Source organism: Herbidospora solisilvae (assembly GCF_009901565.1).
Classification (GTDB): Bacteria; Actinomycetota; Actinomycetes; order Streptosporangiales; family Streptosporangiaceae; genus Herbidospora; species Herbidospora solisilvae.
The window spans coordinates 743,607-858,949 of record NZ_WXEW01000001.1; the positions used below are offsets into that span (position 1 = coordinate 743,607).

The following is a 115,343-nucleotide window of genomic DNA, read 5'->3' on the forward strand; positions in this document are numbered from 1 at the left end:
CGGTCGTCTACTTCCTCACGTCGGGCGTCATCGCGGCCGCCTCGAAGGCCAGGATCGGCTGGCTGCTCGGGTGGACGCTGCCCGCCGTCGCCGGGCCGGTGGTCCTCGGGCTGCTGCCGCTCCCGGGCTGGGGGCTGGTGCTCGGCCTGCTCGCGGTCGCCGGCTGGCAGGTCTGGTTCCCGCGGGTCACGGCGCGCCCGCAGGCTCGCGGAGCGACCTGACCTCTTCTCTGAGCTCGGCCAGTTCGGCCAGGATGCGTTCGCTGACCTCGACCTCCTCCTCGTCCATGGCGCTGACCACGACCGCGATGAAGAGGTTGACGACGACGAACGTGCAGATGAGGACGAAGCAGACGAAGAAGATCCAGGCCGACGGATATTGGGTCATGACCTGGCGGGTGATGTCCGACCAGCCGTCGCCGGTCATGATCTGGAACAGGGTGAACAGCGACGTCTGCAGGTTCCCGAAGTAGTCGGGGGCGACGTGGCCGTACATGCGGGTGCCCATGACCGCCGCGACGTACAGGACCAGACCCAGCAATGCCGCGATCGAGGCGACGCCGGGAACGGCGGTGAGCAGCGCGGACACCACCCGGCGCAGGCTCGGCACCGCCGAGACGAGCCGGAGCGCCCGCAGCACCCGCAGCGACCGCAGGACGGTCAGGCCGCCGGCGGCCGGCATGAGGGAGACCACCACGACGATGGAGTCGAAGACGTTCCACGGGTCGCGGGGGAACCGGCCGCGCTGGACGTAGAGCCGCGCGGCCAGTTCCACGACGAAGACGGCCAGGGAGACGCGGTCGATGAGGTGGAGGAGGTCGCCGTAGCGGGCCATCGCGTCGGCGGAGGTCTCCACGCCGAGGGCGGCCGAGTTGATCAGGATGACGGCGATGATCGCCTGCTGGAACCGCTTGGACTCGATGATGTGCCGGACACGCTCGCGCACCGTTTTTGCCCCCGGGGGAAGCGAACAGGAACAGCAGGCGAGCGTAATCGCGGTCGCACGAATCCCCGGGGACCCTGGGAAATACGGCGATCCCCGGCCAAAAGTCACCGAGAGTAGTGTTCCACCACGAGCTGCTCGTCGACGGGGATGGCGATCTGCTCGCGGACCGGCTTCTGCAGCAGGGTGACCGTGAGCTCCGTCAGGTCGACCGACAGGAAGCCCGCCGGACGCTCGTCGGCGTAGATCCCCTCGGCCGCGGCGACGAACGGCTGCGTCTGGCGCGACTTCGCGCGCACGCCGATGACCTGGCCGGGCTTGACGAGGTAGCTGGGGATGTCGACCTTGCGGCCGTCGACGGTGATGTGGCCGTGGTTGACGTACTGGCGGGCGGCGTAGATCGACGGGGCCAGGCCCGAGCGGACCACGATCGAGGCGAGGCGGGTCTCCAGGATGGCCAGCAGCTCCTCGCCCGAGCGGCCGGGGCGGCGCACGGCCAGGTCCCAGTAGCGGCGGAGCTGGCGCTCGGACACGTCGTAGTACCAGCGCAGCTTCTGCTTCTCCAGCAGCCGCATGCCGTAGTCGCCGACGTTGCGGCGGTTGGTCTTCCGGCCGTGCTCCCCGGGCGGGTAGGGCCGCGCTTCGAAGTACTTCACGGCCTTGCGGGTCAGCGGGACGCCCGCCCGCCGCGACAACCGCACCTTCGGACCCGTGTAGCGCACGTGCACTCCTCTGTGGTTAGGTAACCCTTGCTAAGGTAAGCCTTACCTTAACAGACCAGAAGGAGCGTCACGATGACCCAGCCCGTCTCGGCTCCCCCGATCACCGAACGCGTCCGGACGCTGGCCGCGACGGCGGCCCCGACCCACATCGCGGTGGCCGGTTCCGAGCTGACGGCACTCCCCGCCCGCGGCGGCGTCGACGCGCAGGGCCGCCCGGTCCTGCTGGTCAAACCCGATGATGTTCTGTACGGCTGCCGCGACGACCTGGCCGTCACCGTCGACCTGGTCGCCACCCGCAGCATGGGCGAGACCGAGCGCGCCCGTGGCATGCTGAAGATCCGCGGCTGGGCCTCCACGGTCCCCGGCCACGAGGTCCGCGAGACGGCGATCGCCATCGCCGAGCGTTGCCCCGACGAGGACCTCTTCGCCGTCGTCGAGAACGCCGGCCGGGCCCCGCGGCTCCTGCGCGTCGACGTGGCCGACGTCGTCTACCTGACCGGCACCGAGAGCGGCATCCTGGACTCCGACGACTACCTCGACGCCGAACCCGACCCGTTCCTCGACCTGGCCGAGCGCATGCTGCACCACGTCAACTCATCCCACCGCGCCCAGCTCGTGGCCGCCGTGGAGCGCCTGCTGGGCGAACCGGCTCCGGACACGTGGTTGTGGGAACTCGACCGTTACGGGGCGACGGTGCGCGCGGCCCGCGACCGGCTGATCAGGATGCCGTGGCCGTCACCGGCCCAGACCCCGGAGGCGCTGGAGCACGCGTTGGCCTGCCTGGTCTGCGCCCACTGACGCGCCCGTCGGACGTTCGCCGCCGACACATCCGGATCGTGTCGCGCTGCGGCACGGGCACAACGCGACAGGGGCCGGAGACGGTCCGCTGAGCCGTGGACGGAAGATCGGTGGCCACACCCTGCCCACCAGCTCGGAAGAAGCGCGCTCACCAACAGGGCTGTGTCGCCTTCGCGCCAAGACCCAAGCACAGCCGCCCGCTGCTCAACGGGGTTGTCCAACCGCACACCACGTCAGTAGTGAGCGTCGCCTCTCCGCCTATCCGAGTTCACCGAGACGGAGGGCGTCCCTCATCTCGCTGAGCTTCGCGGTTGCCGCCGGGGTCCACTCCTTCGCCTGTTCGCCGAGACGGAGGGCGTCCTCGATCTCGTCGAGCTTCGCGGAGGACAAGACGGCCGCCCGCTCGATCAGGTCGTCCTTGGACAGGGTGGTCAGCCACGTGCAGGGGGTGAAGCCCGGGCGCGGGAAGGCGAACCGCAGCACGCCTTCGAAGGGCAGTCCTTCCATGGCACCTACGTGCACTTCGACGCCCAGACCGCTGATGTCGACGCCCGCAGGAGCGACGACCTGCATCGCCCGGACCCTGGACGCGTCGTCTGCCGCCAGCAGCACGACCAGCCGCCGCTCGTCGAACTCCACCCACCAGACTTCGCCCGGTTGCACATGTCCTCCTGACTCGGGACGGCAGGAACCGCGCGACCCTGACGCGTTGTGGAGACGGGTGCGGCCATCGTTGACCATCGTGAGTTGTGTGGACCGACGAAGAGACGGTGGCGGCAGGTCACAGCCTAGAACCCGCCGTTGGCGGGACGCATTCGAGTGCCTGACGGCCGGGCCAAAGGCCGTCGCAGTGCGGGTCTGAGGATCTTCTTCGTCACGGGCACCTTTGACATGTGAGCCTCTTGGGCGGCTTTCCGCGTCGATCCTGCATGATCGGGTGGGCGCAGACGGTCGGGTGGCCAGGCAGGCGGAGCCGTAACGGAAAAAGGATTTTCGAGCGGAGCGAGCAGCCGTCCGAGCGGAGCGAGGCCTTCCAGGGAGCGCGAGGGGCGGAGCCCTTCGCCCGGAGCGGAGCGACTCGGATCGGCGGCGACGCCGGGACGCGCAAGCGGCCGGGGGGAGCGTGAGGGGGCGTAGCCCCCTGACAGCGGGGCCCCGGGTTACAGCGCGTCTGGGTCGAGGATGTGGTCGATCACCAGCAGGGCGCAGCCGGTGATGCCCGCGCCCGGGCCCAGGCGGCTGCGCTCGATCTTGAGGCTGCGGGTGGCGAGCTGGGTGGAGCGCTGGTAGACGACCTCGCGGACGCCCGAGACCAGGGGCATGAACATCTCGGCGACGTCGCCGCCGAGGACGACCACCGACGGGTTGAGCAGGTTGACCGCGCTGGCGATGACCTCGCCGAGCCACCTTCCGGCCTGCCTGACGACCGCCATCGTCTCGGCGTCGCCCTGGCGGACCAGGACGGTCACGTCGGCGAGGGTCTCGACGTCGCGGCCGCGTTCGCGGAGGGTGCGCAGGATGGCGGTGCCGCTGGCGACCGAGTCGACGCAGTCGAGGTTGCCGCAGCGGCACAACACTCCCCCGCCGTCGCGGACCGGGATGTGGCCGATCTCGCCGGCCGCGCCGAGGGCGCCGCGCATGATGGCGCCGCTGGAGACGACCCCGGCTCCTATGCGGGTGGAGACCTTCACGAACAGCAGGTCGTCCTGGTCGGGGTAGACGCCGCGGTGCTCGCCCATCGCGATCACATTGACGTCGTTGTCGACCAGGACGGGGACCGGGAACCGCTTGGCGATGCGGGGCGGGATCTCGACGCCGGTCCACGAGGCCATCACGCGGGCCGACTCGGTGCGGCCGCGGGCGTATTCGACCGTGGCGGGCACGCCCAGTCCGACTCCGGCGAGGGGGCCGCGTCCTTCGAGGAGTTTCTCCCAGGTGTCCATCACGAGGCCGAGGACGGCGTCGGGGCCCTCCTCGACGTCGATCACCAGGTCTGTGCGTTCGATCACATCGCCGGCCAGGTCGCACAGGGCGATCTGGGTGCGGCTGGCGCCCAGTGAGGCGACCGCCACGACGCCGCCCGCGGCGTTGAACCGCAGCCGCACGGGGGGCCGCCCGCCGGTCGAGGGGCCCTCGGCGTCTTCCACGACGAGACCGCGTTGCAGCAGCTCGTTGACCCGGTGGGTGACCGCGGGGCGGGACAGGGCGGTGACGCGGCCGATCTCGGCGCGGGTCGTGGCCTCTCCGCTGCGGATGAGCTGGAGCACCTCACCAGTGGTGGCAATCCGTGACATACGTGGCATCGCCTAAAGCATAGTGGTTGACTGAAGTTCATCGACTTATTCATTCTAAGTTACAAAAGTCAGCTTGATAAGTACCTAAGGTTCGGGCTAATGTCCCGCTTGTCCGTATTGAGGAGGGACGTCATGACACACCCGGCCGTGGCCGAGGTCACCCAACGCATCGTCGAACGCAGCCGGGAGTCCCGCACCGCCTACCTGTCCCGTGTGGACGCCGACGCGGCCGAGCTGCGTCGACGGGGGCCCGCACGGGGCCATCTGGGGTGCGCCAACCTGGCCCACGGGTTCGCCGCCGCCGGTGCCGACAAGCCGCTGCTGCGGGCGAGCACCCGGCCGGGCGTGGCGATCGTGACCTCGTACAACGACATGTTGTCGGCGCACCAGCCGTACGAGAGCTACCCGCCGGAGCTCAAGAAGGCGGTCCGGGCGGCCGGGGGTGTCGCGCAGGTCGCGGGCGGGGTGCCGGCCATGTGCGACGGGGTCACCCAGGGCCGGGCGGGCATGGAGTTGTCGCTCTACAGCCGCGACGTGATCGCCATGTCGACGGCCATCGCGCTCTCGCACGACATGTTCGACGCCTCGCTGCTGCTGGGCGTCTGCGACAAGATCGTGCCGGGCCTGTTCATCGGGGCGCTGCGGTTCGGCCACCTGCCGGCGATGTTCGTGCCGGCCGGGCCGATGCCCTCGGGGTTGCCGAACAAGGTGAAGGCGCGGGCCCGGCAGGCGTTCGCCGAGGGCAAGATCGGCCGCGAGGAGATGCTCGACGCCGAGGCCGACAGCTACCACTCCCCCGGCACCTGCACCTTCTACGGCACCGCCAACTCCAACCAGCTCCTGATGGAGGTCATGGGCCTGCACCTGCCGGGCTCGACCTTCGTCAACCCGCGCACCGAGTTGCGGCAGGCGCTCACGGCCGCCGCCGCCCGCCGGGTGGTCGAGCTGACCGCGCACGGCGAGGAGTACACCCCGATCGGCCACGTCGTCGACGAGAAGGCGATCGTGAACGCCGTCGTGGCGCTGCTGGCCTCGGGCGGCTCGACCAACCACACCATGCACCTGGTCGCCATGGCGAACGCCGCCGGGATCACGCTGACCTGGGACGACATGGCGGCGTTGTCGAAGGTCGTGCCGCTGCTGACCCGGATGTACCCCAACGGGCAGGCCGACGTGAACCACTTCCACGCCGCGGGCGGCATGCAGGTGTTCATCGGCACGCTGCTGGACGCCGGGCTGCTGCACGACGACGTGCTGACCGTGGCCGGGCGAGGGCTCGGCCACTACCGGTCGGCGCCGGAGCTGAAGGAGGGCGAGCTCGTCTGGACCGAGCGGGCCGAGGGCAGCGGCGACCTGTCGGTGCTGCGTCCCGCCGATGAACCTTTCTCGCCGGACGGCGGCATCCACATGGTCGGCGGCAACCTGGGCCGGGCGGTTTCGAAGGTGTCGGCGGTCAAGCCCGAGCACCTGGTGATCGAGGCCCCGGCGAAGGTCTTCGACGACCAGCTCGACCTGCTGCGCGCCTTCGAGGCCGGTGACCTCGACGGACAGGACTTCGTCGCGGTGGTCCGCTACCAGGGGCCGAGCGCCAACGGCATGCCGGAACTGCACAAGCTCACCCCGCCGCTGGCCGTGCTGCTGGACCGGGGACAGAAGGTCGCAATCGTTACAGACGGCCGGATGTCGGGCGCCTCCGGCAAGGTCCCGGCCGCGATCCACCTGTCGCCCGAGGCCGCCGACGGCGGCGCGATCGCCCTGATCAGGGACGGCGACCCGATCAGGCTCGACTCGACCGCCGGAACCCTGGACGTGCTGGCCGACCTGAGCGGCCGGACCCCCGAAGGCGCCGCCAAACCTGACGACAAATGGGTGGGAACCGGACGCGAGCTTTTTGCCGCCTTCCGTCGTACGGTTGGACCCGCGGAACGCGGTGCCAGCATCTTCGGAGGGTTCTAAGTGAGCTACCCCTGGCTCGTCGCCGACATCGGCGGCACCAATGCACGTTTTGGGATCGTCGCCGGGCCGGGTGCGGTGCCCGAGGCGGTGGCCGTCCTCAACGTGGCGGAACACCCGACGTTGCCCGACGCGATGGCCGCCTACCTGGCCGACCACACCGACGACGCGCGGCCGGGCGCCGCGTGCGTGGCGATCGCCGGACCGGTCAAGGGTGACCACTACACGCTGACCAACGGCTCGTGGTCGGGGTCGGTGGCGGGTCTGGGCATCCCGCAGTCCCACGTGCTGAACGACTTCGAGGCGCTGGCGATCTCGCTGCCCCACCTGGCGGGCGACGACCTGGTGCCGCTGGGCGGCCCGGCGCCGGTGGCCGGGATGGTGAAGGCGGTGCTCGGGCCCGGCACGGGGCTGGGAGTGGCCGGGCTGGTGCCGGCCGGCGACGGCTGGGTGCCGGTGCCGGGCGAGGGCGGCCACGTGTCCGTCCCGGCGGTGACCGACCTGGAGTTCGAGATCGTCAAGGCCCTGCGCACCGACGGCCTGCCCTACGTCGACGCCGAGCACCTGCTCTCGGGCTCGGGCCTGCCCCGGCTGCACCGGGGCCTGGCGCTCGTCCGCGGCATCAAGACCACCCGCAAGAGCGCCTCGGAGATCGTGGCGGGCGACGACGACCTGTGCCACGAGACCGTCGAGGTCTTCCTCGCCCTGCTGGGCGGGTTCGCCGGCAACGTCGCGCTCACGCTGGGCGCGCGCGGCGGCGTCTACCTGGGCGGCGGGGTGCTGCCCCGGATCGTCGACCGGGTCCGCGACAGCGACTTCCGGTCCCGGTTCGAACTGACCGGCCCCGCGTTGTCCGACTATCTGACCGCCATCGCCACCTCGCTGATCGTCGCCGAGCAGCCCGCTCTGACGGGTGCGGCCGCCTGGCTCCAGCAGCGGGCCACTAGTGTGGAGTACGTATGAGTTCCCTCCTCGACCTCGCCCCCGTGGTCCCCGTCGTCGTGGTCGACGACGTCGAGACCGCCGTGCCGATGGCCCGCGCCCTCGTGGCGGGCGGGCTGCCGGTCATCGAGGTCACCCTGCGGACCGAGGCCGGGCTGGAGTCGATCCGCCGGATCGCCGCCGAGGTCGAGGGCGCGGTCGTGGGCGCCGGCACGGTCCGCCGCCCGGCCGACGTCGAGGCAGCGGTCGAGGCCGGGTCGCGGTTCCTGGTCTCCCCCGGCTCCCCGGCCGCCCTGGTCGACGAGATGATCGCCTCGGGTGTGCCGTTCCTGCCCGGCGTGGCGACGGCGACCGAGGTCATGGTGCTGTTCGAGCGCGGGCTGCGGGAGATGAAGTTCTTCCCGGCCGAGCAGGCCGGCGGCGTGAACTACCTGAAGGCCCTGGGCGGCCCGCTGCCCGAGGTGCGGTTCTGCCCGACCGGCGGCATCCGCCTGGCGACCGCCCCCGCCTACCTCGCGCTGCCCAACGTCGGCTGCGTCGGCGGCACGTGGCTCACGCCCGCCGCCGCGCTGGCCGCCGGAGACTACGCCGCCATCGAGAAACTCGCCGCGGAGGCCGCCACGCTCCGTTGACAGCCTCGTCAGCCAGGCCATCCTCCCTCGGCCGAAGCTGGCGGCCATGCCCGCGTCCGCAACCCGGAAACACGGCCATGGGTACCGGGGCCCGTGACACCCAACCAGGACGTCACGGGCCCTTCCCGTGCCTGGCCCCGGTCGAGCGGCGGACCACCAGCTCGGGCTGGAACATCAGCTCCAGGTTCTTCGAGGGCGCGCCGTCGACGATCTCCAGCAGGGTCTCCACCGCCGCCGAGGCCATCGCGCCGATGGGTTTGCGCACGGTCGTCAGCGGCGGGTCGGTGAACGGGATCAGCGGGGAGTCGTCGAAGCCGACCACCGACACGTGGCCCGGCACGTTCAGCCCGCGTTGCCGGGCGGCCCGGATCGCGCCGAGGGCCATCAGGTCGCTGGCGCAGAAGACGGCGGTGCAGCCCCGGTCGAACAGGGCGCCGGCCGCCGCCTGTCCTCCCTCGACGGTGGCCAGGCTGTGCTCGATGAGGTCGTCGGCGTCGGCGGCCCGGGGCAGGTGGGTCATGGCCTGCCGGAAGCCCTCGATCTTGCGCAGCGCCGGGACGAACCGGCGCTGGCCGAGCGCGAGGCCGATGCGCTCGTGGCCGAGGTCGACCAGGTGCCGGACGGCCAGCCGGGTGGCGAGGCGGTCGTCCGGGGAGATGAAGGGCGCCTGGATCGCCTCGTTGTAGCCGTCGACCAGGACGATCGGCAGGCCCCGGTCGGTCATCCGGGTGTAGCGGTCCATGCGGGCGGTGGCGTCGGCGTGCAGGCCGGAGATGAAGACGATGCCGCTGACGCCCCGGTCGATGAGCATCTCGGTGAACTCGTCCTCGGGGGCGCCGCCGGAGGGTTGCGTGCACAGGACCGGGGTGTATCCGTGCTGGCCGAGGGCCTTCTCCACCGCCTGGGCGAAGGCCGGGAAGACGGGGTTGTCCAGCTCGGGGGTGACGAGCCCGACCAGGCCGTTGCTGCGCTGGCGTAATCGGAGCGGGCGTTCGTACCCCATGAAGTCGAGGGCGGTGAGGACGGCCTGCCGGGTGGACGGGGAGACCCCCGCCTTCCCGTTGAGCACACGGCTCACGGTGGCCTCACTGACCCCCGCCTGCACCGCGATGTCGGCGAGCCGGGCGTTGTTCATGCGCGTATCCTCACCGCCGGGCGGCGTTCCGGCCAGAAACGCTTCGTCGCCCCGTCCCGGGATCGCGGAAAGTAGGCCGCTCACCTTTGATCTGCCCTTGTCAGGGCCGGAAGTCAAATGAACCTTTCATGTCGCTGTTTCAGGAAATGTCAGCCAATGACGGAGAACGGCGCGAAAACCAGCAGGAAGTTCCGCAAGACAGCTGGGGCTCCAGCCGCTGATCAGGGGGTTTCGGGCCACCCAGAACACCGGGGCACCCCTTCTCGATTGGGTCACCCCTGGTCCCGGCAACACCCCCGTAACCCCAAGGCCTCCGGTTTTTCACGACATGTATGGACATGGACCGTGCCCACGCGATGTACTACCTCATCAATCACCCAGATGGCGGGCTCCGGGCACTGCGCGCCCGGAAGGGAACGAGAACCTATGAGCCAGGTCGTCCTCGACAACGTCACCAAGGTCTACCCAGGTGGATTCCTGGCTGTGGACCGGATGAACCTGCGCGCCGAGGACGGCGAACTGCTGGTGTTACTCGGCCCGTCGGGTTGCGGCAAGTCGACCTTGCTCCGCATGATCGCCGGCCTTGAGGACATCACCGACGGCGACCTGTGGCTGGGCGGGAAGATCGCCAACCACCTGGCCCCCCGCGACCGCGACGTGGCGATGGTGTTCCAGAACGGCGCCCTCTATCCGCACCGGACCGTGCGGGGGAACCTGTCCTTCCCCCTGGAGATCGCCAAGGCCGATCCGCAGACGGTGCGCGAACGCGTCGTCGAGTTGTCGAAGGCGCTGCACATCGACGAGACCCTCGACCGCCGGCCTGGAACGCTCTCCGGCGGCCAGCGCCAGCGGGTGGCGATGGGCCGTGCCATAGTGCGTCAGCCCTCGCTCTTCCTGATGGACGAGCCCCTCTCGAACCTCGACGCGGGCATGCGCACCGAGCTCCGGATGGAGATCTCCAGTCTCGTACGGGCGCTCGGCGTCACCACCATCTATGTGACGCACGACCAGATCGAGGCCCTCACCCTGGCCGACCGGATCGCGATCATGAACCGGGGCGTGCTCCAGGACATCGGCACCCCCGCGCAGGTCTACAACGACCCGGCGACCGCGTTCACCGCCGCGTTCCTCAGCTCGCAGCAGCTCAACCTGCTGGCGGCCACGGTGCGTACACCGCAGAACCAGTTCATAATGCTGGACTTCGGCACCCACCAGATCACGATGCCCTGGACCGATCCACGCGCTTACGCGGTGTCACAACACACCGGCAGCCAGATCATCGTCGGCATCCGCCCCGACGCGCTCGCGCCGATGCCCGAGGGCATGGACGGCCCGGTGTTCATGGGCCGGGTGCGCACACTCGAATACCACGGCCACGAGTGGCTGGCCTACGTCGAGTGCGGCATCCCGGCGGTGGCCGTGCCCGAGCCGCCCGACCCGAGGTTCCGGGCCGCGAACGGCGGCGCCAACGGCTCGAAGACCCGGTCGATGATGCGGCGGTTGTTCAACTCCGACATCGAGGCCGACGAGACCCCGTCGGGCCCGCAGCCCGGCCCGAACGGGCTCGGGTCGCACCGCCGGGCCGACCTGATCGTCCGGCTCGGCGCCCGGCCGTCGTGGCGCGCGGGCGAGCACGCCCGGGTGGCCGTGGACGTGTCGCGGCTGATGTTGTTCACCCACACCGGCGCGCGCATCGACCCGCCCCGCCGATAGGCGGCTAACGGCTCGCGCCCGCGTGCGCGAGCACCGACACCACGCCGACCAGCCGGCTCACCTTGTCCTGTTCGGCCCGGTGGAAGGCCGGTCCCTGGCGGCGGGCCACGACCATGCAGAGGTCGCCGATCGGCACGCTCAGCAGGTGGAGCGCGCCCTCGGAGAACGCGGCCGCGCGGGGCGCGCCCAGGAGGGCGGCCGGGAGGGTCTCGGGGGCCTGCCAGCTCCCGTGCACGACCTCTCCGGTCCCCGCGTCGACGGCCACCGCCCATTCGGCGCTCACCAGGTCGGGCACCGCGTCGACCAGGGTGAGCACGGCCCGCCCCGGTTCGGCCGCGACGTGGCCGAGCAGGTCGTAGTCGGGACTGGCGCCGGGCGCCTCCCGGGTGGGCCAGGCCGCCTCGACCTTGACCCCGGGCACGACGCCGATGCGGTCGCGCAGTTCGTCGGGGCTGAAGACGGCCGACCACGACACCGTGAAGTCGTCGATCGCCCGGCCCGCCTCGCGTTCGAGCACGGTCACCTGGAGGATGTCGGCCCCCATCACCCCGAAGGCCCTGGCCACCTGGCCGAGCACTCCCGGCCGGTCGGGCAGCGACACCCGCAGACGCAGCAGCATGAGCGGCCTCCTCTCTTCCCCCACCCGAACACCACCCTGGCCCACGCACGTTTCGGTCATGTTCCGGAAGGATGTCCAGCATAAGGCGACGTCCGATTCCCGGCCGGGGCTTGGCCGACCTTTGGTGTTGTCGGGGCGGCGCGATGAGATCACGGTGAGTAGCCTCAAGGGATGTCCCTCCCCTGGCTGCGGACCCGCTCGATACGCGCGCGCCTGACGCTCGTCGCGGTGGCCATCGCGCTGCTGATCCTCATCCCGGTCGGCGTCGGCGGCAACCTGATCACCCGCAGGCTGGTGATCGACAACATCTTCGAGGCGAGCCAGAACGTCGCCTCGCAGGTCTCCGCCGAGATCCGCATGGGCACCGTGCCCTCCCCCATCCCGATCCGCGACGAGATCGACTACGTGCAGGTCGTCGCCCCCGGCGGCCGGGTGATCGAGTCGAGCAACCCGGCCCGCGACCTGCCCCCGGTCACGGCCGTCTGGCCGGCCCCCGACAACCGGATCATCCGCTTCACCTCCTGTGCGCTGCCCGAGAAGAGTTGTGTCTACGGTGTCGGAATAAGAGCCACCACCGACGCCAACAGCGAGGTCGTGTACGCCGCCCGCGAGGCCCCCACCTTCCTCACCACGCGCAGCCTGGCCCTGGCGATCGCGGTGCAGGTGGCGCTGCTGACCGCGCTGATCGGCTGGCTGGCCTGGAAGATCACCGGCCGCGCGCTGCGCCCGGTGGAGGACATCACCAACGAGCTGGCCGAGATCACCGTCCGCGACCTCACCCGGCGGGTGCCGGTCCCGCCCGGCGACGACGAGATCGCCCGGCTGGCCCGCACCGCCAACGCCACCCTGGGCCGGATGCAGCGGGCGGTGGAGCAGCAGCGCCAGTTCGCCGCCGACGCCTCCCACGAGCTGCGCACCCCGATCGCGGGCATCCGGGCCCAGCTGGAGAGCGGCCGGCTCCACGTCGAGGACATGCCGGAGGCGATCGAGGCGGCGCTGCGCGACACCGACCGGCTGGAGGCCATCTGCACCGACCTGCTGTTCCTGGCCCGGGTGGGCTCGGCCGAGGCGAACGTCAAGGAGCGGGTCGACCTGGCCGGGCTGGTCGGCGCCCGGCTCAAGCCCAGCTCCGAGCGCATGCCGCGCAAGCTGCGCCTGGAGCCGGGCGTGGTCGTCGAGGCGATCGAGCCGCAGCTCGCGCGGGCCTTCGGCGAGCTGCTCGACAACGCCGACCGGCACGCCGCCAGCGAGGTCACCGTCAGCCTCGCCACCGAGGGCTGCGAGGCCGTGCTGACGGTGCAGAACGACGGCGAGGGCATCGCCGAGGCCGACCGCGAGCGCATCTTCGAGCGGTTCACCCGGCTCGACACGGCCCGCAGCCGGATGCGCGGCGGCACCGGCCTCGGCCTGGCCATCGCCCGCGAGGTGGTGGAGGCCCATCACGGCACGGTCAGGGTGGAGCCGGTGCCCGGCGGCGTCAGCTTCGTGATGCGGCTGCCTCTCGCCGGTCCGCCACCGCCTGACGACCGATGAGGTCGTCCGGCGGGGCGTCGGGCACCTCGGCGTCGAACCGGGCCAGGCGCGGCACCCGCAGCGCCACGAGGGCGATCAGGGCGATGGCGGCGGCGAAGACGACGTACAGGAGCCCGATGCCGGCGCCCTTCGGGCCGTCGACGAGGTTCTCCATGAGCTCCGAGCCGAACGGCGCGACCACGCCGAAGGCCAGCGGCAGGGTCGACCAGGCGATCAGGGTGTTCAGCGCGATGACCCGGCCGTGGAACCGCTGCGGCACCTTGACCTGGACGATCGTGGCGTAGATGCCGTTGACGACGGTCAGCGCGAGCGACATGCCGAACGCGCCGAAGGCGATCACCGCGAGGTCCTGCCGGAGCCCCGTGACCGCGCAGAAGACCGCGAGACCCAGGGTGGCCAGCAGCATGCCGCGCATGCGGCGCCGGCGCGGGCCACCCCACAACGCCACCGCGAGCCCGCCGAGCAGCACGCCGACGCCGCCGGCGACCGACACCCGGGCGACGTCGTCGAGGTCGTTGCCGCCGAAGGCCAGCACGAGCGGGCTGAGCAGCAGGAACAGCGGCGACAGGAAGACGTTCAGGCCCGCGAAGAACAGCAGCATGGCGCGGAAGCTGCGGTTGAACCAGGTGTAGCGGAAGCCGCCCACCATCTCGGCCCAGATGGTCTCGCGGCGGCGCAGCCCCATCGTGCGGGGGAACTTCACCAGCAGCACCGAGACGATCGCGAAGGTGTAGCTGGCGACGTCGATGACGAGGATGCCCTCCAGGCCGATGGTGCCCATCAGGCCGGCGGCGATCAGCGGCACGATGAGCTGGGCCGAGCCGGTGACCATCTGGACGACGCCGTTGGCGTGCCCGAGCAGCCGTTTGGGCACGAGCTGCGGGATCGACGCGCCGTAGGCGAGCCGCTGGAAGGTCAGCGCCACCGACTGGACCGCCAGCAGCGGGTAGATCGCCCAGATGTGCAGGTTCCCGGTCCACAGCAGCACGCCGAGCGCGAGCTGCGTCGACCAGGCGCCGAGGTCTCCGGCGAGCATGACCTTGCGGCGGTCGTACCGGTCGACGATGACGCCGGCGAGCGGGGCCACCAGCATGCCGGGGAGCAGGCCGATGACGGAGAACAGCGCGAAGTTGACCAGTGAGCCGGTGGTGGCGTAGATCCACAGCGGCACGGCGAACTCGGTGAGGGCCGAGCCGATGATCGAGACGAGCTGACCGGCGGCGACCGCGCCGAACCGTTTCATGCTGGGCTTCGGGCCCTCGTCGGCGACGGGCTCGTCGGAGGTCGCCTGCGTCCACCAGGTGCGTTCGGGGGTGCGGGGCACCTTCTCGCGGGTGGTGACGATCTCGGCGAGCTCCTCGGCGCGGTGCTTGAGGAAGAAGTGCCCGGCCTCGTCGAGCACGACGCACGAGCTGGCCGGGGCCAGCCGGAGCCACTCGCGGAAACGCTCCTGGTAGAACTCGGTGGCCGGGTCGCGTTCGCCGACGACGGCGGTGATCGGGGCGTTGATCACCGGCCCGCCGGTCTCCGACCAGAGCCGGGTGAAGTAGGCCTCGGCCTCCCGGGTGCCCTCGCGGCGGTTGCGGATGATCGCCTTGAGCTGGTCGTCGTCGAGCTCCTCGACGTCGAGGCCGGCGGCGATGAGGCCGTTGGCCCACATCCGGTCCGAGCGCAGCTTCTCGGCCATGGTGCGCACCCTGCCGACCACCGAGCTCGGCCGGGAGAACGGGAAGACGCCGCCGAGGTGCAGCACCTCGACCTCGCGTCCGGCGGCCTCCAGGCGGCGGGTGATCTCGACCGCGAGCATCACGCCGAGGCCGCAGTGGCCGTAGAGGGCGATCGGGCCGGGAACACGTTCGAGGATCTCCTGGACGCACGCGTCGGCGACCTCGGGGATCGGCCGCGCCTCCTCGTCGAGGCCCCACTCCTGGCCGGGGACGGCCACGGAGTAGAGGGCGACGTGGTCGGGCAGGGCGTCGGCGAGGGGCTGGTAGATCGCGGCGCTGCCGCCGCCGTACGGGACGCAGACGAGGGTCGTGGTGGTGCGCCGGGGCGGGGTGAGGCGGTGCAGGAGGCGGCGTGGGCCGTCGTCCGTGCGGGAGGCCAGGGCGCGGACCGTGCGGTGCCTGAAGATGTCCATGATCGTCACCGGGCGCTCGGTGACGCGGCGGAGCTTGGCCACCACCTGGGCGGCCAGCAGGGAGTGGCCGCCCAGGGCGAAGAAGTCGTCCTCGGCGCCGACCTGGTCGACGTTGAGGACGGCGGCCCAGACGTCGGCGATGGCCTGCTCCAGCGGGGTCGCCGGGGGGACGTAGGCCGACTCCGACTGGCGGTCGGTGCCGGGGTCGGGCAGGGCGGCGCGGTCGACCTTGCCGTGCGACTTCAGCGGGAGGGCGTCGAGCCAGACGTACCGCGACGGGATCATGTAGTCGGGCAGCAGGCCGGTCAGTTCGGCGCGCAGGTCGCGCGGCTCGCCGACCAGGTAGGCGACGAGGCGGTCGTCGCGCAGTTCGACCACCGCCTGGTCGACGGCGTCGAGGTCGGCGAGCACGATCTCGATCTCGGCCAGCTCCACCCGGTAGCCGCGGACCTTCACCTGGAGGTCGCGGCGGCCGAGGAACTGGAGTTCGCCCGACGGCAACCAGCGGCCGAGGTCGCCGGTGCGGTACATGCGGGCGCCCGGTCCGCCGAACGGGTCGGGCACGAACTTCTCGGCGGTGAGCGCGGGCCGGCCCAGGTAGCCGCGCGCCAGCCGGTCGCCGCCGAGGTGGACCTCGCCGGGGACGCCGACCGGGCAGGGGTTCCCGGCGGGGTCGAGGACGTAGACGCGGGCGCCGGGCAGCGGGCGGCCGATCGGCAGCAGGCCCCTCTCCCCCTCCGCCACGTCGTGGGTGGTGACGCCGACGGTGGCCTCGGTGGGGCCGTAGTGGTTGACCACCCGCAGACCCGGCCGCCGCAGGGCCGCCGCCCACTCGGCGGGTGAGGCCTCGCCGCCGAGCAGCAGCAGTTCCCTCGGCAGGACGTCGGCCTCGGGCAGCAGCGACGCCAGGTGCGACGGGGTGATCTTCAGGTGGTCGCTGTCCCGCAGGGTCACCGCGAGCTCCTCGGCCGGGAGGCGCGGGTTGAGCAGCGTCAGCGTGCCGCCGGTCATCAGCGACAGGTAGAAGACGGTGATGCCGAAGTCGAAGCTCAGCGACTGGAGCAGCGCGTAGGACCCCTGCGGTCGGGGGTTCAGGCGCTCGCGCACGCCCGAGAGATAGGTGAGGATCTGCCGGTGCTGGACGGCCACGCCCTTGGGGCGGCCGGTGGTGCCGGAGGTGTAGATGACGTAGGCGAGGTCGGTCTCGGTGACCTCCGGCAAGGGAGAGGCGCCGCGTTCGTCCGGAGTCACCGTGTGGGTGACGCCGGGCAGGCCGCGCCGGGTGACGGCGATCTCGATGCCCGCGTCGTCCACGAGGTAGGCCAGGCGGTCGTCGGGTTGCGCCGGGTCAAGCGGCACATAGGCGGCGCCCGCTTTCAGCACGCCGAGGATGGCGACCGCGATCTCGGCCGACTGCTCCAGGCAGACGGCGATCCGGGTGTCGCGTCCGGCGCCGAGGTCGCGTAATCGGGCGGCCAGCGCGTCGGAACGGTCCGCCAGGTCGCCGTAGGTCAGGTCGACGCCGTCGCAGCGGACGGCCACCCGGTCGGCCGGGCCGCGGACCACCTCGTGCAGGAGCGTTCCCGCCCGGTCGACGGGACCGCCGTCGGAGAAGGCCGGCACGTCGCCGGCCGGGAGGGGGTAGGAGGAGATCGGCCGGTCGGGGTCGGCGACGACCTGGCCCAGCAGGTCGGCGAAGTGCCCGGCGAAGCGCTCGACCGTCGCCCGGTCGAACAGGTCGGTGTTGTACGCGAACTGGGCCCAGTAGCCGCCGGGGCGTTCGTACAGGTAGAGCGACAGGTCGAAACGGCTCACCCCGGCCTCGACGCGGAACGGGGTCAGAGTCAGGCCGTGGCCGTCGAGGCCCTGCCGCCAGTTCTGCAGCGCCATGGTGACCTGGGCGATCGGCGAGCGGGAGACGTCGCGTTCGACCTCCAGCTCCTGGACCAGCCGGTCGAAGGGGAGCTCCTGGTGGGCGTAGGCGTCGAGGGCACGGTCGCGGACCCGGGTCACGAGGTCGGCGAAGGTCGGGTCGCCGCTCAGGTCGGCGCGCATGGCCAGGGTGTTGACGAACATGCCGGCCACGTCGTCGAGTTCGGGCACGCTCCGACCGGCGATCGGGGAGGCGACGGCGAAGTCGTCCTGGCCCGCGTAGCGGCCCAGCAGCACCTGGAAGGTCGCCAGCAGGACCATGTAGGGCGTCACGGTGCCGTCGCGGGCGACGGCGACGTCCACCGGGATCTCGTACATCGCCCCCGCGTGGCCCATCTCGGGCGGGCGCGGCCGGTCGGTCGGCAGGTCGAGCACCGGGACGTCGCGCAGGTGCTCGCGCCAGTGGGCGATGTCCCTGGCGTGGTCGCGGTCGCGCTGCCAGACGGCGTAGTCGGCGTAGGCGACCTGCGGCGACGGCTTGAGCGCCTCGCCGCGGGCCAGGGCGAGCAGCTCCGACAGCACGATGTCGTGCGACCAGCCGTCGGTGACCAGGTGGTGGGCCGCCAGCAGCAGGATCCGGTCGTCGGGCGCGAGCCGGACCACCAGGGCGCGCAGCAGCGGGCCGTGCTCCAGGTCGAACGGGCGTCCCAGGGCGGTCTCGACGATCTCCCTGGCCTGCTCGTCGGTCTCGGCCTCGGCCAGCCGGAACTCGGCCCCCGCCTCGGGCCGCAGGGTCACCACCGGGAGGCCGTCGTCGTCGGCGGCGAAGCGGGTGCGGAACACCTCGTGCCGGGCCGCGACCTGGTGGAAGGCCGCTTCGAGCACGGCGTCGTCGAGGTCGCCCTGGAGGCGGATGGTCAACGGGACGGTGTAGGTCGTGGTGCCCGGCCGGTACTGCTCCAGGAACCACAGGCGCTCCTGGGCCGGGGAGAGCACGAGGGGCGCGGCCGGGTCGCGCGGGGGTATCGCCCGGGTCTCCTCCCGGCGTCGTAACCGCTGGGCGAGGAGGGCCTTCTTGTCGGCCGACAGTGTGCTCACGGAACGTCTCTTCCGACGACGGTTTGTCAATTTCCCTTACTGTAAATAGTCTTTACAGTTGGGCGGAGATCGTCAGTCTCGCACGCCCGCCACGTGCAGACAATGACCGGGACGAGGGCTTGTCGGCCCCTCCGTCCGCGTGGTTCACTGACGGCGATCTCGCTAACTGTAAGCAAACTTTCCAGTTTTAGTTTGGCGGTTCCCCCCTTGGCTCGCGCCCTCTCCCCGGCCCAGGAACGCCTGTGGTTCCTGCACCAGCTCGACCCCGCAGACCCGTCCTACACGACCTGCCACGCCTACCGGTTGCGCGGCCCCCTCGACGTCCCGAGGCTGGCCCTGGCGTTCGAGACCGCGGCGACCCGGCAGGAGAACCTGCGCACCCGCTTCCCCACCCCGGCGGCCGAGGTGCTGCCGCCGGGCCCCGTGCCGATCGCCCAGGTCAGGGCGGCCGACGCCGACGAGGCGCGGGAGATGGTGCGCGAGCTGGCCAACACGCCGATGGACCTGTCGCAACCCCCGATCACGGTCGTGCTGATCGAGCTGGCCCCCGACGACCACGTGCTGGCCATCGCGCTGCACCACATCATCGCCGACGGCCTGTCGGTGGCGGTGCTGGCCCGCGAGCTGGCCGACGCGTACGGCGGAACTGGAGCGCTCCCACCACTGACACCGCAGGTCCACGCCCCCGAGGCGGGGCACACCGGCTGGTGGGTGGAGCGGCTCCAGGGGGTGCCGGTGCTCGACCTGCCGACCGACCTGCCGCGCCCGGCGCGGCGCGGCGGCGCGGGCGCCGAGGTGATCGTGGAGATCGACGCGGCGACCGCCGAGCGGGCCGCCGAGACGGCGCGGCGCATGCGGGCCACCCCGTTCATGCTCTACATGACCGCGTTCGCGGTGTTCCTGGCGCGGCACTCGGGCCAGGACGACTTCTGCGTCGGCACTCCGGTCTCCCGCCGCGACCACGTCGGCCTGGAGCAGGTCATCGGCCACCTGACCAGCATGCTGCCGCTCCGATTAGCCCCGGCCGGCACGTTCACCGAGGCGATCAAGGCCACCCGGCGGACGCTGATCGAGGCCATGTCCCACGCCGACGTGCCGCTGGAGCGCGTCATCGCCGAGCTCGGGCTGCCCCGCGACCTGAGCCGCACCCCGGTCTACCAGACCATGTTCGCCCTGCACAGCTACACCGCCGACACGGTGCCGAGCCCGCTCCCCGGCCTCGACGCCGAGTCGTTCCCGAGCGGCTGGACCGGCGCCCGTTGCGACCTCTCGCTCGATCTGTGGCCTGACTCCGACGGCTCGATCACGGGCTCGCTGATCTACTCCACCGAGCTGTTCACCGAGGCCACGGCCCGGCGCATGGGCGCCAGATTCGCCACCCTGCTGACCGCCCTCCTCGACGACCCCGACCGGCCGCTCGACACCGTGAACCTGCTGCCCGACGAGGAGCGGGCCTGGCTGACCGAGCAGGGCCAGGGCGCCCCCGGTCACCACGTCGCCACCTGGACCTCGTTGTTCGTCGAGCAGGCCCGGCGCACCCCTGACGCGCTCGCCGTCGACGACGTCACCTACGACGAGCTGCTCCGCTGGGCCACGTCGGTGGCCGCCTCGCTCCCGCCGGCGCGGCTGGTCGCGATCAGGACCTCGCGGGGCGTGCAGACGATCGTCGCGATGCTCGCGGCCCACTTCGCGGGGGCCGCCTATCTGCCGGTCGACCCCGCCTATCCGCAGGCGCGCGTTGAATACATTCTGAAAGATTCAGGCGCGGAGGTCGTGCTGCGCGACGAGGATCTCGTCGTCCCGGAGGCCGACTTCACCCCGACCTCCCCTGACGCGGCCGCTTACATTCTCTACACCTCGGGGTCAACCGGGCGGCCGAAGGGCGTGGTCGTCCCGCACCCCGCGCTGGCGAACCTGTTGCTCGGCATGCGGGACATCGTCGGGTCGACGCCCGGCGACGTGTGGCTGGCGCTCACCAGCACCGCGTTCGACATCTCGGCCGTCGAGCTGTTCCTGCCGCTGATCACCGGCGGGCGGGTGGTGTTCGCCGACGACGCCCGCGACGCCCAGGTCGTCGCCGACCTGATCCGCGACCACGGGGTCACCCACGTGCAGGCGACGCCGTCGGGCTGGCGGGTGCTGCTCACCGCCGACTGGCCGCCGGTCACCGCGATCACCGCCGGGGAGCCCCTGCCGCCCAAGCTGGCCGGGGAGCTGACCGCCCGCACCCGCCGCCTGATCAACGGCTACGGGCCCACCGAGACGACCATCTACTCGACCACCTGGGACGTCCCGCGCGGCGCCGAGGCCATCAGCATCGGCCGCCCGACGCCGGGCACGGTCGTGCGGGTCGTCGCGCCCGACGGCGACCTGGCCCCCATCGGGGTGCCCGGGGAGCTGCGCATCGGCGGGCTCGGGGTGGCCCTGGGGTACCACGAGCGGCCGGAGCTGACCGCCGAGCGGTTCACGCCCGACGGGTTCTACCGCACCGGCGACCTGGTCAGGATGCTCGGCGACGGGACCCTGGAGTTCCTCGGCCGCACCGACAACCAGGTCAAGCTCCGGGGGCACCGGATCGAGCTGGGCGAGATCGAGACCGTGCTGGAGTCGATCGACGGGGTCGGCCAGGCGGTGTGCGCCGTCCAGGACGACACCATCGTCGCGTTCGTCACCGGCGACGCCGCCGCCGTGCGCGACGAGACGCGGCGGGTGCTGCCGGCGTACATGGTGCCGAGCCGGGTCGTCGTGCTGGACGCGCTGCCGCTGACCCCCAACGGGAAGGTCGACCGGAAGGCGCTGCCGAGGGCCGAGGCGGCCCAGGCGCCGGCGCGCGTGCTGCGGACGCGGACCGAGCGGCTGGTCGCCAAGGTGTTCGCCGACGTGCTCAAGACCGAACTGCCGGGCGGCGACGACGACTTCTTCGCCCTGGGCGGGCACTCGCTGCTGGCCACCCGGGTGATCGCGCGCCTGCTGGTCCGGCTGCCGGTGAGCACCGTGTTCCTGCACCCGACGGTCGCCGGGCTGGCCGCCCAGGTCGACGCGGCCCGCCCGCCGGTCGACCACGTGCCCCGGCCGCGCCCGGCCGGGACGGTGCCGCCGCTGTCGGCCGGGCAGGAGCGCCTCTGGTTCCTCAACCGGCTGCACCCCGACACCGACGCCGGGTTCAACATGTGGATGGTCCGGCACCTGGCCGGCGACCTCGACCGCGCCCGGCTGCAGGACGCCCTGACCACGGTCGCCCGGCGGCACGAGATCCTCCGCACGAGCTTCCCGGCGGTCGACGGCGAGCCCGTCGTCGAGATCCTGGACACCACGCCGGTCATCGAGTGGATCGCCGCCGACGACGCCGCGCGCCCGGTCGCCGACCGGGTCAACACCCCGTTCGACCTCACCGCCGGACCGGCGATCAGGGTCACCGTGGTCGAGGTGCCCGACGGGCACGTGCTCTGCCTGGTCGCCCACCACGTCACCGGCGACGGGGTGTCGCTGAACATCCTGCTCGACGAGCTGGCCGACGCCTACTCCGGCGTCGAGCTGCCGCCGGTGCCGCTCCAGTTCGGCGACGTCGCGGTCTGGCAGCGCGCCCGCGACGCCGGCCCGGCGGTCGACTACTGGCGGCGGCAGCTCGCCGCGCCGACCCCGCTCGACCTGCACCCCGACCGGCCCCGCACCGGCAACGCCGGGCCGAGCGCCACGGTCACCTTCCGCGTCGGGCTCGCCGAGACCGAGCGGCTGGTCGCGCTGGCCCGCGACAACCGGGTGACGCTGTTCATGGCGCTGCTGGCCGCCTACCAGACCACGCTGGCGCGGCACACCGGGCACACCGACATCCTCGTCGGCACCTCCAACGCCGGGCGCGACACCGTCGCGCTCGAATCGGTGATCGGCTACCTGACCGACATCCTGGTGCTGCGCGGCGACCTGTCGGGCGACCCGCTGTTCACCGACCTGCTGCGGGCCACCCGCACCACCGTCCTGGACGCCTTCCAGCACCGCGGCGTGCCGTTCGAGAAACTGGTCACCGAGCTCCGGCTGGAGCGCGACCTGACCCGCACGCCGGTCTTCCAGACGATGGCGATCCTGCACACCCACGAGACCGGCCGGGTGCCGCGCCCGTTCGCCGGCCTGACCGTGACCGACCTGCCGTCCGGGCACGCCCAGGCCAAGTTCGACCTGCTGCTGGAGGCCTGGCAGGACGCCGAGGGCCTGCACGTCCAGCTCGAGTACGACACCCTCCTCTACGACGCCGCCACCGCGCGGGGCGTGGCCGAGCGGCTGCGCACGCTGCTGCTCGGCGTCGCCGCCGACCCCGCCCGCCGCCTGTCGGAGCTGCCGCTGCTGACCGACGCCGACCGGGCCTTCCTCGACGAGGCCGGGCACGGCCCCGCCGTCCCCGACCCCGAACGGGTGCCCGCCATGATCGCCCGGCAGATCGCCGAGCGGCCCGGCGCGGTGGCCGTCCGGACCGACGGGCGCGCCGTCGCCTACGGCGAGCTCCCCATCGCCGTCCACGAGAACGGGCGGACGATCCGGGAGGTCGGGCTCGACCGGACCCCCGAGGGCATCGGGGCGCTCCTGGCGGCCTGGGCCTCGGGGGCCGCCTACCTGCCGGTCGACCCGGCGCTGCCCGAGGCGCGCAAGGCGTTCCTGCGCGCCGAGGCGGCCGGGGGGAGCTACGAGGACGCCGCCTACGTGCTGTTCACCTCGGGCTCCACCGGCACCCCCAAGGGCGTCGTGGTCGGGCACCGGGCGCTGGCCACGCGGGTGACGTGGATGCGGGAGGCATACGGGCTCACGCCCGACGACCACGTGGTGCAGTTCGCGGCCTACTCCTTCGACACCCACGCCGAGGAGATCTATCCGGCGCTGGCGGCCGGGGCCACCCTCGAACTGCTGCCCGGCGGGCCGCTGACGCTGCCGGAGTTCCTGGCCTCGCCGCGCGGGCGCGACGTGACGGTGCTCGACCTGCCGACGGCGTACTTCCACGAGCTGGTCACCCTCGACGTCGAGATGCCCCCGGGGCTGCGGCTGGTCATCGTCGGCGGCGAGGAGCTGAGCGGGGCGGCCGTGGCCCGGTGGCGGGAGCGGTTCGGCGACACGGTGCGCCTGGTGAACACCTACGGCCCGACCGAGGGCACGATCATCGCGACGGCGGGCGACGTGACCGGCGACGAGGAGCGCCCGTCGATCGGGCGGCCCGTCGGCGGCGTGGTCGTGCTGGTGCTGGACGCCCACGGGCGTCCGGTGCCGCCGGGCATGCCCGGCGAGCTCTGCCTGGGCGGGCCGAGCCTGGCCGACGGCTACCTCAACCGGCCCGCGCTCACCGCCGAACGGTTCCGGCCCACCCCGCAGGGGCGGGTCTACCTGACCGGCGACCGGGCCCGGTTCCTGGCCGACGGGCGGCTGGAGTTCCTCGGGCGGATCGACGACCAGGTCAAGGTGCGCGGGCACCGGATCGAACCGGCCGAGGTCGAACTGCGGCTCACCGCGCATCCGGCGGTCACCGGGGCCGTGGTGGTCGCCGACGCCGACCGGCTGGTCGCCTACGTCACCGGGACCCGGACCGACCTCGCCGAATGGGTGTCGGAGGCGCTGCCGGCGTACATGGTGCCCTCGGTCTGGATGTGGCTGGACGCGCTGCCCCTGACCCCGCACGGGAAGGTGGACAAACGGGCGCTCCCGGCGCCCGACGCGGGCGCCTCGCTCGGGCACGTCGAACCGCGCGGCGACGCCGAGGCGCTCGTCGCGGAGGTGTACGACTCGGTGCTCGGCCTCACCGGGGTCGGCGCCCTGGACGACTTCTTCGCCATCGGCGGCCACTCGCTGCTGGCGGCCCGCGCGCTGGCCCGGATCAAGGCCATCACGGGGATCGAGGTGCCGATCAGGGTCATCTTCGACTGCCCGACCGTGGAGAAGCTGGCGGCGGTGCTGGAGGAGATGATCGTCGCCGAGCTCGACGAGCTCTCCGACGAGGAGGCCGCCGCGCTCGTCCACGGGACGCCCCAGTGACCGCCTTCTCGGGGCTGCCGGCCCGCGAGGGCCCGCTCACGATGGGGCAGGCCAACATGGTGCGCTGCGTGCGCACCGACCCGCCGGAGCACATGAACTACCGAGTGGTGCGCGGCCTGCCCGCCGGGGCCTCGGTGGAGGACGCGGTCCGGACGCTGGTGGCGCGGCACGAGTCGCTGCGCACCACCTTCCACGGCGACGTCCAGCGGGTGCACGGCTCCGGCGTGATCGCGCTCGGCGCCGAAGCCGACCACACGGCGCGCTTCGACGTGGAGAACGAGCTGCCGCTGCGGGTCGGGGTGTCCGGCGACCAGGTGACGCTGGTGACCACCCACAGCGCCGCCGACGCCGCCGGGCTGGCCGTGCTGCTGGCCGACTGGGACGACATCGTCGTCGGCAAGCCGCTCGACCCCGTCACCGCGCCGCAGCCCGTCGACGTCGCCCTGGCCGAGACCTCGCCGGCCGGGCGCAAGCGGGCCGAGGCGGCGCTGCGCTACTGGGACGGCGCGTTGTCGCGGGTGCCGCGCTCGACGCTGACCGCCTCGGTCGACGACACCGGCCACGAGTGGCGGCTGCCCCGCCTGCGGATTCGGTCGGCCGGCGCGGCCCGCGCGCTGGCCCGCATCTCCGCCCGGACGGGCGTCAGCGGCTCCGCCTCCGTGCTCGCCGCCTACGCGGCCCTGTCCGGGCTGCGCGGCGGGCTGCCGCTGACGGGGGTGTTGTCCATCTCGGCCAACCGGTTCCGGCCCGACCTGCGTTCGTACGTGGGGCCGCTGGCCCAGGACGCCCTGGTCCCGGTGCCCGTGTCGGCCTCCTTCGAGGAGGTGCTCGCGGGGGTGCGGGGGGCGACGCTGGGGGCGTACCAGAACAGCCGCTTCGACGCGGACGCGCTGATCTCGATCATGGAGCGGGTGCAGCGGGAGCGGGGCGTGTTCTTCGCCCGTGACCTGGTGTTCAACGACATGAGCGGCACGGGCCGCAACGGGCGCCCGGCGACCGCCGGCGACGAGGTCCGCGCGACGTGGCTGCCGGAGGCGACGTTGCCGTGCCGGACGGCGCTCTGGGTGCACCGGCTGCACGGCGAACTCGACCTGACCCTGTGGGCCGACCCGCGCGTGCTGCCCCGGGAGGACGCGCTTCTGCTCGGCGAGGGAATCGCGCGGATATTGATCGCCGCCGGGGACGGAAATGTCTCCGACATTTCCGAAATTTCAGGAATTGCACCGATTGAGCGGGACGATTCCTGGGTGTTCACCGATGGCCAATGGGTCTCATTGCCGGAAGTGACGAAACTCGTGACCGACGCCTGCGGCATTCCCGCGTCGATCGGCGCCGATCTTGTCTGCCGGGTGGAAACGCCGATGACCCCGGCGGAATTGCACACCGAATGCCTCCGCCTGCTCCCTGGCCGAATGGGGGCGATCACCCCGCGCCACTATGTCGTGGCGGGAGCCGAGGGCTCCGGCCGCTGAGGGAAGCCTTCTGCCCGAAATCCAGGAAAGGCGCGGGCGGGTCGGGCGGCCACACGTCGTCGGGTGGCCGGCCGGGCGGAGCCGTAACGGAAAGGCTTGTAGAGCGGAATCAGGCTTCCGGCAGGAGGGTGGGAAGGGCGCGTTCGAGGGCGCGGGTCCAATAGGGCCAGTCGTGTTTGCCGTTGCCGTAGAGGTCGGTTTCGACCGTCAGGCCGGCGATTCCGGCGGCGCGGAGGAAACGCTGGTTCTGGCGGAGGATGGACTGTTCGCCGAAGTCGGTGCCGCCGCCCTCGTCGAGTTCGCCCGGTTCGCCGTTGCCCGATGAGACGTAGAGGCGCAGGCCCGTCAACCGCGGGGCGAGGTCGGCGGGGTTGTGGTTGCGCCAGTTGTCCTCGCGGGCGGGCAGGGGGCCCCACAACTGGTCGGGGTCGGCGCCGTTGTCCTTCAGGAAGGAGGAGAAGCCGGGCACGTCCATGCGGATGTCGAGCACGCCGGAGAACGACGCCGCCGCCTCGAAGAGACCGGGGTTGCGGGCGGCGTAGCCCATCGCGCCATGGCCGCCCATCGACAGGCCCGCGATCGCCCGGCGCTCCCCCACGCCGTAGAGGTCCTCGACCAGCGGGAGCATCTCCTTCAGGTGGAAGGTCTCCCAGGCGGGGCCGTCGAGCCAGTCGGCGTACCAGCCGTCGGTGCCGCCCTCCGGGACGACCACGACCGCCTTCAGGTTCTCGGTCACCCTCGCCGCGTCGCCCTTGGTCAGCCATGTGTCGGGGGTCGGCTCGCAACAACCGTGCAGCAGGTAGAGGACCGGCCAGCCGGTGGAGCCCTTCGTCCAGCCCGCCGGTTTGAGCACCCGCACCTGTGCCTCGCGGCCGAGGGCGGCCGAGGCGATCGTCAGGGCGTCCTGGCGGTCGTCCACGGCGACGGTGTCGGCGACGCGGGGGGTGAGGGCGGTGGTCAACGGGTCCTGCCTTTCCTGAGGGGCGTCGGAGCATCCGGCGGTGAGGAGAACCAGAGGTAAACTCACCGCCAGCAAAATACGTCTCATATGTGACTTCTATCTAAATTTTGATCATTTGGGTAGGGGTCCAGATTTATGGGTAAACCGCGTAGCCGACGCCGCGATACCCCCTGAAACGCCGGGAAAAAGCGGCCGGTCAGAGCGGTCACAGAGATCAAAGTGATGCCAACGGCACGGAAAGTTAACATGCACGTTCATAACCGTTAAGCTCAGCACCCCCATTCAGGTCACACTCGTGACTAGGTTTCCTGGGACCCCCATCCCTGGGGGGTTACCGCCCTTTGAGGAGTTGACCCGTGCGAGTCCTGGCCGTTGTCCCCGCCCGCGGTGGTTCGGTGGGAGTTCCGCTGAAGAACCTGGAGCGGGTCGGAGGAATCCCCCTCGTCTCCCGGGCCGTCAGCGCGCTCGTCCGCGCCGAGTCCGTCGACACCGTGGTCGTGAGCACCGACCACGCGGGGATCGCCGCCGCCGCCGAGGCCGCCGGCGCCCGCGTCGTCGACCGCCCGGCCGACATCGCGGGCTCGACCGCGTCGAGCGAGTCGGCCGTCCTGCACGCCCTGGCCTCGCTCGGCGAGACCCCCGAGGTCGTGCTGCTCGTCCAGTGCACCAGCGCGTTCATCGACCCGGCCGACGTCGACGCCGCCGTCGCGAAGGTGCTGTCCGGCGAGGCCGACGTCGTGTTCTCCGGTCTGGAGACCTACGAGTTCATCTGGACGGAGGCGGGCGAGGGCGTCAACCACGACCCCGCGACCCGCCCGCGCCGCCAGGACCGCGAGCCCCACTTCCGCGAGACCGGCGCCTTCTACGCCATGCGCGCCCAGGGCTTCCTGGAGGCCGGGCACCGCTTCTTCGGCACCGTCGCCGTGCAGCCGGTCAAGAGCGTGACCGCCCACGAGATCGACACCCCCGAAGACCTCGAGATCGTGCGCGCGCTGGCCCACGTGGTCGACACGCCGCTGCCGATCGACGTCGACGCCGTGGTCACCGACTTCGACGGCGTCCACACCGACGACCGCGCGTTCGTCGACTCCGAGGGCCGCGAGATGGTCTCGGTCTCCCGGGCCGACGGCATGGGCGTCTCGCTGCTGCTGCGCGCCGGGGTCAAGGTGCTGGTCCTGTCGACCGAGCAGAACCCCGTCGTGGCCGCCCGCGCCCGCAAGCTCGGTGTGCCCGTGCTCCAGGGCCTGTCGGCCAAGCAGAACGCGCTGGCCGACTGGCTGGCCATCGAGGGCCTCGACCCCGAGCGCGTCGCCTACGTCGGCAACGACGTCAACGACCTCGGCTGCATGGCGCTGGTCGGCTGGCCGGTCACCGTCCCCGAGGCGCACGCCGAAGTCCGCAAGGCCGCCCGGGTCGTGCTGACCCACGGCGGCGGCGCCGGCGCGGTCCGCGAGCTGGCCGACCGGGTGCTCGCCGCCCGGCCCGCGGCCCCGGCCCCGGCGCCCGCCCCGGTCCCCGCCTCCCGGTTCCGCACCGTCACGGTCGAGCCGAAGGCCGTCGCCATCGGCGAGAAGCTGCTCGGCGCCGGCCACCCGGTCTACGTCATCGGCGAGATCGGCATCAACCACAACGGCGACGTCGAGATCGCCAAGAAGCTGATCGACGTGGCCGTCGAGGCCGGTTGCGACGCGGTCAAGTTCCAGAAGCGCACGCCGGAGATCTGCGTGCCGATGGAGCAGCGCTCCCAGATCCGGCAGACGCCGTGGGGCGAGATGACCTACATGGAGTACAAGATCCGCACGGAGTTCGGCAAGGACGAATACCAGCAGATCGCCCTCTACTGCGCCCAGAAGGGCATCGACTGGTTCGCCTCGCCGTGGGACGTCCCGTCGGTCGAGTTCCTCGAGAACATGAACGTGCTGACCCACAAGGTCGCCTCGGCGTCGATCACCGACCACGAGCTGCTGCGCGCGCTGGCCGAGACCCGCAAGCCGATCCTGCTCTCGACCGGCATGTCGACCCTGGAGGAGATCGACGCCGCCGTCGATATCCTGGGCACGCAGAACCTGGTCATGATGCACGCCACCTCGACCTACCCGCTGCCTCCCGAGGAGGCCAACCTGCGCACGATCCAGACCCTCCGCGAGCGCTACGGCGTCCCGGTCGGCTACTCGGGCCACGAGCGCGGCCTGCAGATCTCCCTGGCGGCCGTCACCCTCGGCGCCGTCACGGTCGAGCGCCACATCACCCTCGACCGCACGATGTGGGGCTCCGACCACGCCGCCTCGCTGGAGCCGAGCGGCCTGGAGCACCTCGTCCGCGACATCCGCATCATCGAGAAGGCCCTGGGCGACGGCGTCAAGCGCGTCTTCCCCGGCGAGGAGGCCCCCCGGGCCCGCCTGCGCAGGGTGACCGTGTGATCAGCCTCTCGGTGATCGTCCCGGTCCGCGACGGCGCTCCCTTCATCGCCGACGCCCTCACGTCGCTGGTGCGCAACCAGCGCGCCGACTTCGAGTACATCGTCGTCGACGACGGCTCGGCCGACGACACGGGCGCGATCACCGACGAGTTCCGCGCGGAACTCCCCGGCCTGCACCTGATCCGCAACCAGGTGCCGGCCGGGCTGGCCGACGCCCGCAACACCGGGCTGAAGCTGGCCTCCGGCCGCTACGTGACCTTCCTCGACGGCGACGACTGGATCGGCCGGGGCTACCTGGCCGACCTGGTCGCCGCGATCGACGGCCTGGGCTGCGACTTCGTGCGGGTCGACCACGTGCAGGTGAACGGCCTGAAGAGAGAGACCCACCGCGCGCCGGTCGCCCGGCGCGGGGTGGTGCTCGACCCGCGTGACTCGATCATGCCGCCCGACGCGAAGACGATGGTCGACTACCCCTACGCGTGGGCCGGCGTCTACCGGCGCGAGTCGCTGGGCGACCTGCTCACCTTCCCCGGCGGCCTCCACACGGCCGAGGACCGGCCGTGGATCTGGCGGCTGCACCAGCGGGCCCGGTCGTTCGCGGCGGTCTCGCTGGCCGGCGTCTTCTACCGCCGCGGGGTGCCGCAGTCGCTCACCCAGATCGGCGACGAGCGGCAGCTCCACTTCTTCGACGCCTTCGACCTGGTCTTCGAGGAGGTGGAGGAGCGGTTCCTGCCGAAGGCGGTCCGCACCTTCCTGGCGCTGCTCGCCAACCACCTCGCCAACAACGAGCGGTTCACGCCCGAGATCCTGGCGACGTTCGAGGCGCGCGGCGCCGACCGGCTCGGCCGCCTGCCCCAGGCGATGGTCCGGGAGAGCTTCGACGCCATCGAGCCCGACCGCCGGGAGTTCGTCGCCCGGCTCCTGGAGGTCACGTGACGCAGGTCTTCCACGCCTCGCGGTTCTTCGGCGCGATGTCCCTGGCGGCGGCCGTCGACGCCGGGGCCTTCGGGCCGCCGGGCGCCGCCGAGCGGGTCCTGATCGTCACCAACAACGCCGCCGTCCCCGAGGCCGCCCTGGGCCTCGACGAGGCGCCCGGGTTCGGCGCGCTGCGCGACCGCTTCGACCGGATCGTCTCGTGGAACGAGATCATCGCGCCGCTCCACCCGTCCGACTGGAAGCCCCGGTCGATCGAGACGCCGATGCTCGGCCGCCTGCTCCAGAAGGCGATGGGCCTGGAGCACATCGAGGAGATGGTGCTGGAGTCGGTCATCGTGCCGCCCGCGCGGGCCCTGCCGGGCCTGTTCAAGGACGCCATGCTGACGATCTACTCCGACGGCCTGATGGCCCACAGCCCGACCCGCGACGTGCTCCCGGGCGAGATCTCCCAGCGCATCACCCGGCTGCTGCACCTCGACCTGGTCCCCGGGCTGACTCCCCTGCTGCTCCGGGAGTACGGCGTGCCGGCGCGGGCGCTGCCCTCCGAGGCGTTCACCGACGTCGTCGGCCGGGTCGCGGCGGCGGCGGGCCCGATGCCGGAGGGCGAGGCGATCGTCCTGGGCCAGTACCTCTCGTCGCTCGGCATCCTCACCCCCGACGAGGAGTTCAAGCTCCACGCCGACATGGTCCGGGGCGTCGTCGCGCGCGGCCACCGCTCGATCGTCTTCAAGCCCCACCCGGCCGCGGGCCGCCGCCAGGGCCGCGAGCTGGCCCAGATCGCGGCCGGCCTGAACGCGAGCCTGACGGTCGCCCCCGACGAGGTCCCGGCGGAGGTCCTGTTCGCGACCCGCCGCGCCCGCCTGGTGGTGAGCTGCTTCTCCACGGCCCTGATGACGGCCCGCCGCTTCTTCGGCCTCCCGGTCGCCACGGTGGGCTCCGACCTGCTGCTGGAGCGGCTGACCCCGTACGAGAACAGCAACCGGGTGCCCGTCACGATCGTCGACGCGTCGGTCCCCCGCCTCGACGCCGACGGCACCCTGACCGAACCGGCGGTCGCCGACCTGGCGGGGCTGGTCGACGCGGTCGCCTACTGCATGCAGAGCGCCGCCCATCCGGCGCTGCGGCCGGCGGCCGAGGCGTACGTCAAGGCCAACGGCCCGATGCGCTACTTCAAGAAGAAGCGCCTGGAGGCGCTGGGCATCATCGAGAAGCCCGCGCCGCCGCCCGCGCAACCCCCCAAGAGCGGGCTGGCCCGGCTGAAGCAGATCGTCAAAGGCTGATCGGTTCCGGGTGATACCAAAGGGGTATTCCACACATTCTGTGACGTGAGGGTTCGGCACCCTTGCCGTATGTCCACCCCTCTCAAACAGATCATCGCCGGCGGAATGGCCGCCGCCGGCGTGCTCGCCCCCACCGTGCCGGCCGAGGCGTCGGCGGCGGGGGCTCCGCTGAGACTCGCGGGCACGTCCTGGTTCGCCGGCGGCGGCGTGCCCGTCTGCGGCGCCAGCACCGCGACGAGTTGCGCCGGCCAGAAGCACGTCGGCGGCGTCTCCTACAACTGGTGGCAGTGCGTGGAGCTGCCGCAGCGCTTCTACCTGCGGCGCGGCTGGCACTCGGGCGTCTTCTCCGGCGTCGGCATCGCCTCGCAGATCTTCACCCGGGCGGCGGCGCTCGGCATGGAGCGGCAGGCCAACGGCTCGATCAAGACGATCGTGCCCGGCGACATGATCGTCATGAACCGCAGCGGCGCGGCCGGGCACGTGGTCGTGGTCGAACGCGTCACCGTCAACAAGGACGGCACCAGGAACGTCGTGACGGTCGGGCAGAACTCCCAGGTGGTGCGCAACCCGATGCGCTGGCACGGCGGGCGGCTCGACTCGTTCTGGGCCTCCTACAGCGTCGCGGGCGTCGTGCACGCGAAGAAGAACATGGGCATCCTGTCGACCGACGGCGGCCCGGCCGACTACCCGGTGCTGGTGAACGGCGGCGGCGCCCGGCCGTTCGGCGCGGGCCATCTTGCGGTGACCTCGACCGGCCAGGTGTTCGGCGGCCTGCCCGGCCCGGCCCCGGCGGTGTCGGGCCGCGTCACCGACGCCGCCGTGACGCCGTCGGGCGCCGGCTACTGGCTGCTCTCGTCGGCGGGCCAGATCTTCCCGTACGGCGACGCCGCGCCCGCCGTCGCGCGCCCCGCGACCGCCGAGGGTGAGCTGGTGGCGATCGACGCGGCCCCGAACGGCTACCTGGTGACGACCTCGACGGGACAGGTCTACGGGCCCGGGGTGTGGATCACCGCCTCGCCCGAGGGCTACAGCGGGCGGTTCGTCGACATCGAGGTGACGACGGGCGGCTACTGGCTGCTGACCTCGGCCGGGCAGGTCCACCCGTTCGGCGCGGCGAAGTGGTACGGCAACGCGACGACGTTCGAGCGCGCGATCGTGGCGATGGCTGGCACCGCGACCGGCAGGGGCTACGTGATGGTCGACGTGGCCGGGAACGTGTTCGCCTTCGGCGACGCCGAGCACCTGGGCGACCTGCCGGAGGGCTCGGCGGAGGCGGCCGACATCGCCGCCACGGCGACCGGTTACGTCATCACCACGAAGACGGGCGTCCGGCACACCTTCGGGCCGGGCGCGGGGGTGACGACCCCGGGGGCCTTCACCGGGACGTTCTGACGGAGATTGCCGGGAAGCGACATCTCCATACGGTCTGAGAACTCCTGAGCGGTTCGCCGCGTCTTAAAGGTCAGTCGTGCCCGGAGCCCACCGGCTCCGGGACGGCTCGTCCCTGGAACGTGACAAACCCTCGGAGAGACCATGATCAGCATCCGCTCCCTTCTCGTCGGCGCCCTGCTGGCGCCGGCCCTGCTCGCGCCCGCCGCCCTGCTCCCGGCCTCGGCGACGGCGAAGGCCGTGCCCCAGCTCGTGGCGGTCAGGGCCGACCGCCACCCCGGCGTCGACCGCCTCGTCTTCGAGTTCCGCAACGGGCTGCCACCCACGCGGATCGCGGAGTACGTGCCCAAACTGATCGCCGACGGATCGGGCCACACCGTGCCCGTCCCCGGCGCCGCGAAGCTCGCCTTACGGTTCTTCGACGCCCGGGGTCACGACGACACGGGCGGCTCGACCTACGGCGCCTCCCGGCGGACGTACGCGCTGCCGGGCGTCATCCAGGTCGTCAACACGGGCGACTGGGAGGCGACCCTGTCGTTCGGGGTGGGGCTGGCCAAGAAGGTGCCCTACCGGATGTACACGCTGACCAAGCCGAGCCGGATCGTCGTCGACTTCACGGTGGGCTACCGCACCGTCCCGGTGAAGGCCTACTTCCTCGACCTGCCCCGCGAGCCGAAGCTCAAGGCGGTGTCGCGGCCGGTGATCCCGCCGAGCACCGCCCACGGCGCGCTCCAGCGGCTGTTCGCCGGGCCGACGGCGGCCGAGCGGGCGAGCGGGCTGCGCTTCGTGAACTCCGGCGCGACCGGTTACAGCAAGCTGACCGTCACGAACAAGGTCGCCCGGGTCTACCTGACCGGGAAGGTGAAGAGCGGCGGCGCGACGTTCACCGTCGCCAACCACCTGAACGCGACCCTGAAGCAGTTCCCGACGGTGAAGTGGGTCAAGATCTACGACGCGGCGGGCAAGACCCAGCGGCCGGGCGGCAACAGCGACTCGATCCCCGAATCCCTGGAGCCGTGAGTATTTGTCCGCAGACGGCCGCGGGCTTCCGCGGTTTCCTGGACCCCGTCTCAACCCAACCAGACGGGGGAAAATCACATGTCATTCGCACAGCGTGTCCTCACCGCCTTAGCGCTCGCCGCGGCGAGCCTGGTGATGGTCACGAGTCCCGCGCAGGCGGCGGCGGTCACGTCCGTCCACGTCTCGGGAAAGACGCTCTTCATCGTCGGCACCGGAGACGAGGACATCGTCAACGTCAGCTTCTTCCAGGGGGCGCTGACCGTCGACTCCAACTCGCAGATCGTCGTGGGAGCAGGGTGTACCACGTCGGGGACGGTGGCCCAGTGCTCCAGCGCCGTCCAGTTCCTGGACGTCTCGCTGCTCGGGGGCAACGACACGTTCACCAACGAAACAGCGCTCCAGTCGGCCGTGCGGGGCGGCGCGGGCCTCGACGTCCTGAACGGGGGCCCGGGCCGTGACGGGCTCAACGGGGGCTCCGACGACGACATCCTGAAGGGCAACGACGGAATCGACACCGCGAACGGGGTCGGCGGTTTCGACAAGTGCACCGCCGAGACCGAGACGGCCTGCGAGGCCGACGCCTGATCGGCGATCGGAACACCGGAGCCGCTCCGCGCCACTCGTGCGCGGGGCGGCCGTTCAGTGGGCCCGGTAGAACTCCAGGTGCGCCTCCGCCGCCTTGCGCCACGTGTGCCGGGCGGCCAGCGCCCTCCCGCGGGCGAGCCGTTCCGGCGACGGGACCGTCACCGCGTCCCGCAGCGCCGCCGCGAGCGAGGCGGGATCGGTCGCGAACAGGGCCGCGCCGGTGAAGACCTCGCGGAAGACGGCCAGGTCGCGGACGACCAGCGGCACCCCGGCCGCCAGCGCCTCCATCGCCGCCAGGCCGAAGCCCTCCTTCGTCGACGGGAACGCGAACGCCGCCGCCCCCGCCACCAGGCCGGGCAGGTCGTCGTGGGGCACCGGGCCGAGCACGACCGGCGCGACGCCCAGTTCCGCCGCGCGGCTGTCCCACGCCGACCGGTAGGCCCGGTAGTCGAACAGCGTCTCGCCGCCCGCGACGACCAGCGGATACTCCGGCAGCAGGGCGTGCGCCTCGAGCAGGTCGAGGGAGCCCTTGCGGGGTTCGATGCCACCGACCGTCAGGACGTACCGGCCGAACCGGGCGCGCCACGGTGATCCGTCGGCCGTCGCGAAGCGGGCGGCGTCCACGCCGTTGGGGATGACCGACGCCGAGATGCCCCACCCCTGCGACAACTCGGCCGCCACCGCCGACGACACGCAGATGTGCGCGAACGGTTCGACCAGGGCGCGTTCGTGGCAGGCCGCCAGCTCGGGCGTGGTGAAGTGGTCGATGTGGTGCACCGTCCGGACGCAGCGCCCGACGGCGTTGGCGGTGATGCAGTCCTGGGCGTGCACGACGTCGTACGCCGACGACGTGAAGGCCTCGCGCAGCAGGTCGATCGAGCGCAGGACCCGCTCCCCCACCGTCTCGCCGGGCACGTCGGGGCAGTCGACGATGTGCACGGGCACCCGCACCCCCCGGTGGAAGCGGCGGTCGCCGCCGCGTCCGAGCGCCCACACCTCGGCTTCCTGCCCGAGGTCGGCCAGCGCCTCGGCCAGGGCCAGGGTGTGCACGACCCCGCCGCGCGGCTTGGTCGAGTAGGTCAGCAGCGCGATCCTCATGCCCGGTACGCCTCCGGCCGCCGTTCGCCGATGTGCCGCAGCACCCGCCGCGCCTGGGCGATCTCGGCCGCCACGTCGAGGGAGGCCACCGCGAGCCCGGCCTTCGACCACGTCCGCGCCAGGATGTCGCCGCCCGGGCCGACCACCTTGGCCTGGCCGAGGAAGCGCATGCCGCCCATCGCGCCGGTCTGGTTCGACGAGGCCAGCACCACCTGGTTCTCGGCGGCGCGGGCGCAGTCGTACAGGTCGAACAGGCGCGACTGGCGGTCCTGGGCCATGCGCGGGGCCCGGTTGGTGATGCTGGTGGGCCACGCCGACAGGCAGGCGACGATCTGCGCGCCGTCGAGCGCCAGCGACCGGGCCGACTCGGGGAACGTCTTGTCGTAGTCGATCAGCATGCCGATCCGCCCGGCCGGGGTGTCGAACGCGTCGAAGCGGTCGCCGGGCGAGTAGGCGGCGACCTCCCCGGCGGGCAGGTGCACCTTGCGGTGGCGGCCGAGCACGCCGTCGCCGCTCACGCAGACGGCCGCGTTGTAGCGCGACTCCCCCTCGGCCTCGCAGTAGCCGACGCAGACGACCATCTCGGCGGCCAGTCCGGCGACCCGCTTGATCAGCGCGTCGTCGGGGTCGAGCGCGGGCGGCAGCGCGTCCGGGTCGGGGTGGCGCAGGTCGGCGAGGTAGCCGCCGAGGGCGGCGTCGGGCAGCACGAGCAGCCCGACGCCCTCCTGGCGCGCGTCGGCGATGAGCTTGGCGACCCGCTGGAGGTCGAATTCCAGGTCACGGCCGAAGTGAGCGGAGGCGGCGGCGATGCGGAGCACGGGTCACGATCCTGCCGCATACGCCTCGGGACGGCGATCCCGCAGATGCCCCATCGACCGCCGCGCGGCGGCCAGCGCCCCGGGCACGTCCACGTCGCAGACGGCGACCCCGCCCTCGACGCCGGTCGCGGCGAGGATCTCCCCGCCCGGTGCGACGATCTTGGCGCGGCCGACGAACCGCAGGTCGCCGAACGAGCCGGACTGGTTCGACGACACCCACACCACCTGGTTCTCCAGGGCCCGCGCCTGGTCGAACAGGTCGAACCGGCGGGTCCACCGGTCGTCGGCCAGATCGGGCGCGGGGTCGGTGCGGCTGGCGGGCCAGGCCGACACGCAGACGACGATCTCCGCGCCGTCGAGGGCCAGCGTGCGGGCCGACTCGGGGAACGCCTTGTCGTAGCAGATCATCATGCCCATGCGCCCGGCCGGGGTGTCGAAGGCGGTGAAGCCGTCGCCGGCCGCGTAGCTGCGGTCCTCGCGGAGCGGCTGGTGGACCTTGCGGTGGTGGCCGAGGACGCCGTCACCGGTCAGGCAGACCACGGAGTTGTACCGGGCGTCCCCGTCGGCCTCGCAGTACCCGGCGCAGATCACCAGGTCCCCGGCGATGGCGGCGAGGCGCTGGAGCTCCGGGCCGTCGCGGCGCAGCGCGGGCGGCCCGGCGGCCGAGCCGCCGAGGTCGGCCAGGTAGCCGCCCAGGCACGCCTCGGGCAGCGCCAGCACCGACACGCCCTGTGAGCGGGCCTGCGAGGCCAGGACCCCGATCGTGGCGAAGCACGCGTCGAGGTCCCGGCCGAAGGGGGCGGCGACGGCCGCCAGCCGAATGGTCATGCGTCCTCCTCAGGCCGTTCCGAGTCCGGTGACCGCGCCGTGCACGCCCTCCGTCACCACCCCGTCGGGCCAGCGCAGCCGCACCCCGCTCCCCGTCACGAGCTCGCCGCACTCCGCGCCGGCGGCGGGCCCCGCGGGCAGCGCGGGACCCCCGGCGGTCAGCATGGCGAAGCCCGGGAAGCAGGTGAGCCAGTCGCCCATCGTCACCCCGGCGGGCCGGGGCACGCGGGCCGGTTCGAGCACCGCGCCGCAGCCGCCGGCCTCGGCCAGCATGCCCAGGGTCCCGGCGATGCCGGCCATGGACACGTCCTTGGCCGCCGCCGGCCGGGCCGCGCCGACCGCGCCGAGCATGGCGCGCAGCTCCTCGGTCGTCCGGGTCGAGGTGGAGTCCCACTGCCGACCGGTGTAGCCGCTGCGCCACCGGCCGCCGAGGTCGGCGGTCAGCCGTACCCGATGGCCCGGACGCCCGCCCCCGCCGGGCACCGGCGACGCGGCGCGCCCGAGCGCGGTGACCGAGAGCGCGGCCGGCACCCCGAGCTGGGTGTGCCCGCCGAGGATCGGCACGTCGTAGGCGCTGGCCGCGCGCCGCAGCCCGGTCAGCACCCGCGCCGCGAACGAGGCGTCGCGGGCCCCGAGGGCGTCGAGCAGCCCGACCGGGGTCGCCCCCATCGCGGCGAGGTCGTTGACGTTGACCAGCACCGAGCACCATCCGGCCCAGTCGGGGTCGCGTTCGACCATCGAGGGCAGGATCGCGTCGCACGCCGCGACCACGTCGCTGCCGGGCACCGGCGCGCCGTCGTCGCCGACCCAGCCGCGCCCGCCGGGCGAGAGCCCGCGCAGCAGCGGCCCGAGCGCGGCCTTCCCTTCGGCGGCGCGGGCCAGCCGCCCGATGGGCCACCGCATCGTGTGGTGCGGCCGTCCGGCGACGCGCACCGCCCGGACCGGCCGCCAGCCGAGCCGGGTGAACAGCGGGACGGCCCGTTCCTGCACGTCGGCCTCGAACCGCAACACGCCCGCGTCCTCGGCGTACGCGCACGCCGCCCGGACCAGCGCGGCCCCCACCCCGGGGGCCACGCGCCGCGCCGGGTCGACGACGAGCCGGGAGCCGCGCCACCAGCCGATGTCGGGCCCGTCGGTCTCGGGCCCGAGCCGCACCCCGCCCAGCACGGCCCCCGAGGCGTCCCGGGCCACCAGCACGACGGTGCGCGGGTCCTCGTCGCGGTGGTCGAGGTCGTCGTCCTCGAACAGGCCCTGCTCCTCGACGAAGACCCGCCGGCGGAGCAGCCGGTAGGCGTACAGGCAGCCGCGGTCGGCGGTCGCCTCGACGACGAACCGGGCGGGCGCGGCCCCGGTCGCCCCGAGGAGCGCGGGCACGTCGAGCCCGCGGGCGGCGGCGGGCCCGGCCGAACCGGTGAGCAGCACGTCGCAGACGGAGGTCACGCCCTCACCCGCCCGCCGTGGCCAGGGCGCTGCACGCGCCGCAGGCCGCGCAGCCCGCGCCCTGTTCGGCGCCGGTCATCCCGGCGCCGCGCAACATCGCGGCCACTCTCTCCGTCACGTCGCGCACCAGGTCCTTCGACGGCGCCGGTACGCCGTCCCGCCGCGCCAGCGTGCCGGCGAGCGGCCGGTAGGGCACCACGAAGGGGTAGACGCCGTGGGCGATCAGCTCGGAGGCCCCCGCGACGATCTCGTCGGCCGACTCGCCCAGCCCGATCAGCAGGTAGGTCGACACCCGGTTGCGGCCGAAGACGCGGACCGCCTCGTCCCAGGCGGCCCAGTAGTCGGCGAGGGGTGTGCGCGCCTTCCCGGGCGTCCAGCGCCGCCGGACCTCGTCGTCGAGCGACTCGACGTGGATGCCGATCGCGTGCGCCCCGGCCCGCTTCAGCTCCGCGATCCAGGCGAGGTCGGCGGGCGGCTCGCACTGCACCTGGATCGGCAGCCCTGGCACGGCGGCCAGCACGGCCCGGACCGACCGCGCCAGCACCCTGGCCCCGCGGTCGGGCCCCGACGTGGTTCCGGTCGTCATGACCATCTGCCGCACCCCGTCGAGCCGGACCGCCGCGGCGGCCACCTCGGCGAGCTGCGCGGGCGTCTTGGCCGCCACGGTCGCGCCGGAGGCCAGGGACTCCTCCACGGCGCAGAACCGGCAGCGCTCCTCCTCGGCGTACCGCACGCAGGTCTGCACCACGGTCGTGGCCAGCACGTCGGCGCCGTGCAGCTTGGCGATCTTCTCGTAGGGCACGCCGTCGGCGGTGGCCAAATCGTAGAACCGGGGCCGGCGCACGGCCCGGACGGCCACGCCCATGTCGGTGCCGCCCAGGTAGAGCCGCCCGTCGCGGACGACATAGGGGCTGGCGGGGTCGAGGGGCAGCGCGGCGTTGGCGCCGTCGACGAGCAGGTGCCCGTCGTCCGACGGACCGGCGCCCCCGGTCCGCCGTACGGGCGCGTCGAGCCGGACCCCCCGGATGGCCACGTCGACGCGGGTCGAGACGCGGTCGGTCATCAGAACATGTACGTCGAGTTGATGACGGCGCCCTTGCGGGTGTAATGGATCAGCGCGTCCTGGACGTCGAGCGGGTGCGTCGGGATGACGCCCTCGATGAGGTCCTCCTCGCGCGCGCCGTGCAGCGACAACCCGAACCGGCAGCAGAAGACCTTGCCGCCCTCGGCGATGAACGTCTTCAGCGAGTTGTTGATGTTGTGCTCACCGGGGAACGCCGAGTTGCCGGTCGTCGGGAAGCCCCGGGTGGCCAGGCAGTTCAACGACCCTGGTCCATAGAAGTAGATGGCCGACTCGAAGCCCTTGCGGAGCGCCCGGGTCGCCTGGAGCACGGCCACGAAGCTGACCGACGACTCGTGCGCGATGCCGTGCACCAGCGTGAAGTAGGTCTCGCCCTCCTCGGCCTTGTAGTCGGGGAAGACCTTCGTCTCGCCGTAGAGGCTCGACCCGTCGGGCAGCGACGGGTGGGGGATCTCGGTGAGGCTGGCCTGCTCCAGATCGGTCAGTTCAGTCATGGGTTGCTCCTATCCGTAGAGCTTCTCGAAGGTGTCGTGGAAGACCAGCCGGGCCAGCTCGCCGTCCCCCACGGCGGCGCTGAGCCGGGCGTGCTCCCCGGGGTGGTCGCCCCAGGGTTCGTCGCTGGCGAACAGCAGCCGGTCGTGGCCGAGGCCGCGCCGGTCGATCTCCTGGGCCAGCCAGCGCGGGGCGAACCCGATGGCCCAGGAGAGGTCGGTGTAGACGCGCTTGCCGGCCGCGATCCAGTCGAAGAACCGCGACCCGGCGAGCTTGATGTGGCCCGACGCGCCGCCGCCGAAGTGGACGAGGTGGATGGCGACGGCGTCGCCGTACCGCTCGACCAGGTGGGCGATCTCGTCGACGTCGGAGGCCGCGCCGGGCGAGGTGTGGACGTGTACGACCAGGTCCCCGTCGCGGGCGACGGTGAAGATGCGGTCGAGCAGCGCCCGGCAGGAGGGGTCGGCGGGGCGTCCGCCGAGCAGGAAGCTCAGCTTCAGCGCCCGGACTCCGGGTTCGCTGGCGAGGGCGAGCGCGGCCAGTGTGCGCGACTCGTCGGCGGGCAGCGGCGAGACCCAGAGCCCGGCCCTGATCCGGTCGTCGCGGGCCGCGGCCTCGACGCAGAGGTCGTTGAAGGAGAACGCGACGGCCGGGTCGGGCACGCCGTAGTTCGGGATCACCAGCGCCCGCTCGGTGCCCTCGCGGTCGAGGTCGCGCAGGAGCTCGGTGATGGTGGCGCGGGCGCCGACGTCGGGCCGGACCGGCGGCCCGCCGTAGAAGGGGTAGGCGGGCAGGATCCCCAGGTGGCGATGGGCGTCTCTGGTGATCATCACGTCCCCAGCAGCTCGGGGTGGACGTGGTAGCCGGAGGCGGAGGGCGCCCGCCCGGCGAGGTGGGCGGAGACGTGCCCGGCGAGGTGCTCGGCGTCGCGGCCGACCCCGACGATGCGGCCGGATCCCCAGGTGTGCAACCAGGGCAGGCCGAGGAAGTAGAGCCCGGGCCAGCCCGTCACCCCGCGCGTGTGGGCGGGGTAGCCGGTCCCGTCGAACACCGGCACCCTGATCCAGGAGTGGTCGCGCCGGAAGCCCGTGCACCAGACGACCGAGGCGATCTCGTCGGCGCGGACCGTGGAGGTCCCCGGAGGTGGCCGCCAGACCGGGACGTAGCGCTCCTCGGCGGGGGCCGCGATCCCGTTGGAGGCGATGTAGGCGTCGATGGAGTCCTTCACGCCCTCCGACACCGCGTCGGCGTGGTCGAGGTTGGCCGCCAGGTCGTCGGCGAATTCGAACCGGCCCCCGGTGATGCCGGTGAGCCGACCGTGTAAGCGCATGCCTTGGAGCGCGAAGGCCCGCAGGTCGATGTCGTGTCCGCCGTCGCGCCCGGTCACGTAGTGGTTGGCGCGGGCCCGCACGGCCTCGGGATCGTCGAACTCGGTGATCGGCCGGTCGTAGTGGCCCATCAGGTCGAGCCACTCGACCACGTCGCGCCCCCGGTAGCGGCGCGCGACCCGGGGCGCGGTGCCGACGGCGAGGTGGACGGTCCGCCCGGCCAGGAACAGGTCCTCGGCGATCTGGCAGCCCGACTGCCCGCTTCCCACGACGAGCACCGGGCCGTCGGGCAGGCCGTCCGGGGCGCGGTAGGCGTCGGAGTGCAGCGAGGGCACGGTGAGCCGCTCGGCCAGCCGAGGCACGACCGGCGTCTGGTAGGGGCCGGTCGCGACCACGACCTGCCCGGCGGTCAGCACGCCCCGGTCGGTGGCGACGGCGAACCCGCCCTCGACGGCGGTCAGCCGGGTGACCGTCACCCGTTCGGCCAGGGGCGGCGCGAACGAGGCGGCGTACGCCTCCAGGTAGGCGACGATCTCCTCGCGCACCATGAAGCCGTCGGGGTCGCCGCCCGCGTAGGGGTGGCCGGGCAGGTCGCACTGCCAGTTCGGGGTGACCAGGCAGAAGGAGTCCCAGCGCCGGGAGCGCCACGACTCGCCGACGCGGCCCCGCTCCAGCACGACGTGGCCGACGCCCAGGCGGGTCAGGCAGTGGCTCATCGCCAGCCCGGCCTGGCCGCCGCCGATCACCACCACGGGGTGGGCGGTACCGTCGACTCTCATGCCCCTCAGTGCATGAGCGGGCCGTTGCCGATCGATGTCATCCGGAACAAATCCCCGTCAACGGATGCTCACGCGCCGTGACGGGCGATCGTTACTTGAGCAGCTTGCGGATCTTCTTCTTGGCGCGGTAGCCGTAACGCAGCACCTTGGGCGGCACCTCGATGCGCAACCGGGCGCGGCGGCGGGCGGCGGCGTGCTGGGGGCCGTCGAGCAGCGACGTCGAGGGCGTCAGCGTGCCCGCGCGGGCGGCCTCGACCAGCGCGAGGGTGCGCACGGCCCAGTCGTTGTGGGCGGCCTCGTGGAAGTAGTTGGCCGCGCACCACTCGGGGGTCGGGGTGCGGAAGTCGGCCTTGGCGAGGTCGTCGAGCGTGCCGAGCGAGCCGGAGCCCTCGAACACCAGGTTGATCATCTCGGCGCTGACCCCGAAGTCGGACAGCACGAGCAGCGGCACGCCCTGGGCGATGGCCTCCAGCGCCGCCGTCGAGGAGACCGTGACGAACCCGTGGGCGCGGGCCAGGTGCTCGTGCATCGGCCCGGCCTCGAACGACAGCAGGCCCGCCGGGACCCGCCCCTCGGCGGCCATGGTGTTCCAGAGCCGCTCGTAGTGGTGCTTCTCGTTGTGGGTCTGGCGTTCGTCGTCGCGGGCCCGCAGCTTGACGACCACCCGCAGGTCGGGCCGCGCCTCGGCGAGCGCCTTCAGCGCCAGCAGCACGCTCTCGCGGTCGTCACGCCGCACCGGCACCTTGGCCTGGGTGGCGAACACGACCCGGTCGCGCGTCTCGCCCGCCGAGGGGTGGCCGGTCAGGTCGAGGTAGGGCAGCCGCGCCAGCGCCACCTGCCCGCCGCCGCCGAGCCGCCGGGCGATCTCGCCGAACTCCCGCACCTCGCGGCCGGAGTGGAGGATGAACAGGTCGCAGCCGCTGCGGTAGATCCAGGCCTTCTCGGTGGCCGGGACCGAGATGCCCGGCAGCCCGGTGACGAACACCGGGCGCGGCCTCAGCCCGGCGAGGACCTCGCTGACCAGCGCGTCGACGACCGGGCCGGTGCACGACACCAGGATCACGTCGGGCCGGAACCGCTCGGCGGCCTTGCGCAGCGCCCGCGCGCCCAGCGTCGGCACGTCGTGGAAGCGGGTGCCGCTGACGGCGGCGGCGATCTGCGACTCCGAGGGCGCGATGGGGGTGCGCACCACGGCGAGTTCGAGCTTCCAGTCGCCGGGCGCCCCGCCGATGAGCCCCGCGGCCCACTTCAGGTAGGAGTCGGAATCGGCCACGGCGAAAACGCGGATCAAGGAGCGACTCTTTCGTGTGCGAAAAGCTGGAGGTGGGAGCGGAGGGAGGGACCCGCCGAGGCGGTCCACCATTCGTCGGGGACCTCGACCGTCTCGACCGAGACGCCGCGTGCCCGCAGCAGGATACGGAGAGACGTGACCGCCGTCGACGGCAGGCTCAGCACCCGCTGGCCGGGCCGCAGGTCGCGCAGCGTCATCTCGGCGGGGGCGCCGCTCTCGTACACCGTGACGCCGTCGATGCGGCGGACCCGGTCGAGGTCCTTGGGGTCTTCGCGGCGGTGCGGATAGTAGGCGACCGGCTCGTCGAGCCCGGTCAGCCACTTGACGTAGGCCTCGCGGTGGATCAGCCCGTTGCGGACCAGGGAGGTGCCCAGCACGACCGTCTTCTCGGCCGGCGGACGCCTGCCGGGCTGACTGCGCAACCACGGGAAGTCGTGTCGCACCACGGACGCGCCGAGGGCGCGGACGGCGTCGGCCACCTCGTCGGGCACGGGCAGCGCGGTGAAGACGGTGAGGCGGCCGCGGCGGGCCAGCCGGCGCAGCCGCACCCCGGCGACCGCCCCCATGGCGGTGCGCGCGGTTCCGGGCACGGCGCGGGCGCGCAGCAGCGGGCGGCGCTCGGCGAGCAGTTCGAGGAGCCGGATGGTGGCCAGCCCGTCGTCGACGAGCAGCAGCCGGCGCACCGGGGACGTCAGGAGGCTGAGCTGGACGCGGCCCGAGAAGGCGTCGCCCACCGCCCACGACCGGCCGGGCTTGGGCATCTTCGCCGACGGCTCGGCGAAGCGCAGCCCGTCGGGCAGCGCGAGCCGGGAGATCTCGTTGCGGGTCAGCCGCAGCGCGGGCAGGCCCGACCGCGGCACGACGACGGCGTCGTCGCCGAGCAGACCCGCGTGCTGCGCCTCGATGACGCACAGCAGTTGCAGCGGGGACTCGACCCACGCGACGGACGAACCGCCATTACTCGCAGAACTCTCCATGGACCCGTTCACGACGGGCTCACGGTAGCCGCCGATCGCAACAGGACAGGGAACGACGGGTGAACAGCCGAATACGTGAACCCCCGGATCTCATACGAATCACTGTCCCGGAGGCATTAGAACGGTGCAACCGGTTGGGAGAATCAACTACGTATCGTGTACGGTCCGCTGCTAAATGTACGTTTTCGCAGGTGTAACAGCGGCAATGATCTGCCCCATGTTGAAGAGGAGTCTCACCTGCGGCCTCGCCCTGGCCCTCCTGGCGGCGCCGCTGACCATCACGCCCGCCACCGCCAAGTCGGCCCCGAAGGTGCCCGCGAAGGCATCGGTGAAGGCTCCTCCGAACGTCGTCTTCATCCTCGCCGACGACCTCGACACGGCCGACCTCCACCGGTTCCCCAACATCTCCAAGCTGGCGGCGAGCGGCACCACGTTCTCCCACTTCTACGTGACGAACCCGTGGTGCTGCCCATCGCGCTCGTCGATCCTGCGCGCGCAGTACATCCACAGCCACGGCGTGACCAGCAACCGCTTCCCCACGGGCGGGTTCCCCCGGTTCAAGCCGCTGGAGGAGAGCACGATCGGCACCTGGATGAAGGGCGCCGGCTACCGCACGGCCCTGTTCGGCAAGTACCTGAACCAGTATCCGAGCCCCGAGGTGCCGCGCACCTACATCCCGCCGGGCTGGGACGAATGGGCGGTGCCGGTCACCAACCTGTACCGCGAATACGGCTACGCCCTCAACGACGACGGCATCATCGTCGAGCGCGGCGAGCAGCCGGAGGACTACCTGACCGACGTGCTGGCCCAGAAGGCCGCCGGGTTCGTGAGCCGCAGCGACCCGTTCTTCCTCTACCTGTCCCCCACCGCGCCGCACCGCCCGGCCAACCACGCGCCGCGCCACGCCGACGCCTTCGAGGGGGTCAAGGCGCCGCGCACCCCCTCCTACAACCAGGAGGACGTGTCGGCCGAGCCGCTCTGGGTGCAGCAGCGCGGGCGCATCCCGAAGCGGGTCAGGCACAACATCGACCAGATGTACCGCGACCGGCTGCGCTCCACGGCGGGCCTCGACGACCTGGTCGGCACGGTCGTCTCGGCGCTGGAGCAGGCCGGCAAGCTCGACGACACCTACATCTTCTTCGGCTCCGACAACGGCTTCCACCTGGGGCAGCACCGCCTGCGGTCGGGCAAGACGACGCCCTACGAGGAGGACATCCGGGTCCCGATGATCGTGCGCGGGCCGGGGGTGCAGGCCGGGCGGGTCGACACCTCGCTGGGCTCGACGGTCGACCTGGGCCCGACCTTCGCCGAGCTGGCCGGCGCGCAGGTGCCGGGCTTCGTCGAGGGCCGGTCGCTGGTCCCGCTGCTGCAGGGCCGGCGGGTGCCGTGGCGTGACGCCGTGCTGGTGGAGTTCGACAAGCCCGACTACGCGCCCGGCTGCCCGCCCACCTACCGGGCGCTGCGCACCGAGACCCACGCCTACGTCGAGTACGCCACCGGCGAGCGCCAGCTCTACGACATGATCAGCGACCCCCACCAGCTCACGAACCTGGCGGCCACCGCCGACCCGGCGCTGATCGCCGGCCTGTCGGGCCGGCTGGCCGCGCTGCACGCCTGCTCGGGGGCGGGGTGCCGGGTCGCCGATACGATTTTGGGCGAACGCTCAGATTTCCCCCCGTCAGGAGTGCAATGGATCGGACCCCGACCCCAGAACGCACCGCATGTGATCGGCTGAGCCCCGGCTTCGGCCACCTCATCCGGTCGGCCACCGCGCTGGAACGCCTGATCGACAAGGCGCTGCAGGAGGAGGTCGGGATCACCCACGTGATGTTCGAGGTGCTCCTGCGCCTCTACCGCGACCACGGCGCCTGCACCGCGATCAACGCCCTCGACCTGACCCTGACCAGCGGGGGCATGACCCGGCTGCTCGACCGGATGGAGAAGGCGGGGCTGGTCACCCGGGGCCGCCATGAAGGCGACCGGCGGGTGACCCTGATCCGGCCCACCGACAAGGCCTCGGAGATCTTCCTGAAGGCGGTCGACGTGCACGTGCGCGTCGTCGAGCGCCACTTCGAGGCCCCGCTGTCCACCGTCGAGCGGGAGACGCTGCGGCGGGCGCTGGCCCGGCTCGAGGAAGTGCTCACCGAATAATTTGATTGCACGGGAAGATATTGCACGGGAAGAAGGTTGTTGGGCAACATGAGTGCCATGACAACCCAGAGTGCCCTCGACGCCACGGCCCAGGACCTGCTCTTCCGCGACGCACGGACGGCCAACACCTTCACCGACGAGCCCGTCTCCGAGGAGACCGCGCACGCGATCTACGACCTGATCAAGTGGGCCCCGACCGCGATGAACACCCAGCCGCTGCGCATCGTCTACGTCCGCTCCCCCGAAGCGCGGGCCAGACTCGTCGAGCACATGTCACCGGGGAACAAGGCGAAGACGGCCACCGCCCCGCTCGTCGCCATCCTGGCCGCCGACGTGGACTTCCACGAGCACCTGCCGCGGACGTTCCCGCACTTCCCGGGCGCGAAGGACGTGTTCGCCGACCGTGAGCAGCGGGTCGAGTCGGCACGGTTCAACGGCGCCCTGCAGGTGGGCTACTTCATCGTGGGCGTGCGCGCCCACGGCCTCGCCGCCGGGCCGATGGCCGGCTTCGACAAGGCCGCCCTGGAGAAGGAGTTCTTCCCGGAGGGCGGGCACGAGGTGCTCGCCGTGGTCAACATCGGCAGGCCCGGCCCGGACGCCTGGTACGCCCGCAACCCCCGCCTCGACCTCCACGAGGCCGTGACCACCGTCTGAGCACTCCCCCACCAGTGGCCCGTCTCCGCAGTGAGATGGGCCACTTTGTTCTCTATGAACTGGGAGCGCTCCCAACTGCGGGTATGTACTTTTTGTAGATTCATGTCCATTTCTACGCCTCTAACCGTTACAGGAGTAACAGTTAGGTTTCGGCATATTGACGGGTGCGTTGCCCATAGTGGACTCTTCGTGGGAGCGCTCCCAACCTGCTGAGCAGTCGGGGATCGGCCGGGAGCCCACCTTCTGTCACAGATTCGGGAACCACCTGAGAGGGGTCCGGAATGATGAACAACACGCGCCGCGGTGTGCTCGCGGCCGTGGCCGCAGGGACGCTGGCCTTCACGGCCGCTGCCTGCGGCGGCGATGAGGCACCCGCAGCGGCACCCAGCGCGGGCGGCTCCGCGGCCCCTGCCGAGAAGATCGAGCTCACGCTGAACACCTTCGGCGGCGGCGAGAACTTCGCCTACGACGACGCCGTGGCGCAGTGGAACGCCGCGCACCCGAACATCCAGGTCAAGTACGTCAACCTGACCGACCGGTTCGAGGACACCTACCTGCCCCAGGTCCTCCAGTGGCTGGAGGCCGGCAGCGGCGCCGGCGACATCATCGGCATGGACGAGGGCGCGATGGGCCTCATGGCCGCCCGCCCGCAGTACTTCGCCGACCTCGGCCAGTACGGCCTCGACAGCCGTAAGGCCGACTTCCCCGCCTACAAGTGGGACACCGGCGTCAACACCGAGGGCAAGCTGTTCGCCCTCGGCACCGACATCGGCGGCATGGCCATGTGCTACCGCACCGACCTGTTCGAGAAGGCCGGCCTGCCGACCAACCGCGACGAGGTCTCCAAGCTCTGGCCGACGTGGAACGACTACCTCGAGGTCGGCAAGAAGTTCAAGGCGAAGGTCCCGGACGCGGGCTTCGTCGACGGCGCCAACACCGTCTACGAGTCGGTGCTGGCCCAGGAGGCCGGCAAGAACGGCGGCCAGATCTACTTCGACAAGAGCCAGCAGCTCATCGTCGACAAGAACCCGGGCGTCAAGGCCGCGTTCGACTACGTCCAGTCGCTCAGCACGGCCGGTCTGACCGCCAAGCTGCGCTCCTGGAGCGAAGAGTGGAACACGGCCATGCAGAAGGGTGGCTTCGCCACCATGGGCTGCCCGTCGTGGATGCTCGGCGTGATCTCCGGCACCTCGGGCGAGGGCAACGCCAAGAAGTGGGACGTCGCGGCGGTGCCCGGCGGCTCCGGCAACTGGGGCGGCTCGTGGCTGATGGTGCCCGCGCAGAGCAAGCACCCGAAGGAGGCCGCCGAGGTCCTCAACTTCCTGACCGGGAAGGAGGGTCAGGTCGCGGCGTTCAAGGAGGGCGGCAACTTCCCGAGCTCCATCCCGGCGCAGCAGGACCCGGCCGTCGCCGAGGCCAAGAACGCCTACTTCAACGACGCCCCGAGCGGCCCCATCTTCGCCGCCTCGGTCGCGCAGCTCTCGCCGGTGTTCTTCGGTGAGAAGCACGCCCAGGTGAAGGCCGCCGTCGGAGAGGTCCTCGTGGGCGCCGACCAGGGCTCGGTCAAGTGGGACGAGGCCTGGACCCGATTCGTGGAGGAGGGCGTGAAGGCCGCGGGCTGACCCCCGGCCGTGCCCGACCGGCCCCTGCACCGAGGGGCCGGTCACTCACTTGAGCGGCCGGATCCCCCCGGCCGCTCCTTCCACGAAAGGTTGACGATGAGCCTCAGCGTCGACGCGGGCTCCCGGACCCGCACGGTGCCACCCGGGCCCCGGCGGCACGCGCGGCCGCCGGGCGGCCGGAGATTCTGGTCCTGGCTGGACCTGCGGGCCACTCCCTATTTGTTCGTCTCGCCCTACTTCATCCTGTTCGCGATCTTCGGCATCTTCCCGCTGATCTTCACCGCCTGGGTGTCGCTGCACGACTGGCAGCTCGCCGGCGACAAGACGTTCATCGGCCTGGAGAACTACACCGAGCTGCTCGCGGACGACAAGTTCTGGAACTCGGTGCTCAACACCGTCGGCATCTTCCTGATCGCGACGGTGCCGCAGCTGGTGCTCGCGCTGCTGCTGGCCAACGCCCTGAACAAGAAACTGCGCGGCCGGCTGGTGCTGCGGCTGAGCGTGCTCGCGCCGCTGATCACCTCGGTGGTGGCGGTCGCGGTGGTCTTCACCCAGCTGTACGGCCGCGACTACGGCATCGTCAACTGGGTGCTGGGCTGGTTCGGGGTCGACCCGATCCACTGGCAGAACCAGAAGTGGTCGTCGTGGATCGCCATCGCGACCATGGTCGACTGGCGCTGGACCGGCTACAACGCGATCATCTACCTGGCCGCGATGCAGACGATCCCCAAGGACCTCTACGAGGCCGCCGCGATCGACGGCGCCTCCCCGCGCCGCCAGTTCTGGGGCATCACGGTCCCGCTGCTCAAGCCCACGATCATCTTCACCGTCATCGTCTCGACGATCGGCGGTTTCACCCTGTTCGCCGAACCGGTGATGTTCGGCGCCGGCCTGATGACCGGCGGCACGACGGGCCAGTTCCAGACGGTGGCCATGTTCATCGTCAAGGAGGGCTTCCGGGACTTCCAGTACGGCTACGCCGCGGCCGCGGCCTGGATCCTGTTCCTGCTCATCATGATCACCGCGTTGATCAACTTCGCCATCGTCCGCGGCATCGGGAGATCACGATGACGACGATCACACACCGGGCGCCCCGGGCCCCGCGCACCGCCGGGGCCGGAACCTCGCGCCTCGACCCGTTCCGCGCGACCGTCCTGACCAAGGCGAGCCTCGCCCTGGCCATCTTCCTGTCGATCTTCCCGATCTACTGGATGATCGTCATCGCGACGCGCACCAACGAGGACGCGCACAGCATGCCGCCGCCGCTGCTGCCGGCCGGCAACCTGGGCGAGAACATCAGGGCCGTCTTCGAGGCCGAGAACGCCCACTTCATGACGGGCATCATCAACTCGATCATCATCGCCTGCACGGTGACGATCGGCATCGTGATCATCTCGACCCTGGCCGGGTTCGCCTTCGCCTCGCTCACCTTCAGGGGCCGCAACCTGCTGCTGCTGTCGGTCGTGCTGACCATGATGGTGCCGCTCCAGCAGATGGGCATCGTGCCGCTCTACCAGATGATGGTGACGCTGGGCTGGACGAACACCCTCAAGGCGGTCATCTTGCCGTTCCTCGTGAACGGGTTCGGGGTGTTCCTCATGACGCAGTACACGCGCCAGGCCGTACCGAGGGAACTGGTCGAGGCCGCGCGCGTCGACGGCGCGAGCACCCTGCGCATCTGGTGGAACGTCGCGGTGCCGGCGGTGCGGCCCGGCATGGCGGTGCTGGCGATCCAGACGTTCATGCTGATCTGGAACGAGTTCCTCTGGCCTCTCATCGTGCTCACGCCGGACAATCCGACCGTGCAGGTCGCGCTGAGGGCCCTGAACGACCGTTACTCGACCAACTACGTGCTCATCTTCGCGGGCACTACGGTGTCGATCATTCCTCTTCTGCTGGTATTCGTCTTTTTCGGCCGCCAGATCATCGGCGGACTCATGGAAGGTGCGGTCAAGGAGTGACCCAGAACACAGAGACCCAGATCGACACCCCTGGTCTGGTCTTCCCCACCGGCTTCGTCTGGGGCAGCGCGACGTCGGCCTACCAGATCGAAGGCGCCCTCACGGCCGACGGCCGCGGCCGTTCCATCTGGGACACCTTCGTGGCGCAACCCGGGCGGGTCGTCGAGGGCGACGACGCCTCGGTCGCGATCGACCACTACAACCGCTACCGCGACGACGTGCGGCTGATGGCCGACCTGGGGCTGACCGCCTACCGGTTCTCGGTCTCCTGGACCCGCATCCAGCCCGACGGCAAGGGCGAGGTCAACCCCAAGGGCCTCGACTTCTACAAGCGGCTGGTCGACGAGCTGCTCTCCTACGGCATCTCGCCGTGGGTGACGCTCTACCACTGGGACCTGCCCCAGGCCCTGGAAGACGACGGCGGGTGGCCGTCGCGCGACCTGTCGAAGCGCTTCGCGGACTTCGCCGCCATCGTGCACGGCGCCCTCGGCGACCGGGTCGCCAACTGGGCAACGGTCAACGAGCCGTGGTGCGCGGCGTTCCTGGGCTACTCCTCGGGCGAGCACGCCCCCGGCCGCCGGGTCCCGGCGGAGTCGATCAAGGCGGCCCACCACCTGAACCTGGCCCACGGCCTGGCCGTCCAGGCGATGCGGGCCCAGCGCGCCGACACCCGGATCGGCGGCTGCGTCAACCTGTACGCGATCAGCCCGCAGACCGACAGCGAGGCCGACCGCGACGCCGCCCGCCGCATCGACGGCGTGCAGAACCGCTTCTTCCTCGACGCCATCATGCGCGGCCGTTACCCGCAGGACGTCCTCGACGACCTGACGCCGCTGATCGCGCCGGAGGAGTACATCAAGGACGGCGACCTGGAGCTGATCGCGGCCCCGCTCGACATGCTGCTGATCAACTACTACAGCCGCTTCACCGTCACCGGCGCCGAGGGCGGCACCAAGTCGGCGTCGGCGGCCCCCACCGACACCGGCTCGGCGTGGCCCGGCAACGAGCACGTCGGCTTCGTCAACGGCGGCCGTCCGGTCACCGGCATGGGCTGGGAGGTCGACGGCGGCGGCCTGTACGAGGTCCTCACCCGCCTGCGCGACGAGTACCCCGCCATCCCTCTGTACATTTCAGAGAACGGCGCCGCCTACGACGACGTGGTCACCGAAGACGGCGCGATCCACGACGTCGAACGCCAGGCCTACATCGACACCCACCTGAGGGTCTGCCACCAGGCCATCGAGGCGGGGGTTCCGCTGGAGGGCTACTTCGCCTGGTCGCTCATGGACAATTTCGAGTGGGCGTGGGGTTATGGCAAGAGATTCGGCCTAGTGTACGTGGACTATCCAACCCAGACGCGCATCCTGAAAGATAGCGCTCTCTGGTACGCCGAGACCATCCGGCACGGGGGCCTCCGGGGTCCGGCACAATAGCGTGAACGTGGTGAGGGGGCAGGACTGATGAACGGGGACCGCCGGTCGGTCGCGCGACCGACGCTCGAAGCCGTCGCCGCGCGTGCCGGTGTCGGGCGAGGAACGGTTTCACGGGTCATCAACGGCTCGCCGAAGGTGAGCGAGAAGGCCCGCGACGCCGTCCTGCTCGCGATCGACGAGCTCGGATACGTCCCCAACCGGGCGGCCCGCACCCTCGTCACCAACCGGACCGACACCATCGCGCTGGTGGTGTCGGAATCCGAGCAGCGCGTGTTCGACGAGCCCTACTTCGCCGGCCTGATCAGGGGAATCGGGTCGGCGCTGGCCGAGACGGGCCTGCAGCTCATCCTGAGCATGGCCCAGAACCGCAACGAACACGACCGTCTGGAGCACTACCTGACCGGGCAGCACGTCGACGGCGTCCTGCTGACCTCGGTCCACGGCGCCGACCCCCTGCCGGGACGTCTCGAAGAGCTCGGCGTGCCCACCGTCCTCGGTGGCCGCCCCGTGGGGCTCAACCCCTACAGCTACGTCGACATGGACAACCGGGCGGGGGCCCGGCAGGCGGTCAAATACCTTCTCGGCAAGGGCCGCACCCGCATCGCGACCATCGCCGGTCCCCAGGACATGGGCGTGGGCGTCGACCGACTGGCCGGCTACCGCGACGCCCTCCTCGCGACCGGGCTGACCGAACGCGTCGCCTACGGCGACTTCTCCGAGGAGAGCGGCTCGACGGCGATGCGCGAACTGCTCGACCGCCACCCCGAACTCGACGCCGTCTTCGCGGCCTCCGACCCGATGGCGGTCGGCGCGCTGCGGGTGCTGCGCGAGCGGGGGTGCGCGATCCCGCAGGACGTCGCGCTGATCGGCTTCGAGGACTCGAAGGTGGCCCTGCACACCGAGCCGCCGCTGACCAGCGTCCACCAGCCGACCGAGGCGATGGGCCGGCAGATGGTGCAGCTCCTCGTCGCCCGCATCAACGGCGAGCCGCTGGAGCAGCCGGTCGTCATCCTCGACACCCACCTGGTGATCAGGGCCTCGACCTGATCCTGGCGCCGCCCGTCTCGTGCGGGGCCAGCGCGGCCCGCAGCTCGCTCCGCTTGGCGACGCCGAGTTTGACGTACACGCGTTGCAGATGGTTGTTGACCGTGCGCACCGACAGTCCCAGCGTCTCCGCGATCTCCTTGCTGGGCGCGCGCCCGGCCGCCAGCAGGGCGATCTCCCGTTCGCGGTCGGTGAGGTGGACCGCGGGCGTGGCGGCGCGAAGGATCGTGGGACGGGCGCCTTCGCAGCGGGTGAGCAGGGCGGCGGCCCGTCCGGCGGCCCACGCGGCGCGGCGGGGGCTGGCCGCACGGTCCCACAGGGCGGCGGCCGCGGTCTCCGCTTCGGCGGCCATGAGATCGGCGCCGGCCACCTCGAACTCGGCGGCGACGGCGTGGAGCCGGGCGGGATCCTCGTCGGCGAAGGCCGCGCAGAAACGGGCGAAGACGCCGACGAGCACGCTGTCGCACCCGGCGGCGAGTTCGGCCAGCCGTGGAGCGGCCTGCCTCGCACCGGCGGCGCCGAACCTGACCATCTCCTTCAGAAGCAGGGCTTCCACGAGCGGCAGACCGCGGTCACGGGCGGCCCGCACCCCCTCGTGGAGAAGCGACCGCGCTTCGGACAACCGCCCCGCGGCGGCGTGGCACAGGACCGGGCCGATGAGTTCGGTGTCGGCCAGGGAGACCATCGACGGGTAGGTCTCCGCTTCCAGGACGGCGCGTTCGGCCGCCTCCAGATCACCGAGCACGACCGCGCACGCCGCCAGCCCTCCCAGGCTCGGCCGCATGCCCTTGACCTGGTTGTGCGCCCGAGCCAGCGCGGTGGCCTCGGCGAATCGGCGGCGGGCGCTGCGGGGACGGCCGGCGTTCCATTCGGCCCGCCCCAGCGCCAGGGCGAGCCACAACTGCGTCAGCGGCACGGTGTCGGCCGCGGCCGCGAGTTCGGTGTAGGCGCCCTGCCCGACGTCGAGCGCCTCGGCGATCCGGCCCTGGCTGGTGAGCGCCCTCGTCACCGAGATCAGTTGGGAGGCCGGATGCGGGAAGAGCGCGCGGTCACCCACCTTCAGATGCTCTCCATGGGCGCGCCGCGCCCAGGCGGCCGCCTCCCCGGTCCGGCCGAGCAGCTCCATGGCCAGCGGTTTCATCATGGCCGCGAAGAGCCAGGCCACGGGATCGGCGGTCTGCGGGACATCCTCGCCCAGGTCCTCCAGCAGGGCCAGCGCGCGCTCGGCTTCGCCGGAGGCGGCCCTCATCGCGGCCTCGTTGTGGCGGAGCATGCGCCGGCTCTCCGGCTGAGTGGCCCGCGCGGCCGCCTCGTCGTTGACGCGGAAGGCGTCCTCACTCCGGGCCGCCCCCCAGAACAGATTGAACGTGCGGGCCAGCGCCACCGCCAGGTTCTCCTGCTCGGTGCGGGCGAGCGCGCGGGCCCGCACGAGGGTCTGCTCGGCGCGGCGCGCGTCCCCCGTCTCCATGAAGGCCTCGCCGAGCATGAGCAGGGTGGCGCAGGTGTGCCGGTCGGCGGGGAGCGCCTGGAGGAGCACGCTCGCCTGCGTGTAGTCGTGGGCGTAGCGGGCCAGGGCCGCGGCCTGCCCGAGCAGTTCCGGGTCGGCCGTTCCGGTCGCGGCGAGTTGCCACGAGGCGATGCGCAGGGCGTCGTCCCAGCGCCGCGCCCGCCACGCCGTCGTCCGCTCGATCTGCTGGAGCAGCAGTTCACGGCGGCGGAGCACCGGCATCGTGGCGCGGAGGATCTCGCCGAACAGGGGGTGTGCCAGCACCACCGACCGGCGTCGTCCGTCGTCCTGGCGCCGGAGCAGACCGGCGTCCACGAGCGCGCCGATCACGTCCGCGGGGCCGGCGTCGGCCGGTGACAGAGGCTCGCAGAGCGCCGCCAGTTCGAGGACGGGCCGGGCGGCCGGACCGGCGGCGGCGAGCCGGGCGCCGACCAGGTCCGAGAGCCGCTCGGTGCCGGAGCCGTGGGTTCCGGTCGGCCGCCAGAGCTCGCCGTCGTTGACCAAAGCGCCGCGCGTGACCGCGCCGATGACCAGTTCGCGCAGGAAGAGGGCGTTCCCGCCCGAGATGCCGTGGAGGCGTTCCAGGGTGTTCAGCGCCACCGGCAGTTCCAGGACCGCCTCGACCAGCCGCTCCGTCTCCTCCCGGGTGAACACCTCCATCTCCATCCGGCGGACGCGCCGGACGTCGCACAGCGCCTGAACGGCGGGGGCCGGTGACTCGCCGGTACGGAGGGTCGCCAGCAACCACACGACCCGCGACTCCACCAGCCGCCGCAGCAGCAGCGCGGAGGTGGTGTCCAGGGCGTGCAGGTCGTCGGCGAGGACCACCAGAGGCAGCCCGTCGCGGTGGGTCATGCGGGCGGCGACCTTGGCGAAGCCCGACACCGGATCGGACAGGTCGATTCCGGCGGGCACGATGGGCGCGACCGCTCCCAGCGGGACGGCCGCCGCCGCGGTGCTGGCGGTCACCCTCGCCGTCCGGTGGCCGATGGCCTTCGCCCGGCCGAGACACTCCTCGGCGAAGCGGGACTTGCCCACCCCCATCGGCCCCGACACCACCAGGCCCCGGCAGTCGTCGTCCGCCAGCCCCGCGAGGAAGGACTCCAACTGCTCGACGCGTCCGACGAAGACGTCCTCGACGCCGAGCATGGGCTCTCCCGTTCACGTACGCGAGGGGTACGGGTCAAGGAGAATACATAGTCGCCAGGTTAAGGCTTTCCGCTGCTCCGGAGTCGTCCGGGTTAAACCTTCCTCCGCGCGTGCTCAGGGGCGTAGCGCGCGCAGGGTGCGCTCCCCGCCGGGATCGCCGCTCGTGGCGGGGAATATCGCGATCTCGTCCACCCCCGCCGCCGCGTACTCGGCGATCCGGTCTCGGATCGTCGGCACGTCACCGACCAGCGCCACCGTCTCGGCGAGTTCCCGGGGAACCGCTCTCAGCACCTCCTTCAACGGAGCCCCGCCACGGGCGAGGGCGACCAGGTCCGCGAACCCCGCCGCCGAGAACATCTCGGCGTAGCCGGGGGCCGATACGTAGGGGACGAAGCCCCTGGCGAGCTGGGCGTAGGTCTCCGGCCGGGGATCGACGGCGGCGGGAAGCCAGGCCGCCAGGGCGGGCCGGGGGCCAGGGCTCGCCGCGTCGAGCAGCGTCCGCAGCGCGGCGGCCTGGGCCGCCGACACCATGTTGACGGCCATCCGATCGGCGTGCCGCGCGGCCGTGGCGACGGCTCTCGGGCCGAACGCCGCCACGGTCAGCGGGCCGCCGGGCGGCGGCAGCCGGAGCCGGAAACCGTCGGTCCGGACCAGCTCTCCGTCGAAGGAGCCCCGCTCCCCCGCGAGCAGAGGCCTGATGGCTCGCGCGGTCTCCTCCAGCGAGAGCCCCGGACGGGCCCGGGACCGCCCGTGCCACCGCTCGACCACAGTGGTGCTGGACGTGCCGAGCGCCACCCCCACCCGCCGGCCGGTGAGCGCCGCCACGGAAGCCGCGCCCATCGCGATCCCCGCCGGGCCCCGCACGGCCACGGCGAGCGGCCCCACCGTCAGCGCGATCCGCGTGGTCCGGATCCCGACGGCGGCGGCCAGGGCGAAGGCGTCCCAGGTGGACACCTCGCCGATCCACAACTCCTCGTAGCCCGCCCGGTCGGCCAGCAAGGCGGTGCTCAACGCCTCCTCGGCCGGGCTGTCCAGCCACATCCCCACGACTGCGCTGATCCTCATTTCGGCTCCTCTCCCGGGTGGGCCGCCATGCCCAGGCGCTCGAGCACGTATTCGGCGAGGGAGGCGACCGTCGGCCGGACCCAGAGCGCTCCCGTCGGGATGTCGAGCCGGACCGCCGTCCTGATCCGGTGGTTCAGCCGCACCGCGAGCAGCGAGTCCAGGCCGAGCAGCACCAGTGATCCGTGCGGGTCGAGCCGCCCGGCGACACCGAGGATGTCCGCCGCCTCCGCCGCCACCCGGGCCTGCACGGCCATCAGCCGCCCGTGGCCGGACTCGATCGCGCGGAGTTCGTCCAGCAGGTCGGGCGGGGTGTCCCGCGCCTGGACCCGGGCGGTCGCGAAGAAGGGACGGCGGGCCGCGTCCGGATATCCGGCCAGCAGGACCGGGACGTTGTGCCGGTCGTAGCCCGTCACGGGCGCGTCGGGGGTGAGCAGCCGTTCGAAGGCCGCCGCCCCTTCGGCGGGCGAGATCATCGAATGTCCCGCGGCGGCCAGCCCGACCCCGCGCCCGACCCCGCGCCATGCTCCCCAGCTGATCGCCGCACCGGGCAGTCCCTGGGCCCGCCGCCACGCCGCGAAGGCCTCCAACCAGGCGTTCGCGGCGGCGTACGCGCCCTGTCCCGGCGACCCGACCAGGCCCGCCAGGGAGGAGAACCCCACCCAGAAGTCCAGTTCGTGCCCGAGTGTCGCGTGGTGGAGCCGCCACGCCCCGGCGACCTTGGCCCGCCACACGCGCTCGACGAGGCCGGGCCCGGTCCGGCCGAGCGTGGCATCGGCGATGACGGCCGCCGCGTGCACGACCCCGCGCAGCCGGTGGCCGTGCGCGGTGGCCGCGGCGACCAGCCGCTCGGCGACGCCCAGCGCCGCGATGTCGCCCGGCACGACCTCGACGCGGGCGCCCAGGGCGCGCATGGCCTCGACGGCCCGGAGCGCCTCGGGGCCCGGCGCGGTCCGGCCGTTGAGGACGACGGCGCCCGCGCCGCGTTCCGCCAGCCGTCCGGCGGTGACGAGTCCCAGCCCGCCGAGGCCGCCGGTCACGATGTAGGCACCGTCACCCTCGGGCGCGGCCGTACGGACAGGCGGGAGCGCCCGGCCCAGCCGGGCGGTGTACCGGACGCCGTCGCGGAGGGCGATCTCGTCCGCGGGGGCGGCTGCGGCGATCTCCTCGTCGATCCGGGAGGGCCCGGTGGCGTCGTCCACGTCGAGCAGGGTGACCCGGAGCTCCGGATGCTCGTACGCGGCGGTGCGCACCAGCCCCCGCAGGCCCGCGTGCGTGAGGTTGGGGGACTCCCCGGGAAGCACCGGCACGGCGGAGCGGGTGACGACCCAGATGCGGGGCGGCGGGCCCGGCGCGGCGGCCGACGCGCGGATGACGTCGATCAGCCCTTCCGCCGCCGCCCTCGCGGCGTCCACCCCGCCGGCCGGGTGGTCGTCCGGACGGTGGACCACCGCCGGGGCGTCCCCGGAGACCGCGCCGCCGGCCGGCTCCGGCTCCCAGCGGACTTCCAGGAGCCGGTCCGCGAACTCCTCCGCGCCCAGCTCTCGCTCGACGTGCCGGACCTGGAACCCCTCGACCTCGGCCAGCACCGTCCCAGCTCCGTCGAGCAGCCGGAAGGACGCCGTACACGAACGTTCGTCGAACGACTCCAGCACCGTGTGGCAATAGCGGGCGTCGCGGGTGCGGCCGAAGACCCGGATCGCCCGGATGCCGACCGGCAGGATGGCGCCGTCGGCGATCTCGGTGGCGCCGAGCCAGCAGGCGAGCACGGTCTGCGCGCACCCGTCGAGGAGCACGGGATGCCAGCGCAGGTGACGCGCGCCCACGGTGGCCGCGTCGTCGAGCCGGAGGTGGCCGAGCGCGGCGCGCCTCCCCTCCTCGGTCTGGATCCGGAAGAGCGGCCGGAAGACCGGGCCGTAGTCGAGCCCGAAGCGCTGACGGCAGGTGGCGTAGAACTCCCCCGGTTCCACGTCCCCGCCCCGGCCGGTGAGGTACGCGTGGATGTCGGCCGCGGGCGGCCGCGCCGGTTCGGCGCACGCCGAGAGGGTGGCGGCCGCGTGGACGACACGGCGGTCGCCGGCGCCGGTGCCCAGCGTCCACCGGCCCTCGCCCCGGACCAGCGCGTTGACCTCGACCTCGGCCGTCAGCGGGAGCACGGCGCGCAGTTCGACGTCGGTGATCTCGACCGGCCCGTCGCCGTAGAGGTCGGCGCAGGCGGCGAGGGCCATCTCGCAGACGGCGGCGGCGGGCAGCACCGGCACACCCGAGACCCGGTGGTCGGCCAGCCAGGGCAGCGGGCCGGTGCCCAGGGTAGCGCGCCAGAGATGACGGCCCGGGTCCTCCGGATCCGGCGCGTGCACGCCGAGCAGGGCGTTGCGCTCCAGGCCGGGCTGTCCGGGGTGGCGTACCGGGTAGGTGCGGGCGGCCCAGCGGGTCCGTTCCCAGGTGGTGGGAGGCGGGTCGACGAGTTCGCCTGCGCCGTACCGCCGCCGCCAGTCCACCGGATGGCCGAGGCAGTGGGTGGCGGCGACCTGGGTGGCGAGGGCGAGCCGCTCGTCGTCGGTCGCGCGCCGCAGGGTGGGCAGGACGTGCGCGTCGGCGTAGCCGGTGTCCGCGAGCGTCTCGGTGATCGCGTGTTTGAGTATCGGGTGAGGCGCGACCTCCAGGAAGAGCCGGTGCCCGTCGGCGGCCGCCGCCTCCACCGCCGCGGCCAGCCGGACCGGGTGCCGCTGGTTGGCCAGCCAGTAGTCCGCGTCGAGCGGCCCCGGAGCACGGGGGTCGGGGCGCACCGTCGTGTAGAGCGGGATCCCGGGTTCACGAGGGGTGATCCCGGCGAGGGCCAGGCGCAGTTCCGGCAGGAACTGCTCCATCTGGGCCGTGTGGGAGGCCACGTCCACATTGACGAGCCGGGCCAGGACGTCCTGCCTGGTCCAGCGGTCGACCATCGCTCTGACCTGGCCGGGCGGGCCGCCGACGACGGCCGACCGGGGTGCGGCGAGCACGGCGATCTCCACCTCATCGGCCCCGGCGGCGGCCAGGTCGCGCCTGATCTGGGCGGCGGGCAGGTTCACCGAGGCCATCAGCCCCTGCCCGGCCACCCGCCGGACGGCGGCCGACCGCCGGCAGATGACGGTCACGGCGTCCGCCGGGCCGAGGGCGCCGGCCACGACGGCGGCGGCCACCTCGCCCATCGAATGGCCGATGACCGCGGCGGGACGCGCTCCCCAGGAACACAGGCTCCGGGCCATCGCCACCTGCGTCGCGAAGAGCACGGGCTGGACGTGGTCGATGCGGGTCACCTCTGCCCGGGAGGCCAGGACGTCGCGGACCGAGATGCCGGCTTCCGCCCGGATCAAGGGCTCCAGCTCGTCGATCGCCTCGGTGAACGCGGCGTCCCGGTCGAGCAGCGACGCCCCCATGCCCGGCCACTGCGAGCCCTGCCCGGAGAACACCCAGACCGGCCCCGCGCCGGGCCGCGTCCCCGCGAACCCCTCGGTCACGCCGGGGGTGACCTGGCCGTCCCCGTAGGAGCGCAGCCGTCGCACGGCCTCCTCTCCCGTCGCCGCCACGACCGCCAGCCGGTGCGGGCCGTGCGACCGTCGGACGGCCAGGGTGTGGGCGAGGTCGTCCGGCACGACGCGACGGCCGGTCAGCCAGTCGGCCAGCCGGCCGGCGGAAGGGGCGAGCGCGCCCGCCGACGACGCCGACATCAGGAACACCCGGGGTCCGTCGTCCTCCGCGGCCGGTCCGGCCGCGGGCGCCTCGGGCGGCTGTTCGACCAGGAGATGGACGTTGGTGCCGCCCAGCCCGTAGGAGCAGACGGCGGCCAGCCGGGGGCCTCCGTCCACGGGCCACGGGGTCAGCTCGGTCGGCACGAACAGGCGGGTGCCGGTCGGGTCGATCGAGCTGTTCCACTCCCGGAAATGCAGGTTCGGGGGGATGTACCCGGAGTTGACGCAGAGAGCGGCTTTCAGGAGGGCGGCCAGTCCGGAGGCGGGTTCGGTGTGCCCGATGGAGCTCTTGACCGCGCCCAGAGCGCACCGGCCGCGACCCTGGCCGTACACCGCCGAGATCGACTCGAACTCCACCGGATCGCCCACCCTCGTGCCGGGCGCGTGCGCCTCGACCAGCCCGACGTCGGCGGGGTCCACCCCGGCTCGCGCCAGCGCGGCGTTGAACGCCGTGCGCTGGCCCACCGGGGAGGGCGCCGTCATCCGGGACGTCTGCCCGTCGGTGCTGATCGCCGACCCGCGGATCACCGCGAGGATCCGGTCGCCGTCCCGTTCCGCGTCCGCCAGCCGTTTCAGCACGACGGCCCCGCAGCCCTCCCCCCGCACGTAACCGTCCGCCGCCTGGTCGAACGCGTGGCATCGTCCGGTCGGTGACAGCAGCCAGCGGGCGGTCAGATTGTGCACCTCGGGCGCGGTGATCAGCATCACCCCGGCGGCCACCGCCAGATCGCACTCGCCCAGACGCAGGCTCTGACAGGCGAGATGCGTCGCCACCAGGCTGGACGAGCACGCCGTGTCCACCGCGACGGTCGGGCCGCGCCAGTCCATCAGGAACGCCACCCGGCCCACCGAGATGCCGTGCATGTTGCCCATCATCGAGAACCAGGACGTGCTCTGGTCGGTGGGCCGGTGGGTGCGGAGCAGATAGTCGTTCTGCGACATCGCGGCGAACACCCCCGTGTCGCTCCCCCGCAACCCGTCGACCGGCACACCCGCGTGCTCGCACGCCTCCCACACGAGCTCCATCAACATGCGGTGCTGAGGGTCGAGCCAGGGCGCCTCCTCCTTGTTGACGGCCAGCGCGGCGGGGTCGTAGGCCAGCGGATCCTGGGAGAGGAAGCAGCCCATGGCCGCCTTCGCGGCGTCGTCCGGGTCGCCGGCGCCCTCGGTCGCCAGGTCCCACCGGTCCGGCGGCACCCGCGAGACGGTCTCCCTGCCGGAGACCAGAAGATCCCAGAAGGAGTCGAGGGAGTCGACGTCACCGGCGTAACGGCAGGAGGCGCCGATCATGGCGATCGGGGCGTCGGCTGAGAACGTCATGCAGAGTCTCCGAATGCTGTTCCGGCGCGGGCGTACCCGACGCTATTCCGGAGACGGGCGGCGGCCTTGAGCAATAAGTGCTCAACGCGCGTCGCGGCCCAGCGCGGCGATGAGGCCGCCGCGGGTGGACACGCCCAGCTTCGCGTAGACGTGCTGGAGGTGGTTGTTGACCGTCCGTACGGAGAGCTGCAGGGTCTGCGCGATCTCCCTGCTGGTGATGCGCCGGGTCGCCAGCAGCGCGATCTCCAGCTCCCGGTCCGAGAGCGCGGCGGCCGGGGCGGCGGCGGGCAGCAGCGGGGTCGCCGCGTGCTGGCACCGGGCCCGCCAGCCGGCCGACCGGTTGGCCGCGGCCGTGGCCCGCCGTTCCTGGCCCGCCCGTCGCCAGAGGCCGGCGGCGGCCGCCGCCGCCTCGGCCGCCATCAGGTCGGCGCCCATCTCCCCCAGTTCGGTCGCGGCCGTCAGCAGCAGGACGGGATCGCCGCTCGTCAGTCCGGTGGTCATCGTCGTGCCGGCCTGGACGAGCGGGCAGTCCGTCACCCCGGCGAGTTCGTCCAGCCGGGGAGCCGCCGCCTTCGCCCCGCCGAGCCGGGCGAGCTCGATGAGGAGCAGCCCCTCCTCTGCCAGCTCACCGGCCGCCCGCGCCCGGGCGGCGGCCTCGGCGAGCCAGGCGTGGGCCGCCTCCGGCCGGCCGTTCATGGCGTGGGTCCAGGCGAAACCGAGGTGCTCGAGATACAGCTGATCCCCCGAGACCTGCTCCTCTGCCTCGGAGACCGCCCGCATCGCCGCGTCCCGATCCCCCTGGACGGCGGCGCAGGCCGCGAGGCCGCTGAAGATGCTCCGCAGCGGTTTGGTGTGCCCGTTGCTCCTGGCCAGGGCCAGCGCCTCCGCGTAGATCGCCCGGGCGTCCGCCGGACGCCCGGCGTGCCACTCGGCCCGCGCCAGCCCGAGCGCCACCCAGATCTGGGTGAAGTCGAGGGTGCCCGAGGTGACGAGCGCCGTGTAGCCGGCCCGCCCCACTTCCCGGGCTTCGGCGATGCGCCCGCTCAGGCACAGGGCCCGGGTCAGGCAGGTGAGCTGGACCGCCGGATGGAGGTAGGGGATCTGGTCGTCGAGTTCGTTGTGCCCGCGGTAGGCGCGCTCGGCCCAGGCCAGGGCTTCGGTTGCCCGCCCCAGCACCGCCAGACCATGGGCCTTCAGGCCCGCCCCCACCACCCAGACGACCTTGTTCGACGCCTCGCGGTGGTCCTCCTCCACGTCCGCCAGCAGGGCCATCGCGGCCCGGGGATCCCGGGTGACCACACGGGCCGCCCCCTCGATGTGCCGCAGGAGACGCCGGCCGTCGTCGCTGGTGACCCGGGCCAGGGCCGCGTCGCCGACCTCGAACGCCTGCTCGATGGCGTCCTCTCCCAGCAGCAGGTAGTAGACGAGCTTGAGCGTCAGCGTCAGCACGTCCTGCTCGGTCTCGGCGAGGGCGTCGGCGGCGGTGTAGGCGGCCCGCGCGCCGGCGAAGTCGCTGAGCTGGAAGAGCGCGTCACCGAGCATGACCTGGGTGGTGAACGTGTGGTGCCCGGCGGGGATGGCGCGCAGCAGCCGCCCGGCCTGCACGTTGTCGTGCGCGTGCAGGGCGAGCGCCGCCGCGCGCGTGAGCAGGCCGGGGTCGGCGGTGCCGGTCGCGGCCAGCCGCCACGAGGCGATCCGGAGGGTGTCGTGGCGGCGGCGGCTCCCGAGGGAGGCGATCCGGTCGGCGTGGGCCAGCAGCATGGCCGCCTTGCGTCCCTGGGTGATTCCGGCGCGCAGCACCTCGCCGTAGAGGGGGTGGGCCAGCGTCACCATGAGCCGCCGCTCGTCCTGGACGACCCGGATGACCCCGCTTCGCTCCAGGTCGGCGATCACCGGGCCGGGCGTGGTCTGCTCGACGTCCGCCACGGAGAGCGGTTCGCAGAGGGCCAGCAGTTCCAGCGCCCGCCGCGCCTCCCCGTCGGCGACGGGGAGGCGGGCCGTGATCAGCTCGGTCAGCCGCGCGGTACGCGGGACCGCGCCGTCGGCCAGCTCCCAGACCTCCCCGTCCCGTGCCAGCGCGCCCCGGGCCATCGCCCCGGTCACCAGTTCCCGCAGGAACAGCGGGTTGCCGCCGCACACGTCGCGCAGGCGGTTCAGCGTCCGGTGGCTCACCGTGCCGCCGAGCAGCGAGACGAGCAGCTCCTCGACCTCCGCGCCGGACAACTCGGGCAACTCCACCCGCCACACGGCGTCGTCCTCGCAGAGCGTCTCGACGAGAGCGCTGAGCCGCTGCGTCGAGCGCATGGTGCCCAGCAGCCAGATCTGCCCGGCGTCCATCAACTGCCGGATCAGCATCACCGACGCCGCGTCCAGCAGGGGCAGGTCGTCGACCAGGACGACCAGTTTCCGGCCCGTGGCGACGCCCCGGCCAGAGAGCCATTCTCCGACCCCGGCGAAACCGGCGACCGGGTCGGACATCTCCAGATCGGCCGGCAGCAGATGCGCCAGGGCGGCCAGCGGCACGGCCCCGGCCGCCTCGCTGGCCAGCACCGTCGCGACGGCCGCGCCGTCACGCCTGGCGGCGGCGAGGCACTCCTCGGCCAATCGGGACTTGCCCAGCCCGGTCCGGCCGGAGATCACCATTCCCCGGCACCGGCGGTCGGCGAGCGCCCGGCCGAACGTCGCGAGGTGTTCGGTCCTGCCGACGAAGGGCCCGCTCAGGCCAGGGGTGTTCACGGAACCACTCCTCCGAATGGCGGCCGGGCGCATCGATCGTCGGCGGGCCCGGGGAACGCTTCCGATCGTCGCATCGGCCGCCGGGGCGGTCAACGCCGCCGATCACCCCGGCGGAGACGGCGGCGGTCTCGCGGCCTCCGAGGCGTAGGCGCGCACTTCGGCCACGACGCGGTCGGCCAGTTCGCCCAGCCCGGCCGTGGAGCGCCGGGTCTCGATCAACCGGACCCCGGTGCCGAGGGTCTCCCTGACGGAGTCCACGAACGACGTGTCCAGCGCCACAGCCGACTGCCACACCCGGTCGACCAGGTCGACCCCGGCGCCCCGGTCCAGGGCGTCGTCGAGCAGGCCGTACAGCCCTTCGCCGGTCCAGGAGATCTCCGGGGCGGGCCGTCCCGTCAGCTCCTCGACCATGGTGGTGGCGATCGGCTGGGCGACCCGACGGAGGAAACGCTCGTGCGCCTCGATCGCGAACTGCATCGTGTACGGCGTCAGCTCACCCGCCGGCGCCCCGGCACTGGTGCGCGCCCACCGGATGGCGACGTCGCCGTGCAGGGCGTTGGCCCAGATCGTGACCTGGGTGGCCCAGGTCACCCAGGCGTCGTAGGCCACCCTGACCGGTCCCCCGGGCAACGGCGGCGCCGCCAGGGTGCCGACCCGCAACCGGCGCACCTGGGCGCGCACCCCGTCGTTCAGGTGGTGACCCGTGCGCTCGTACGCGGTGGCGGCGTCGGTGCCCAGATACGCGGCCAGCGAGGTGGGCCCGCCCGGGTGGCGGCGGAGGAACCCGGTCACGTCCGCGATCTCCACGCCGAGCGCGATCCACTGCCGGTCGGCTCCCCGGTGGCGGGCCAGCAGCTCCCCTGGCGTGTGGACCGGCCAGTCGTCGCGTGGATCCGGCGGTCGCACCGAACCCTCGGCGGGGGGCTCCCGGCGCGTCGCCCGTGTGGTGGTGAGCTCACGGCTGATCCTGCCGGTGCGGTGGAACCCGGCGATGGTGACGTCGCGGCCCACCCGGGTGGCGGTGTCGATGTAACCGATCACCTTGAGGTGGTGCCGCTGGAGGAGACCTCCGTCACCGGCGTAACCGGCGCGCAGCGCGGCCAGCCCCCGGGTCAGCGCCGGATGCCGCGCGGCGGAGGTGTACGCGCGGACGCCGACGCGGAACACGGCCGCGACGAACTCCCGCCAGTGCGGCGGGAAGGCCCGGCGGAGCCGGAGGGTCTCCTCGCCCAGCGGGGACGCGTAGTCGGTGCGCCCGATGACCGCGTCGAGAAGGTGGAACATGGGTGAGGCGGTGCCACTCGGTCCGAGGCCGCCGGGGGTGAGGGGCACCGCGAGCGGTGCGACCGTCTTGGCCCAGACGACCGGATCGACGTGGAAGCGCGATCCCGGCCGGGGGCTGATCTTCGGCAGGCCGTGCACGGTGACGTCGTGCACGGTCTCCGCCATCGCCGTCAGGCAGTCCGCGAGCGCGGGCGCGTCGTCCTCGGCGATCGCGTCGCGGGCGCGGAGCGAGGCGGCCACCAACGGGGTGCCCCGGGCGAGCATCTCGAGCTGGGCCAGGTAGAAGACCTCCTCCTCCGGCACCCCCACGGTCGGGATCAGAAGGCGGGTGTTCTCCACCCGGACCGGGCCGGTGGCCGCGGCCGCCGCGTGACGCCAGTTCATCACCACGAGGTCGGCGTAGGAGAGGTGCGGCGCCGCCCGGCCGAGCCGGGCGCAGACCTCGCGCCACGGCCGCAGGAGGGACGGCGGGGTCGTCGCGGCGCGGCGGGGCTCGACGCGGTCGTGGGCGTGAACCAGGATGCCGAGCACGGTCGCCGCCCTGGTCAGCGCGTCGTCGGGGAGGGTGGCCGCGGACAGGGGCGGCAGCGTCTCGATCCGGTCGCGCAGCGCCAACCGGGCGTGCAGCGCCGGCAGTTCCGCGGCCACGTCGTCCCATGGCCGATGCGAGGCGGGAAGGCTCGTTCTCGGCGGCCGGGCCGGAAGGAACCCGTGTTCCACCGACAGCGGCCCGGCGTTGTCGTGCGGGGCGCACGCGGCACGCCGCACGATCTCCGCCGGGGTCTCGTACCAGGATGCCATCGTCGTCTCTCCTCGTCGCCGACCTGCTGGTCGCTTCGAAGATGACGAGGAACGGGGGGCGCGGGACAGGGTAACTTCTACTCAACGTGGGCGTGCGGCCGGATGAGTAGAAATTACTCTGGGCGGCCGGCGGTCCCGGGTGGTCGGATCCCTCTGTACGCAGCGAGTGCCCGCGGCCGTGGGAGCCCCGGGCGTGACCGAGGGAAGTGACTCCTTGCAGCCCGGAAACACGGTGGGAGAATTCTCGGCGTTCAATCCCTACGCCATGACGACCGCGACGTTCTACCAGACTCTCGCCAAGGCACGGGAGATCGAGCCGATCTTCTATTCCGACGTCCTGGGCAGCTGGGTGGCGACCCGCTACGACGACGTCGTGCGGATCACCCAGGATCCGGAGACGTTCTCGTCGCGGAGTGTCTTCCCCAAGCCGACCGGGCTGCCCGGCGCGGCGCAGGACGCGATGGACTTCCTCTTCGCCAAGAGTGTGCTCATCCTGGGCGACCCGCCCGAGCACGGACCGGTGCGGCGCATCGTCCACGAGGGGTTCAAGCCACGCGTGGTGGCCGCCTTCGAGCCCCAGGCCCGCGCGCTCATCGCCGGAAAGGTGGACCGGCTCCCCGACGGCCGGTTCGACCTGGTGTCCGGGCTGGCGTTCGAGACGGCGTTGGCCGTTCTCATGAGGTTCATGGGGATCCCGGCGGACCAGTATGAGTTCGTCCGCGAATGGCGGGAGAGTTCGCAGATGCTGCTGCTCGGCAGCGCCGGGCTCGACACCGATCGGCTCCTGGCCCTCGGGGAGACGTACATGCGGGGGGTGGAGTACTTCGTCGGTCTCTCCGAAGAGCGACGGGCGGCCCCCGGCGACGACTTCATGAGCCTCATGACCGGCATCGAGATCGGCGGCCGGCGGCTCGACGACGAAGAGGTCGTCGGCCAGGTGGTCACCCTCTTCGGGGCGGGCACGGAGTCCACCGCCAACTCGCTGGTCAACATCGTGCTCGCGCTCCTGGAGGAACCCGGCCGGTGGGACCGCCTGGTCCGGGGGGAGATCGACGCTGACAAGGCGGCCACCGAGGGGTTGCGCTACGACATCCCCGGGTTCGGGGTGTTCCGGGCCGTCACCCGGGACACGCGCTTCGGGGACGTCTCCTTCCGCGCGGGCGATCTCGTCCTGCTGTCCTTCGCCGCGGCCAACCACGATCCGAAGTACTTCTCCGACCCCGACGAGTTCCGTCTCGACCGGCCGGTCAGAGCTGATCTGACCTACGGCTACGGAATCCACAACTGCGTCGGCGCGGCGATCGCCAAACTCACGCTCAACCTCACCCTCACCGCCCTGGTCCGCCGTTTCCCCCGGCTGCGCCTGCTGCCGGACCAGGAGATGACCTACCAGGTCAACAGCATCTCCCGGGTGCTCGCGGCGCTCTGGCTGGACGGGGACCCGTGCTGACGTCCCTCGCGCGGATGGGCGCGGTCGCCCTGGCACTGCTCGGCCTCGGGACCGGATCCGCGTCCGCGACCACGACGGTCGCCCTGGACGTCCGGCCCGTCTCCGCGCTCCGCGACACCACCCTGACCAGGTTCGAGATCACCGGCCTGACGCGCCACCAGGTGGTCGCCGTCGAGGTCCGGTCCGACGACCTGCCCGGCGCCGACCCGTGGACCGCCACCGCCCGGTTCCGGGCGGACGCCCGCGGCAGGGTCGACCTCAGGACGGCCGCGCCGCTGGACGGCCCCTATCGCGGCGCCGACGTCATGGGCCTGCTCTGGTCGCTGAACACGGTCAACGCCCCGGTCCCCGGCGGGGAGTTCCTCGGCCTCGGCGTGGTCGACGCCGTGTTCTTCGGCGCGATACCCCTGGGCGACTGGACGGCGACCGTCACGGTCCGGGACACGGGCGGCGCCCCCCTGGCCACCCGGCGGCTGATCCGGCGCTCGCAGTCGCCTGGACATCCGGTGACGCACGAGCGGATCCAGCCGACGGGCACCTATTCCATCGACGTGTGGTACCCCAGTCAGCAGCGGCCCGGGAACACGGTCGTGCTGCTGCCCGGCGGTGCGAGCGTCGTCCCCAACGGCACCTGCGAGATGCTCGCCGCCCGGGGCCACTTCTGCGCCGCCGCGCCGCTGGCCGGGAGCGGGATGCCCGGGGCACCGGAGCAGTGGGTGGAGATCCCCGTCGAATTCGTCCGGTCCGAGATCGAGGCGGTGCTCGCCCACCCCGCGGCGGTGGGCGACGAGGTCGTCCTCGGCGGACCCTCGGGCGGCGCCGTCGGCACGCTCCTGACCGCGCAGACCTACCCGGAACTGGTCAAGGGGATCATCCTGGCCGAACCGGAGGACTGGGTCGTCGGCGGCTTCGCCGGCGGAGCGCCCGTCGGCGACCGGGCCGAATGGTCCCGGAACGGCACCGGCCTGCCGTTCATCCCGTGGGACCTGGCCGCCTGGCAGCGCGTTCTGGACGCAGGACCGCCCTTCCGGCTCGGCGAGCTGATCTCGGCGTCGTACCGGCAGGCCACACGTCAGGAGATCGCCGCCTCGCGGTTGCGGGTCGACGCCGTCGACGGCCCGGTCTTCATGAGCGTCGGGGCCGAGTCGGACGCCGTCTGCACCTGCCTGGCGTCCGCCCGGCGGCTGGCCCAGCGGTTCCGGGCGGCCGGGAACACCGGCGTCGACCTCTACGTGGGCCCGCGTTCCGGGCACACCACCGGATACGCCCCGGCGTGGACACCGCGACCGGGCACGGTGGTCGGCGGGGTGCAGCTCATCGGAGGAACCGTGGAGGGCAACAGCCGCGACAACGACGTCGCCTGGCGCCTGCTGCTGGACTGGCTTCGGCACGACGGGATCCGGCAGTGATCTCCCGTCACGACGCGGCTCCGGCGCCCGCCGACGCGGTGCTGGTCGTGGTCGACGGCGAGCACCTGACGATCGACGAGGTGGTGACCGTCGCGCGCCATGCCACCCGGACCGCTCTCTCCGACCTGCCGCCGATCCGGCACGCCCTGCGGCGCAGCCGCGATCAGGTGCGTGCGCTGACCGACGAGGAGACCCCGCTCTACGGGGTCACCACCGGCTTCGGCGACTCCTCCGACCGGCGGATCTCCGCCGGGCACGCCCGGGAGCTCCAGGCCCGCCTGATCAGGTTCCTCGGATGTGGGACCGGCGACGCCGTACCGCCCGAGGTCGCCCGGGCCGCTACGCTCATCCGCGCGAACAATCTCGCCCGGGGGCATTCCGGCGTGCGGCCCGAGCTGATCGAGCTGCTGCTGGACCTTCTCAACAGCGGGATCACCCCCCTCATCCCGGCGGAGGGGTCGGTGGGCGCCAGCGGGGATCTGGTTCCCCTCTCCTACCTGGCCGCCGCCGTCACCGGTGAGCGGAAGGTCCTCTACCGGGGCGCGGTCCGGCCCGCCGCGCGGGCCCTGGAGGAGGCCGGGTTGCGGCCGCTCACCCTCGAACCGAAGGAAGGGCTCGCCCTGGTCAACGGCACGGCGTACATGACCGGCCTGGCCGCGCTCGCCGTGGCCGACGCGCGGCGCCTCGCCCTGCTGTCGGATGTGACCACGGCGCTCACCGTGGAGGTCCTGCGCGGGCTCACCGATCCCTTCGACGCCTTCGTCCACGACGTGGCCAAGCCGCACCCCGGCCAGGTGACCTCCGCGGCCAACGTGCGGGCGCTCCTGCGGTCGAGTGGCCTCAGCACGTCGGGGCCGTTCGGTTCGGGCCGGACGATCCAGGACAAGTACTCGATCCGCTGCGCCCCGCACTTCACCGGCGTGTTGTGGGACACCGTCTCCTGGGTGAGCCGATGGGTGACCATCGAGATCAATTCCAGCACCGACAACCCCCTGTTCGACCATGTCCGGGGTGAGGTCTGGGCGGGCGGGAACTTCGCCGGCGGTCACGTCGCCCTGGCCATGGACACCCTGCGGACCGCCGTCGCGAGCGTCGCCGACCTGATGGACCGGCAACTCGCCCTGGTGGTCGACGATAAGTTCAGCCAGGGCCTGCCCCCCAACCTGGTGTTCCCGCTCCCCGAAGGCCACCCCGGGCAGGGCCTGGACCACGGGTTCAAGGGCATGCAGCTCGTCTGCTCCTCCCTGACCGCTGAGGCGCTGAGCTCGGCGATGCCCCTCACGGCTTTCTCCCGCTCCACCGAGTGCCACAACCAGGACAAGGTCTCGATGGGGGCGACGGCGGCCCGGCGTACCCGCGACGTCCTCGCGCTGGCCGAGAAGGTGGGAGTGATCCACCTCCTGGCCCTGTGCCAGGCCGCGGACCTGCGAGGTCCGCACCGTCTGGGAACGACCGGGCTCGTGCACGGCCGTGTCCGCGCCGCCGTGCCGGGCGTCGTGACGGACCGCCCGATGGACGAGGACGTGGAGACCGTCCTGGAGATGCTCAGAAGCGGCGCCCTCCTCGCCGGCCTCGACGAGATCGCGGGTGGGCGATGACGTCCCCGCTCTTCGCCCGTCCCGACATCGCGAGCGAGGTCCGGGCTGACGGTTGTCTCCTCATCCGCTCACGCGAGGAACTCCTGACTCCCGCCCCGGGCGTCGGAGCGATGTTCGGATCCGCGGCGGCGGCGACGCCCGAGCGGATCCTGCTCGCCCAGCCCGGCGCGGACGGATGGCGGGAGCTGACCTACGCCCGGGCGCACGCCCGCGTCGAGTCCGTGGCCCAGTCCCTGCTGTCGCGGGGACTCGACCGGCCCGTGCTGATCCTGAGCGGGAACTCCGCCGACCATCTGGTGCTCGCCCTGGCCTGCCAGACCATCGGCGTCCCGTACGCACCGGTCAGCACCTCCTACTCGCTGCGCAGCCGGGATTTCGGGGAACTCCGGGCGATCGGGCGGCTGGTCCGGCCGGGGCTCGTGTTCGCCGAGGACGCGTCCGCGTTCGCCGGCGCGCTGGCGGCGCTGGGAGAGAGCGGCCTGCCGCCCCATGAGATCGTCGCGTCCACGGGGATGCCCGCCGGGGCGACCCGGTTCGCCGACCTCCTCGCCACCCCACCCACGCGGGAGGTGCGGGCCGCGGCGGCGGCGATCGGCCCGTCGACGGTGGCGAAGTACCTCTTCACCTCCGGCTCGACCGGCGCCCCCAAAGGGGTGATCACGACGCACGGCATGCTCTGCGCCAACCAGCGGATGATCGGCCAGGTGTGGCCGTTCCTCCGGGAGACCCCGCCCGTGCTCCTCGACTGGCTTCCCTGGAGCCACACGTTCGGCGGCAGCCACAACACCAACCTGGTGATCGCCAACGGGGGCACCCTGTATCTCGACGACGGCCGCCCCACGCCGCAGGAGTTCGGCCGTACCCTGCGTCATCTGGAGACCGTCACCCCCACGGTCTATCTCAACGTGCCCCGCGGTCTCGCGATGCTCACGCGGAGCCTGGAGCTCGACCCGGTCCTGGCCCGGCGTTTCTTCAGCCGCCTTCAGGTCGTCTTCTACGCGGCGGCGGCGCTTCCCCAGGATCTCTGGACCCGCCTGGAGGAGCTGGCCCGCCGGCACGCCGATCACCCCGTCGCCCTCACCACGTCGTGGGGCGCCACCGAGACCGCCCCCGCCGCGCTCTCCGCCCACTTCCCCTCCTCCCGGGCGGACTGTGTCGGCGTGCCGCTGCCGGGCGTGGAGGTGAAGATCACTCCGGTGCGCGGCAAAGCCGAGATCCGGGTCAGAGGACCCCACGTCACCCCCGGCTATCTGGGCCGTCCCGACCTCACCGCCGGGGCGTTCGACGCCGAGGGCTATCTGCGCACCGGCGACGCCGTCCGCCTCATCGACCCCGCCGACCCCTCCGCCGGTCTCCGCTTCGACGGCCGCCTGGCCGAGGACTTCAAACTCGACTCCGGCACCTGGGTCGACGTCTCCGCGCTCAGGAACGCCCTTCTCTCGGCCGCCGGAAGCCTCCTCTCCGACTGCGTCATCACCGGCCACGACCGCCGGTACGTCGGCGCGCTGGCCTGGGCCGGCCCGGGGCTCTCCCCCGACCCGGCCCTGCTCGCCGCCGCCCTCCGCACCGTCGGCGCCGGCGCGGGCTCCTCCCGGCGCATCCGCCGCCTCCTGATCCTCAGCGAACCTCCGTGCGCGGAGGCGGGCGAGATAACCGACAAGGGCTACCTCAACCAGGCCGCCTGCCTGCGACGGCGGGCCGCCGAGGTCGCCGAGCTCTACCGGGAACCGGCACCCGCCCACGTCATCGACGTCGGAGACGACCCACCCGCGTCAGCTCATCGCGACCAGCACACGCCGGGAGCCGGTGAACGGCCGGCGCCCGTGGCCGACTAGCACGTTGTCGATCAGCAGCACGTCACCCGTCCGCCAGTCCACGTCCACCGCGTGTTCCAGCCCCCGGTCCCGCACCTGGATGACGTGCTCGGCCGGGATCGGGGTGCCGTCGGCGTACTGGACCGACTGCGGGAGGTCCTCCGGCGGCATGATCTCCGCCAGCATCATCGCCGTCTCGTCGCCCAGGGACGCCGGGTGCCACTGGTCGGACTGGTTGAACCAGACCTCCGCCCCCGTCACGGGGTGGCGGGTGGTGGCCGGGCGGACCTGGGTCACCCGCAGGCCGCCGTCGGAGCGCCACGTCCACTCGGCGGCGGAGGCGTCGAGGAAGGCCTCGACCGCCTTCTTGTCCGAGGTCTCGAAGGTCTCCTGCCAGCTCTTGCCGAGGCCCATCCCGCCGTGCAGGTTCTGGGTGTAGCGCACGCCCTTGGCGAACGCCTCCCGGACCGGCGGGTCGAGGGACTCCAGCCAGGTCACCCCGTCGACGACCGGCGTCGCGCCGCCCGACTCGGCGGCCTTGGCGCAGAAGAACATCAGCCGCGACGGCCACGACGCGGCATAGGACAACTCGTTGTGCATGGAGATCGTGTACTCGGCGGGGTACTCCGTCGAGGTGTACACGTTCTGGCCGACCTTGGTGCGCGGGGAGTTCCCGTGGACGTAGGCCAGCCGGTCGGGCAGCAGCAGGTCCATCGGCGCGTCCAGGGTGGCCTCGGTCACGCCGAAGCCGCGGAAGACCAGGGCCTTCTTCTCGACCAGCAGCTCGTCGACGGGGGTGTCGCGCAGGAAGTCCGCCAGGGGGCGGCCGTCGCCGTGTAACTCATGGGGTTGCCAGCTCATCGGGATCCTTTTCGGAGGTGGCGTCGGAGCGCTTCGCGCTGGGATTCCGTGAGGACGGGACGAACCGGGCGCGGCGGGCCGAGGAGCGAGGCAACGAGGGCCGCCGCTCTCGTGATGCCCGCCGACGGGTCGAGGTCCTCGGGTGCTGCCGGCCGCTCCCCCGATGCGAGCAGGTCGCGCAGCGTCTCCCCCGCCTCGGGCCATTTCCCGGGCGGAAGCCATTTCGCCAGCCCGAGTTTGGCGAGCCGGGCGGCGTTGTCGGGGCGGTCGGCGCCGTCGGCGAGCACCAATTGCGGGGTGCCGGCCATCAGCGCGCGGGTGAGGGTGCCGATGCCGCCGTGGTGCACGACCGCCCTGACTTCCGGTACGACCTGGTCGAACGGCAACCGATCGAACCAGCGCACCCCTTCGGGCAGCGGCGTGGGCAACAATTCGGGATAGGGCGTGACGACCACCGCCGGAAATCCCTCGACCGCTTTCAGGGCGGAGGCGTAGAAGGCCTCGTTCAGCATGCGCCCGGTGCCGCCCGAGACCAGGACGGGCCGATCGGCGACGACCTCCGGGGAGAACGTTTCCCGGGAGGCGGCGTCGGGCACCGCGAAGCCGGCGAGTTCGAATCGCGCGGGGGATTTCGCCCCTGCCTGGTCGAACCAGCGGGGCCACAGTCCGATGTCCATCGTGGCGCCGGCGAACCAGCCATGCCAATCGGATATCGGCGGCAGGCCGAGGTCGTCGCGGACGGACTGGAAGCCGTCGGCGAGTTCGGTCGCGTACATGTGGGCGGCGAGGCGGGCGCCCATGACCTGGATCGGGGAGACCGCGACCCAGGCCACCGGGCAGCCGAGCAGTTCGGCGGCGAACCGGACCGACAGGGCCGAGGTGTGCCGGCCCACCAGGACGGTGCGGCCCGGCTCGTGGCGTTCGGCGATGGCCTTGACCTCGAAGGCGAGCTGCTCGAACAGGCCGTTGCGCTCGTAGAAGGCGAGCCAGCCGAGGCCGCTCCGGGTGTCCATGAGCAGGGCGGTGTCGGCCTGGTGGCGGGCGAACTGCTCGGCGGTGTCGATCGCGGCGAAGTCGAGGCCGGCCGCCGCCGCGCGGTAGGGCGCGTGCGTGATCAGGGTGACCTCATGGCCCTGACGGCGGAGTTCGGCACCGAGCCGGACGAAGGGCATCACGTCGCCGTCGGTGCCATGGGTGACGGCGATTATCCTCGGCACGCCACCCGCCCGGCGCCCGGAATTTCGGCTGACAGTGAGCTGCGCATGAAAGTTTCTGGTCCCTTGCATCGGTGGCCGCCGGTGGGTGATACTCCGACTGAGAAAGCGCTCTCTTGTTCCCGGATGCCGTCCTGGAATGCAACCAAAGAAGCAGTAGCGACATGTTCCTGTCAACGGTGATCCCGCATAATGGAACGACCACTTCCAGTGCTCCGGGAATGTGGGGCAGGCTCAGGGTCGTGACTTTTTTTAAGTTCTATACTATCCTGCTGCCGGATGCCTGACCTGCACAACAACAGAGCGAAGGAGGGCTACTCGCTTACTCATCGGTAATTCGCGGGTAAGCCGCCATTCCCTGGTGGGTCGCGGCGCGCACTTGCGCGCGGCGAATAGGTTCCATTAATCTCTTGTGGGGGTGCAGTGGGAGCGCTCCCATGACGGTTAATTGGGTTCCGCAACTTTCTGCAACTCAGCGCAACATTAGGATGGCGCTTATCGCGCCGGCCTTTTTCGGGTTGCCTTGGACCGTTCAAAGAAAGGCCACTCCGTGGCAGTGACGTCCACATCCACACCCGAGTCCGCGCCCCGTAGCTCCCTCGGCGGGCTCTCCCCCGCGCGCCAGGCGGCACTCGCCCGCCTGCTCACCGCGCGTCCGAAATCCCCCATCCCCGTCGTCCCGCGCGACCAGGGCCCCCTCGCCTGCTCCTTCGAGCAGCGGCAGATGTGGCTCGGCGCGCAGCTCGACGGCGTGGCCCCGGCCCCCAACGCCACTCTGGGGCTGCGGCTCGACGGCCCGCTCGACGTACCGGCGCTGACCGCCGCCCTCGACGCCCTGATCGCCCGACACGAGAGCCTGCGTACCGTTTACGCGACTCCCGGCGACCAGGCCGCTCAGGTAGCGGGCTCCTCCGCGGACGTCCAGGCCGTGAGCGGCGACGAGCCGCTGCAGACGGTGCTCGACCCGTTCCCCATGCCGTTGGAGTTCCACGGCGCGCCCGACCAAGCCGAGGAGATCACCGCCGAGGCGGTGACCCGGCGGTTCGATCTGCGGACCGGGCCGGTCGTGGCCGCCACGCTCATCCGGCTGGCCGAGGAGTCGCACGCCCTGCTGGTCGTGTGCCACCACATCGCCGCCGACGGCTGGTCGATGGGGATCCTGGCCGACGAGCTGGCGACGCTCTACCGGGAGGCTCTCGCCGGGGAGCCGGGCACGCTGCCCGAGCTGCCGGTCCAGTACGCCGACTACGCCGCCTGGTCCCGGGCCGAGCTGACCGGCGAGACGCTCGAACGGCGCACCGCCTACTGGCGGGCCGCGCTCGACGGAGCCCCTGCGGTCGACCTGCCGGTGCGGCGCGAGCGGCCGGCGCCCGGCGGGCGGCGTACGAACACCAACTGGAGCCTGCTCGCCCCGGGCACCCTCGCCGCGCTGCAGGCCGCCGGCGGGCCGGGCACGACGCCGTTCACCGCCCTGCTGGCGGTGTTCTCGATGCTGCTGGCCCGCTACACCGGCGCCGACGGGGTCACCCTGGCGACCACCAACGGCGGGCGCCGGCGGCGCGAGCTCGAAGGCGTCGTCGGCTGCTTCGTGAACGCGGTGCCGATCCACGGGGACCTGTCCGGCGATCCGACCTTCCCCGAGGTCGCGGCGCGTATCCGGACGGCGGTCGGCGGCGCGCTGAGCAACCCGCTGCCGCTGTCGGTGCTGGCAGACGCGGTCGACCTGAAGCTGCCGGTCAGCTTCTCCTTACGCGGCTTCCGCGACCAGCGCGGCGACTGGCCCGGCCTGACCGCCTCGATCTGGGACCACGAGGTCGACCACCAGGGTTATGAGTTGTCGCTGCTGGTCCACCTCGACGGCGACGTCACCGGGCTCGACTTCACCTACCGGCGCGACCTGCTCGACGACGAGGTCGTCGACCGCATGGCCGGCCACTACCACCACCTCGCCGCCCAGATCGCGGCGAACCCGTCGGCCACGCTGGCCGAGCTCGACCTGGTGACGCCGGAGGAGCGGGACACGATCTTCGGGACGTGGAACGACTCGGCGCGGCCGTACCCAGAGAGAGCGCTCCCTTTGTTGCTGGCCGAGCACCGCGACTCGACCGCGACGGCGGTCCGCTTCGGCGGCCGGGACACCTCCTACGCCGAGTTGCACGCCCGCGCCAACCAGATCGCCCGGCGGCTGCTCGCCGAGGGGGTCACGCCCGAAAGCACGGTCGGGGTGCTGCTCGACCGCTCCCCCGACCTGATCGCGTCGCTGCTGGGCGTGTGGCTGGCGGGGGCGGCGTACGTGCCGATGGACCCGGCGTTCCCGCCGCAGCGCATCGCCGACATGCTGGAGACGGCGGGCACGGCGCTGGTGCTGACCGAGCGGAAGTACGTCTCCCGGTTCGACGGCCCCACGGTCGTCGACGTCGCCTCAATCGACGGCGACACCACCCCCGTCGACGTCGCGCCCGACCTCGACCGGCTGGCCTACCTGATCTTCACCTCGGGCTCGACCGGGAAGCCGAAGGGCGTCCAGGTCACCCACCGGGGGCTGGTCAACCACGTGTGGTGGGCCGTCGAGGAGCTCGCCTCCCGGGGCGAGGGCGGCGCGCCGCTGCTCGGCTCGGTCGCCTTCGACCTGGTCGTGCCCAACCTGTGGGCGCCGCTCGTCGTCGGCCAGGCCGTGACGGTCCTCGACCAGGACTTCGACATGGGCGAGCTCGGCGAGCTCCTCAGCGGCCACGACTTCAGCTTCATCAAGCTCACCCCCGGCCATCTGGAGGTGCTGGGCCACCAGCTCGACGACGCCCGCGCCGCTGCGCTGGCCGGGGTGATCGTCGTGGCCGGGGAGGCCCTCCCCGGTTCGCTCGCCGACCGCTGGCTCGAGATCCTCGGCCCCGGACGGCTGATCAACGAGTACGGCCCCACCGAGGCCACCGTCGGCACGTGCGTCTACCCGGTCACCCACCGGCAGCACCACGAGGTCGTCCCCATCGGGGCGCCACTGCCCAACATGCGCATGTTCGTTCTCGACCCGCACCGCCGCCTGCTCCCCGCCGGCGTCCCGGGCGAACTCTACGTCGGCGGCGTCGGCGTCACCCGCGGCTACATGAACCGACCGGACCTGACCGCCGAACGGTTCGTGGAGTTCGAGGGTGAGCGCGTCTACAGGACGGGCGACCGGGTCCTCTGGCTGCCCGACGGCAACGTGGCGTTCCTCGGCCGCTTCGACGACCAGGTGAAGATCCGCGGATACCGCATCGAACTGGACGAGGTCAGGGCGGCGCTCCTCGACCATCCGGGCGTGCGGGACGCGGTGGCGGCGGTGCACGAGGAACGGCTGGTGGCCTACTACGTGCCGGTCGCCGAACCGGTGCGGGGCCTGGACGAGCACTGCGCGCTCCGGCTCCCGGAGTACATGGTCCCGGTGGTCTTCACCGAGCTCGACCGCATGCCGCTCAACGCGAACGGCAAGGTCGACCGCAAGGCGCTGCCCGTCCCCCAGGTCACCGCCACGGCGGGACGGGAGCCGGGTACCGCGACCGAGCTCCTCATCGCGGGCGTCTGGAAAGAGGTCCTCAACGTCGAGACCATCGGCGTCGACGACGACTTCATGGCGCTGGGCGGCCACTCGCTGCTGCTCATCCGCATGATCGCCAAGCTCCGCCAGACGATGCCGGACAAGCCGATCAGCGTGGTCGACGCCCTGGCCAACCGGACCGTCGCGGCCCTGGCCGCGCTGGTCGACGGGCCCGCGGAGGAGGAGAAGGGCCTGCTGGTCCGGCTCACCAAGCCGATCGCCGCCCCGACCATGACCCTGGTCTGCGTGCCCTACGGCGGCGGCAGCGCGGTCGTCTACCAGGCGCTCGCCGACGCGCTGCCGAAGGGGATCGCGCTCCAGGCCGTCGCCCTCCCCGGGCACGAGCTCGGCGTCGACGAGGAGATCCTGCCCTTCGACGAGGCCGCCGAGCGGATCTGCGAGGAGATCCTCGCCAAGGTCAAGGGCCCGCTGGTGCTGTACGGCCACTGTGTCGGCAGCGCCCTCACGACCGAGATCGCTCGCCGCGTCGAAACGGCCGGCCGGGAGATCGACGCCGTCTACATCGCCGGCAGCTTCCCGTTCGCCGTCCCGACCAAGGGCCTGAGCGGCCTGCTGAACAAGCACTACTTCAACAACCGCAGGCTGCGGAACAACAACTCCGAGGCCAACTGGCTGCGCGCGATCGGCGCCGACCTCGACGGCCTGGGCGGGGAGGAGGTCGAGCGCATCGTCACCACCATGCGCTCCGACGCCAAGGCGGGCGAGGCGTACTTCACGAAACTGATCGACGAGGGCGCGACCCCGCTGACCGCCCCGGTCATCTCGATCGTCGGCAGCCGCGACCCGATCACCGACTTCTACGAGGAGCGCTACCGCGACTGGCACGTCACCGCCAGGACGACGGCGCTCGTGGTGATCGACGAGGCCGGCCACTACTTCCTGCGCTACCGCGCCGAGGAACTGGCGAGGATCGTCACCACCGTCCACACCGACCTCGACGGCCCCCACGCCGCCGAGACGTGGCGTAAGGAGGCGGTCTCCCGCGAAGCGCCGCCCGTCGAGGCGACACTGGGCCGGTTCCTGCGGGTCGCCGCCGGCCAGACCGTGTCGATGGTCGGCACGGCCATGACCGAGTTCGCGGTGCCGATCTGGGCCTACCTGAAGACCGGCTCACTGTTGCAGTTCAGCCTGTTCGCCATCATCGCGCTGGTGCCCGGCCTGGTGCTCTCGCCACTGGTCGGCGCGCTGGTCGACCGGAGCGACCGGCGCAGGGCGATGCTGATCGGCGACGGCGCCTGCCTCGGGCTGCAGGCGCTCATGCTGGGGCTGCTGCTCACCGACACCCTCCCGATGCCCGCGCTGTACGGAATCCTCGTCCTGCTCAGCGTGGCGCTGACGGTGCAACGCCTGGCCTGGGCGTCGGCCGTGCCGCAACTGGCCCCCAAGCACTATCTCGGCCACGCCGGCGGCGTGCTCCAGCTCGGCAACGCGATCGGCCGCCTGATGGTCCCGCTGTTCGCGGTCGGGGTGCTGGCCGCGATCGGCCTGAACGGCATCCTGATCGCCAACGTCGTCTGCTACCTGTTCGCCGTCGGCGTCACCCTGTTCACGCCGTTCCCCAAGGCCATGGCCTGGACGCGCCGGGAGACGGTCGGGGCGGAGATCCGCAACGGCTTCCGCTACCTGTGGCGGCGGCCGGGCCTGCGGGCGATGGCCATCACCATGTTCGCCGTCAACTTCTTCCTGTTCACCGCGTTCACGATGATCTCGCCGCTGGTGCTCTCGATGGGCGACCTGGGCGACACCGGGACCGTGGCCCTGGTCGCCGCCGCCGGGGCGGTGGCGGGCGGCTTCGTGATCTCGATCTGGGGCGGCCCGCGCCGCCGCCGGATGTTCGGGATGCTCTCGGCCGTGGCCGTCGTGGCGCTCTTCGCCTTCTCGATGGGCCTGCGGCCGTGGTTGCCGCTGGTCGCGGTGGGGGCGGCCGGCATGGCGCTGTTCATGACGATCAGCGACGGCATCTGGATCACGATCATCCACTCGAAGGTGCCGCAGCGCTACCACGCCCGGGTGATCGCCATCAACCAGATGCTGGCCATGTCGACGCAGCCGATCGGCCTGGCCGTGCAGGCCTGGCTGGCCGGGCTGGTGTTCGTCCCGCTGCTGCGCGAGGACGGCGCGCTCGCCTCGACGGTCGGCGCCGTGATCGGCGTCGGCGAGGGGCGCGGCATCGGCCTGCTCTACCTGATCTGCGGCCTCGCCATGGCCGTCACGATCGTGATCGCACTGAGGCACCGGGCGCTCCGGAACTTCGACCGGGACACCCCGGACGCCGAACCCGACGATTTGGTCGGTCTCGCAGAACTGAAGGGAACCTCCGCATGACCCCCACCGAATCCGCCGTCGCCGAGATCTGGACCGAGCTGCTCGGCCAGGCTCCGCCGTCGGTCGACGACGACTTCTTCGAACTCGGCGGCCAGTCGCTGACGATGGTCCAGTTCCTGGCCAGGGTGGAGGAGCAGTTCGGCGTCGAGTTACCCATCGACGTGCTGTTCGCGTCCGGGTTCACCGTCGCGGAGGCGTCCAAGGCGATCGACCAGGGCCGGATCGCGGCCGTCGACGACGACGAGCTGGCCGCCCTGCTCAAGCAGCTCGACGGCATGTCGGACGACGAGATCAACGAACTGCTCGCCGACAACGCATGAGAGTCCTGCTCGCCCAGAACATGTTCCACCTGCCCAGCCACGGCGGGGCGAACAAGTCCAACCGGATCATGATGGAGCAGCTCGCGGCGCGCGGGCACGAGTGCCACGTCGTGGCGCCGATGAGCGGGGCGTTGCGGGCGACGTCCACCGACGACCATGTGAGCTATCTCAAGGGTCTCGGCGCGGAGGTGACGTCGGCCACGCCCGACGCGCTGGTCTACGAGTACAACGGGGTGCGGGCCCACGTGGTGACCCGGGCGTCGCTGCTCGCGAAGCGGATCGGCGAGGTGGCCGCCGAGGTCTCCCCCGACTGGACGCTGGTCCCGTCGGACGACCCGGGTCTGATCGTTCTCGGGGCCGCGCTCAGGGCGGCCCCGGAGCGGGTCGTCTACCTGGCGCACACGCTGCAGCAGCTGCCGTTCGGGCCCGGGGCGTTCTACCCGAGCGCGGCCGGGACCCGGATGGTGAAGCTGGCGGCCTCGGTCGTGGCGGTGAGCCAGGCCGCGGGGGCGTACCTGCAGAAGTGGGGCGACATCTCGTCCACGCTGATTTATCCGCATATTTACGGAGATCCGGCGGAGCTGCCCGGCGGGGACCTGATCACGATGATCAACCCGTGCGGCTACAAGGGCCTGAGCGTGCTCCTCGGCCTGGCCGACGCGCGGCCCGCCCTGCGGTTCCTCGCCGTGCCGACCTGGGGCACCACCGCCGACGACCTCGACGAGCTGAAGCGGCGGCCCAACATCGAGATCGGGCAGCCGTCCGACGACATCGACGACGTCCTGTCGCGGGCCAGGGTCCTGCTCATGCCCTCGCTCTGGGACGAGACCTTCGGGTACGCCTGTGTCGAGGCCATGGCCCGGGGCATCCCGGTGATCGCCAGCGCCGTCGGCGGCCTGTCGGAGGCCAAGCTCGGCGTGCCCTACTCGGTGCCGGTGCGCAGCATCGAACGCTACGAGTCGGTCGGCCAGGCCCGGCCCGTCCCGGTCGTCCCGGAGCAGGACCTCGGCCCCTGGCTGAACGCCCTCGACCCCGTCACGGGCGACGAGGCGCTGCACCGCCACCTGGCCCGCCGGTCGCGCAAGGCCGCGCTCGACTTCATCGGGTCGCTCGACGCCGGCGCCCTGGAAACCCACCTGACCGCCCTGCGCCCCAACCGCCGCCTCGCCGCGCTGGCCGCGCTGGCGGCGGCCCGCGCGAAGGAGTCCCAGTCATGATCGGAGCGGTGCGGGAACGCACCCTGACGCCCGTCTCGGAAGCCGACCTGTCGCGGATGTTGCGCATCCGCCACTTCGAGAAGGCCCTGCTGCGCCTGTTCGAACAGGGCCGCCTCAACGGCACCACGCACACCTGCCTCGGCCAGGAGCACGTGCCGGTCGCGGTCAGCGCCCTGCTGTCGCCCGACGACCACGTGTTCAGCAACCACCGGGGGCACGGCCACTTCCTGGCCCGCTACGACGAGCCGCACGCCCTGCTGGCCGAGATCACCGGCCGCGAGGGGGCGCTCTGCAACGGGGTGGGCGGCAGCCAGCACATCTACCACGAGCGGTTCCTGTCGACCGGCGTCCAGGGCGAGTCGCTCCCGGTCGCGGTCGGGGTCGCGCTGAGGCACCGGCGGACCGGCGACGGGATCGCGTGCGCGTACATCGGCGACGGCACCTGGGGCGAGGGGTCGGTGTACGAGGCCCTCAACATGGCCCAGCTCTGGGGCGCCCCGCTGCTGGTCGTCGTCGAGCACAACCGGATCGCCCAGTCGACCCCCACCGAGGCGCAGCTGGCCGGGTCGATCGCGGGCCGCTGCGCCGGGTTCGGCGTGCGGCACGAACGTGTCGAGTCGGTCGACGTCAACGTGGTGCGCGGGGCGCTGGCGCCGCTGGTCGAGTACGTGCGGCGGGAGAAGCGCCCCGCGGTGTTCGAGGCGTCGGTGCACCGCGCCGGGCCGCACAGCAAGGGCGACGACACCCGGACCGCCGCCGAGCTCGCCGAGGCCGCCGCCGGCGACTGGTACGCCCACTACACGCGCGACTTCCCCGCCCAGGTGGCGGCGCTGGAGGAGATCGAGCGCGCGTTCGTCGACGCCGCGGTGGAGAACGTGCTGGCCCGGCCCCTGTCGGAGTGGTCATGAGAGTCGCCGAACACCTGAACCGGTCGCTGCACACGCTGATGGAGAACGACCCGTCGGTCCACCTGCTGGGCGAGGACGTCTCCGATCCGTACGGCGGCGCGTTCAAGATCACCAAGGGCCTGTCGGACCGGTTCGGCCCCCGCGTGATGTCCACGCCCCTGTCCGAAGGGGGCATCGTCGGCGTCGGCGCCGGGCTGGCTCTGGCCGGCGACCGGGCCATCGTGGAGATCATGTTCGGCGACTTCGCCACGCTGGCCTTCGACCAGCTCGTGAACTTCGCGGCCAAGTCGACGACCATGTACGGCCGTCGGGTGGACGTGCCGCTGATCGTGCGCCTGCCCACCGGCGGACGCCGGGGCTACGGGCCGACGCACAGCCAGAGCCTGCAGAAGCACTTCATCGGCGTCCCGGGCCTGTCGGTGTACGAGATGAGCCCCTTCCACGACGCCGGGCGGCTGTTCACCGAGATCTTCGACAGCGGCAGGCCGGCCGTGTTCTTCGAGGACAAGGTCCTCTACACCAAGCCGATGCTGAGCGGCGGCGACGGCCTGCACACCTTCGAGGTGCGCGACGGCTGGGCGGTGATCCGGGCCGAGCGGGACACCGAGCACGTGCTGCTGGCCCCGGGCGGCCTCACCGACCGCGCCCTGGCCGCCCTGCGCGACCTGCTGCTGGAGGACGAGATCGCCTGCACGCTGCTGGTCCCCGCCCGCCTCCACCCGCTCGACGTGACCCCGGTCGCCGACGTGCTCGCGGCGGCCAGGCGGGTGCACGTCGCGGAGGACGGCACCGCCGGCGGGACCTGGGGCGCCGAGGTGGCCCGGCTGCTGCACGAGCGGCTCTGGGGCCGGCTGACCGCGCCGATCACGCACATCTCGGCCCCCGACTCGATCATCCCGACGGCCGCGCACCTCGAGGCCCGCTGCACCGTCCAGCCCGCCGACATCCGAAGAGCCATCAACACATGACCGAATTCCGCATTCCGAAGCTGAACAACAACGACGACAGCTACATCCTCGTGGAATGGCTCGCGGCCGACGGCCAGGAGGTGAAACAGGGCGACCCGCTGGTGGTCATCGAGACGTCGAAGACGGCGGAGGAACTGGAAAGCCCGGCCGACGGGACGCTGGTCATCCGGGTCCATTCCGGCGACTGCGCGCCGGGCGAGCTGATCGCCGCCATCGGCGCGGCGGTCGAGGTCGCCGAACCCGTCGTGCCGGAGGTGCCGCCGCTGGAGTCCGGGGAGATCGACGTCGTGATCACCCGCCCGGCCCAGGCCCTGATCGAGCGCCACGGCATCTCCCTCGACCGGGTGCGCGCGCTCGGCAAGAAGGTGATCAGGGCCGAGGACGTGGAGTCGCTGGCCGACCCGCGCGAGGTCGTCGAGCTGCCGAGGGCGCAGCGCCAGGCGGCCGACGTGGTCGTGTTGTCGCACCAGACCATCCCGGCGGCGTTCACGGTGGTCAAGGCCGACGTGACCGACACCGCCAAGCTCACCCGCGACCTGTCCAAGCACGCCCGGACCCTGATCGGGCTGTCGGAACTGCTGGTCAAGGCCGTGGCCGACCAGCGGGCGGAGTTCCCGCACCTGTTCGCCACCTGGCTCGGCGACGGCCGGATCCGGCTCGCGGAGGGCTCACACGTCGGGGTCACCATCGACGTCGGCAAGGGCCTGTTCGTGCCGGTCGTCCGCGACGCGGACGTGCGTCCGCTCGACGCGGTGGCCCGGGAGCTCATGGACTACCGGATGACCGCGCTGCGCGGCAGCTTCCGCGAACGGGACCTGGAGGGCGCCAACATCGCGGTCACGCTGCACAGCGAGGCGGGCGTGGAGTTCGCGATCCCGATCATCTACCCCGGCCACGTGGCGGCGCTGTCGCTCGCCTCGACGCAGCAGGAGGTCCAGCCGGGCGATGAAGGTTTCATGGTCCGCCAGACCGTGCGGATCGGGCTCGCCTTCGACCACCGCGTCGTGAACGGCCGGGACGCCGCGCTCTTCCTCGGAGCGGTCAAGCGGTTGCTGGAGGAACCGCGCAGATGGTTGGAATAACGCGTCGTGGTGTATTTGTGCTGATGTCACTCAGCGCCGCCGGCGCCTGCGCCGCAGACCGACCGAGGAGAACCATGACGCCCGTACGCTTCCCGCGCGACTTCGTCTGGGGGGCGGCCACCTCCGCCTTCCAGGTGGAGGGTGCCACCAAGGAGGACGGCCGGGGGGTGTCGGTCTGGGACACCTTCGCCGCCACCCCCGGAAACGTCCGGGACGGTGACACCGGCGACCCGGGCGCCGACCAGTACCACCGCTTCGAGCAGGACATCGAGCTGATGCGCGAGCTGGGCCTGGAGAGCTACCGCTTCTCCGTCGCCTGGCCGCGCGTCCAGCCGACGGGCGCCGGCCGCCCCAACCTCAAGGGCCTGGACTACTACAAGCGCCTGGTCGACGGCCTGGTCGGCGCCGGCATCCGCCCGATGGTCACGCTGTTCCACTGGGACCTCCCCCAGGCCCTCCAGGACGAGGGCGGCTGGGAGAACCGCGAGACGGCCTACCGCTTCGCCGAGTACGCCGAGATCATGTACGACGCCCTGCACGTCCGCGACTGGCTCACGATCAACGAGCCGAAGACCGTCGTCGACTGCGGCTACCGCACCGGCATCCACGCCCCCGGCGTGCGCGACGACGACCGCGCCCTGGTCGCCTGCCACCACCTGCTGCTGGCCCACGGCCTGGCCAGCCGCGTCCTGCACGACCGCCACCCCGGCCGCCGCATCGGCCCGGCGCTGAACCTCCACCCGACCTACCCGGCCGACGACTCGCCCGAGGCGAAGGAGGCCGCGCGCCGCCAGGACGCCCGCGAGAACCGCCTCTACCTGGAGCCCGTCTTCAACGGGACCTACCCGGAGGAGGCCATGACCCGGCATGACATGATCATGGACGGGGACATGGAGATCATCAGTGAGAAGGTGGACGTGCTCGGCGTGCAGTACTACACGCCGCTCTTCATCGACGCCGAACAGCGGCGCGTCGTCCGCCACCCGGTCAGGGTGGCCGGCTGGCTGGAGGACTACCCCGACGGCCTGCACGACGTCCTGCTGCGCGTCACCCGCGACCACCCCGGCGTGCCGATCGTCATCACCGAGAACGGCCTGGCGACCGACGACGCCGTCTCCCCCGACGGCGGCGTGCACGACGAGGACCGGATCGATTATCTGCGCGGCCACATCGGCGCGATGCACCGCGCCGTCAAGGCGGGCGCGAAGGTCGAGGGATATCACGTGTGGTCGCTGCTCGACAATTTCGAATGGGCCGAGGGATACAGCCAGCGATTCGGCATCGTGCACGTCGACTACGAGACGCAGAAACGAATTCCGAAAGACAGCGCCCTTTGGTACCGGGACCTTATCGAGACCGGCGAACTACGGTGACCTGCCGCTTTTTCGTTGACTCATCTGCTCAATTCCCACTAGGTTGTGGGAGCGCTCCCACTCGGGTGGCCAGGAGGCTGCCGAGCTGGGCCGATCGCGTGGCGCATACCCTTGACCTTGTCTCTCGGAGAAAGGACACCCCCCGTGCCCCAGTACACCCTCCTCGGCGGCGGCTACCGCGCGGAGCTGACCGAACTCGGCGGCGCCGTGTCAGCCCTCACGCACGGAGGACGTGACCTGATCCCGAGCCGTCCCGTCGACGGGCCGATCGAGTTCTACAACGGCACCCTGCTCGCCCCGTGGCCCAACCGGGTCGTCGGCGCGCGTTACGTCTTCGCCGACGAGTGCTTCGAGCTGCCTGTCAACGAGCCCGACCGGGGCCACGCCCTGCACGGCTTCGTCTCCGACGCCCACTGGTCGTGCGTGGAGTTCACGGCGATCGAAGACCACCGCTCGTCGGCGGTCATGACCTACACGCTGGAGCCCCACCAGGGCTACCCCCACCGGCTCGCCCTGACCACGACGTACGTGCTCGACGAGTCGGGCCTGACGACCACGCTGAAGGCCGAGAACATCGGCGAGGCCCCCGCCCCCTACGGCTGCGGTCCCCATCCGTGGCTGCTGGCCGGCCCCGACGTCACCGAATACACGTTGTCCCTCCCCGCGGGGAAGGTGTTCCTGACCGACGAGCTGCTCGCCCCCACGGAGCTGGTCGCGGTCGACGGCACCGACTACGACTTCCGCGAGCCCCACGTGCTGGGCCAGGTCGCGATCGACCACGCCTACACCGCCCTGACCGAGGGCCGCGTCGTGGTGAGCGGCCCCGGCGGCGGCGTGGCCGTGACGTGGGACCACGAGTCCCTGCCGTGGGTCCAGGTCTGCAACGGCGTGGGCCTGGGCTACAAGGGCGTCGCGGTGGAGCCGATGACCTGCCCGCCCGACGCCTACAACAGCGGCACCGACCTGATCGTCCTCAAGCCCGGCGACACGCACGAGGCGAGCTGGACGATCTCGGCGGCCTGACCCATGGACAGCAAAACGAAGCGGTCGCTGACGACCGCCGAGCTCGACGCGCTCGTCATCGGCGCGCTGGGAGCGGGCGTCGTGACGGCCGAGGAACTGCCCGACGGCTTCGCCAACGCCGTCTGGCGCCTCGGCCTCGACGACGAGTCGCAGGTCGTCCTGAAGGTCGGCCCGCCGCCCGACCTGCCGCTGCTGACCTACGAGCGCGACCTGCTGCGCACCGAGGCGATGGTCTACCACCTGGCCCAGGGCACCGGCCTGCCCATGGCCACGCTGCTCCACGCGGGTTTCGACGACCCCGAGATCGGCGGCGACTGGCTGATCCTGTCGGCGCTCACGGGCACGCCGTGGAACCGCGCGGCGCCCGACCAGGCGCGCGACGCCGCCCTCCGCCGCGAGATGGGCGTCCACCTGGCCACCCTCCACCGCATCCCGGGCTCCGGCACGTTCGGCTACCCCTATGCGGGCCTGACCGGCGAGACGTGGCGTGAGGCGTTCCTGAAGATGGTCGGTGCGATCCTCGACGACGCGGTGAAGTGGGAGACGCGCCTGCCGGCCACGATCCTCGACCTGGTCGGCGCCTTCCACCGCAACGCGGCCGCCCTCGACGACGTGCGCACCCCCGCGCTGGTCCACTTCGACGTCTGGCCGGGCAACGTGTTCCTCAACCCCGACGGCACGGTCGAGGCGCTGATCGACCACGAGCGCGCCTTCTGGGGCGACCCGCTGGCCGACTTCGTGACCCCGACCATCTTCTCCGACCTGACGGGCGACGACCCGATGCTGGCGGGCTACCAGGAGGGCGGCGGGCGGGCGGGCTTCACCCCGACGTCGCGGGTGCGGTTCGCGATGTACCAGGCCTACCTCTACCTGATCCTGCTGGTGGAGGACGGCCCCCGGCAGTACCCGGAGGCCGACTACGCCCGGCTGCGCAACGGGGCGACCGACGGGCTGGTGCGGGCGCTGGGCGTCCTCACGCGTTAGGCGATCCACGGCGAACGGCGGGGCGATTCAGGAATGGCCCCGCCGTTCGCCGTTCCGCGTTTCTCCGCCGGGTGAATCCTCTTGACCACGGGTTTCCGCGATCGGGAGAATCGAACGGTCGGCGATGTCCAACGCCTTTTCTGGAGCGGCGAATGGGACAGATCGGTCTTGCGGCGGCAATCGCCTCATTACGTGCGGAGCTTCTGGCCGCGATGACCGAAGGCGATGATTCGCCATTCCGTTTCCCCATCGGGCAGACCCAGATCGAGTTCCACGTCGGCGTCACCAAATCCGGAGAAACCGGGGGAAAGGTGAAATTCTGGGTCGTCGAACTCGACGGCAAGGGGACCTACGCCGCCGAGGAGATCCAGAAGATCACCATCACCCTGGAACCGCCGGTCGACGTGAACGGCGACCCGGTGAAGGTGACCCAGGGCTACGACGTCAAGCCCTGACGCCCCGATGAACCGGGTGACGGTCGACCGCGCGGTGGAGGTGCTCCACGACCGCGGTCCTCAGGTCAGGCCGCGCTGGCAGGTCGGCTCGGGGTTCCTGCTCGCCCCCGGCCTGGTCCTCACCGCCGCGCACAACGTGTCGCGGGCCGGCGGGTTGTCGATCCGTTTCCAGGACCGCCGCGAACGGCCCGCGCGCCTGCTGCGGTCGGCGGCTCCCCGGCTCGACCTGGCGCTGCTCCAGGTCGACGGCTCCGCCGAGCCCGGCGATCCGGGCCGTCCCCCGTTCGCGGCGCTCGACCGGACCAGCGCCGACCTGGTCGGCGACTGCTGGGCGGTGGGCTTCCCCCGGTTCAAGGTCACCGGCGGAGTGCGGGAGACCGCCCACGTGCACGGGGAGATCCCGCCGGGCGCGAACCGCATCGGCGGGCTGGTGCAGTTCCGGGTGCGCGACAGCCCGCGCCCGATTCCGGGCGGCAACCTGGCGGAGTCGGAATGGGCGGGCATGTCCGGCGCGGTGGTCTTCGCCCGGCACCCCCGCCTGGGCGACCACGTGATCGGCGTGGTGGCCGAACACCACCTGGCCGAGGGCGAGTCCTCGCTCACCGTGGTGCCGATCACGGCCGTCGCCGAACTGGGCGCCGAGGAGGCCGAGGCCTGGAGCGGCGTCCTGGGCCTGGGCGACCCCCGTGAGCTGGCCGTGCTGCCCGTGCCGCCCGCGCCGGCCCGCACCGTCACCCGCCCGGCCGGACATGTGGCCCTGCTCCGGCGGCTGGCCGACTTCACCGACCGCTCCGACGCGCTCTCCGCGATCATGGAGATCGCCCGGGCCCAGGGCGAGGCCGATCCCAGTCAGATCGTCGTGCTCTACGGGATGGGCGGCGTCGGCAAGACCACGCTCGCCAACCAGGCCGCCCACCTGGCCGCGCCGTTCTACGGCCACGCCCGCGTCCATCTCGATCTGGGCCCGGCCGAGGACGACGCGTACCTGCAGTTCTTCCGCAAGATCGGGTTGTCCGACGAGGAGGTGCCCAAGAGCGGGCGCGGGCTCGCCTACCAGGCCGCGCTCCGGCGGGGCCGCTGCCTGCTGGTGCTGGACAACGCGGTCAGCGCCGAGCAGGTGGAGTCGCTGCTGCCCTACGGCGACGGCTGCCTGACCCTCGTCACCAGCAGGTCGGTGCTCGCCGGCGTCGACGGCGCACGCCGGATCATGGTCGCGCCCATGAGCGACGCCGACAGCCTGGTGCTGCTGGAGCGCATCGTCGGAGCCGACCGGCTGGAGGCCGACCCCGAGGCGGCCCGCGCCGTCGCCCGCCAGCTGGCGGGGTTGCCGCTGGCCACCCGCATCGTGGGCACCCGGATGGTGCTGCCCCGGCATGCGCGGCTGCCTCTGGGGCAGTTGGCCGATCAACTGAAACTCGGCCTGCGAAGCTCCGGAGCCAGATTGAACGAGTTCGAAGACGGCCAGCGCGGCGTCGGATCGAGCCTGGCCGTCAGCTACGCGGGCCTGCCGCCTGACACGGCCCGCGCGTTCCGCCTGCTCGCCGTCCTGCCGCTGGCCGACTACGGCCCCGACGCCGCGGGGGCCGCGCTGGGCGTGAGCGCCGCCGAGGCGGACGGGCACCTGGGCACGCTGGTCGACGCGCAGCTCATGATGGTCCGCGACCGGTTCGTCTTCCACGACCTGGTCCGCGCCTTCGCCCGCGAGATGGCCGAACTGGACGACCCCCCGGAGGCCGCCGCCGAGGCCTTCGCCCGGTGTGCCCGCTGGTACGCCGACACCGCCGTCGCCCTGCGCGCCGACTGGCCGGAGGACCAGGCCGACCCGGCGGCGATGGCCTGGTTGTCGGCCGAACGGGTCAACGCGCTGGCCGTGCTCCGGCAGGCCCACCACGACGGGCTCTGGCGTGACACCCACCGGCTCGCCTGGGCGCTGCGCGACATGCTCAAGTATCGCGGCCTCCTGGCGGACGCCGACGACGCGCTGGCCCTGGCCGTCGACGCCGCCCGCGAGGACGGCGACGCCCAGGCCGAGGTGCACCTGCTCGTCCACCTGGCGCTGGTGCGCCGCGAACGCGGCCGTTTCGACGGCGTCGCCGACCTGTACGACCGGGCCCTGGCCGGCGCCGCCGCGCGCGGCGACGAGGAGGCCGAGCTCTGGACGCTGGTCCACTACGGCGACTACCTCTGCGACCGCGACCAACAAGAGGACGCCCTCGTCCAGTACGCCCGCGCCCGCGCGATCCACCAGGCCAACGGCGACGCCCACGCCGAGATCTGGGTGATCGCCCACATCGCCGACGCCTACCGGGGGATGGGCCGCCACACCGAGGCCATCGAGGTCTCCATGGCGGGCCTGGAGCTCAGCGTCGCCCTCGGCGACCAGAACCAGGTCGCCTGGACCCTGCTCCACCTGGGCCTGGCCTACGGCGGGGCCGGTCAGTTCGCGCAGGGCACCTCGGCGCTCACCCGGGCCCTGGACCACCAGCGCCTGATCGGCAACACGGCGGGCCAGGTGACCCTGCTCCACCACCTCGCCCGCCTCCACCTGTCGGCGGGCGACCTGGCGTCGGCCCGCACGGCCGCCGGGGAGGGCCTCACGCTGGCCCAGGGGATCGGCAACCCCGATCTCCTGAACAGCCTGCGCGCGACCCTGGCCGACATCGGCTGAGAACCGGCGCTCACACCACCTTCGCGAGCATGACCGGCTCCGTCGTCGGCTGCTCGGAGCCGCCCGCCGGTTCGACCGTCACCCCGAGGTGGTCGGTCCCGGGCGGCAGGTCCACCGTCGCCGTCCGGACGCCGCCGCCGTCGACCAGCCCCGCCGAGCGGATCCGCTCCCCGCCGATGGTCCAGAGCTGGTAGGTCCTGGACGGATCGAGCGCCGGCAGGTCGGAGGTGAACATCACCTTCCCGCGGCTCTCGGAGGCCACCACCGTCGCCGATCCCCCGCCCGTCATGGCGACCCTGCGGACCACGGCGTCGGGCGCGGCGAGCAGGCTCTGCGTCTCCTCGATCGAGGCGTCGCGCGAGCGGATCTCGTTGACCGCGACGACGCCGACCGACACCGCCGCGGCGGCCGAGACGGCGGCCAGGGCCAGCGCCCACCGGCCGGGGCGGCGGCGCAGCGGCACGACGGCCACGGGAGGCTCCTCATCGATCGGGGGCGGTTCCTGGCGGACCTCCGCGATCTGGGCCATCACCCGCGACTTCAGCGCCCGGGGCGGCGCCTCGGCCACCGCGACGCCCAGGCGGGCGGCCGTCTCCTGGAGGCCGCGGACCTCGATCGTGCAGGCCTCGCACCTCGACAGGTGGCCCTCGAACTCGCCCAGTTCCCGGAGCGGCAGGGCGTTCAGGGCGTAGGCCCCGGACAGGGTGTGGATCTCGTCGTTCACCGCTCCACCCCCATGCAGTCGCGCAGCCGGACCAGACCGTCGCGCATCCGCGTCTTGACCGTCCCCAAGGGGACTTTCAACAGGCCGGCCACCTCGGGATAGCTGTACCCCCCGTAGTAGGCCATCGTGACGGCCTGGCGCTGCAACTCGGTCAGGCCGTCGAGGCAGCGGCGGACCCGTTCGCCCTCCAGCCGCGTGGTCACGGTCTCGGCCACGTGGTCGTAGGCGACCTCGCCGCCCATCCGGGCCACCCGGTCCTCGCGGTCGGAGGAGGCCTGCGCGGAGCGCACCCGGTCGACGGCACGCCGGTGGGCCACGGTCATCACCCAGGCCATGGCGCCGCCGCGGGCCGGGTCGAAGCGGGCGGCGGTCCGCCACACCTCGACCATGACCTCCTGGGCGACCTCCTCGGCCTGGGCCCGGTCGCGCACGACCCGGCGGATCAGCCCGAACACCGAGGCGATCAGCCGGTCGTACAGGCGCTCGAACGCCGTCTCGTCGCCGCGGGCGACCAGGACCAGCAGCTCGTCGAGCTCGGGACTGCGGCCCGTGACGGATATGGGCACGACATCGTTCACGAACCCCATTCGCCGCCGCCTGCCCCGTGGATTGCCCGGGTAGGACGGGAATATGGAAACCACCGTGGTGATCGCGGGCGGCGGGCCCGCCGGGGCGATGCTGGGGCTGCTGCTCGCGCGGGCGGGGATCGAGGTCGTCCTGCTGGAGAAGCACGCCGACTTCTTCCGGGACTTCCGGGGCGACACGATCCATCCGTCGACGATCCAGGTCCTCGACGAACTGGGGCTGCTGGAGGAGTTCGAGGCCATCCCGCACCGCTCGTTCGAGTACTTCGCCCTCTACACGGGCGACGAGTTCATCCCGATGGCCGACTTCCGGGGGCTGCCGGGCCGGCATCGGCGGCTGGCCATGGTGCCGCAGTGGGACTTCCTCAAACTGATCACCACCGCCGCCGGCCGATACCCGAACTTCCGGCTCCTCATGGAGCACAGGGCCGTCGACGTGATCCGCGACGGCGGCGCGGTCCGCGGGGTCGTGGTCGAGTCCGGCGGCACGAAGACGGAGATCCGGGCCGCGCTGACCGTGGCGGCCGACGGGCGGCACAGCGACCTGCGGGCGGCCGTCGGGTTCGAGCCGGTCGACATCGGCGCGCCGATGGACGTGCTCTGGTTCCGGCTGCCCCGCCACGACGGGCATCCCGACGACGTGTTCCTGCGGCCGGGGCGGGGCACGGCGCTGGTCTCGCTCAACCGGGGCGACTACTGGCAGATGGCCTACCTGATCCCGAAGGGCGGGTTCGACGACCTCAAGGCGGCCGGCCTGGACGAATTCCGGTCGAGCATCACCGGCCTGCTCCCCTACCTCGACACCAGCAAGGTCACCTTCGACGACGTCCAGCTGCTGACCGTGGTCGTCAACCGGCTGCCGAGGTGGCATCTGCCGGGCCTGCTGATCATCGGCGACGCCGCCCACGCCATGTCGCCGATCGGCGGGGTCGGCATCAACCTGGCGATCCAGGACGCCATCGCGGCCGGGAACCTCCTCGCCGGGCCGCTGGCGCGGGCGCAGGAGAACCGGCGGCCGGTGCTCGATCCCGTGCCGGCTTCTCTCCTGGCGAAACTGCGCCGCCGGCGATGGTATCCGACGGCCGCGACCCAGGCCCTCCAGGTGCAGGTGCAGAACCGGATCATCGCCCGCGTCCTCGCCGGTGACGCCGATGCGGGCTCCATCGGCGCCGCCGCGCGTAAGATCCCGGCGCCGGTACGCCGCCTCCTCGGCCGCGCCATCGGACTGGGATTCCGGCCTGAGCACGTACGCTCATCTCACTGAATGGACATGGCAGGCCGGTCCTCGGGACGAGGAACGATAACCTCGTATGTCGTGAGCGCACTCAACCTCGACACCTGGCGTGACCTGCCCGCCGCCCAGCAGCCCGAGTGGCCCGACCGCGGCGCGCTCGACGATGTGGTCACCGAGTTGCGCGGGTTGCCGCCGCTGGTCTTCGCCGGGGAGTGCGACCGGCTGAAAGACGAGCTGGCGGCGGTCGCGCGCGGCGAGGCGTTCGTCCTGCAGGGTGGTGACTGCGCCGAGACGTTCGCCGGCGCCACCGCCGACAACGTCCGCAACAAGATCAAGACGCTGCTCCAGATGGCGATCGTGCTGACCTACGCCGGGCGGGTGCCCGTCGTCAAGATCGGCCGCCTCGCCGGGCAGTTCGCCAAGCCGCGGTCGAAGAACACCGAGACCCGCGACGGCGTCGAGCTGCCGGCCTACCGGGGCGACATGGTCAACGGCTTCGAGTTCACCGAGGCCTCCCGCGTGCCCGACCCGGGCCGTCTCCTGCGGGCCTACCACTCCTCGGCGGTGACGCTGAACCTGGCGCGCGCCTTCACCAAGGGCGGCTACGCCGACCTGCGGCAGGTCCACGCATGGAACCAGGACTTCGTGGCCGGTTCCCCGGCCGGTCAGCGCTACGAGCGGCTGGCCCGGGAGATCGACCAGGCGCTGGCGTTCATGAGCGCCTGCGGCGCCGAGCCCGCGGAGTTCCACACGGTCGAGTTCTACTCGTCCCACGAGGCCCTGATCCTCGACTACGACCACGCGATGACCCGCATCGACAGCCGCACGGGCCTTCCCTACGACGTGTCGGCCCACATGGTCTGGATCGGCGAGCGCACCCGCCAGCTCGACCACGCCCACGTCGAGTTCTTCAGCAAGATCCGCAACCCGATCGGGGTCAAGCTGGGCCCGACCACGACCGCCGACGAGGCGCTGACGCTGGTCGAGAAGCTCAACCCGTCCAACGAGCCGGGCCGGCTGACCTTCATCAGCCGCATGGGCGCCGGGAAGGTCCGCGAAGCCCTGCCGCCGCTGGTCGAGAAGGTGACCGCGAGCGGCGCCGTGGTGACGTGGATCTGCGACCCGATGCACGGCAACACCTTCGAGGCGAGCGGCGGCTTCAAGACCCGGCGCCTCGACGACGTCCTCGACGAGGTGACCGGCTTCTTCGAGGTCCACCGCGCGCTGGGCACCCACCCCGGCGGCATCCACATCGAGTTCACCGGCGACGACGTGACCGAGTGTGTCGGCGGCGGCCACCAGATCCTCGAAGAGGACCTGGCGCTGCGCTACGAGACCGCCTGCGACCCCCGGCTGAACCGGTCGCAGTCGCTCGACCTGGCGTTCCGGGTGGCCGAGCTCTACCGGGGCGACTGACCCGGGGGAAACGCGAAAGGCCCCCGGTTCGGGGGCCTTCTTCGTCTGGCCGGACTAGTTCTTCTTCATCTCCGCGCTGATCTCGGCCCGGATCGCGTCCATGTCGAGGGCGCGGACCTGGGTGATCAGGTCGTCGAGCGCGGGGGCGGGGAGGGCGCCGGGCTGGGCGAAGACCACGATGCCGTCACGGATGGCCATGATGGTCGGGATCGCCGTGATGTCGAACCCCTGGGCCAGGGCAGGCTGGGCCTCGGTGTCGATCTTGCCGAACGTGATGTCGTCGTGCTTGGCCGACGCCTTCTCGAAGATCGGGCCGAACGACTTGCACGGCCCGCACCACTCCGCCCAGAAGTCGAGCAGGACGATGCCGTCGTCGGCGATCTCGTTGAAGTTGCTCTCGGTTACCTCGATGGTCGCCACTCGCGACTCCTTTCCTCTCGGGGTGCAACCCGATTGGGCCCCACCGCATTCCAAGGCCTATCACGCCGGTCAGGTTGCCCGGTCGCGCCCGTGGGTACGTCCCGCGTCCCGACGACGGCAGGAGGCCTCCATGATCCCTGGTTGCGGCTCGTGCAACTGCTCCGACGAGATTCTCAGCACCCTTCGCCCCCCGCGCATCACCCAGTTGAGCACCGAATGAGCGAAACGGCCCCGAGACGACACGTCCGGGGCCGTTTTCCGTTCCCGGGGTGGCAACGACGACACATTTGACAGGCAGCCAGAAAAGGGCCGGAAGAATTGCCGATCGTGGGTAAGCCTTTGGGCATGAGGCAACTCCTTTCCTGGAGCACCTGCGCCACGAGCGCCGATTGCGTAGGGGTGACGCGGCAGCCGTACAACCGCTGCCTGACCCACCTGGAAGCCGAAGAACTGGAAGCCCACCTCGCCACGCTGACGCCGGGGCAGTCCCTCGACCTGCGCGGCACGACCGTGCCGGCCGGCCTGCTCGACCGGATTCTCGCCGCGATGGAGAACGTCGTCGGCCGGGCCCGTTTCGACCAGGCCGTGTTCTGTTCCCCCGCCCGTTTCGGCGACGTCACTTTCAATGGCGACGCGTCGTTCGACGAAGCCCGGTTCGACGCGCTCGCGTCGTTCTTCAACACCCGTTTCAGGGGAAATGTCTCATTCAAGGGCGTGCGTTTCGGCCGGGAAATCTCCCTGTACGGCTCCCGCGTGCGCGGCCACCTCTCGATGGACGAGTCCGCCGTCGCCAGTGACGCCCTCTTCGGCGAGGCGTGCTTCGGTTCGGCGTCGTTCCGCCGGGCCGAGTTCCACGGCTTCAGCTCCTTCGACCAGGCCAGGTTCCACGGCGACGCGACCTTTCGCGGCGCCCGGTTCTCGCGCCCGGTGTCGTTCCTGAAGACCGCGTTCGAGGGCGCGGCCGGGTTCCAGTCGGTCAGGTTCGGGGCGAAGGCGTTCCTGGCCCCCGCCGTGGTGGGCCGCCATCTGGCGCTGACCCAGGCCAGGGCGTCCGGCCCGGTGGAGCTCCACGTCACGGGTTGTCCGGTCGACCTCTCCGAGGCGCGGGTGCTCGGCCGCCTGACCGTGCGGGCGGGCGACGCCGACCTCGACCTGACCGGCCTGACCAGCCGGGGCCGGTCGAAGGTCGGGCGCAAGGGCGGCCCGATCAGGGTCCTGTCGCTCGCCGCTCTCGACGCCGACGACCTGACCATCGAGGGCGCCGACCTGACCCGCTGCCACCTGCCCGGCGTGGTGAACGCCGACCGGCTGCGGCTGCGCGACTGCGTGTTCGCGGCCAGCCCCGGCGGCCGGCGGCAACTCCGGTTCAGCTGGCCGCCCCTGCGGCGCACGTTCTTCAGCCGTGTGTCGTGGGTGGCGCTGCTCGCCCTGGTGGCGGTGGCGGCGGCGCTCTGGTCGTCCACCCCCCAGCAGCAGAACCGGCACCCCCGCCCGGCGGTCACTCAGGGCGGGACGTGGGCCCACTCGTCCGGGACGGATCAGGGATCGCCCTGATGCGACCCCCACGAGTCCTCCCATAGCCTGGCGAACGACCATGGACACCGCATTCGAGACGGCCACCGTCGACGACTACGTCGCCGCGCTGGCCAAGACGCTCCGGGGGCCCCGGCGGGCCAGACGCGATCTTCTCGCCGAGGCCCGCGACGGCCTCTGCGACGCGGCCGAGGCCTACGCGGAGGAGGGCCTGTCGCCCGAGGAGGCGCAGGCGCGCGCGGTGGCCGACTTCGGCCCGGTCGCCGAGGTGGCGCCGGGGTTCCAGGAGGAGCTGACCGCGGTCCAGGTCCGCCACACGGCGCTGCTGCTCTTCCTGGGCACGCCGGTGCTGGCGCTCATGTGGACGTTCCTCTGGCAGATCTTCCCCGCGGGGCCCGGCTACGCGTCGCGGCCGGACTGGTTCGACGTGGTGGCCAAGACGGTCGACGTCATGCAGCTCCTGACCGGGCTCGCGGGAGGCGTGGCGTTGTGGCGGGTGCGCCGGACCCGCCGGTCGCGGCGGGTGGCCAAGGTGCTGGGCCTGCTGGTGTGGTGCCAGCTTCCGTTGATGGCGGTGCTGTCCTCGGCCCTGACCGAGACGGCGAACGTGCTGACCGCCTTCGAAGACTACGTCCCGGGCATGGTGGCGACGTGGCTGAGCCTGTCGTTCTGGAGCTGGAAGCTCTGGAGCGCGGCGCACTGCCTGCGCACGGCGGTCACGGTCCCGAAGGGCCGGTAGCGGCTCATGTCTGCGGGTCGAGGACGCGCCCGATCACGCGGGTGAACCTGCTCCAGGCCGAGCGTTCCCCGGCCAGTTCGGCCCGGCCCGAGTCGGTCAGCCGGTAGGTCCGTCTCTTGCGGCCGCCCACGGTCGCCCATTCGCTGGCCAGGAAGCCGGCCCTCTCCAGCCGTCGCAACGCTGGGTAGACAGTACCTGTCGGAACGTCGAGGGCGCCGCCGGACCGCTCCCGCAGGGCTTCGATGATCGCGTAGCCGTGGAGGGGCTCGTGCTCCACCACGGACAGGAGAAGGGCGTCCATATGCCCACGGAGCGCGTCGGGGTTCACGAGTTCACCTTAACCGTGTTCGGCATGTAGCCAGTCTACATGTAGGCTCTCTATATGTAGCCAGACATAAGGAGCCTTCCATGGACGTCCTCGACCTGGCCCGGTTGCAGTTCGCGGTGACGGGGAGCCTGCATTTCCTGTTCGTCGTGCTCACGCTGGGCCTGGCCCCCCTTGTGGCGATCATGCACACCCGATACGCCCGCACCGGCACCACCCTCGACGAACGCATGACGCGCTTCTGGGGGCAGATCTACGTGACGAACTACGCCCTCGGCATCGTCACCGGCATCGTGATGGAGTTCCAGTTCGGGCTGAGCTGGAGCGGCCTGACCCACTACGCCGGCGACGTGTTCGGCGCGCCGCTGGCCATGGAGACGCTGATCGCATTCTTCCTGGAGTCCACGTTCCTGGGCCTGTGGATCTTCGGCTGGCACCGGCTGCCCAAGTGGCTGCACGTCGCGACGATCTGGCTGGTCACGCTCACCGCCTACGCGTCCGCCTTCTGGATCATGGTGGCCAATTCGTTCCTCCAGCACCCGGCCGGGGCGGTGCGCGACGGCGACGTGCTGCGGCTCGACGACTTCGGGGCGCTGCTGACCAACCCGTCGCTCTCGATGGCGCTGCCCCACGTGTTGTCGGCCGGGCTGACCGTGGGCGGCTTCGTGGTGATGGGCGCGAGCGCCTACCACCTGTTCCGGAAGACCCCCGACCAGGAGCTGTTCTCCCGGTCGCTGCGGATGGGCATCTGGACCTCGTTCATCGGCACGATGATGGTGGTCGGCTTCGGGTTCGCCCAGTTCGGGCCGGTGACCAGCGTCCAGCCCGGCAAGTTCGCCGACCGGCCGCTGGCGGCGTTCGGCCTCGGGTTCATGATCATGCTGGGGCACCTGCTCCAGCTCGTCGCCCTCCTGCTGGTCGTCGTGGTCAAGTGGGCGCCGCGCTGGCGGTTCCTCCACCCGCTGATCCTGCTGGTCACCCCGCTCCCCTTCGCCGCCGCCATCCTCGGGTGGATCGCCCGGGAGGAGGGCCGCCAGCCGTGGATGATCTGGGAACGGCTGAAGGTCGCCGACGCCCTCACCCCCGGGCTGACCGAGGCCCAGATCACCCTGTCGTTCGCCGGCTTCGTCGGCGTGCTGACGCTGCTGGCGGTCGCCGACTACCTGCTGATCTCGCGGATCATCCGGCGGGGCCCCGACCAGATCGCGCTGGGCGAGAAGCCCGCGCCCGCCCCCGCGCTGACGTTCTAGGAGCGACTGATGGAGATCCTGTGGTTCGGCGCGCTCGCGCTGCTGGTGGTCGGTTACTTCGCCCTGGAGGGCTTCGACCTGGGCGTCGGCCTGCTCCTGCCCGTCACCGCCGACCGCGACCGGGCGATCGGCGCCATCGGCCCGTTCGTGCTGGCCAACGAGGTGTGGCTGATCGCCGCCGCAGGCGTGCTGTTCGGCGCGTTCCCCGCGTGCGAGTTCGCCCTGAGCGCCAACTACACCGCCGTGGTGCTGCTGCTGGTCTCGTGGGTGGTGCGCGACGCGGGCCTGTGGTTCCGCCGCCGCCTCGTCACGCGCGCCTTCTGGGAGTGGCTCATCGCCCTCGGGTCGCTCGGCGTCTGCCTGGCCTGGGGGCTGCTGCTGGCCGGCCTGGCCGGGTTCTCGTTCCCCTTCGGGCTCCTGTACGGCCTCCTCATCGCCGCCCTGTTCGTCATGCACGGCCGGAGGTTCCTCGACTGGCGGCTGACCGGCGGCGGAACGCTGCTGGTCACCGGGGGGCTGGCGGCCGTGCCGGCGCTGGTGCCGCTGGTCGGGATGGCGGGCGGGGTCATCGGCAACGCGGCCCCGTCGGCGACCCTGACGGTGCTGACGTTTATGGTGTTGCCGTTCGTCCCGGTCATGGCCGGGGCGCAGATCTGGGTGTGGAGGGCCTTCGGCAAGGGGCCGGTCCCCGCCTACTTCTGAGGGGGGCTCGGTGCACAGAGGTCTCGTGCGGCTGCTGCCGCGCCGCCACCTGACGGTGTGCCTGGGCGCGGCGGTGGCGGCCGGGCTGCTGGTCCTGGTGCAGGCCGAACTGCTCGCCGGGGTGCTGTCGGGCCGGTTCGCCGTCGGCGTGCTGGGCTGGCTGGCCCTGGTGATCGCGGCCCGGGGCGCCCTCGGCTGGGTCCAGGGCGTGGCGGCGGGGGCGACCGCGAGCGGGGTGAAGTCGGAGCTGCGCCACCGGCTGCTGCGCCGTTTCCAGGGCATGAGCCCGGCCGAGACCCGCTCGGGCGAGCTGGTGACGCTGACCGGCCGGGGCCTCGACGCGCTCGACCCCTACCTCACCGGCTACCTGCCGTCGATCGCCGTGGCCGCCGTGGTGCCGGTGGCGGTGATCGTGCGGCTGTTCGCCGCCGATCTGACGACCGCGCTGATCGTGCTGGTCACGGTGCCGCTGATTCCGATCTTCGGCGCGCTGGTCGGCATGACGACCAAGGTGGTGACCGAGCGGCAGTGGGCCGCCCTGTCCCGGCTGGGCGGCCACTTCCTCGACGTGGTGCGGGGCCTGCCGACCCTGCGGGCGTTCGGCCGGGCCCGCTACCAGGCGACCGTGATCCGCGACGTCGCCGACGCCCACCGCTCGGCGACGATGAAGACCCTGCGCGTGGCGTTCCTGTCGTCGCTGGTGCTGGAGCTGGTCGCGTCCCTGTCACTGGCGCTGGTCGCGGTCCCGGTGGGCCTGCGGCTGCTGTCCGGCTCGCTCGACCTGACGACGGCCCTGCTCGTGCTGCTGCTCGCCCCCGAGGCCTACCTGCCGCTGCGCGCGATGGGCACCCGCTTCCACGCCGCCATGGAGGGCGTCACCGCCGCCGACCAGGCGTTCGCCCTGCTCGAAGGGGCCGAACCGGCCGCTCCGCGCCCCGCGGTGGTCGGCGAGCGGGTGCCCGAGATCCGGCTCGACGGCGTGACCGTGCGCTACCCCGGCCGCGACGACCCCGCCCTCCGCGACGTGTCCCTCACCATCGCCCCCGGCGAACGGGTCGCCCTGGTCGGCGAGAGCGGGGCCGGGAAGAGCACCCTGCTCCACCTCCTGCTGGGCTTCGTCACCCCCGCCGAGGGCCGGGTCCTGATCGGCGGCGTCGACCTGGCCACCCTCGACCTGGAGAGGTGGCGGCGGCAGCTGGCCTTCGTGCCGCAACGCCCCCACCTGTTCGCCACCTCGGTGGCCGGCAACATCTCCCTCGACGGCAACGCCTCTCCCGAGGAGATCCGCGCCGCGGCGGTCGCCGCCCAGGCCGACGTGTTCGTCACCGACCTGCCCGACGGCTACGACACCGTCATCGGCGAACGCGGCGCCGACCTGTCGGCCGGTCAGCGCCAGCGCCTGGCCCTGGCCCGCGCCTTCTGCCGCCCCGACGCCGGCCTGCTCCTCCTCGACGAACCCACGGCCCGCCTCGACGGCCGCAGCGAGGCGGCGGTCATCGAGGCCACCCGCACCCTGTCCGAGGGCCGCACCGCGGTGATCGTCGCCCACCGCCCGGCGATGATCGCCCTGGCCGACCGGGTGATCAGAGTGGACGACGGAGTGATCAAGTGACCTCTTCCATGATCTGGAACCGGCGGCTGCTGGTCGCCGCGCTCGCCGGGTCGGCGGCCGACCTGGCCGGGCTCGGGCTGATCGCCTCCGCCGCCTGGCTCATCACGCGGGCCGCGCAGCAGCCCGAGCTGGCCGCGTTGTCGGTGGCGATCGTGGCGGTCCGGGCGTTCGCCACCTCTCGCGGCGTCTTCCGCTACGCCGAGCGGCTGTCCGGGCACGACGTCGCGCTGCGGGCGCAGGCGGCGACCCGGGAACGGCTCTACGACTCGCTGATCCCGGCCGGGCCGCTCTCCCACCGGGGGGCCGACCTGCTGAGCCGGATGGTCGACGACACCGACGCCGTGCAGGACCTGCTGGTCCGGTGCCTCCTCCCGGCCATCGCCGCCCTGGTCACGGGGGTGACGGCCGTCGTCATCGCCGCGTTCCTGCTGCCGTTGGCGGCGGTGGTGCTGGCGGCCGGGCTGGCCGTCGCCGGGGTGCTGCTCCCGGCCGCGACCGCCGCGCTGGCCCGCCGGTCGACCAGCCGGCTGGCGCCCGCGCGGGCCGATCTGGCCGCCCACACCGCCGACCTCGTGCACGGGTCGGCCGACCTGGCCGCCTACGGCGCGACCGGGCGGGCGCTCGACGCCGCGGCCGCCGCCGACGACCGGCTGGCCCGGCTGGAGCGCGGGCAGGCCCGGGTGAACGCGACCGCGCTGGCCGCCGGGGTGCTGGTGCAGGGGCTCACGGTCGTGATCGTGGTGGCCGTGGCCATGGCGCTCGGCGCCGGTTCGATCGCGACCGCCGTGCTCGCGCTGATGTCGCTGGTCAGCTTCGAGCCGGTGCTGCCGCTGGCGGCGGCCGGCGAGCGGCTGACCGGAGTGCTGGCGGCGGTCCGGCGGCTGCGCGAGATCGAGGCCACTCCCCCGGCGGTGCCCGCCCCGGCCGACCCGCTGCCCCGGCCGACCGGGCCGCTGACGGTCGTGGTCGACGACCTGGTCGTCCGCCACGGCGACCGGCCCGCGCTCGGCGGGGTCAGCCTGACGCTCATGCCCGGCAAGCGCGTCGCCGTCGTGGGACCGAGCGGGGCGGGCAAGAGCACGCTGCTGTCGGCGCTGATGCGGACCGTCGACGCCGTCTCGGGGAGCATCACCGTCAACGGCGCCGACCTGCGCCGCATCTCCCCCGACGACGCCCGCGCCATGATGACGGGCCTCACCCAGGACCCCTACGTCTTCCAGACCACCTTCCGCGACAACCTCCGCCTCGCGGGCCCGGAGGCGGCCGACGCCGACCTCGAACGGGCGGTCCGGGAGGCCAGGCTCGACACGTTCGCCGACCGGGCCGGCTGGGACGTCCAGCTCGGCGAAGACGGCCGCACCCTGTCGGGCGGCCAGATCCAGCGCCTCGCCCTGGCCCGCGCCCTCCTCTACGACCCCCCGGTCCTCCTGCTCGACGAACCCGCCGAGGCCCTCGACGAGACCACGGCCGACGCCCTGATGACCGACCTCCTCGACGCCACCCGCGGCCGGACCACCCTCCTCGTCACCCACCGGCTCCGGGGTCTGGAGGCGGTCGACGAGGTCGTCGTCCTGGAAGACGGGCTGGTCGTGCAGCGCGGGACCCACGCCGAACTCGTGGCGGCCGACGGCTACTACCGCGAGTTGTGGGAGGCCGAGAACATGATCAGGAGGTAGCCGCACCCGCCCGTGACGGGGCGGACCGGGAGCGGCCGGTGCGCGCCGCTTCTTGAGCGGACCGGAGGCGGCGGTCGGGGCCGGGGAGGGCGGAGCCGTAACGGAGAAGAAGACCGGCGGAGCCGTAACGGAGAAGAAGACCGGCGGAGCCGTGACGGGAAGAGACCGGCGGAGCCGTGACGGAAATGACCGGCGGCGCCCCCATGCCTGGAGGCGCCGCCGGCCGTTCCCTGTCCCCTGCCTGAGAGATCTCCGCGTCAGTTCGTCGTCTTCTCCTCCAGAGTGATCGTCGCCGTGTTCGCCTGACCGTTCCGCATGTAGGTCACGGTCACCTTGGTCCCCGGCTGGTGGCCGCGGACGATGCCGACGACGGTCTCGCCCGCGTCCACGGGGGTGTCGTCGACCTTGGTGATGATGTCGCCCTGCTGCAGGCCCGCCTTGGCGGCGGGGCTGTTCGGCTCGACCGTCGACACCAGGGCGCCGGGGGTGTCTCCGGTGGCGTCGCCGACGCTCACGCCCAGGTAGGCGTGGACGGCCTTGCCGGTCTTGATGAGCTGGTCGGCGACGTTCCTGGCGGTGTTGATCGGGATCGCGAAGCCGACGCCGATGTTGCCGTTGCCGCCGCCCGAGGTGGCGATCGCGGTGTTGATGCCGATGACCTGGCCGGACGCGTTGACCAGGGCGCCGCCCGAGTTGCCGGGGTTGATCGCCGCGTCGGTCTGGATCATGCCGCCGATCGTCGTGGTCGGGTCGGCCTGCTGCTGCTGCTCCTGGCCGAAGCCGCCGCCCCAGCCGGGGGGAAGCTGCGGTCCGCCGCCACCGCCGCCGCCGGAGGTGACCGTGCGGTCGAGGGCCGAGACGATGCCCGAGGTGACCGAGCCCTCCAGGCCGAGCGGGCTGCCGATCGCCAGGACCGAGTCGCCCACCTGGAGCGCGTCGCTGTCGCCGAGCGCGGCGGCCGTGAGGCCCGAGACGCCGGTGGCGCGGATGACCGCGATGTCGGTCGTCGGGTCGGTGCCCACGAGCGTCGCCGGGATGGTGCGGCCGTCGCTGAACTTGACCGCCATCTGGGCGTTCTGACCGGCGCCCGCGACCACGTGGTTGTTGGTGAGGATCAGCCCGTCGGCCGAGAGGATCACGCCGGAGCCCTCGCCCTGGCCCTGCTGCGAGGTCACGGTGATCATGACGACCGAGGGCTGCACGGCCTTGGCGACCGCGGCGATCGTGCCCTTGGCGGGCATCGCCGCCGAGCCGTTGCTCTGGGAGTTCACCACCGGGCTGGCCAGCACCGGGGTGCCGTCGTCGTCCAGTGCGTTGGTGATGAGGGCCCCTGCGACCCCACCGCCGACCGCCACGCACGCCAGGGCGAGGATCGAGACGCCCCGCTTCCAGGCCCGCCCGTCGGACCGCTGCCGCTGGGGAGGCTCCGGCGGGACCGGCGGCAGACCGTAGACGGCGGTGTCGCCGACCGGGTTCGCGCCGACGTGTCCCTGGATGGGGCCCGGCTGGTGCGGAGGCGGGGGCGGCGCGAAGGTCGGGGCGGACTGCTCGCCCCGGTAGTCGCCGTACTGCGGGGCCCGCCGGCCGAACTGGCTCCAGCCGCGCCCCTCCAGGACCTCGGTGGTCCCGTGCTCGTTCTCCCGCTCGTCAGCGCTCATCTCTGCCATCCCCTTACCGAATCCCGGCTCCTTCGGGCCGGTGGTTCTAAGATGGCAAACCGCCGATAAGGCCGGCTTAAGCGATCACCCCGCTGACCTGGCGAAACCGAACATCGGCCTTATTTGTGCTGCTCCGGCCAGTATTCGGCGCGCAAAATTCGTTTGTACAACTTCCCGGTGGGGTGGCGGGGCAGCTCCGTGCGGAAGTCGACCGACCTCGGGCACTTGTAGTGGGCCAGCCGTTCGCGGCAGTACGCGATCAGTTCCGCCTCCAGCTCGGGCCCGGCCGCCGCGGGGTCGGCGGGCTCCACGACGGCCTTGACCTGTTCGCCCATCTCCTCGTCGGGCACCCCGAACACGGCCACGTCGGCGACCTTCGGATGGACGGCCAGCAGGTTCTCCGCCTCCTGCGGATAGACGTTCACCCCGCCCGAGATGATCATGTAAGAGCTCCGGTCGGTCAGGTAGAGGAAGCCCTCCTCGTCGAGGTGGCCGATGTCCCCGAGCGTCGACCAGCCCCGGCCCTTCGGGTCGTGCGCGGCGGCGGTCTTCTCGGGGTCGCCGTGGTAGACGAACGTCGGGCCGCCGGACAGGTAGACGACGCCGGTCTCGCCCGGGCCGAGCTCCTCGCCCTGAGGGTCGAGGATGTGCGGCACGCCGAGCAGGGGCCGTCCGACGGTGCCCTTGTGGGTGAGCCAGTCGTGGGGCCCGGCGTAGACGAAGCCGTTGCCCTCGGTGCCCGCGTAGTACTCGTGGATGATCGGGCCCCACCACTCCATCATCCGCTCCTTGACCGGGACCGGGCAGGGGGCGGCGGCGTGGACGGCGTACCGGAGCGTGGACAGGTCGTAGCGCGACCGGGTCTCCTCGGGCAGCTTCAGGAGCTTGATGAAGTGGGTCGGCACCCACTGGGAGTGCGTGACGCCGTACTTCTCGACGGCTGCCAGGGCCTGTTCGGGGTCGAAGCGCTCCATGACGACGACCGTGGCGCCGAAGCGCTGGAAGGTGAGCGAGTAGCGCAGCGGGGCGGCGTGGTAGAGCGGCGCGGGTGACAGGTAGACGCTGTCGGCCGTGGGGGCGAACAGGAAACCGATCAGGTTCATCAGCGGGCCGGGCACGTCGAGCGGCTGCCCGGTCCAATTGGGCCGGACGCCCTTCGGCCGCCCGGTGGTGCCCGAGGAGTAGAGCATGTCCATGCCCTGCACCTCGTCGGCCACGGGGGTGACGGGCATGGGGGCGACCGCGGTCTCGTACGACAGGAAGCCCGGGACCGTGCCGTCGAGCATGAGCCGGAGCGGCGGGCCGGTCACCGCGGCGGCCGCCTCGGCGCACGCCGCCGAGCTGACGAACGCCTTCGCCCCGCAGTTCTCCACGATGTACGTCAGCTCGCCGGCCTGCAACCGCGAGCTGATCGCCGTGTAGAGCAGCCCGGACCGGTGGGCCGCCCACGCGACCGCGAGGAAGAGGGGGTGGTTCTCCAGCATGAACGCGATGTGGTCGCCGGGCCGCAGCCCGGCCTCGCGCAGCAGGTGGGCGAGGCGGTTGGACTCCTCGTCGAGTTCCCGGTAGGTGACCACCCGGCCGGAACCGGCCATGATCACTGCGGGTTTGTCAGGGCTCACTGCGGCGACGGCACCCGGATACATGACCGAACATTACTCGGTGATCGTCGGGCGGAAAAGGAAACGGCCCGCGCCGGGATTGGCGCGGGCCGTTCAGTAGACCGCTCAGCCTACCGTTCGGGGGTGCCGATCAGGCGGCTTCGTAGACCGGCGACCAGGGGCCGTAGAAGCCCTTGGGGCTGAAGAAGTTGCCGCGGGAGACCTGGACGTCGATGGTGTTCACGTTGTCGGCGCTGAAGCCGAACCAGTCGCCGCCCTTGTCGCAGTTCTTGAACTTCTTGAAGTAGGTGTGGCCCTCGAGGTCCTCGATCTTGAAGACGGCCCAGGCGCACTCGTACTTCTTGTCGCCCCACCACTTGTGGTTCGTGAGTTCACCTTTGACCGAGACCTTGGTGTACTCGACCCACTTCCAGGACCACTTCTTGTCCCACTTCCAGCCGACGATCTTGCACTTCTTCTCGCCGTGCTTCCACCAGCACTTCTTGATGGGCTTCTTGAACTTCTCCCAGTGCCAGACCTTCTTCTTCTCGTGGTGGAGGACGTACTTGCCCTCCGCCTCGGCCTTGTGGTCGGCGGAGTAGTAGGGGCCCCAGTCTCCGACGAAGGGGGAGGCACTGGCGGCCGTCGGCGCAACCACGGCGCCGGTGATGAGAGCGGCCGCGACGCCGCCGCTCACCAGGAGCTTCTTGATGAATCGCATTTCCGGATTCCTCTCGGGACGAGGAGTTTGACAGGGAAAGAAATAAACCGTCCCGATAGCGGCTCAGTAGCGACTGACTTGAAGCTCGCTTTAAAGCGCAGGTCACACCCCGCGGATCAGGCTCAGCGCACGTTCGCGCAGCTCAGGACTGGCGGTCGCGGCCGAGCCCGAAGAGAAGGGAGGGGCGGGGTCGTACTCGATGGCCAGCTGCACGGCCCGCGCGGTGTCCTCGTCGCGCAGCAGGGCGAGCAGGGTCAGCGCCATGTCGAGGCCGGCCGACACCCCGGCGGCGGTGACGACCTTCCCCTCCGTGACCACGCGTCCGGCGGCCGGGACCGCGCCGAAGGCGGCGAGCTGGTCGTGGAAGCCCCAGTGGGTGGTCGCGGGGAGACCGTCCAGGACTCCGGCGTGGGCGAGCAGGAAGGCCCCGCTGCACACCGAGGTGGTCCACCTCGTGGTCCGGTGGGCGGCCCGGATCCACTCGATGAGGCGGTGGTCGCCGAGCGCTCCGACGGTGCCGGGGCCGCCCGGGACCAGGACCACGTCGGGGTCGGGCAGCTCGTCATAGGTGGCGGTCGCGGTGATCGACAGGCTGTCCTGGTCGTCGACGACCGGGCCCCGCTCGCCCGCCACGAAGGTGACGGTGACGCCGGGCGCGAAGGCCAGCACGGTGTAGGGGCCGACCGCGTCGAGGGCGGTGAAGCCGGGATAGAGGGGGATGGCGATGCGCAACTAGTGCTCCTTGTCACGGAACCGGCGACGGTAGTCGCCGGGGGAAACGCGCAGGTGACGCCGGAACACCCGGTAGAGGCTCCCGGGCAGGCCGAGGCCGGTGCGCCGGGCGACGACGTCGAGGGGTTCGTCGGTGGTCTCCAGCAGCCGCCGGGCCGCGCCGGTGCGGGCCATCTCGACGTACCGGCCGGGGGGCATGCCGGTCTCGTCGGTGAAGACGCGGGAGAAGTGGCGCTCGCTCAGGTTCATCCGGCGGGCCAGCGCCGGGACGCTGAGGTCCTCCTCCGGGTGCTCGTCGATCCAGGCCTGCAGCTCCTTCAGGGGCTCACTTCTCGGTACGGCCTGGATCGGCGCCGAGAACTGCGACTGCCCGCCGGGCCGGTGGAGGTAGACCACCAGCCCCCGCGCGACCTCACGGGCGACGCGGTGGCCGTGGTCGTCGGCGACCATCGCAAGGGCCAGGTCGATCCCGGCGGTCACCCCGGCCGAGGTCCAGACGTCGCCGTTCCTGACGTAGATCGCGTCGGAGTCGGTCTCGACGGCGGGGTAGCGCCGGCTCAGCTCGCCGGCCGACAACCAGTGGGTGGTGGCCCTCCCGCCGTCGAGCAGCCCGGCCTCGGCGAGCAGGAACGCCCCCGTGCAGACCGATCCGGTCCGCCTGGCTCCCGCCGCCAGCCGGCGCACCCCCGCCACCAGACGGGGGTCGCGCAGGTGGTCGTCGACGGTCGGCCCGCCCGCGACCAGCAGCGTGTCGATCGGCCCGGCGACCTCGTCGATCGGGGTCTCCACGAGCGTGGCCAGCCCGTTCGACGCCCGGACCGGCCCGGCCGCGGTCGAGGTCACCTCCAGCGTGTACGCCGCCCTCCGGGAGACCAGCCCGGCGGTGGCGAACACGTCGGCCGGACCGGCCAGATCGAGGTGCTGGAACCCTTCGGTGATGACGCAGACGACCCGCATGCCTCCATCCTGCGAGTCCCGCACCGGTGGCCGCAACGACATGAATCTTGCAGATCAGGACATGGCCGGACATGACGAAGGGGGCCTCCCCTGTCCCGGGAGACCCCCTTCGCGCTCGTGGAGACTACGCCGCCGCCGACTGCCCCACCTTCGCCGGGGTCAGCGCGATCTCCAGGACCTCACGCACGTCGCCGACGGCGTGGACCTCGAGGTCGGCCAGCACCTCGGCCGGGACGTCGTCGAGATCCGGTTCGTTGCGGGCCGGGATCAGGACGGTCGTGATGCCCGCCCGGTGGGCGGCCAGCAGCTTCTGCTTGACGCCGCCGATCGGGAGGACCCGGCCGGTCAGCGACACCTCACCGGTCATCGCCACGTCGTTCCGCACCGGCCGCCCGCTGAGCAGCGAGGCCAGCGCGGTCGTCATGGTGACGCCGGCCGAGGGGCCGTCCTTCGGCACCGCGCCCGCCGGGACGTGGATGTGGACCTGGCGGTCCTTCAGCGACCCGACCGGCAGCTCCAGCTCCGCGCCGCGCGAGCGCAGGTAGGAGAGCGCGATCTGGGCCGACTCCTTCATCACGTCACCGAGCTGACCGGTCAGGGTCACCCCGGTCGAGCCGGTCTCGGGGTCGGCCAGCGACGCCTCGACGTAGAGGACGTCACCACCCGCGCCGGTCACCGCCAGGCCGGTCGACACGCCGGGCACCGAGGTGCGCTGGCGCGACTCGGGCAGCGACGACTCGGGCACGTGGCGCGGCCGGCCGAGGTAGCCGACCAGGTCGGCGTCGGTGACGGTCAGCGGCAGGGTCCTGTCGCCCAGCGAGACCGCCGCGGCGACCTTGCGCAGCACCCGCGCGACCGCCCGCTCCAGGGAGCGCACGCCCGCCTCGCGGGTGTACTCCCCCGCGACGCGGCGCAGCGCCTCGTCGTCGATCGTGACCTCGTCGGGGGTCAGGCCCGCCTTCTCGAGCTGCCGGGGCAGCAGGTGGTCGCGGGCGATGACGACCTTCTCGTCCTCGGTGTAGCCGTCGAGGGTGACGACGTCCATGCGGTCGAGCAGCGGGCCGGGGATCTGCTCCAGGGCGTTGGCCGTGGCCAGGAACAGCACGTCGGACAGGTCGAGCTCGACCTCGAGGTAGTGGTCGCGGAAGGTGTGGTTCTGCGCCGGGTCGAGCACCTCCAGCAGCGCCGCCGTCGGGTCGCCCCGGTAGTCGGCGCCGACCTTGTCGACCTCGTCGAGCAGCACGACCGGGTTCATCGAGCCCGCCTCGCGGATCGCCCGGACGATGCGGCCGGGCAGCGCGCCGACGTAGGTCCGCCGGTGGCCGCGGATCTCCGCCTCGTCGCGGATGCCGCCCAGCGCGACCCGGACGAACTTGCGGCCCATGGCGCGGGCCACCGACTCGCCGAGCGAGGTCTTGCCGACTCCGGGAGGGCCGGCCAGCGCGAGCACCGCGCCGGACCGCCGCCCGCCGACGACGCCGAGCCCCTGGTCGGCGCGGCGCTTGCGGACCGCGAGGTATTCGATGATCCGGTCCTTCACGTCCTCCAGGCCGGTGTGGTCGGCGTCGAGGATCGCGCGGGCGCCGGCGATGTCGTACTCGTCTTCGGTGCGGGTGTTCCACGGCAGGTCGAGGACGGTGTCGAGCCAGGTGCGGATCCAGCCGGTCTCGGGCGACTGGTCGGAGGTGCGCTCCAGCTTGTCGACCTCCTTGAGCGCCGCCTCGCGCACCTTCTCGGGCAGGTCGGCCGCCTCAACCCGGGCCCGGTAGTCCTCTTCCTCGGTCTCGGGGTCGCCGTTCAGCTCGGCCAGCTCCTTGCGGACCGCCGCGAGCTGCTGGCGGAGCAGGAACTCGCGCTGCTGCTTCTCCATGCCCTCCTGGACGTCCTTGCGGATCGTCTCGGCGACGTCGACCTCGGCGAGGTGGTCGCGGGCCCAGCCGACGAGCTTCTCCAGCCGCTCGCCCGCGTCGGGGGTCTCCAGGAGGAGCAGCTTCTGCGCGGTCGAGAGCCAGGGCGCGTAGCCGGAGCTGTCGGCCAGCACCGAGGGGTCGTCGATGCCGTTGACCTGGTCGACGACCTGCCAGGCGCCGCGCTTCTGCAGGATCGTGGTGGTGAGCGCCTTGTACTCCTTCATCAGGGAGCTCACCTTGGCGTCGGGCTCGCCGGCGGCCTTGGCCACGAGGGTGGCCTCGACCCACAGGGCCGCGCCAGGGCCGGTCGTGCCGGTGCCCACGCGGGCGCGCGCCACACCCCGCACCACGGCGGCGGGCTCGCCTCCGGGCAGCCTGCCCACCTGCTCGACCACGGCGCTGACGCCGACCGCCCCGTAGTGCCCGTCGATGCGGGGCACCAGGAGGACCTGCGGCTTCTTCGCGCCGGTGGCCTGGGCGGCCTCGATCGCCGCGCGCACCTCGGAGTCGGACAGATCGAGGGGGACGACCATGCCGGGCAGGACGACCTCGTCGTCCAGGGGCAGGACGGGAAGGATCTCAGTCATGCGTGCTCCTCAGCCTTGAGTTATATGCGCTCAACTAAGGCGAGTCCCATGATGTTCCCAAGCTTGCGTGCGTTCGCTGAGAGCGATCGTAATCGTGTAATCAGGTTTAACGACACCCTGTCATCAACCTGTTGACGATCGCGCCGAAGGTTTGTGACACTTCGTCATGAACGACACTCTGAGGAGCCTGCCATGGGTTTTGCCGAGGTCCTGCGGACCGCGACCTGGACCGACCACGAGTCCGCGGAGGACGACAGCTACCTGAAGAACCTGATGGCGGGCAGGCTCAGTCCCGAGGCCTACGGCGAGATGGTCGCCCAGCACTACTTCGCCTATGTGGCCCTCGACGGCGCGTCCAGGCGGCTGGCCGGCGACCCCGTCGCCGGGGCCTTCGTCTTCCCCGAGCTCTACCGGGAGGAGGCGCTCGTCCGCGACCTCACGACCATCTACGGCGACGACTGGGCCTCCCGCATCGCCCCCAGCAAGCCGACGCAGACGCTCGTCGCCCGGATCAACCAGGTTTCCGACTGGCCGGGCGGATACGTGGCCCACCATTACACTCGGTACCTCGGCGACCTGTCCGGCGGGCAGTTCATCCGGATGGAACTGCAGAAGATCTACGGCTACGGCAAGGGAGGCGGCGTGGACTTCTACCACTTCGACATCGGCAGCCTCCCCCGGTTCAAGGACGAATACCGCCGCCGCCTCGACGTGCTCGGCGAGAGCCTCGACGAGGCCGGCCGGCAGCGTGTGATCCGGGAGACCCGGCTGGCCTACCAGCTGAACACCGAGGTGCTCGGCGACCTGGGCCGGGTGGCCACGGTGGCGGCCTGACGTGCCGCGCATCTCGGCCGCCACGATCGGCGAGCACCGCGCCCAGACCCAGGAGAAGATCCTGGAGGCCATCGCGCGGCTGGCCCGCAGGCAGGGCATCGACGCGATCTCGATGACCGAGCTGGCGGCCGAGGCCGGCATCACCCGGACCGTCCTCTACAACTACTTCCCCGACAAGACGGCGCTGCTGCTGGCCTTCACCGAGCGGGTGACCCACTACTTCGTCGAGAGCTACGCCCGCGACCTGCCCGCCGACGCCTCGCCCTCGGTCCGGCTGCGCGCGTTCGTCCGGCTCCAGCTCACCGGTCTCGTCGCCCACCCCCACCCGGGGGCCGCCGACCTGTCGGCCACGCTCGGGCCCGACGCCTACCAGCGGCTGGCCGCCCACGTCGCGCCGATGCAGGCGATCCTGCGGGAGATCATCCAGACCGGCGTCGACTCGGGCGAGTTCCGCGTCTCCGACGTCGAGGCCGCCGCGCGGGCGGTGCTGGCGGTCCTCGGGTCCGAACGCATCCCGCTGACCGAGGGCGGCCGGACCCTGGAGGAGGCCGAGGAGTTCGTCTCGGCCTTCTGCCTGCGCGCCCTCGGTGACGCCGGCGCGGGTGCGGCGGCTCATTCCTGACTTCTCGGATGCCGTCATGGAAATCCAGTGGAACCGTCACATTCCCCGCGTCTAGCGTGGGCCAGATGACCCCTCAGCTCGCCGCGCTCTGCATCGACGCGCACGACCCACCCGCGCTCGCCCGGTTCTGGGGCGAATTCCTCGGCTGGAAGGCGGACGGCGACACCACGCTGCTGCCCGCCGACGACACCGGCTTCCGCCTGCGGTTCCTGCCGACCTCGGAGCCCAAGACCCGGCAGAACCCCATGCACTTCGACCTCACCAGCGACACCGACGAGGAGCAGCAGGCCACCGTGGCCCGGGCGCTCGCGCTGGGCGCCCGGCACATCGACATCGGGCAACTCCCCGAGGAGGAGCACGTCGTGCTCGCCGACCCCGAGGGCAACGAGTTCTGCGTCACCGAGGCGACCAACACCTTCCTCGCCGAGTGCGGGTTCATCGGGGCGCTGGCCTGCGACGGGTCGCAGGCGGTCGGCTACTTCTGGAGCGCGGCCCTGGGCTGGCCGCTGGTGTGGGACCAGAACGAGGAGACCGCGATCCGGTCGCCGCACGGCGGCCCGAAGATCACCTGGGGCGGCCCGCCGCTGCCGGTCAAGACCGGGAAGAACCGGTTGCACTTCGACCTCGCCCAGGTGGAGATCGACCGGCTGGTCGCCCTCGGGGCGACCCGGCTCGGCGTCGCCGAGGGCCGGGTGCTCATGGCCGACCCCGACGGCAACGAGTTCTGCGTGCTCGGCTGATCGCGGTGGACCATGACGGTCACCGCGCCCATCAGCACGGCGGCCAGGATCGTGGCCAGCACGATCAGCGTCATCTCGGTCCGGCTCACCTCCCACTGGAAACGCCCCCGCGCCATCTCGGCGCAGGTGGCGTTCAGCCGGTCGATGCGCGCCGCGAAGGCGCGGTCGTCCTCGCGGAGCCGGCGGGCCATCTCGGCCAGCACGCGCTCGTCATCCACTGGGGATCCCGCGCCGGGTGACGTGGGGATACTTGAGGTCGAACGCCGGCCGCTCCGACCTGATGGGCGGGATGCGGTGGAAGTTGTGGCGGGGCGGCGGGCACGACGTCGTCCACTCCAGGCTGTTGCCGAAGCCCCACGGGTCGTCGACGTCGACCCTCGGCGCGTACTTGGCCGTGTACCAGACGTTGAACAGGAACGGCAGCGTCGAGATGCCGAGGATGAGCGCGCCCACC

Annotated in this window: 85 protein-coding genes (2 of these 85 cut by a window edge); 49 read left to right on the forward strand and 36 right to left on the reverse strand. The window is 72.0% G+C overall.

What is annotated here, in order from left to right; translation table 11 throughout:
* Positions 1–221 carry the 3' portion of a low temperature requirement protein A gene (locus tag GT755_RS03235; RefSeq protein WP_161478169.1) on the forward strand. It extends 952 nt beyond the left edge of the window, so 221 of the gene's 1,173 nt are visible here — the last part of the coding sequence; its start codon lies beyond the left edge, outside the window; the stop codon is at positions 219–221.
* Here GT755_RS03235 and GT755_RS03240 read toward each other — a convergent pair.
* Both GT755_RS03240 and rpsD read right to left on the reverse strand, forming a co-directional pair.
* Positions 187–945, reverse strand: a complete 759-nt coding sequence (locus tag GT755_RS03240; RefSeq protein ID WP_161478170.1) for an ion transporter — start codon at positions 943–945, stop codon at positions 187–189. The two genes, GT755_RS03235 and GT755_RS03240, sit on opposite strands and share 35 nt — an antisense overlap.
* Before the next feature lie 104 nt (positions 946–1,049).
* Positions 1,050–1,664 (reverse strand): 30S ribosomal protein S4, encoded by a 615-nt coding sequence (rpsD, locus tag GT755_RS03245; protein ID WP_161478171.1) that lies wholly within the window; start codon positions 1,662–1,664, stop codon positions 1,050–1,052.
* Between the two features lie 72 nt (positions 1,665–1,736).
* Here rpsD and GT755_RS03250 point away from each other — a divergent pair, with 72 nt between their 5' ends.
* Entirely contained in the window at positions 1,737–2,462 is a 726-nt protein-coding gene (locus tag GT755_RS03250; protein ID WP_161478172.1) for a DUF2470 domain-containing protein, read from the forward strand.
* A gap of 258 nt (positions 2,463–2,720) precedes the next feature.
* Here the strand turns inward: GT755_RS03250 and GT755_RS03255 are convergent, their stop codons facing one another.
* Both GT755_RS03255 and GT755_RS03260 read right to left on the reverse strand, forming a co-directional pair.
* Positions 2,721–3,125 carry a type II toxin-antitoxin system PemK/MazF family toxin gene (locus GT755_RS03255; RefSeq protein WP_161478173.1) on the reverse strand — a complete coding sequence of 135 codons (405 nt, stop codon included), beginning with the start codon at positions 3,123–3,125 and terminating at the stop codon, positions 2,721–2,723.
* A 497-nt stretch (positions 3,126–3,622) separates the two neighbouring features.
* Positions 3,623–4,756 carry an ROK family transcriptional regulator gene (locus tag GT755_RS03260; RefSeq protein WP_161478653.1) on the reverse strand — a complete coding sequence of 378 codons (1,134 nt, stop codon included), beginning with the start codon at positions 4,754–4,756 and terminating at the stop codon, positions 3,623–3,625.
* Between the two features lie 132 nt (positions 4,757–4,888).
* On the opposite strand from GT755_RS03260, the gene edd reads away from it, so the two are divergent.
* The 3 genes from edd to eda are packed head-to-tail and all read left to right on the forward strand — an operon-like array spanning position 4,889 to position 8,283.
* On the forward strand, positions 4,889–6,712 hold the full coding sequence (gene edd, locus GT755_RS03265) for a phosphogluconate dehydratase (protein WP_202609554.1): 1,824 nt from the start codon (positions 4,889–4,891) through the stop codon (positions 6,710–6,712).
* Entirely contained in the window at positions 6,713–7,672 is a 960-nt protein-coding gene (locus GT755_RS03270) for a glucokinase (protein WP_161478175.1), read from the forward strand.
* Entirely contained in the window at positions 7,669–8,283 is a 615-nt protein-coding gene (gene eda, locus GT755_RS03275) for a bifunctional 4-hydroxy-2-oxoglutarate aldolase/2-dehydro-3-deoxy-phosphogluconate aldolase (RefSeq protein ID WP_161478176.1), read from the forward strand. Before GT755_RS03270 ends, eda begins: the two co-directional genes overlap by 4 nt.
* Before the next feature lie 112 nt (positions 8,284–8,395).
* Here the strand turns inward: eda and GT755_RS03280 are convergent, their stop codons facing one another.
* Positions 8,396–9,418, reverse strand: coding sequence for a LacI family DNA-binding transcriptional regulator (locus GT755_RS03280; protein ID WP_161478177.1), 1,023 nt, complete (start codon positions 9,416–9,418; stop codon positions 8,396–8,398).
* 426 nt (positions 9,419–9,844) lie between these two features.
* Between GT755_RS03280 and GT755_RS03285 the strand changes: the two genes are divergently transcribed.
* A complete protein-coding gene (locus tag GT755_RS03285; RefSeq protein ID WP_161478178.1) occupies positions 9,845–11,131 on the forward strand; it encodes an ABC transporter ATP-binding protein in 1,287 nt (428 codons plus the stop codon).
* A gap of 4 nt (positions 11,132–11,135) precedes the next feature.
* Here GT755_RS03285 and GT755_RS03290 read toward each other — a convergent pair whose 3' ends face one another.
* Positions 11,136–11,750, reverse strand: coding sequence for an ACT domain-containing protein (locus GT755_RS03290; protein ID WP_161478179.1), 615 nt, complete (start codon positions 11,748–11,750; stop codon positions 11,136–11,138).
* A 171-nt stretch (positions 11,751–11,921) separates the two neighbouring features.
* Here GT755_RS03290 and GT755_RS03295 point away from each other — a divergent pair, with 171 nt between their 5' ends.
* Entirely contained in the window at positions 11,922–13,283 is a 1,362-nt protein-coding gene (locus tag GT755_RS03295) for a sensor histidine kinase (protein WP_161478180.1), read from the forward strand.
* On the opposite strand, the gene GT755_RS03300 is transcribed toward GT755_RS03295, so the two are convergent.
* Entirely contained in the window at positions 13,228–18,393 is a 5,166-nt protein-coding gene (locus GT755_RS03300) for a non-ribosomal peptide synthetase/MFS transporter (RefSeq protein WP_328794147.1), read from the reverse strand. The two genes, GT755_RS03295 and GT755_RS03300, sit on opposite strands and share 56 nt — an antisense overlap.
* Before the next feature lie 207 nt (positions 18,394–18,600).
* Between GT755_RS03300 and GT755_RS03305 the strand changes: the two genes are divergently transcribed.
* Together GT755_RS03305 and GT755_RS03310 are read left to right on the forward strand one after the other, a co-directional pair.
* Positions 18,601–24,402, forward strand: a complete 5,802-nt coding sequence (locus tag GT755_RS03305; RefSeq protein WP_161478182.1) for a non-ribosomal peptide synthetase — start codon at positions 18,601–18,603, stop codon at positions 24,400–24,402.
* Positions 24,399–25,874, forward strand: coding sequence for a condensation domain-containing protein (locus tag GT755_RS03310; RefSeq protein ID WP_161478183.1), 1,476 nt, complete (start codon positions 24,399–24,401; stop codon positions 25,872–25,874). The genes GT755_RS03305 and GT755_RS03310 overlap by 4 nt, the downstream gene beginning before the upstream one ends.
* Positions 25,875–25,983: 109 nt before the next feature.
* On the opposite strand, the gene GT755_RS03315 is transcribed toward GT755_RS03310, so the two are convergent.
* Positions 25,984–26,901, reverse strand: a complete 918-nt coding sequence (locus GT755_RS03315; protein ID WP_161478184.1) for an alpha/beta hydrolase — start codon at positions 26,899–26,901, stop codon at positions 25,984–25,986.
* Between the two features lie 290 nt (positions 26,902–27,191).
* On the opposite strand from GT755_RS03315, the gene GT755_RS03320 reads away from it, so the two are divergent.
* From GT755_RS03320 to GT755_RS03345, 6 genes are all read left to right on the forward strand, one after another.
* The gene (locus tag GT755_RS03320) at positions 27,192–29,255 is read left to right on the forward strand and encodes an N-acetylneuraminate synthase family protein (protein WP_161478185.1); all 2,064 of its coding nucleotides are present in this window, start codon (positions 27,192–27,194) and stop codon (positions 29,253–29,255) included.
* The gene (locus GT755_RS40905; protein ID WP_161478186.1) at positions 29,252–30,190 is read left to right on the forward strand and encodes a glycosyltransferase family 2 protein; all 939 of its coding nucleotides are present in this window, start codon (positions 29,252–29,254) and stop codon (positions 30,188–30,190) included. Before GT755_RS03320 ends, GT755_RS40905 begins: the two co-directional genes overlap by 4 nt.
* Positions 30,187–31,470 (forward strand): polysialyltransferase family glycosyltransferase, encoded by a 1,284-nt coding sequence (locus GT755_RS03330; RefSeq protein ID WP_161478187.1) that lies wholly within the window; start codon positions 30,187–30,189, stop codon positions 31,468–31,470. Before GT755_RS40905 ends, GT755_RS03330 begins: the two co-directional genes overlap by 4 nt.
* Positions 31,471–31,539: 69 nt before the next feature.
* Positions 31,540–32,862 (forward strand): CHAP domain-containing protein, encoded by a 1,323-nt coding sequence (locus tag GT755_RS03335; RefSeq protein ID WP_161478188.1) that lies wholly within the window; start codon positions 31,540–31,542, stop codon positions 32,860–32,862.
* Positions 32,863–33,003: 141 nt separating this feature from the next.
* Positions 33,004–33,879 (forward strand): GerMN domain-containing protein, encoded by an 876-nt coding sequence (locus GT755_RS03340; protein ID WP_161478189.1) that lies wholly within the window; start codon positions 33,004–33,006, stop codon positions 33,877–33,879.
* Positions 33,880–33,957: 78 nt separating this feature from the next.
* A complete protein-coding gene (locus GT755_RS03345; RefSeq protein WP_161478190.1) occupies positions 33,958–34,464 on the forward strand; it encodes a hypothetical protein in 507 nt (168 codons plus the stop codon).
* 54 nt (positions 34,465–34,518) lie between these two features.
* Here GT755_RS03345 and GT755_RS03350 read toward each other — a convergent pair whose 3' ends face one another.
* The 10 genes from GT755_RS03350 to GT755_RS03395 form a co-directional block, all read right to left on the reverse strand.
* Positions 34,519–35,562, reverse strand: a complete 1,044-nt coding sequence (locus GT755_RS03350) for an MSMEG_0565 family glycosyltransferase (protein WP_161478191.1) — start codon at positions 35,560–35,562, stop codon at positions 34,519–34,521.
* A complete protein-coding gene (locus tag GT755_RS03355; protein WP_161478192.1) occupies positions 35,559–36,380 on the reverse strand; it encodes a carbon-nitrogen hydrolase family protein in 822 nt (273 codons plus the stop codon). The genes GT755_RS03350 and GT755_RS03355 overlap by 4 nt, the downstream gene beginning before the upstream one ends.
* Positions 36,381–36,383: 3 nt before the next feature.
* Positions 36,384–37,208, reverse strand: a complete 825-nt coding sequence (locus GT755_RS03360) for a carbon-nitrogen hydrolase family protein (RefSeq protein ID WP_161478193.1) — start codon at positions 37,206–37,208, stop codon at positions 36,384–36,386.
* Positions 37,209–37,217: 9 nt separating this feature from the next.
* Complete coding sequence (locus GT755_RS03365; RefSeq protein WP_328794148.1) at positions 37,218–38,648, reverse strand: MSMEG_0567/sll0787 family protein; 1,431 nt, start codon at positions 38,646–38,648, stop codon at positions 37,218–37,220.
* A gap of 4 nt (positions 38,649–38,652) precedes the next feature.
* Entirely contained in the window at positions 38,653–39,711 is a 1,059-nt protein-coding gene (locus GT755_RS03370) for an MSMEG_0568 family radical SAM protein (RefSeq protein WP_161478194.1), read from the reverse strand.
* The gene (locus GT755_RS03375) at positions 39,711–40,223 is read right to left on the reverse strand and encodes an MSMEG_0572/Sll0783 family nitrogen starvation response protein (RefSeq protein WP_161478195.1); all 513 of its coding nucleotides are present in this window, start codon (positions 40,221–40,223) and stop codon (positions 39,711–39,713) included. The genes GT755_RS03370 and GT755_RS03375 overlap by 1 nt, the downstream gene beginning before the upstream one ends.
* A gap of 9 nt (positions 40,224–40,232) precedes the next feature.
* The gene (locus tag GT755_RS03380; RefSeq protein ID WP_161478196.1) at positions 40,233–41,051 is read right to left on the reverse strand and encodes an amidohydrolase family protein; all 819 of its coding nucleotides are present in this window, start codon (positions 41,049–41,051) and stop codon (positions 40,233–40,235) included.
* Positions 41,051–42,328 carry an MSMEG_0569 family flavin-dependent oxidoreductase gene (locus tag GT755_RS03385; protein ID WP_161478197.1) on the reverse strand — a complete coding sequence of 426 codons (1,278 nt, stop codon included), beginning with the start codon at positions 42,326–42,328 and terminating at the stop codon, positions 41,051–41,053. The genes GT755_RS03380 and GT755_RS03385 overlap by 1 nt, the downstream gene beginning before the upstream one ends.
* A gap of 91 nt (positions 42,329–42,419) precedes the next feature.
* Positions 42,420–43,619 (reverse strand): DUF6716 putative glycosyltransferase, encoded by a 1,200-nt coding sequence (locus GT755_RS03390; protein ID WP_202609555.1) that lies wholly within the window; start codon positions 43,617–43,619, stop codon positions 42,420–42,422.
* A complete protein-coding gene (locus GT755_RS03395; RefSeq protein WP_161478198.1) occupies positions 43,616–44,596 on the reverse strand; it encodes a hypothetical protein in 981 nt (326 codons plus the stop codon). Before GT755_RS03395 ends, GT755_RS03390 begins: the two co-directional genes overlap by 4 nt.
* A gap of 217 nt (positions 44,597–44,813) precedes the next feature.
* On the opposite strand from GT755_RS03395, the gene GT755_RS03400 reads away from it, so the two are divergent.
* The 8 genes from GT755_RS03400 to GT755_RS03435 all read left to right on the forward strand — a co-directional run bounded on the left by GT755_RS03400 (position 44,814) and on the right by GT755_RS03435 (position 53,464).
* A complete protein-coding gene (locus tag GT755_RS03400) occupies positions 44,814–46,331 on the forward strand; it encodes a sulfatase family protein (RefSeq protein ID WP_161478199.1) in 1,518 nt (505 codons plus the stop codon).
* On the forward strand, positions 46,286–46,747 hold the full coding sequence (locus GT755_RS03405; RefSeq protein ID WP_161478200.1) for a MarR family winged helix-turn-helix transcriptional regulator: 462 nt from the start codon (positions 46,286–46,288) through the stop codon (positions 46,745–46,747). Before GT755_RS03400 ends, GT755_RS03405 begins: the two co-directional genes overlap by 46 nt.
* Before the next feature lie 57 nt (positions 46,748–46,804).
* Positions 46,805–47,401, forward strand: coding sequence for a malonic semialdehyde reductase (locus tag GT755_RS03410; protein WP_161478201.1), 597 nt, complete (start codon positions 46,805–46,807; stop codon positions 47,399–47,401).
* Positions 47,402–47,685: 284 nt separating this feature from the next.
* The gene (locus GT755_RS03415; protein ID WP_235965792.1) at positions 47,686–49,023 is read left to right on the forward strand and encodes an ABC transporter substrate-binding protein; all 1,338 of its coding nucleotides are present in this window, start codon (positions 47,686–47,688) and stop codon (positions 49,021–49,023) included.
* A gap of 96 nt (positions 49,024–49,119) precedes the next feature.
* Positions 49,120–50,094: a carbohydrate ABC transporter permease gene (locus tag GT755_RS03420; RefSeq protein WP_161478203.1), complete on the forward strand. Its 975-nt coding sequence runs from the start codon at positions 49,120–49,122 to the stop codon at positions 50,092–50,094.
* Complete coding sequence (locus GT755_RS03425) at positions 50,091–50,984, forward strand: carbohydrate ABC transporter permease (protein ID WP_161478204.1); 894 nt, start codon at positions 50,091–50,093, stop codon at positions 50,982–50,984. The genes GT755_RS03420 and GT755_RS03425 overlap by 4 nt, the downstream gene beginning before the upstream one ends.
* Entirely contained in the window at positions 50,981–52,417 is a 1,437-nt protein-coding gene (locus tag GT755_RS03430; RefSeq protein ID WP_161478205.1) for a GH1 family beta-glucosidase, read from the forward strand. Before GT755_RS03425 ends, GT755_RS03430 begins: the two co-directional genes overlap by 4 nt.
* Positions 52,418–52,444: 27 nt before the next feature.
* The gene (locus tag GT755_RS03435) at positions 52,445–53,464 is read left to right on the forward strand and encodes a LacI family DNA-binding transcriptional regulator (protein WP_161478206.1); all 1,020 of its coding nucleotides are present in this window, start codon (positions 52,445–52,447) and stop codon (positions 53,462–53,464) included.
* Here the strand turns inward: GT755_RS03435 and GT755_RS03440 are convergent.
* The 5 genes from GT755_RS03440 to GT755_RS03460 all read right to left on the reverse strand — a co-directional run bounded on the left by GT755_RS03440 (position 53,448) and on the right by GT755_RS03460 (position 67,051).
* Positions 53,448–56,117, reverse strand: coding sequence for a helix-turn-helix transcriptional regulator (locus GT755_RS03440; protein WP_161478207.1), 2,670 nt, complete (start codon positions 56,115–56,117; stop codon positions 53,448–53,450). The two genes, GT755_RS03435 and GT755_RS03440, sit on opposite strands and share 17 nt — an antisense overlap.
* Positions 56,118–56,231: 114 nt before the next feature.
* The gene (locus GT755_RS03445) at positions 56,232–57,182 is read right to left on the reverse strand and encodes an LLM class F420-dependent oxidoreductase (protein WP_161478208.1); all 951 of its coding nucleotides are present in this window, start codon (positions 57,180–57,182) and stop codon (positions 56,232–56,234) included.
* Positions 57,179–62,230 carry a type I polyketide synthase gene (locus GT755_RS03450; protein ID WP_161478209.1) on the reverse strand — a complete coding sequence of 1,684 codons (5,052 nt, stop codon included), beginning with the start codon at positions 62,228–62,230 and terminating at the stop codon, positions 57,179–57,181. Before GT755_RS03450 ends, GT755_RS03445 begins: the two co-directional genes overlap by 4 nt.
* 81 nt (positions 62,231–62,311) lie before the next feature.
* Positions 62,312–64,966 (reverse strand): LuxR C-terminal-related transcriptional regulator, encoded by a 2,655-nt coding sequence (locus GT755_RS40910; RefSeq protein ID WP_161478210.1) that lies wholly within the window; start codon positions 64,964–64,966, stop codon positions 62,312–62,314.
* 102 nt (positions 64,967–65,068) lie between these two features.
* Positions 65,069–67,051: a cytochrome b5 domain-containing protein gene (locus tag GT755_RS03460; RefSeq protein WP_161478211.1), complete on the reverse strand. Its 1,983-nt coding sequence runs from the start codon at positions 67,049–67,051 to the stop codon at positions 65,069–65,071.
* A gap of 193 nt (positions 67,052–67,244) precedes the next feature.
* Between GT755_RS03460 and GT755_RS40915 the strand changes: the two genes are divergently transcribed.
* Genes GT755_RS40915 through GT755_RS03480 form a run of 4 tightly spaced genes read left to right on the forward strand, consistent with a single transcriptional unit; the run spans position 67,245 to position 73,343 of the window.
* On the forward strand, positions 67,245–68,501 hold the full coding sequence (locus GT755_RS40915) for a cytochrome P450 (protein WP_161478212.1): 1,257 nt from the start codon (positions 67,245–67,247) through the stop codon (positions 68,499–68,501).
* On the forward strand, positions 68,495–69,910 hold the full coding sequence (locus GT755_RS03470) for an acyl-CoA thioesterase/bile acid-CoA:amino acid N-acyltransferase family protein (protein WP_161478213.1): 1,416 nt from the start codon (positions 68,495–68,497) through the stop codon (positions 69,908–69,910). Before GT755_RS40915 ends, GT755_RS03470 begins: the two co-directional genes overlap by 7 nt.
* Complete coding sequence (locus GT755_RS03475; RefSeq protein WP_202609556.1) at positions 69,907–71,508, forward strand: HAL/PAL/TAL family ammonia-lyase; 1,602 nt, start codon at positions 69,907–69,909, stop codon at positions 71,506–71,508. Before GT755_RS03470 ends, GT755_RS03475 begins: the two co-directional genes overlap by 4 nt.
* On the forward strand, positions 71,505–73,343 hold the full coding sequence (locus GT755_RS03480; RefSeq protein WP_161478214.1) for a feruloyl-CoA synthase: 1,839 nt from the start codon (positions 71,505–71,507) through the stop codon (positions 73,341–73,343). Before GT755_RS03475 ends, GT755_RS03480 begins: the two co-directional genes overlap by 4 nt.
* Here GT755_RS03480 and GT755_RS03485 read toward each other — a convergent pair.
* Positions 73,281–74,183: a TauD/TfdA family dioxygenase gene (locus tag GT755_RS03485; RefSeq protein ID WP_161478215.1), complete on the reverse strand. Its 903-nt coding sequence runs from the start codon at positions 74,181–74,183 to the stop codon at positions 73,281–73,283. The genes GT755_RS03480 and GT755_RS03485 overlap by 63 nt on opposite strands.
* Complete coding sequence (locus GT755_RS03490; RefSeq protein ID WP_161478216.1) at positions 74,180–75,400, reverse strand: glycosyltransferase; 1,221 nt, start codon at positions 75,398–75,400, stop codon at positions 74,180–74,182. The genes GT755_RS03485 and GT755_RS03490 overlap by 4 nt, the downstream gene beginning before the upstream one ends.
* Before the next feature lie 553 nt (positions 75,401–75,953).
* On the opposite strand from GT755_RS03490, the gene GT755_RS03495 reads away from it, so the two are divergent.
* From GT755_RS03495 to GT755_RS03545, 11 genes are all read left to right on the forward strand, one after another.
* Positions 75,954–81,314 (forward strand): non-ribosomal peptide synthetase/MFS transporter, encoded by a 5,361-nt coding sequence (locus GT755_RS03495; RefSeq protein WP_161478217.1) that lies wholly within the window; start codon positions 75,954–75,956, stop codon positions 81,312–81,314.
* Positions 81,311–81,634: a phosphopantetheine-binding protein gene (locus tag GT755_RS03500; protein ID WP_030453153.1), complete on the forward strand. Its 324-nt coding sequence runs from the start codon at positions 81,311–81,313 to the stop codon at positions 81,632–81,634. Before GT755_RS03495 ends, GT755_RS03500 begins: the two co-directional genes overlap by 4 nt.
* The gene (locus GT755_RS03505) at positions 81,631–82,851 is read left to right on the forward strand and encodes a glycosyltransferase family 4 protein (RefSeq protein WP_161478218.1); all 1,221 of its coding nucleotides are present in this window, start codon (positions 81,631–81,633) and stop codon (positions 82,849–82,851) included. The genes GT755_RS03500 and GT755_RS03505 overlap by 4 nt, the downstream gene beginning before the upstream one ends.
* A complete protein-coding gene (locus GT755_RS03510; protein ID WP_161478219.1) occupies positions 82,848–83,759 on the forward strand; it encodes a thiamine pyrophosphate-dependent dehydrogenase E1 component subunit alpha in 912 nt (303 codons plus the stop codon). Before GT755_RS03505 ends, GT755_RS03510 begins: the two co-directional genes overlap by 4 nt.
* Positions 83,756–84,727, forward strand: a complete 972-nt coding sequence (locus tag GT755_RS03515; RefSeq protein ID WP_161478220.1) for an alpha-ketoacid dehydrogenase subunit beta — start codon at positions 83,756–83,758, stop codon at positions 84,725–84,727. Before GT755_RS03510 ends, GT755_RS03515 begins: the two co-directional genes overlap by 4 nt.
* The gene (locus tag GT755_RS03520) at positions 84,724–85,809 is read left to right on the forward strand and encodes a 2-oxo acid dehydrogenase subunit E2 (protein ID WP_161478221.1); all 1,086 of its coding nucleotides are present in this window, start codon (positions 84,724–84,726) and stop codon (positions 85,807–85,809) included. The genes GT755_RS03515 and GT755_RS03520 overlap by 4 nt, the downstream gene beginning before the upstream one ends.
* Before the next feature lie 74 nt (positions 85,810–85,883).
* Complete coding sequence (locus tag GT755_RS03525; protein ID WP_161478222.1) at positions 85,884–87,182, forward strand: GH1 family beta-glucosidase; 1,299 nt, start codon at positions 85,884–85,886, stop codon at positions 87,180–87,182.
* A 144-nt stretch (positions 87,183–87,326) separates the two neighbouring features.
* Entirely contained in the window at positions 87,327–88,205 is an 879-nt protein-coding gene (locus GT755_RS03530) for an aldose 1-epimerase family protein (protein ID WP_161478223.1), read from the forward strand.
* 3 nt (positions 88,206–88,208) lie between these two features.
* Positions 88,209–89,189 (forward strand): phosphotransferase family protein, encoded by a 981-nt coding sequence (locus GT755_RS03535; protein ID WP_161478224.1) that lies wholly within the window; start codon positions 88,209–88,211, stop codon positions 89,187–89,189.
* Positions 89,190–89,341: 152 nt separating this feature from the next.
* The gene (locus tag GT755_RS03540) at positions 89,342–89,644 is read left to right on the forward strand and encodes a trypco2 family protein (protein ID WP_161478225.1); all 303 of its coding nucleotides are present in this window, start codon (positions 89,342–89,344) and stop codon (positions 89,642–89,644) included.
* 16 nt (positions 89,645–89,660) lie between these two features.
* On the forward strand, positions 89,661–92,312 hold the full coding sequence (locus GT755_RS03545; RefSeq protein ID WP_161478226.1) for an NB-ARC domain-containing protein: 2,652 nt from the start codon (positions 89,661–89,663) through the stop codon (positions 92,310–92,312).
* 10 nt (positions 92,313–92,322) lie between these two features.
* On the opposite strand, the gene GT755_RS03550 is transcribed toward GT755_RS03545, so the two are convergent.
* Entirely contained in the window at positions 92,323–93,036 is a 714-nt protein-coding gene (locus GT755_RS03550; protein WP_161478227.1) for an anti-sigma factor, read from the reverse strand.
* Positions 93,033–93,623, reverse strand: coding sequence for an ECF RNA polymerase sigma factor SigK (gene sigK / locus GT755_RS03555; RefSeq protein WP_161478228.1), 591 nt, complete (start codon positions 93,621–93,623; stop codon positions 93,033–93,035). Before sigK ends, GT755_RS03550 begins: the two co-directional genes overlap by 4 nt.
* A 43-nt stretch (positions 93,624–93,666) precedes the next feature.
* Between sigK and GT755_RS03560 the strand changes: the two genes are divergently transcribed.
* A complete protein-coding gene (locus GT755_RS03560) occupies positions 93,667–94,884 on the forward strand; it encodes an FAD-dependent oxidoreductase (RefSeq protein ID WP_161478229.1) in 1,218 nt (405 codons plus the stop codon).
* 51 nt (positions 94,885–94,935) lie between these two features.
* Entirely contained in the window at positions 94,936–96,270 is a 1,335-nt protein-coding gene (locus GT755_RS03565; RefSeq protein WP_328794153.1) for a class II 3-deoxy-7-phosphoheptulonate synthase, read from the forward strand.
* Between the two features lie 54 nt (positions 96,271–96,324).
* Here the strand turns inward: GT755_RS03565 and GT755_RS03570 are convergent, their stop codons facing one another.
* Positions 96,325–96,690, reverse strand: a complete 366-nt coding sequence (locus GT755_RS03570; RefSeq protein ID WP_161478231.1) for a thioredoxin family protein — start codon at positions 96,688–96,690, stop codon at positions 96,325–96,327.
* Positions 96,691–97,035: 345 nt separating this feature from the next.
* Here GT755_RS03570 and GT755_RS03575 point away from each other — a divergent pair, with 345 nt between their 5' ends.
* Both GT755_RS03575 and GT755_RS38400 read left to right on the forward strand, forming a co-directional pair.
* A complete protein-coding gene (locus tag GT755_RS03575) occupies positions 97,036–98,244 on the forward strand; it encodes a pentapeptide repeat-containing protein (RefSeq protein ID WP_161478232.1) in 1,209 nt (402 codons plus the stop codon).
* A 40-nt stretch (positions 98,245–98,284) separates the two neighbouring features.
* Positions 98,285–98,962, forward strand: a complete 678-nt coding sequence (locus tag GT755_RS38400) for a permease prefix domain 1-containing protein (protein ID WP_202609559.1) — start codon at positions 98,285–98,287, stop codon at positions 98,960–98,962.
* Between the two features lie 4 nt (positions 98,963–98,966).
* Here GT755_RS38400 and GT755_RS03585 read toward each other — a convergent pair whose 3' ends face one another.
* On the reverse strand, positions 98,967–99,263 hold the full coding sequence (locus tag GT755_RS03585; RefSeq protein WP_051759994.1) for a helix-turn-helix transcriptional regulator: 297 nt from the start codon (positions 99,261–99,263) through the stop codon (positions 98,967–98,969).
* A gap of 107 nt (positions 99,264–99,370) precedes the next feature.
* On the opposite strand from GT755_RS03585, the gene GT755_RS03590 reads away from it, so the two are divergent.
* From GT755_RS03590 to cydC, 4 genes are read left to right on the forward strand one after another with little or no spacing between them, the layout of a single operon-like run.
* A complete protein-coding gene (locus tag GT755_RS03590; RefSeq protein WP_161478233.1) occupies positions 99,371–100,537 on the forward strand; it encodes a cytochrome ubiquinol oxidase subunit I in 1,167 nt (388 codons plus the stop codon).
* Between the two features lie 9 nt (positions 100,538–100,546).
* Positions 100,547–101,239 carry a cytochrome d ubiquinol oxidase subunit II gene (locus tag GT755_RS03595; RefSeq protein WP_161478234.1) on the forward strand — a complete coding sequence of 231 codons (693 nt, stop codon included), beginning with the start codon at positions 100,547–100,549 and terminating at the stop codon, positions 101,237–101,239.
* Between the two features lie 10 nt (positions 101,240–101,249).
* On the forward strand, positions 101,250–102,851 hold the full coding sequence (gene cydD / locus GT755_RS03600) for a thiol reductant ABC exporter subunit CydD (protein WP_161478235.1): 1,602 nt from the start codon (positions 101,250–101,252) through the stop codon (positions 102,849–102,851).
* Positions 102,848–104,527, forward strand: a complete 1,680-nt coding sequence (gene cydC, locus GT755_RS03605) for a thiol reductant ABC exporter subunit CydC (RefSeq protein WP_328794155.1) — start codon at positions 102,848–102,850, stop codon at positions 104,525–104,527. The genes cydD and cydC overlap by 4 nt, the downstream gene beginning before the upstream one ends.
* A gap of 257 nt (positions 104,528–104,784) precedes the next feature.
* Here the strand turns inward: cydC and GT755_RS03610 are convergent, their stop codons facing one another.
* The 6 genes from GT755_RS03610 to lon all read right to left on the reverse strand — a co-directional run bounded on the left by GT755_RS03610 (position 104,785) and on the right by lon (position 112,693).
* Positions 104,785–106,185: a S1C family serine protease gene (locus GT755_RS03610; RefSeq protein WP_161478236.1), complete on the reverse strand. Its 1,401-nt coding sequence runs from the start codon at positions 106,183–106,185 to the stop codon at positions 104,785–104,787.
* 119 nt (positions 106,186–106,304) lie between these two features.
* Positions 106,305–107,831: an acyl-CoA synthetase gene (locus tag GT755_RS03615; RefSeq protein WP_161478237.1), complete on the reverse strand. Its 1,527-nt coding sequence runs from the start codon at positions 107,829–107,831 to the stop codon at positions 106,305–106,307.
* 106 nt (positions 107,832–107,937) lie between these two features.
* Positions 107,938–108,507: a hypothetical protein gene (locus GT755_RS03620; RefSeq protein ID WP_161478238.1), complete on the reverse strand. Its 570-nt coding sequence runs from the start codon at positions 108,505–108,507 to the stop codon at positions 107,938–107,940.
* A gap of 102 nt (positions 108,508–108,609) precedes the next feature.
* Entirely contained in the window at positions 108,610–109,239 is a 630-nt protein-coding gene (locus tag GT755_RS03625) for a DJ-1/PfpI family protein (RefSeq protein WP_161478239.1), read from the reverse strand.
* Complete coding sequence (locus tag GT755_RS03630) at positions 109,240–110,196, reverse strand: GlxA family transcriptional regulator (protein WP_161478240.1); 957 nt, start codon at positions 110,194–110,196, stop codon at positions 109,240–109,242.
* 124 nt (positions 110,197–110,320) lie between these two features.
* Entirely contained in the window at positions 110,321–112,693 is a 2,373-nt protein-coding gene (gene lon / locus GT755_RS03635; protein WP_161478241.1) for an endopeptidase La, read from the reverse strand.
* A 192-nt stretch (positions 112,694–112,885) separates the two neighbouring features.
* Here lon and GT755_RS03640 point away from each other — a divergent pair, with 192 nt between their 5' ends.
* The 3 genes from GT755_RS03640 (at position 112,886) to GT755_RS03650 (ending at position 114,889) form a co-directional block, all read left to right on the forward strand.
* Positions 112,886–113,527 carry a biliverdin-producing heme oxygenase gene (locus tag GT755_RS03640; RefSeq protein ID WP_161478242.1) on the forward strand — a complete coding sequence of 214 codons (642 nt, stop codon included), beginning with the start codon at positions 112,886–112,888 and terminating at the stop codon, positions 113,525–113,527.
* Between the two features lies 1 nt (position 113,528).
* A complete protein-coding gene (locus GT755_RS03645) occupies positions 113,529–114,149 on the forward strand; it encodes a TetR/AcrR family transcriptional regulator (RefSeq protein ID WP_161478243.1) in 621 nt (206 codons plus the stop codon).
* A gap of 65 nt (positions 114,150–114,214) precedes the next feature.
* On the forward strand, positions 114,215–114,889 hold the full coding sequence (locus GT755_RS03650; protein WP_161478244.1) for a VOC family protein: 675 nt from the start codon (positions 114,215–114,217) through the stop codon (positions 114,887–114,889).
* Positions 114,890–115,099: 210 nt separating this feature from the next.
* Here GT755_RS03650 and ctaD read toward each other — a convergent pair whose 3' ends face one another.
* Positions 115,100–115,343, reverse strand: the end of a protein-coding gene (gene ctaD / locus GT755_RS03655) for an aa3-type cytochrome oxidase subunit I (protein WP_161478245.1). Its footprint extends 1,415 nt past the window's final position; 244 of the gene's 1,659 nt are visible here — the last part of the coding sequence; its start codon lies beyond the right edge, outside the window; its stop codon occupies positions 115,100–115,102.

Coding starts and splice junctions, on each gene's coding strand:
- GT755_RS03425 (WP_161478204.1), top strand. CDS start 50,091: ATGACGACGATCACACACCGGGCGCCCCGGGCCCCGCGCACCGCCGGG.
- GT755_RS03435 (WP_161478206.1), top strand. CDS start 52,445: ATGAACGGGGACCGCCGGTCGGTCGCGCGACCGACGCTCGAAGCCGTC.
- GT755_RS03615 (WP_161478237.1), bottom strand. CDS start 107,831: ATGTATCCGGGTGCCGTCGCCGCAGTGAGCCCTGACAAACCCGCAGTG.
- GT755_RS03575 (WP_161478232.1), top strand. CDS start 97,036: ATGAGGCAACTCCTTTCCTGGAGCACCTGCGCCACGAGCGCCGATTGC.
- GT755_RS03535 (WP_161478224.1), top strand. CDS start 88,209: ATGGACAGCAAAACGAAGCGGTCGCTGACGACCGCCGAGCTCGACGCG.
- GT755_RS03380 (WP_161478196.1), bottom strand. CDS start 41,051: ATGATCACCAGAGACGCCCATCGCCACCTGGGGATCCTGCCCGCCTAC.
- GT755_RS03420 (WP_161478203.1), top strand. CDS start 49,120: ATGAGCCTCAGCGTCGACGCGGGCTCCCGGACCCGCACGGTGCCACCC.
- GT755_RS03640 (WP_161478242.1), top strand. CDS start 112,886: ATGGGTTTTGCCGAGGTCCTGCGGACCGCGACCTGGACCGACCACGAG.
- GT755_RS03620 (WP_161478238.1), bottom strand. CDS start 108,507: ATGCGATTCATCAAGAAGCTCCTGGTGAGCGGCGGCGTCGCGGCCGCT.
- GT755_RS03405 (WP_161478200.1), top strand. CDS start 46,286: ATGGATCGGACCCCGACCCCAGAACGCACCGCATGTGATCGGCTGAGC.
- GT755_RS03505 (WP_161478218.1), top strand. CDS start 81,631: ATGAGAGTCCTGCTCGCCCAGAACATGTTCCACCTGCCCAGCCACGGC.
- GT755_RS03445 (WP_161478208.1), bottom strand. CDS start 57,182: ATGAGGATCAGCGCAGTCGTGGGGATGTGGCTGGACAGCCCGGCCGAG.
- GT755_RS03630 (WP_161478240.1), bottom strand. CDS start 110,196: ATGCGGGTCGTCTGCGTCATCACCGAAGGGTTCCAGCACCTCGATCTG.
- GT755_RS03285 (WP_161478178.1), top strand. CDS start 9,845: ATGAGCCAGGTCGTCCTCGACAACGTCACCAAGGTCTACCCAGGTGGA.
- GT755_RS38400 (WP_202609559.1), top strand. CDS start 98,285: ATGGACACCGCATTCGAGACGGCCACCGTCGACGACTACGTCGCCGCG.
- GT755_RS03590 (WP_161478233.1), top strand. CDS start 99,371: ATGGACGTCCTCGACCTGGCCCGGTTGCAGTTCGCGGTGACGGGGAGC.
- GT755_RS03295 (WP_161478180.1), top strand. CDS start 11,922: ATGTCCCTCCCCTGGCTGCGGACCCGCTCGATACGCGCGCGCCTGACG.
- GT755_RS03375 (WP_161478195.1), bottom strand. CDS start 40,223: ATGACTGAACTGACCGATCTGGAGCAGGCCAGCCTCACCGAGATCCCC.
- GT755_RS03525 (WP_161478222.1), top strand. CDS start 85,884: ATGACGCCCGTACGCTTCCCGCGCGACTTCGTCTGGGGGGCGGCCACC.
- edd (WP_202609554.1), top strand. CDS start 4,889: ATGACACACCCGGCCGTGGCCGAGGTCACCCAACGCATCGTCGAACGC.
- GT755_RS03450 (WP_161478209.1), bottom strand. CDS start 62,230: ATGACGTTCTCAGCCGACGCCCCGATCGCCATGATCGGCGCCTCCTGC.
- GT755_RS03480 (WP_161478214.1), top strand. CDS start 71,505: ATGACGTCCCCGCTCTTCGCCCGTCCCGACATCGCGAGCGAGGTCCGG.
- GT755_RS03360 (WP_161478193.1), bottom strand. CDS start 37,208: ATGACCATTCGGCTGGCGGCCGTCGCCGCCCCCTTCGGCCGGGACCTC.
- GT755_RS03415 (WP_235965792.1), top strand. CDS start 47,686: ATGAACAACACGCGCCGCGGTGTGCTCGCGGCCGTGGCCGCAGGGACG.
- GT755_RS03410 (WP_161478201.1), top strand. CDS start 46,805: ATGACAACCCAGAGTGCCCTCGACGCCACGGCCCAGGACCTGCTCTTC.
- GT755_RS03260 (WP_161478653.1), bottom strand. CDS start 4,756: ATGTCACGGATTGCCACCACTGGTGAGGTGCTCCAGCTCATCCGCAGC.
- GT755_RS03370 (WP_161478194.1), bottom strand. CDS start 39,711: ATGACCGACCGCGTCTCGACCCGCGTCGACGTGGCCATCCGGGGGGTC.
- GT755_RS03335 (WP_161478188.1), top strand. CDS start 31,540: ATGTCCACCCCTCTCAAACAGATCATCGCCGGCGGAATGGCCGCCGCC.
- GT755_RS03280 (WP_161478177.1), bottom strand. CDS start 9,418: ATGAACAACGCCCGGCTCGCCGACATCGCGGTGCAGGCGGGGGTCAGT.
- GT755_RS03540 (WP_161478225.1), top strand. CDS start 89,342: ATGGGACAGATCGGTCTTGCGGCGGCAATCGCCTCATTACGTGCGGAG.
- GT755_RS03350 (WP_161478191.1), bottom strand. CDS start 35,562: ATGAGGATCGCGCTGCTGACCTACTCGACCAAGCCGCGCGGCGGGGTC.
- GT755_RS03340 (WP_161478189.1), top strand. CDS start 33,004: ATGATCAGCATCCGCTCCCTTCTCGTCGGCGCCCTGCTGGCGCCGGCC.
- GT755_RS03515 (WP_161478220.1), top strand. CDS start 83,756: ATGAGAGTCGCCGAACACCTGAACCGGTCGCTGCACACGCTGATGGAG.
- GT755_RS03440 (WP_161478207.1), bottom strand. CDS start 56,117: ATGCTCGGCGTCGAGGACGTCTTCGTCGGACGCGTCGAGCAGTTGGAG.
- GT755_RS03500 (WP_030453153.1), top strand. CDS start 81,311: ATGACCCCCACCGAATCCGCCGTCGCCGAGATCTGGACCGAGCTGCTC.
- GT755_RS03345 (WP_161478190.1), top strand. CDS start 33,958: ATGTCATTCGCACAGCGTGTCCTCACCGCCTTAGCGCTCGCCGCGGCG.
- GT755_RS03560 (WP_161478229.1), top strand. CDS start 93,667: ATGGAAACCACCGTGGTGATCGCGGGCGGCGGGCCCGCCGGGGCGATG.
- GT755_RS03395 (WP_161478198.1), bottom strand. CDS start 44,596: ATGGAGAGTTCTGCGAGTAATGGCGGTTCGTCCGTCGCGTGGGTCGAG.
- GT755_RS03250 (WP_161478172.1), top strand. CDS start 1,737: ATGACCCAGCCCGTCTCGGCTCCCCCGATCACCGAACGCGTCCGGACG.
- GT755_RS03485 (WP_161478215.1), bottom strand. CDS start 74,183: ATGAGCTGGCAACCCCATGAGTTACACGGCGACGGCCGCCCCCTGGCG.
- GT755_RS03460 (WP_161478211.1), bottom strand. CDS start 67,051: ATGGCATCCTGGTACGAGACCCCGGCGGAGATCGTGCGGCGTGCCGCG.
- GT755_RS03610 (WP_161478236.1), bottom strand. CDS start 106,185: ATGAGCGCTGACGAGCGGGAGAACGAGCACGGGACCACCGAGGTCCTG.
- GT755_RS03290 (WP_161478179.1), bottom strand. CDS start 11,750: ATGCTGCTGCGTCTGCGGGTGTCGCTGCCCGACCGGCCGGGAGTGCTC.
- sigK (WP_161478228.1), bottom strand. CDS start 93,623: ATGGGGTTCGTGAACGATGTCGTGCCCATATCCGTCACGGGCCGCAGT.
- GT755_RS03400 (WP_161478199.1), top strand. CDS start 44,814: ATGTTGAAGAGGAGTCTCACCTGCGGCCTCGCCCTGGCCCTCCTGGCG.
- GT755_RS03385 (WP_161478197.1), bottom strand. CDS start 42,328: ATGAGAGTCGACGGTACCGCCCACCCCGTGGTGGTGATCGGCGGCGGC.
- GT755_RS03520 (WP_161478221.1), top strand. CDS start 84,724: ATGACCGAATTCCGCATTCCGAAGCTGAACAACAACGACGACAGCTAC.
- lon (WP_161478241.1), bottom strand. CDS start 112,693: ATGACTGAGATCCTTCCCGTCCTGCCCCTGGACGACGAGGTCGTCCTG.
- GT755_RS03595 (WP_161478234.1), top strand. CDS start 100,547: ATGGAGATCCTGTGGTTCGGCGCGCTCGCGCTGCTGGTGGTCGGTTAC.
- GT755_RS03585 (WP_051759994.1), bottom strand. CDS start 99,263: ATGGACGCCCTTCTCCTGTCCGTGGTGGAGCACGAGCCCCTCCACGGC.
- GT755_RS03650 (WP_161478244.1), top strand. CDS start 114,215: ATGACCCCTCAGCTCGCCGCGCTCTGCATCGACGCGCACGACCCACCC.
- eda (WP_161478176.1), top strand. CDS start 7,669: ATGAGTTCCCTCCTCGACCTCGCCCCCGTGGTCCCCGTCGTCGTGGTC.
- GT755_RS03510 (WP_161478219.1), top strand. CDS start 82,848: ATGATCGGAGCGGTGCGGGAACGCACCCTGACGCCCGTCTCGGAAGCC.